Origin of the sequence: Bacillus sp. SH7-1 (assembly GCF_008042405.1) — a bacterium.
GTDB classification, from domain to species: domain Bacteria; phylum Bacillota; class Bacilli; order Bacillales; family Bacillaceae_G; genus Bacillus_A; species Bacillus_A thuringiensis_N.
The window spans coordinates 425,486-514,732 of the sequence record NZ_QNUD01000009.1; the positions used below are offsets into that span (position 1 = coordinate 425,486).

Genomic DNA, 89,247 nt, shown 5'->3' on the forward strand with positions numbered 1-89,247 from the left:
AATACATACACTTCACTCTGTAATAAACTCTTTAATATCGTAAAAATGTGACTTGAAAACAAGTCCGATATCGTAAAGGGTTCATGATGTATTTTTTGTACATGAAATGGATAAATCATTTTCCCTAGCGCATAGGCAAGCGGAAATAAAACTACTGGGAGAAACGATATTTTCCCAATAATATTGCCAATAACTGCAGCAGGAAAAGATCCCTTTGCTAATCGAACGATTGGATAAAAGATTAAATAGACGAGCGATGCCGTATATATAACCAACATCTCTAAACCAAAACCAATCGCAAAACCTAACGATACTTTCTTTGCTCCTTCTGGTGATCGAAGCAACTTATAATATTGAAACTTTAATATTCTCCACATCCGCTGAAAAAACGAATATGTTTTCTTAGTTGTTTTCACCCTCATCATCTCTTTAACTATATTTTTATACCTAGTATGCCCTTACATCATATGAAAAATAAAATTAGTTTTCTCTTTTTATTATAAATGATATAGAAATAATTAACTAAATATACATCCGACATTTCAACATAAAAAAACCTCCCTTTTAGGAAGGCTCTTCTACATTTTTAAATAAACTTACTAATAATGCTTTTTGCGCATGCAATCGATTACCAGCTTGCTCAAAGACAATAGACTGTGGTCCATCTATAATTTCGCCTGTTACTTCTTCTTCACGATGGGCAGGTAAGCAGTGTAAGAAACGATATGTTTGCTTCGCATGCTTAACAAGTTCTTTATTAATTTGGTATGGTTGAAATAAAGTATATTTCTCTTCTTCTCCCTCTTGCCCCATGCTCATCCAAACGTCAGTATAAATGAAATCTGCTTCATTCACCGCTAATTCAGGGTTATGCAAAATTTCAATTTCAGCTCCTGTTTCCTTGGCAATCGCTAATGCTTTTTTTACAATCTCTTCATTCGGTTCATACCCTACAGGCGTTGCAACAGTCATATGCATTCCAACTTTCGCACTCGCTAACAACAATGAATGACATACATTATTTCCGTCACCTATGTAAGCCAATTTTATTCCTTTAAATGTATTTGTTTCTTCATATATTGTCATTAGGTCTGCCAATGCCTGACAAGGATGATGATCATCCGTTAAACCGTTAATTACAGGTATGCTCGATTCTTTTGCAAGCTCTTCTACATCCGCGTGTGAGAATGTACGTATCATAATCCCATCAATATACTGCGATAATACTTTCGCAGTATCTGAAACGGTTTCTCCTCTTCCCATTTGCATCTCTTTCCCACTTAGAAACATGCCATGTCCCCCGAGCTGTACCATTCCCGCTTCAAAAGATACGCGCGTACGAGTTGAATGTTTGTCAAAAATAAGCCCTAATATTTTGCCTTGTAATAAAGGCTCCTGCTTATTCTTTTTTAAATATATAGCGAACTCAATTAAAGAAATGATTTCTTCTTTCGTTAATTCTTCTAGTGTTAAAAGATCTTTCGTATTTAATTTCGGTACTTGTACAGTTGACATGAAATTTCCCCCTTATATGATTGATACGTTTTTTGTACAAACTACTTTTTTTATCATATATACTGCCTGTTCTAACTCTTCATTCGTTACAATAAGTGGCGGTAATAGTCTTATAACATTTGGCCCTGCTTGTAATACGAGAAGTCCCTCTTTTTCTAGTTCTTCTATAAAACTTGTAACTTCATGCTTACACTCAATCCCAATCATAAGCCCCTTACCACGTATATTTTGAATACATTCGACATGTTGTAATTCCTCTCGCAACTTCTCTAATACGTACTCGCCCTTTTCTTGTACTTCTTTTAAAAACGATGGTCTTTTACTTACTTGCAATACTTCTTTCGCTGCAGCCATTGCAACATAGTTCCCGCCAAACGTTGAACCGTGTGATCCTGCAGTAAACGATGTTCCAATTTCTTTCCGGCCAATCATCGCTCCAACTGGAATGCCATTTCCAAGCGCTTTAGCGGTAGTAACAATATGAGGATTTATTCCCATTTGTTCGTAAGCAAATAATGTCCCTGTTCTTCCGATCCCTGTTTGTACTTCATCTATAATAAATAAGGAACCGAACTTATTACATAATGCTTCAATCTCTTGCAAAAAAGATAGATCAGCAGGTATAACTCCTCCCTCTCCTTGAACAACTTCTACCATTACTGCCGCAACTTCTTCATTCATTACTTCCTTGAGCGCTTTTATATCGTTAAATGGGGTATGTAAAAAAGACGGAAGGAGCGGACCAAATCCTTCTTTCACTTTATTTTGTCCTGTCGCACTCATCGTTCCAAATGTTCTACCGTGGAAAGACTGTAGACATGTTACAACGAGAGATTTTCCAGTATGCTTACGAGCTAGCTTCAATGCTGCTTCATTCGCCTCTGCTCCGCTATTACAGAAAAACACATAATCTAATGCTATATTTTCTGTTAATAATGACGCGACTTCTTCTTGTAAGCTGTTTGTAAATAGGTTAGATATATGCCATATATTATCAAGTTGTTCTTGTACAGCTTTCATAACAGTAGGATGACAATGTCCTAAATTACATACACCAATTCCTGATGTAAAATCTAAGTATTGGTTACCTTTGTTATCAATAACTTCCGTTCCCTTTCCCTTTACAAACTCAACAGTTCTTCTCCCATATGTTTGAAAAAGATGACTTGTCATACAATACTCGCTCCTCTCGTTACCTTCGTTCCGATACATTCTCCTGTATCTTCAGTAAAATCTTTTGTACCATTTACGATACTTATCTTTTGCACTCCCATTTTTAATGAAGCTAGTGCCGCCTGTACTTTCGGAATCATCCCGCCTGTAATAACTCCTTTTTCTATAAGAGTTGCAATTTCAGACTCATCTGTTTTCTTTACCAATTTCCCTTCATGTAATATCCCATCTACATCCGTAATAAAAACGAGTTCTTTTGCGGATAGTGCGGCCGCAATCCCCGCTGCAGCGGTATCCGCATTTATGTTATAAATCTCATTATCATGAATCCCGACCGGAGCAATAACAGGAATATAATTCATATTTATTAATCCTTTTAGTAAGGCTGTTTCTACATAGCTTACTTCTCCCACATATCCTATCTCCTCGCTGACAGGTTGAACTTGAAGTAATTTGCCGTCACATCCTGAACAACCTACCGCCAGTAAATTATGCCTTTGCAAATTCATTACAAACTTTTTATTCGTACTCCCGCATAGCACCATTTGAACCATATCCATAACTTCTTTTGGTGTCACTCGTAATCCATCTCTTTTTTCTACTTTGATATTACAATTTTTTAAGTTGGTATCAATTTCTGGACCACCACCATGGACAATCACTACCTTATACTTCTGCTGCAATTTCTTTATACAATCAAAAAACACATCATTTAATTGCTCTAGCATACTACCGCCGCATTTCACTACAATATAATCGCTCATCTTCCCTCTCCTTATGTACGATAACAAGCGTTTATTTTCACATATTCATAGCTTAAGTCACAGCCCCAAGCTGATCCGGTCTCTTCTCCTAAATGTAAATACACATCAATCATAATTTCATGTTCTTGTAATTTCTTTTTCATTTCCTCTTCAGAAAACATTTGAGGTTCACTATTTTTCAGCACAACGATAGATTGAAGAGTAATATCAATTGTATTTGGATTAATCGCTACTTCACTTTGTCCAATACTGCTAATAATTCGCCCCCAATTTGGGTCTTCACCGTGTATTGCGGTTTTCACAAGACTTGAACCAATTATTTGCTTTGCAATTTTCTTTGCCTCTTCACTCGCTTTCGCGCCTAGCACATTTACTTCTATTAACTTCGTAGCACCTTCACCATCTTGTGCAATTTTTTTTGCTAAATCTTCACATACCTTCTGTAAAGCAAATACGAAAGCTTCCCAGTCTGTATGTTCCATATTGATTGGTCTCGTTTCTGATAATCCACTTGCCATAACGATGACCATATCATTCGTAGAAGTATCTCCATCCACCGTAATTTGATTAAATGTATGATTCGTTATTTGGGATAATGCCGTTTGCAATACGTCATGCTCTATATGAGCGTCTGTCGTAATAAAGCTCAGCATCGTTGCCATATTCGGATGAATCATCCCTGAACCTTTAGCAACACCAGCAATCGTCACTTTTTTCCCATCAATAATCATTTCATAGCAAGTTTCTTTCGTTATAAGATCCGTCGTTAAAATCGCTTCAGAAAAAGAACGCGCTTCACTTTCTTCCTTCGTCGGTATAAGAGTTACAACTCCCTTTCGAATTATATCCATCGGTAAAGGAACACCAATTACACCAGTCGAAGCTACTGCAACGCAATTTTCTTTCAATCCAAAATGTTCCGCCGCTAATGCACGCATCTCGTAAGCATCTTGTAATCCTTTCATTCCTGTACAAGCATTTGCATTTCCACTATTGACGATAATAGCTTGTAATTTCTCCTCAGCCGCTATACTATCTTTCGTTACTTGCAAGGGGGCTGCTTGTATTTGATTAGTTGTATAAACAGCAGCACATGATGCCGGTACATCACAAACGATTGCTCCTAAATCCTTTTTCTCCTTTTTCAAACCAATTGCAGTACCAATTGCCGAGAAACCTTTCGGAGTTACAATCGAACCATTTTCTACTTTTATAATAGACGCTACTTTAATCATCATGTCCCCCCTTATAGATAAAGCGGCATATGTTGTAAACCTGTTGTTTCTTCTATTCCCGCTACTATATTTGCATTTTGAATCGCTTGCCCAGCCGCACCTTTCATCATATTGTCTATAACAGAAACGACTGTCACTCTTCCTGTTCTTTCATCGTAAGCTATCCCCATATCACAATAATTTGAGCCTCTCACTTCTTTCGGACTTGGAAACTCTCCTTGCGTGCGAATTCGAATAAAAGCCGATTGTTCATACGTTTCTTCATATAACTTTTGAAGTTGTTCTATTTCCATTTCTCGTTTTACTTTCGCATACAGTGTAACCATAATCCCTCGTGATATCGGTATTAAATGTGTACTAAACGTGATTGGCTTCGTTTCCCTATCCCACTCTGCAAGCATTTGCTCAATCTCAGGAACGTGTTGATGCTCATTTACTTTATAAATACGCAAGTTATCGTATAACTCTGGAAAGTGAGTCATCGTTGTTGGTGTTTTGCCTGCTCCAGATACTCCTGATTTTGCATCGATAATAATTGAATCTTCTTTAATCATGCCGCTACGTACTAACGGCAATATCGCTAATAACGAAGCTGTAGCAAAACATCCTGGGTTTGCAATTAAATTTGTATTTTGAATCTCGGACTTTTTCCATTCACTTAACCCATATACAGCTTCACTAAGAACTTCTTCTTTTGCAGCTGCCCTTTTATACCACTGTTCATATATCAAAGGATCTTTCATACGAAAGTCTCCAGATAGATCAATTACTTTTAAACCTACTGCTAATAATTTTGGAGTTAACTCTGCTGATACTCCTGCTGGAGTTGCTAAAAATACAATTTCTGCTTCCTTCTCTATTTCCTCCGCATTAATTTCTTGTAACGTATGAACAAGAATATTTCGAAGATGCGGATATACATTTGTTATACACTCGCCAACTTGTGAAAAAGAATGGAGAGATGCTATCGAAAAATATGGATGTTGCTCTAATAACCGAATTAACTCAATACCTCCATACCCAGTTGCTCCAATAATCGCGACTTTCATATGCTCCTCCTCATATCGATTCTTTAAATTAAGTATGATTATAATATTGTATATTTATAGAGTCAATTAAATATTTATTAATTTTATAAACTTACAAAACTTAATTTTACTAGAAAAATAATATACACAACCGAATTTTTATACAAAAATAGTGCATAGTAGTTTTTTTATTTCACTTCAAGTACAATAAAACAATACATACGTACATACAGGCGGGGAAAACATGAATGAAAAATTAATTGAGAAAATGATTATAAAAAGTTTTCAGCAATATCAATGTAATCCTATGTCAAATGAGGATCAGGAAATGCTTGTTAAACATATTCAAACGATAATTCATTCAAATACTAAAATTGATGTATATGAGGCAGTTGAGGATATCGTTTACGATTATGTGACTGGAAAATAAAAAAATAGGAGATTTCCATATGGAAATCTCCTATTTTTTGCTTAATGATTTGCCTGCAACACGCTCAAATAAACCTGGGAATAGAGCATAAAGTTTCGGACCCATGCCCATCCACTTCGGTAAGTTTACTTCACGCTTTTTCGTTTTCATTGATTTTACAATTTGTTCTGCTACATATGTTGGTTTTAACATGTATCGTCCCATATTTTTCACATATGTACCGGATTGATCAGCTATTTCAAAAAAGTTCGTATCTATCGGACCTGGATTAATAGCTGTTACGAAAACATTCGTACTAGACAACTCCATGCGTAAACTATTCGTAAACCCTAATACGGCATGTTTCGTCGCTGCATATGCGCTTGATTTTGGAGTCGCAATTTTCCCAGCAAGTGAAGCAATATTAATAATATGTCCTTCGTTTCTGTTTACCATATAAGGTAGTACCGCTTTCGTACAAGCTACTAATCCAAATACATTTACTTGGAACATATCTTTTACTTCATCCATCGATGCATCTTCAAACGTTTTAAAAATACCAAATCCCGCATTGTTTACTAATATATCAATACGTCCCACTTCTTGTAATACCTTTGAAAAAACAGATTGTACCTCCGTCTCTTCACTTACATCTAATACATAATAATAGCAAGGCGTATTATAAGTTTCTTTAATTTTGTCTGCTAACGCTTTTAATTTCTCTTCTGTTCTAGCCATTAATACTGGAGTCGCCCCTTGCTCTGCAACTTGCATTGCAACTTGCTCTCCAATTCCACTAGAAGCACCTGTAATGACGATTACTTTATTTTGTAAACGTCCCGTCATTGCTGTCACCTACTTTGCATAATAAATCAATTGTTGCGAAGATTCATCAATCATCACTTGTTGATTATATGCTAAAAAGTCTAATTGTCCAACCGTTTCTGAAATAGTAAGTGGCAATTGTTCCTTATATAATACCGGAAATAGTTTTACACATACTTCAAATGCTGTCATTGGTTTTTCCTTTAATAAATCAAGCACTTTAAATGCACGTGTTTCTTGCTTTTGTAATCTCGTTTCAATAAGTTGTTTCACATTTAGAACATCTTCTCCATGTCCTGATAAAATGCGCGAAATATTCATTTCACTTAAACGCTTTAACGTTTGATTATATTGTAATAACGGGCGTGCCCTTTCTGTTTGTCCCTCATATGGTGGTTCTAATATTGGATTCGAGGAAATATGACTAATGAGAGCATCCCCACCAATTAATATTCCATCAGATTCTCTATATAATGAAATATGAGTGGAAGCATGACCTGGTGTTTCGATTACTGTAAACCCAGGTAAGGAATCAATACGATCTCCCTCTCTCACAGTATGCGTTAACGATCTATTACAAGAATATTTCAGTGTTCTTGTCGTTAATAACGCCTCATCTTTCAAAAATGCTGCTGGAACACCAAATTGCAAAGCTGTCTCTCTAAAAAACTCATGATACCGCTTTAAAAATTCTGGATTTTGCGTAATCCAAGGCTCATTCCATGGGTGTCCAATAATGTTTGTTTTCTCAGAAAATATATTTAAAAGCCCACAATGATCCGCATGATGATGCGTAATGACTACTGTTTCAATATCTTCTATCGTATATCCTAATGCACCTAACTGATTTTCTAACGCATTTCTTGCCTCTTCCGTATTCGTCCCTGTATCAATTAATGTTAATGTCTCCCCCTCAACTAAAAACACATTCACAGTTTCAACTGCAAATGGCACAGGAATCTCCATTCGGTGAATCGCCGTCATGCTTAGCCCCCCTGTCTCTTTCCGGTTCAAAAATGAATACTTCTTCAGTTTACAACTTCTATATATATTTGTCATTATTTTCAGATAAAAAGAGGTGTTTCCTATTAAAAAACGAATGTATGTACATTTATAAGAATTTCTAACCCAATTTAAAGGAGGAACATCATGTCTATTCAAAACATTTCCTTTCTCGGTGCAGGCTCTATTGCTGAAGCTATTATTGGTGGCTTGTTACATGCAAATGTTGTGAAAGGCGAACAAATTACCGTAAGTAATCGTTCTAACGAGACAAGGTTACAGGAGCTACATAAAAAATACGGTGTCAAAGGTACACATAATAAAAAAGAACTACTTACTGATACAAATATTCTTTTTCTAGCGATGAAACCAAAGGATGTTGCAGAAGCGATTACCCCTTTTAAAGAATATATACATAATAACCTGCTTATTATTTCGTTATTAGCAGGTGTTTCTACTCACTCGATTAGAAAGCTACTTCAAAAAGATGTTCCGATTATTCGCGCCATGCCAAATACATCTGCAGCAATTTTAAAATCAGCTACCGCTATCTCGCCTTCAAAACATGCAACAGCGGAACATATTCAGACTGCCATGGCTTTATTTGAAACGATCGGTCTCGTCTCTGTTGTAGAGGAAGAAGATATGCATGCTGTCACTGCATTATCTGGAAGTGGACCTGCTTATATTTATTACGTAGTAGAAGCGATGGAAGAAGCCGCAAAAGAAATCGGTTTAAAAGAAGATGTTGCAAAGTCACTTATTCTTCAGACGATGATTGGTGCTGCTGAAATGCTAAAAGCAAGTGAAAAACATCCTTCTATTTTACGGAAGGAAATTACTTCTCCTGGTGGAACGACCGAAGCAGGCATTGAAGTATTACAAGAACACCAATTTCAACAAGCTCTTATTTCTTGTATTACACAGGCTACACAACGATCACATAATCTTGGGAAAACATTAGAACAACTAACAAAAGAAAAATAAGAAATGGAGCTCAATCTTACTTGAGCTCCATTTTTTATAAACGTATCTTTTTTAGTTATTAGTCTTCCCAAAAATCTCTTCTTGCAGACGGCGACCAGTCGGTGTTGCTGCAAGTCCACCTTCAGCTGTTTCACGAAGTGCTACTGGCATCGTTTGTCCGATTCTAAACATTGCCTCAATTACTTCATCACATGGAATGGTACTTGTTACACCAGCTAATGCTAAATCAGCTGAAATCATCGCATTTGCAGCTCCTGCTGCATTACGCTTTACACAAGGTACTTCTACAAGTCCTGCAACAGGATCGCATACTAAACCAAGCATGTTCTTTAATGAAATTGCCATCGCTGTAGCTGCTTGATCTTGTGTTCCACCAGCCATCTCAACTGCAGCTGCAGCTGCCATTCCACTTGCTGAACCAACTTCAGCTTGGCATCCTCCCGCTGCACCAGAAATACAAGCGTTATTCGCAACAACCATACCGAAAGCTCCTGCTGTAAATAAGAATTCAATCATTTCTTCACGTGTAGGCTGCAATTTTTCTCTTAGTGCAAATAATACACCTGGCACTGTTCCAGCAGACCCTGCTGTTGGTGTTGCACAAATGATCCCCATCGCTGCGTTTACTTCATTTGTTGCAACAGCTTTACTCACTGCATCCAAAATCGTATCTCCAGATAAGCCTTTTCCGCTCTTCATATACGCTTGAACTTTTACAGCATCTCCGCCAGTTAAACCGGTTGGTGATTTCACACCGCGAATACCACGTTCTACTGCTTGCTCCATCACGACTAAGTTCTTTTCCATACCAGCAATTACTTCTTCACGTGAAATATTTCTTGTTTCCATTTCACATTGAATCATAATTTCTGCGATTTTTACATTTTGTTCTTTAGCTTGCGCCACTAGTTCCGCTGCGTTCCGAAACATGGTGTGTCCCCCCTGCAATTATTCCATAATAGTTACTTGACAAATATTTTGTTGCGCTTTTATTTCTTCAATCACTTCATTTGCTAATAATTCATCTGTTTCGATAACCATCAGCGCTCTTCTTCCTTTTTCTTTACGAGAAACACTCATTGTACTAATGTTAATCTCGTGTTTCGCAAGGATTGAAGCTACTGCGGCAATAGCACCGAAGCGATCGTTATTTACAATAAGTAGTGCTGGACTCGTGCCTGATAATTGAAGATCGAATCCGTTTAATTCTACAACTTCAATTTTACCGCCACCAATTGAGCAAGCTACAACTTCAATTTCTTCTTCACCTTTATACAAACGAATTCTCGCTGTATTTGGGTGAGGTGCATTTGCATCCTCTTCAATGAATTCCACTTCAATTTCGCGCTCTTTTGCTATATCTAGCGCTTCTGGAATACGTAAGTCATCTGTTTCAAATCCTAATATTCCACCAATTAACGCTACATCCGTACCATGCCCTCGATACGTCTTTGCAAATGATCCATATAATGAAATGCTTACTCTTTCTGGTTCATGACGAAACAGCTGGCGAGCAACTTGCCCCATTCTTGCTGCGCCTGCTGTATGTGAACTTGATGGACCAATCATAACTGGACCAATAATATCAAATACTGAGCGATACTTCATCATAACTCCCCCTAAACCTCTATGAAAAAATTTTTACTATTCTATTAAGCTACCAAATCGGTTGCTTTTCCAGTTGTATTACGAATTTGTTCCGCTATACGAATTGGATTGTTTTTGAATAACAGTGAAGCAATATATCCTGAAATAATACCAGTTATAATATTAAATAAAAAACTTAGTATTACCTTCATTTAAAAATAATATAAGATAATCTACGGTAAAGTCTTGTAGCAATCCAAAGTTTAACACAGAACCCCTTACAAGCATAGCATAAACAAGTGAAACGCCCATTGCTTTCATACCTTATGATGCCTTAAAGCTAAAAAATGAAAAAGACTTAATACAAATAATAGTAATATCCTTCCTATTATAATTTCCATGTTGCTCTCTCACGATTTATTCAACTTCACTTGTTATGATAAATGGCTCAAACACATGTATCCTACAGTAAATTATAATCTGTCCTCATTATAGCTTGTTTTTAATAAAACGCTTACTTTTATTGAATTTTAAAAGTTCTGAATAAAAATCCATTTTTGCTATTTGTATCACTCGTATGTCGTCTGACTTATATAACAGTTTTTCTAAATAATCGATACTATGTATTTTCATCCTATATCTTCACATCATTAAAACTTTCTGTTTCATCCTATATAAGCATAAAATGATAACAGTTTTATTTTTAATTTTTTTTAGAAATAAAAAAATGGCAACCTTTCGTCACCATTTTTTCACAACATTATTATCTTTCCACTGGAAATGATTTCAAATCTGTAGCTATTTCTGCATTAGAAAATAGCTCTCTTGCCTCTTTCAATAATTCCTTATATGTATCTCCTTGATAACGTGAACTAATATGAGTCAATATTAATCGTTTTGCATTTGCCTGAAGTGCAATACTTGCAGCTTGCTTAGATGTAGAATGAAAATAATCATACGCTTGTTGTTCATCTTCTGCCGCAAAAGTTGCTTCATGAACAAGTACGTCAGCGTCTTGTGCCAGCTCTCTACTCGCTTCACAATATCTCGTATCACCTAAAATGGTAATAATTCTTCCCTTTTGAGGCGGACCGATAAAATCTTTTCCATTTAGTATCGTACCATTTTCTAATTCAACTACTTCTCCATCTTTTAAACGTTTAAAGAGTGGACCTGGTTTCACACCCATCTCCAGCAATTTATCGACTAAAAGAGCACCTTGTATATCTTTCTCTAAAATACGATACCCAAAACATTCAATACCATGTGACAATCTTTTCGTTTCCACATGAAATTCATTATCTTCAAACACAGTACCTTCTTCTGTTATCTCAACAATTTCAAGTGGGTATTTTACATGTGTCGTACTTACTGATAATGCCACTTCAATAAATTGTTTAATTCCTTTTGGTCCATACACTGTTAAAGGTGTAGTCCCTCCTTGAAACGAACGGCTTCCTAATAAACCAGGCAATCCAAAAATATGATCACCATGTAAATGCGTAATAAATATTTTTTCAATGCGGCGTGGACGTACTGACGTATGTAATATTTGATGTTGCGTCGCCTCGCCACAATCAAATAACCAAGTCTGTCCTCGTTCTTCTAACAATTGCAAAGCAATTGCCGAAACGTTCCTTCCTTTCGAAGGAACACCTGCACCAGTTCCTAAAAATACAAATTCCACTTTCTTTCCTCCAGCTCTTTATATAATCTACCTTCCATCTTACGGAATGTTATTTCAAATGGCAAATCGATTTTACATAACCAATCATCTAGACAACTATATATCACGAACGTTATACTCAAAAAACTTAGCAAACGTTCGTGTTTTATGTTAAAATGATAATACTACATGTTAAGGGAGCGTTTTATTATGAAAGAAGCATTTCGTTTACAAACTGATTTTTCATCTTCATTTGATCGCTGGGTAAGTTCTTTCGTGTCTGATCACCCAGCACAGTTAGAATGGACGACTTTAAAAGAGTTAATCCATGAATATACAACAACACATACAAATGATTCGTTACCCACATATATTTCTTCAGCTTTAACATATTATGCACAACGTGTTTCAACAACAAACAGTTCAGAAATTGTTATTTTTGAAAATCATACAATCTCTTAATCTATCATAAAAAGCACTGGTTACAGTGCTTTTTATTTATACTTATTTAGCAAATCAGCATATTCCGTCCCAAAATTTGTATACATTCTTTGATCAAACTTATCTAAAATTATCTTTTCACTTGAGTTATTAAATAATTCTTTTACTTGTAGTGCAAAAGAGATAATTGGTTTTCTATAAAAACTTTATAATAAAAAGGGGCATGATATGTACTGCTTCATGACACCTTCTACATAAACTTATTTTCTAATTTTTGCTGAAAAGACTTTTCTTGCTTACGTAGTAGTTGACTACCTCGTTGTAAAATTGGTATTCCATACTTATCATTAATTTGATCAATGACAGCAAGTAATGGTTCTTCTTTCGCATCTTCTTCAAATGAAAACAAATCTAATTGTTTCACCGATTCTGTCTTCCACTCTATTTCAGTAGCTGTAACACCTAGCAAACGAACGGAATCACCATCCCAATGTTGCTTCCATAAACGAGAGGCTGCTTGAAAAATATCTCGTTCTTCCCAAATGGCATTTTTCAGTTGCTTACTCCGCGTTACTGTCCGCCTATCATGATATTTAATCATAATTTGAATATTATAGCTGACAAGAGTTCGCTTTTGTAATCTTTTACTCACTGATTTTGATAGCCTTTCTAACATATCAAGTAATTCTTTCTCTTCATCCATATCCTTTGAAAAAGTCATCGAATTACCAACGCTTTTATGTTGTCCCATTTGACTCGGATCGACTTCCCTATCATCCAAACCTTTTGCCCGCTGTTGTAAATCTACACCGTGCTTTCCAATTTTAGTGCGAATGATATGTTCGTTTCCTTTTGCTAACTGCTCAATGGTTTGTATATGAATAGCATTTAATTTTTCAGCTGTTTTTTCTCCAATTCCATGCATCGCCCCAACCGGAAGTGGCCAAATCATTTCTGGAATATCTCGTTTTCGAAGCACGGTAATACCGAGAGGCTTTTTCATATCAGAAGCTGTTTTTGCTAGGAAAAGGTTTGGAGCAATTCCGATGCTACACGGCAGCTGTAACTCTGTTAATAACGCTTGCTGAATCATCTTTGCTATTTCAAGAGGCGAACCGAGTGCGTAGCAATCTGTAATATCTAAATACCCTTCATCTATTGAGACTGGTTGTATTTTTTCTGTAAAACGGGAAAGGATTTGAAACATTTGAAATGAAGCTTCGCGATATAATGTAAAATTAGGACGCCTTACAACTAATTGCGGACATAACCTTTTCGCTTCCCAAAGGGGCATCGTTGTACGTATTCCATATTCTCTCGCCTCATAACTACATGTTATGATAATTCCTTTTCTTTCTTTTTCATTTCCAGCAACCGCTAACGGCTTTCCTTGTAATGATGAGTCATGAGCAATTTCAACAGATGCGAAAAAACAATTCATATCTACATGTAAAATAACACGACCCTTTTTCGGATACATTTCTCGCATAGTACTCACTCCCTAATCAGAACGTTCGTTCTTTTATTATATCAAATTTTGCACAATAATTATAATAATTACTCGTTCTTTTCTATCATGTTTATCACTATAATTTAAATAAAATGGATATATTTGTAACCAGGAGTGATTATTATGAAATCAACTGATAAACTCAATTATACGTTTCTCGTAATTATACTAATCGTCGCAATCAATTATTTACTTCTTCCTATTTTTGATATGAACATAGCTGGTTTCCTCCCTCGCCTAGTACATGTAGTAACAACTTACATACTGCCATGGATTTTCTTGTATTGGCTTATCCGCCTTGTAAAAGCAATCGAATCAAAATAAAAAGCGTGTAAATCACAATTGATTTACACACTTTTTTGTTTATTATTTCGCTACTTCCTCAATGATTGCAACAACTAATTCTGCTGTTTTCGCTAATTCTTCAACAGGAATCTTTTCGTTTGTTGTATGAATTTCTTCATAACCAACTGCTAAGTTAACTGTTGGAATACCGTGTCCTGCAATTACGTTTGCATCACTTCCACCACCACTTTGGTGAAGAGAAGGTGTACGACCAATTTTTTCAGCTGCACGTTTTGCAACTTCTACAACGTGATCGCCATCAGCAAATTTAAATCCTGGATACATAACGTTTACTTCAACGTCTGCTTGACCACCCATTTCTTTTGCAGTTGTTTCAAATGCTTCTTTCATTTTCGCAACTTGCGCTTCCATTTTTTCATTGATTAAAGAACGCGCTTCTGCAAAGATTTGTACATGATCGCAAACGATATTCGTTTGTGTACCACCTTCAAAACGTCCAATATTTGCAGTTGTTTCAGAATCAATACGGCCAAGTGGCATCTTCGCAATTGCTTTCGCTGCGATAGTAATTGCAGATACACCTTTTTCTGGTGCTACACCAGCGTGAGCTGTTTTCCCGCGAATAATTGCATTCACTTTCGCTTGTGTTGGAGCTGCAACAACGATTTCACCAACTTTTCCATCGCTATCTAATGCATAACCGTATTTCGCTGTAATGCGCTCACGATCTAATGCTTTTGCACCAACAAGACCAGATTCTTCTCCAACTGTAATAATAAATTCAATTGTACCATGAGGGATATTTTTTTCTTTTAAAACACGGATTGCTTCGAACATTGATGCTAATCCGGCTTTATCATCCGCACCTAAAATCGTAGTACCATCTGATACGATATACCCATCTTTAATAGAAGGCTTAATTCCATTACCAGGAACTACTGTATCCATATGAGAAGTAAAGTAAATTGTATCAACACCATCTTTTGTTGCTGGTAATGTACAAATTAAGTTACCTGCACCATGCCCAGTAACAGCCATTGTGTCATCTTCAAATACTTCTACACCTAAATCTGTAAATTTCTTTGTTAATACTTTGCAAATTTCTGCTTCAAATTTCGTTTCAGAATCTACTTGTACTAATTCCATGAATTCATTTACTAAACGTTCTTGATTAATCATAAGACTGCGCCTCCTGCACTACCATTATGTATGTAACACTATTAATTATAACAGAATTTCGCAAAAGTTTCGAAATACAAGACAAAAAACAGACGGTTTATATGTCTAGATAACCATCTGCTTTCTATTACTCATTTAACAATACCCAGCGCATATGATCTTCCCACACTCCATTAACCATTAACATCTTTCTAGACACGCCCTCATATTGAAAGCCTATCTTCGTCACTACTTGTATAGATGCTGAGTTTCGCGGCATAATAGGTGCTTCTATACGATGTAATTGAAATTCTTCAAAAGCAACTTGAATAGCTTTTCTAAGCGCTTCTGTCGTATAACCTTTGTTTAACTCTGCTTTATCTAATTTATAACTGAGTACACAGGATTGATAAATTCCACGAACAATTAAATTAAATGAAATACACCCAATTATTTTCGTATCATCACCCTTTTTAAAAATCCAAAGCCTGATGATTTTACCTTCTGCGAACTCTCTTCTATCCTTTTGTAACTTTTTCTTTTGATAATCTAATGTAAAAAAATCATCCGGTCTATACTCTTCCCAAGCTTTTAAAAATTCACGATTTCTGTCGTAATATTGAAGAACTTTTTCAGCATACGACTCATCAATTTCTCTTAAATGCAAACGATTTGTTTCGTATATTTTCATCATCGTATCTCCATTCTTCAGCTTGCATAACAAAAAACTTATACTCCATCATTTTATATATTCTCTACCTACATACAAATTTCCTGTTATACTTTACACGCACTTCTCGAATTTTGTCATTTCTCTCCCCTTGTCCACAATATCATTTCTCGTTACAATGATATTGTACTGATTTGCAAGGAGGTATAACGATGCATAAAAAAGCTCAAAAAGTTATGATTTATGTAATGCTAATTTCTATGCTTGTAACAACATTACTTGCTGGCGCGAGTATGTTTTGGTAAAAAGGACGATGTGTTCGTCCTTTTTTTACTTTTACACACAATAAAAATAAACCATCTCGAAACCGAGATGGTTTATTTTGTATAAAGCACAATCGCTACAATACTAAAGGAAAATGACATTACAAGTGCTATTACAAAACTTGTATATTGTTTCTGCTGAAATGCCCCAATAACAAAAGTAAGATTGAGTAATGCCATACATACAATCGCTACAAGATAAGAACATATATTAAAAGTTGCCAATATGAATGTAATAATAAATAGAAATCCCATAAAAAACTGCATATACGAAAGTTTTGGATTCAAGTACATATGAGCAACCCCTTTATCTAATTTTACTCCGATTGGTGTGGGCTAATAATGAGCGGGTAATAACCTCCCACTGATTAAAGTTTCACTTTACCTTTCTATACTCTCATTAACGCATGGTTATGTACACATGTCAAGACAACTTATTACAATAGAAAAAGCCAACCTTTTCGTTGGCTTTTTCATATGCAATGGCTCCTTTTTCTTTTGCCAATTGCTGAAATGATTTTTTCGATTTCACAATCCATACTTTCGTTCCAATTGGAATACGATCAAACAAATATTCCACATCGTTTTTCTTCATTCTTATACATCCTTGTGAAATATACTTTCCAATTGAACTCGGTTGGTTTGTTCCATGTATTCCATATTTACTTCCATCAGTTCCTCTTGCATTAAATCCAATCCACCTTGATCCAAGTGGATTTTTTGGCGATCCACCTGGAATATCCTTCGCAATGTAATACGGATCCTTCGCTTTCATTACAACATCAAAAGTTCCTTCTGGAGTTAATTCATTCGTTTTCCCTGTCGCTACTGGAAAAACCTTTTGAATCTTTCCATCGTCAATGTAAGCTAATTTATTCGTTGCTTTATTTACAATAATAAAAGGATCTCCCGCACGTGGATTATCCCCAAGAGGCCAAATCGGCGATAAAGAAAGACATAATATGATAGAGAGAAGATACGGCATAGATAATTCCTACCTTCTATATAAGTTCTTTTATATTATCCTTTCCCTTAAAGCGACTTTTAATGAGTAAATATTGTTCCATTTCATACACAAGTTGAACAAGTTTCGCACGTATCTCAAATTCTTCGCGTGTAGCTGGCAATGGCATGTCTCTAAATAATTCCCTCATTTCTTGAAGCTGCCTTAAGGAAATAACGCCTGTACTCTCAGGGCTAATAGCATTACCAATGTTTTCAACAACATCTGCAATCATGTCAGCTTGTTCATACGTCCACGATAAAGAAGCTGCTAGTGGTATCATTCGCTCTAAAATTTCGAATTGTTGCATACGCATATTAAAATAACGATAATAATAATCATCTTCTCGCATAAATGCATTCTCAAGTTTTTTAAACGATAAATCTCTTGCTTCATTTAACATATTCTCGGTTTCAATGAGTTCTGCCCCGCTCCAACTACTTTCTCGATTTCGTAAATACACAACCATTTCAAACAAAATCGTTTTAAAATTACTCTCTATTTTATCCTGATACTCTTTTAGCTTATTTTCACTACTCGGCATATACATATTCACTAATAGAGCCACGCTAATCCCTATCGTTAATATCGCAATTTCGTTCCCAACAATAAGCCATGTGATTTGTTTCAATGAATACAGGTGCATAACAATAACGGAGCTCGTGACAATACCTTCTTGAATTTTGAGCATAACTGCAGTCGGAATAAATGTAAGTAACAATATGCTAATTGCTAGTGGTGTATATCCAATTGTTTCAAAAATGCAAAACGCGAACAACATTGATAATACACAAGCTAAAAAACGATGTAATGATACTTGAAGTGATTTCCGTTTCGTATTTTGTACACATAATATAACCAAAATACCCGCTGAACTATAAAATTCTAACCCTAATAACTGAGCAATAAAAACTGCTGCTCCTGTCCCTATTGCTGTTTTTACTGTACGGTATCCAATTTTGAACATAGCATTGCTCCTATATGTATAAACTTATTTACAGTTAGTATAAAAAAAGGATGACACAATGTCATCCTTTTCTACTTATTATTCACGTAACCTTTACATATTACAATATTTTTTGTAAAAATTGTTGCGCACGCTCGCTTTTCGGTGCTGCAAAAAATTCTGCTGGCGCACTATCTTCTACAAGTTTTCCACCATCTAAAAAGAGAACACGATCTGCTACTTCTCTTGCAAATCCCATTTCATGTGTAACAATCGCCATTGTCATTCCTGTTGTAACTAATGATTTCATAACTTCTAACACTTCTTTTACCATTTCTGGATCTAGTGCTGATGTCGGTTCATCAAATAACATTACTTCTGGTTCCATCGCTAACGCCCTCGCAATTGCTACACGTTGCTTTTGTCCTCCCGAAAGACGATTCGGATACGTATCTTTTTTATCTAATAAACCGACCTTTTCTAACAGTTTTTCGGCTTTCTTTTCAGCTTCTTGTTTCGTTACTCCTTTTACATTGATAGGAGCATACGTAATATTTTCTAATACAGTCATATGAGGAAATAGGTGGAAATGCTGAAATACCATTCCGACATTTTCACGAACGTGCATAATATTCGTTTTCGGATTCGTTACTTCTTTCGTTCCAATCCAAATGTGACCATTTGTCGGTGCTTCTAACACATTCATACAACGTAAAAATGTTGATTTCCCTGATCCAGACGGTCCAATGATTGCTACTACTTCCCCTTTTTCAATCGTTGTTGTAATTCCTTTTAATACTTCGTTTTTTCCAAATGATTTATGAAGGTTTTCAATTTTAATCACTTTTCTTCATTCTCCCTTCAATTGCCTTCCCGACTAATGTAAGAATAATGACTAGCATATAATAAATGAGTCCAACAAAAAGTAATGGTTCCAGATATTTAAACGTCTCACCGCCTACAATGTAAGCACGGCGCATTAAATCCGTCGCTCCTATTACTGTTACTACAGCCGATTCTTTCGTAAGTGTCGCAAACTCGTTCACAAGCGCTGGTAATATATTTTTTAATGCTTGAGGAAAAATAATATTTCGCATCATTTTCCCGTAAGGAATTCCTAAAGCCATTGCTGCTTCTGTTTGTCCTTTATCAACTGCTTGAATGCCGGCACGGATTACTTCTGACATGTATGCACCTGAATTCAAACTAAATGCTAGTACAGCCGCTAAAAAGGCCGGTATTTCATAACCAATTATTTGCGGTACACCGAAATAAATAATCATTAATTGCAATACAAGTGGTGTACCACGGAAAATTGATGTATAAAGATCTGCCGCTATATTTAATGCTCGTATTCTAGCAATTTTACAAAGCGCTAATAACGTTCCTAAAATAAATCCTGCTAAAGCTGACACTGCTACAATTTTCAAAGTAACTTCTAGACCTTTTAATATATACGGTATCGAAGGCGTAATCGCTGAAAAATCTAAGTTCATTCTTTTCATTCCCCTCACAGAAAAGTGAAAGGCAGCTTATTTTTCGCTGCCAAACCATTTCTTCACTAATTTATCCATTTCGCCATTTTCTTGCATTTTTTTAATTACTTTATTAAATTCAGCTGTTTTATCACTATTTTTCGGAAGGGCAATTGCTGCTCCTACTTCTTCTGGCGCTTCTTTAATTTCAATTCCTTGTAAATCTTTCATTTTCTCTAAATAATTTTTAGCAACTGTGTCTTCTATAATTGCAGCATCAAAACGACCTGCTTTGATTTCTTGTACGATTTCTGGTATACGGTCACGTCCCTCAACTTTGAAATCTACTTGTTTTTTAAATTCTGCTGCTTTCTCTTCTTGAATAGATCCTGTTTGTACCCCTACTTTTTTCCCTTTTAAATCCTCTACAGATTTAATATTAGAATCCTTTTTAGAAACGACCATATTTTTCGCAACAAAATAAATATCTGTGAAATCAACATTATTTTTACGCTCTGCAGTTGGCGTCATACCTGCCATTACGAAATCAACTTTTCCTGAGCTAAGAGATGCTAATAAACCACCAAAATCCATATCTTTCACTTTCACTTCATAACCAAGTTCTTTTCCGATATATTTAGCAACATCAACATCAAAGCCGATAATTTCATCACTTTTTGAAGCTTCTACGTATTCATATGGTTTATAATCTGCTGAAGTCCCCATAACCAGTACTTTTTTATTTTTTCCCGTAGCCTTTTCTTCCCCATTACTACAAGCGCTAAACATACTTACAATTAAAATAAGTGCAAACGATATTGATAATAATTTCTTCATATTTCTTCCCCCTAATAATGTATATTTAAAAGTTTAATAGAATATTTATTCGATGTTTGTATTGTATCAGCACTTTCATTTTTATGCAATATATAAAATAAAAATAAATAAAATAACCGTACAAACACCGTTTACTATGTATAAAAAATGCATAAAATAACACAACCATGCATATCTCACAAATTTTAATACTAAATAAAAAAGGCGGCACATCCACTTGATTGTGGACGTACCGCCTTTTCGCTTTTTTTATAGTTCTTCACAATTCTCTTCGAAATACGATTGTAGTTTTGCAATAACTTGCATCGGTTCATGACCTTCAATTTCATGACGCTCTACCATCGTTACAATTTTTCCATCTTTTAATAATGCAAATGATGGAGAAGAAGGTGGATACCCTTCGAAATATTCACGAGCTCTTGCTGTTGCTTCTTTATCTTGACCTGCAAACACCGTTACAAGATGGTTAGGACGTTTATCATAATGTACGGAATGCGCAGCAGCAGGGCGAGCAATACCACCTGCACAACCACATACAGAGTTTACCATTACAAGTGTTGTTCCATTTCTTTGAAACGCTTCTTCTACTGCTTCTGGCGTCGTTAATTCTGTATAGCCAGCAGAGACAATCTCTTCACGCGCTTGGCGGACAACATCATTCATAAAAAAGTTAAAATTAATCAATCTTTTCCCTCCTCTAAAACTACCTATTTGTATCTTACCAGTTAATGTTTATGAAATACAAGTAAGTTTACTTGTATTTAGGTATAGAAAAGGTGTTAGAGCTGGGCTCTAACACCTTTTTTTAATGACCACGATGTTTTTTCTTTGCTTTTTGTACTTTGATTAAGCGTCTTCTTTGTTTTTCAGCTTCTCGCTTCTCTTTAGATTGCACTTTCTTTTCTTGTTTATGCAGTTCATAAGATAAGCTAATTGCCTCTTGCGCCTTAGTAAAACGGTTTACATTTACTTCTTTTGCTGCTTGTCGTATGATCCGCTTTATATTTTTGGAACGCTGTTTTTCTTTCAATTCCACACCACATTTTGCAAAGTGCTGAAAATACGCTAACATTGAACCGTTCACAAATATAAGTACTTCTTCGTCTGAAGGTTCCGTTCCAAAAATATACCTTGCCCCATACAACTTCCCTTTTTCTTTACATGTAATAATTCCTACAAAAAATTGACCATCGTGATATACTGTCAAATCCATTGACAGCCCCTCCTTTAAAAAATTAGAAATACGGGACATCCCGGAGGGGGAAGGTTACTGACACGAAATCATGCGTCTGGACTACCAACCAGAGCTGTGTTTTTGTATTTCTTTCGCTATTATTATATCTTTTTTTCCATAATTTTCATATATTCAACAATCATTTTTTTATGAGACCCCACAATATATTCAGGTAGTTCTGTTACTTGGAAGAATTTAAGCTGAACTGCCTCTTCTTTATTCATAACAAAATCCCCTTCGTATTCATCTGTATAATAAGCGGTCGTTACGGATTGAAATTCATCGCCGTTTGCTAATTTTGTAAAGTAGTTCGCTCCAGAAAATACATTAATTAATCGCAGATTTTTCACTTTTATTCCTGTCTCTTCATATACTTCCCGGTTTGCTGTTTCTTCTGGTGATTCACCAAGCTCCATGAGCCCGCCAGGCAGCCCCCACTTTCCGTAAGGCTCTGTTCGTTGCTGTAATAATACATATCCATGTTCATTTATAACGAGTACAACAGCACCAACTAAAATTAAAGGGCGATGACCAACTATTTTTCGTAATTCTTCTACATATCCCATCGTATCGCCTCCTTTTTCGTTGTCCACACTATTGTATCATATGTATGAAACGACAAAATGCGTATATTTTTCATTTTTTTAACAAAATATTTATTTTATGTGCTTCATCTACTGTAGCTAACATAATGGATTCGATTTCCACACTCTTCTCTAAAAACTCTTTCGCCCACTCTTCTGTTCTTCCAATTAAAGCAAGAACGTCTTGCTGAATTCTTCCATCCTTCACTAGAATAAAAGCAACTGGAGATTTTTTTCCTGCTACTCTAAGATCCAGCCGAGAAGCTGCTTCATATTCTGGATACCGAAATATAGAAACTACACCACTCGCTTCCCATAATGCTAATTTAATCGTTTGAATATCGCTCACATTTCGCATACGAAGTTCCGAAAATAAATATTCCACCGTAATTCTCGCTTTTTTCAAATTGCTAAAATCAATGGAACCATTATGTATAAGAATAACAGGTGCTGGCTCTAAAAAGCGTCTCCATCTATCCCACTTCAGCATTAAAATAGAGCTTATAATATGAAGTACAACAAGTATAAACGTTGTAATCATCGAACCGAGTAATCCAACTTTTTCATCAGATAATGCGTTAGAAATATTCCCGCCAAGCAATAACACTAATACAACATCTAAAAAACGAAGTTGTGCGATGGATCTTTGCCCCATCGCTTTCGCAACTAATATTAAAAATATGTATGCTATTATAGCCCGAACAACCCATTCACTATTAGAAAGATGCCGTGCCCCTTCAAAAATATGCATATGCATCACTTTGCACTCCTTATATCCCAAACTGCTAGTCTGTTTTAGTGTGCAACGTTTAAGAGCATATATGTAAAAAAGCTGGTTCGTTTTTACACGAACCAGCTTTTTTACTTAACAGAAAACATATACTTTTTATAGGTTTTCCGTACCGATAATATAAGACCCATCATAATCATATTTGAGAATAAGGAACTCCCCCCATATGATAAGAAAGGTAATGCAATCCCTTTTACAGGCATTAGTCCAACGATCATACCGATGTTTTGGAATATTTGAACTGTCAATATACCGATAGATCCAGCACATAATAATGTACCAAATAAATTATCAGCAGAATAACCGATAATAATTGTTCGATATAGTAGTAATAGGAACAAGAAGACAACTAACGCTGCTACGATAAATCCACCTTCTTCGGCAATAGTAGCGAAAATAAAGTCCGTATGCTTCTCTGGGATATAGACGCTTCCTTCACCAAATCCTTTACCTTCCATTCCTCCACTACCTACAGCTAAAATCGATTGCTGTGTTTGATAACCTTGATCTGTATGTTCAAATGGATCTAACCAACCTAAAATACGTGATTGTTGGTGAGGTTTTAGTAAAGTAACTAAATTGTTAAAGAAGAAATCCTCATATCTTACGTAAATAAATATTAACGCAGATAATATGGTCACCGGAATAACTGTACATAACGCTATCAATTTTTTCTGAATACCTGACATAAATAAAATACATGCAATAGCAGCAGCATATAGGAACACCATACCTGTATCTGGTTGGCTATATACAACAGCCATAGGCGGAAGTGATACCAGCATAATTTTACCTACTAATTTCAAATCCGTTTGGAATGTCCTTGCCATATACTGTGCATTATGTTTCACTGCTATACTTGCTACTATGAGAAGCAATGAAATTTTGAAAAACTCAGACGGCTGAATTTGTCCAGCTACTGGAAAAACAAACCATCTTTTTGCACCTAATTTTTCAGGTGTGAAAGTAGAAACTGGTAATATTTTCAAAAGAATAAGTGATCCAAATCCAGCAATATAAAGTGGCCAAGACAATTTTTGCAATTGATCTAAATCTATGCTTGCAACAAGAAGTAACAATACAACCCCAATTATGTAGTTAACACCTTGTTTCATAGCAAAGTTTGCATCTCCATACTGTCCGGTTTGCTGACTGCTATATATAGCAGCTATACTCGTAACACATAGTGCAAACAAAATTAAAATTAATTTTACATCTAAACTTTTTAGAAACTCGGTACTTCTTTTCATGACATCCTCCTGAAACATTGTTGCGGCAAAATAAAAAACCAGGAGTCAACATTCTTCATGTTTTGACGACTGATTACACATTATCTATAAAACACTTATATAGAATAACTCTCTTTTTCATACAATACAATATATTATACTACAGTTTCATCAGTAAGATTTGCCAAAAAAATTATTCTTTCCTTATTTTATATCTATATACCATATATCAGCAATGTATTTTCGTAAATTTCTAATACAATCTCATTCATTGTAAGATTACCGGGAAAAGTGTTGTACATATAGTAGGATGCAAATGAAGAAATAAGATGATAAAAAGCTCGCATAAGCGAGCTTTTTATTAATATACAGATGTATTATTTTCTGACGTATTTTCTAAAATTTCTTTTACACGTCCTAAGAACTTACCACAAATTAAGCCATCTAATACACGGTGATCAAGTGATAAACATAAGTTAACCATATTGCGAGCACCGAACATACCATTATCCATAATTACTGGACGTTTTACAATTGATTCAACTTGTAAAATAGCCGCTTGTGGGTAATTAATAATACCCATAGATTGAACAGAACCGAATGATCCTGTGTTATTAATTGTAAATGTTCCGCCTTGCATTTCGTCCGCTTTTAACGATTTCGTACGTACTTTTCCTGCAAGTTCTGTAATTTCACGAGCGATACCTTTAATCGTCTTCTCGTCCGCGTGTTTAATTACTGGTACAAATAGTTCGTCCTCTGTTGCAACAGCGATAGAAAGGTTAATATCTTTCTTCTGAACGATTTTATCGCCAGCCCACATTGAATTAATTTGAGGATATTCTTTTAACGCTTGTGCTACTGCTTTTACGAAGAAAGCAAAGAACGTTAAGTTAAAGCCTTCACGCTTCTTGAAATCACCTTTAATTGAATTACGGTATGACACAAGGTTTGTCACATCTACTTCAATCATCATCCAAGCATGTGGCGCTTCGTGTTTACTACGTAACATGTTCGCTGCAATTGCTTTACGCACACCTGTTACTGGAATTTCGATATCTCCAGGCATTGTCGGTACAGAAACTGGTTTTGCAGCTTCTACTTTTTGTGCTACAGGTGCTGCTTTTGGTGCATCTAGACGCGCTTCTACTACAGCTGCTACCGCTTCCTCTTTTTTTGCACCTGCTTGCGGAATATTTCCAGATTCCACTAGCTTTAAAATATCTTTACGAGTGATACGGCCATTTGCTCCCGTACCTTCTACTAAATCTAAATCCACGTTATGCTCACCCGCAAGTTTTAACACAGCTGGTGAAAAACGTGGTTTCCCATCAGTTGGTTGTTTTGCTTTCGGTGCTTTTTCAGGCGTAGCTACTTCTGCTTTTGGTTCTTCTTTCGTTTTTTCCTCAACAGCTGTTGCAGCTACTTCATCTGCGCCTTCTACTTGAATCACACAAACGACTTCACCTACAGCTAACGTATCACCTTCACCAGCGATTAACTCTTTCACAATACCAGTGAAAGAAGATGGTACTTCAGCATTTACTTTATCAGTCATTACTTCTGCAAGCGGATCATACTTATTTACGTGATCGCCAACATTAACGAGCCATTTACTAATTGTACCCTCTGTAACGCTCTCCCCGAGCTGAGGCATTGTAATATTTTCTACAGCCATGTATAGTCCCCCCGATTAAAATTCCGCAAGTTCACGCATTGCTTTTTCAACTTTATCTGGATTTACCATAAAGAATTTTTCCATTGTTGGTGCATATGGCATTGCTGGAACGTCTGGACCTGCAAGACGTGCGATTGGCGCATCTAAATCAAACAGACAGTTCTCAGCAATAATTGCTGCCACTTCACTTATAATACTTCCTTCTTTATTGTCTTCTGTTACAAGAAGAACTTTACCTGTTTTAGAAGCTGCTTCAATGATGGCTTCTTTATCTAATGGATATACAGTACGTAAATCAAGAATGTGTGCAGAGATGCCGTCCTGTGCTAACTTTTCAGCTGCTTGAAGAGCAAAATGAACACATAATCCGTATGTGATAACAGTAATATCATCACCTTCGCGTTTTACATCTGCTTTTCCGATTGGTAATACGTAGTCATCTTCTGGTACTTCACCTTTAATTAAGCGATATGCACGTTTATGTTCAAAGAATAATACTGGATCTTCATCACGAATGGCAGCTTTTAGTAAGCCTTTTGCATCATATGGTGTAGAAGGGATAACAATTTTTAAACCTGGTTGGTTTGCAAACATCGCTTCTACAGATTGCGAATGATACAATGCACCGTGAACGCCTCCGCCAAATGGTGCACGAATTGTAACTGGACAAGTCCAATCGTTGTTAGAACGATAACGAATTTTTGCTGCCTCAGAAACAATTTGGTTTACTGCTGGCATGATGAAATCAGCAAACTGCATTTCAGCGATTGGACGCATACCATACATTGCAGCACCAATTGCTACCCCAGCGATTGCAGATTCTGCAAGCGGTGCATCAAGCGCACGATCTTCACCAAATTGATCATACAAACCGTGTGTCGCTTTAAACACGCCACCTTTTTTACCAACATCTTCTCCTAAAACGAATACTTTCTCATCGCGTTCCATTTCTTCGCGCATTGCTAATGTAATAGCATCAATATAAGACATTACAGCCATGAAACGTTCCCCCCTATTCTGCGTATACGTGCTTCAATGCATCTTCAGGTGCTGCATACGGAGCATTTTCTGCATATTCTGTTGCTTCGTTTACGATATGCATAATTTCGTCTAACATTTGTTTTTCAGATTCCTCAGTTAACACACCAGCTTCTTTTAAATAAGCTGCGAATGTTATAATTGAATCTTTTTTCTTCGCTTCTTCTACTTCTTCTTTATCACGATAAACACGATCATCATCGTCACTAGAATGTGCTGTTAAACGATATGATACTGTTTCAATTAAAGTCGGGCCTTCACCACGGCGGCCACGGTCTGCCGCTTCTTTTACAGCTTTATACACTGCAAGCGGATCGTTTCCGTCTATTGTATATCCAGGCATACCGTAACCAATTGCACGATCTGCTACGTTTTTACATGCTAATTGTTTTTCAACCGGAATAGAGATTGCATATTTATTATTTTCACACATGAAAATAACAGGTAGTTTGTGTACACCAGCAAAGTTTGCTCCTTCATGGAAGTCACCTTGGTTTGAAGAACCTTCTCCGAATGTAACAAACGTTACTAAATCTTTCTTCTCCATTTTTCCAGCTAGTGCAATACCAACTGCATGTGGCACTTGCGTTGTTACTGGAGATGAACCTGTCACAATACGATTTTTCTTTTGACCGAAGTGACCAGGCATTTGACGACCACCAGAGTTTGGATCTCCAGCTTTTGCGAAAGCTGACAACATAAGTTCTTTAGCTGTCATACCAAACGCTAGTACAACACCCATATCACGGTAATATGGTAATGCATAATCTTTTTCTCTATCAAGAGCGAACGCTGCCCCAACTTGTGCAGCCTCTTGTCCTTGACAAGAAATTACGAATGGAATTTTACCAGCACGGTTTAATAACCACATACGTTCGTCAATTTTACGTGCAAGTAACATCGTACGGAACATTTCTAATACTTGCTCATCACTTAAGCCAAGCTCTTCATGGCGCTTTTCTTTTACTTCTGCCATTTTTCATAACCTCCTAAATCCACATTTTTATGCGTGTAACGCTTTTCCATCTACAGCTAGTGCTGCTTCACCAATCGCCTCAGATAATGATGGATGCGGATGAATTGTATGTGCTACTTCCCAAGGTGTTGCATCAAGTACTCTTGCAAGACCAGCTTCAGAAATCATATCTGTTACATGTGGTCCAATCATATGAACACCAAGAATGTCATTTGTTTCTTCATCAACTACAAGTTTTACAAAGCCATCAGATTCTCCGTATACAAGTGCTTTTCCGATTGCACGGAATGAGAACTTACCTACTTTTAACTTATAGCCTTTTTCTTTCGCTTCTTGTTCTGTTAAACCAACAGAAGCAACTTCTGGGCTGCTATATACGCATTTTGATACCATAGAATAATCAATTGTTGTAACTTCTTTACCAGCAATATGTTCTACTGCAACAATTCCTTCATGAGAAGCAACGTGAGCAAGCTGTAAGCCACCGATTACATCTCCAATTGCGTAAATATGAGATTCTTTCGTTTGATAAAACTCATTTGTTTGAATGTATCCTTTTTCCACAACGATATCCGTATTCTCTAAACCAATATTTTGCGTATTAGCCTGTCTTCCTACAGATACAAGCATTTTTTCTGCTTTAAATTCTTTATTCTCACCGTTATGTTCAGCTTGAATTGTTACTCCATTATCTTTTACCAATGTTTCTGGTAATACTTTTGCACCAGTTACCACTTTAATACCTTTTTTCTTGAATAGACGTTGCATTTCTTTTGAAACGTCCTGATCTTCTAGTGGTAATATCGTTTTCGCATACTCTAACACTGTAACTTCTACACCGAAGTCAGCAAGCATAGATGCCCACTCAATACCGATTACACCGCCACCAACAATAATAATCGAACTAGGAAGCGTTTCCATTTTTAGGGCGTGATCTGAAGACATTACGTACTCTCCGTCTAACTCTAAACCTGGTAATGAATTTGGACGAGAACCTGTTGCAACAAGTACATTTTTTGGAATTAACATTTCATTCTCTTCTCCACTTGCAAGTTCAACTGAAATTGTACCTGGCATCGGAGAGAAAATAGATGGGCCAAGAATACGGCCAATACCTTCAAACACATCAATTTTACCTTGTTTCATTAAGTGTTGAACACCTTTATGAAGCTGCGTTACAATCTTCTCTTTACGCTCTTGTACTTTTGCAAAGTTTAGTTCTACATTACTTGCAATAACCCCGAACTCTTCGCTTTTTTTAGCAGTTGCGTATACTTCCGCACTACGTAAAAGAGCTTTACTAGGAATACATCCTTTGTGTAAACAAGTACCACCAAGATTTTCTTTTTCAACAAGTGCTGTTTTTAATCCTAGTTGTGATGCGCGAATAGCAGCAACATATCCACCTGTACCACCGCCAACGATGACTAAATCATATTCTCTTGCCATTATCTCAACCCCTAGCTACTGTTTGTTTTTCTCTTACAACATACTCTTTCGGCGCTTCTTCTTCACGTAATACACGAAGTGCTCCTTCTGCTAACGCTTCTAACTCATCCTCACCTGGATGTACGATAACATCTGCAATCCAGTCCACTCGTTCTTTAATTTCATCAACAAGAATTTTACTGTACGCAAGTCCACCAGTTAATACGATTGCATCGATTTTCCCGTGAAGCACAGCACTAGCTCCGCCAATTTCTTTTGCAACTTGATATGCCATTGCTTTATAAATAAGAGTTGCTTCAGGATCACCTTTTTCAACCATTTGTTCTACTTTAATTGCATCATTTGTACCGATTAGACTTACAAGTCCACCTTGTCCGACAAGCTGTTTCACCATTTCGTCTCGGTAATACTCACCAGAGAAACACATTTCAACTAGCTGTCCTACTGGTACTGTACCAGCACGCTCTGGGCTAAATGGTCCTTCTCCGTTTAAGCCATTATTTACATCGATAACTTTTCCTTTTTTATGAGCACCAACTGTAATACCGCCGCCCATATGTGTAACTAATAAATTTAAATCCTCGTATTTGTGATTTAATTGGTCAGCTACTTTACGAGCAACAGCTTTTTGATTTAATGCATGGAAAATACTTTTACGTTCCATACCAGCAATACCACTTATACGAGCAATTGGCTCCATCTCATCTACAACGACAGGATCCACAATGAATGCAGGAATATTTAATCCAGAAGCAATTTCATAGGCTAAAATGCCTCCGAGATTTGAAGCGTGATGACCACTAAACCCATTTTTTAAATCTTCTAACATCGCATCGTTTACTGTATACGTACCGCCTTCGATTGGACGAAGTAATCCACCACGCCCACAAACAGCGTTTAATTTTGAAATGTTAATACCATGAGAATGTAGAACTTCTAAAATCGTTTCTTTACGAAACTCATATTGGTCGATAATTCGCTTATATTTTCCAATCTGTTCTACGTCATGACGAATCGTTTCTTCTAGAACAGGTCTTTCATTATCAAAAACACCAATTTTTGTGGATGTACTACCTGGGTTAATAACAAGAATTCGATTTACAGACAATGTTGCAACCTCCACTAATAAATTTAAAAGGAAGTGGAAACCTCATACGAGGTATCCACACCTTTTGTAAAAGTTATATATGAATGATTAGCGACGGCTAATAATATCGTGACCGTTGCGTAAGTATGTGCTACGAGAGTTTTTTAAGCTTGCAATGCGCTCTTCAGCTAGACGATCTGCTGCTACATAAGTTGCTATGCCATCGCGTTTTGAAATTTCGATTACTTTTGCGATTGTGTCATAGATAGACTCAACACGTTTTAGTGCACGTTCTCTATTGTATCCATATAATTCGTCTGCTACGTTAATTACGCCACCTGCATTAATAACATAGTCTGGTGCGTATACAATACCCATTTCATGAATGACGTCACCGTGACGTTCTTCTTTTAATTGGTTATTTGCAGAACCTGCGATTACTTTTGCTTTAAGTTGTGGAATAGTTTCATCATTAACTGTTGCGCCTAGTGCACATGGTGCGTAAATATCACATTCAACACCGTAAATTTCATTTGGCTCAACTGCTGTTGCACCGAATTCTTCTACTGCACGTTGTACAGCTTCTTTATTAATATCTGTAACGATTAATTTTGCTCCTTCAGCGTGTAAATGTTTGCATAGGTGATATGCTACGTTACCAACGCCTTGAACAGCAATTACTTTTCCTTCTAAATTATCAGTACCGAAAGCTTCTTTCGCAGCTGCTTTCATACCACGGTAAACACCGTATGCAGTTACTGGAGATGGGTTACCAGAAGAACCGAATGATGGTGAAATACCTGTTACAAAGTCAGTTTCTTCGTGGATAATATCCATATCATCTACTGTTGTACCAACATCTTCAGCTGTAATGTAACGTCCGTTTAGTCCTTGAATGTAACGTCCTAATGCACGGAACATCGCTTCGCTCTTATCTTTACGTGGATCACCGATAATTACTGTTTTCGCACCACCTAAGTTTAAGCCAGCTGCTGCGTTTTTGTATGTCATTCCTTTTGCAAGACGCAATGCATCTTCAATCGCCGCTTCTTCAGAATCATATGTCCACATTCTTGTTCCACCAAGAGCTGGTCCAAGTGTTGTATCATGAATTGCAATGATTGCTTTTAAACCAGATTCTTTATCTTGACAAAATACTACTTGCTCATAATCATATTTTTCTAAGTATTCGAAGATTTCTAATGTCATTGTCGTTTCCCCCTAGTGTTTTACCCTATTTGGTTTATTTTGAAGCAGTCGCAACTGCCAATGCTAATGAATATACTTTTGTTTCTGCTGAATCAGCACGAGATGTTAAAACAATCGGTGCTTTTGCGCCAGCAATCATTGCTCCTACTTTTGCATCCGCAAAGTATATGAGTGATTTGTATAGCACATTTCCAGCTTCAATCGTTGGGACGAGTAAAATGTCTGCCTTACCTGCTACATCACTTACTATGCCTTTATGTTCTGCTGCAATTTGTGATACTGCATTATCTAAAGCAAGTGGTCCATCAACGACACAATTTTTAATTTGTCCGCGGCGATTCATTTGAGTTAACATCGCTGCATCAATTGTTGCTTGCATCGCAGGATTCACAACCTCTACCGCTGCAATGGGTGCTACCTTTGGCAAATCCATTCCTATTGCCCGGGCAACTTCTACAGTATTCTGTATAATAGCAGCTTTTTGTGTTACATCAGGTGCAATGTTCATCGCTGCATCCGTAACAAAAATCAGACGATCGTAATTTGGAACTTCAAATGCTGCAACGTGTGAAAGTACGCTACCTTTACGAAGTCCCCACTCTTTATTTAATACAGCTTTCAAAATATTTGCTGTTGGGATGTTCCCCTTCATAAGCACATCTGCTTCGCCATTTCTTACAGCTTTAACAGAAAGTTCTGCAGCCTCAGCACTTGATGCTGCCGCAATCACTTCAATATGTTCTGAAGTTTGTAAACCATGTTCTTGTAGCATCCCCATTATTTTTTCTTGATTTCCATATAGACGAAATTGAGCTAGCTGTAATGTAATTGCTTTCGCTACAGCTTCAATTACTTCATGATCTTCAGCTACTGCTATAGCCACAGTTTTTTTAGGTTGGCCAGCCGCTTGATCAATTAAGTGTTCTAACTTCATATTTTGTAATCAACCCTTTCCGTCGTCCCTCGTCTTTTTATAAAGCAAATACCGTGCCAACTTTTAAAAGTGGTCTTACCAATAATGAAAACGCATTCAAAATGCAGTAAAATCAATACTTTGGAAAATAACAAAAGATTCTGTCTTATTTTGTCACTTTTTGTATACCATGCAATAAATTGCACGGTACGCAATTTATTGCATGCTATTTTTTGCACACTCATATTTTTCTAGCTTGTAATATAAATTTCGAACCGAAATTCCTAACGCTCTTGCCGTTTGCGTTTTATTTCCACCAAACCTCTCTAAATATTCGTGAATGATATTCCCTTCAAACTCTGTCACTAAATGTTCTAGTGGCTTTTCTTCTAACTCAGGTAATAAATGTGTTTGCTTTGACTCCACCTGCTCTTCGTTATGTAATGGCGGTAAATGGTGTACATCAATATAGGTCTCGTTATAATTCATAAAGATAATAGCTCTCCCCAAAATATTTTCAAGTTCCCTCACATTCCCTGGCCATTCATATGATTGTAAATATGAAATAGCCGAATCAGTGAGCCCCTCTATATTTCGGCCATAATCTTGGTTTATTTTTTGAATTAATCTTTCTGCGATTGCCGGTATATCCCCTTTACGCTGACGAAGAGATGGAATTTGAATTGGAATTTTATTTAACCGATAATATAAATCCTCCCTAAACTCTCCTTCTAGAATGGCTTTTTCTAAATTCACATGTGTCGCCGCAATTACCCTAACATTTATAGGGATTGCTTTCGTGCCACCAACTTTTACAATCTCTTTTTCTTGCAACACGCGAAGGAGTTTCGCTTGTGTATTTGCAGACAGTTCTCCTATTTCATCTAAAAAGATACTGCCGTTATTCGCTTCCTCAAAGAATCCACGCTTCCCGCCTCTTTTCGCTCCAGAAAATGCACCTTCCTCATAACCGAATAATTCACTTTCTAACAACGTCTCCGAAATAGCCGCACAGTTTACACGAACGAATTTATTATATTTTCGATTACTTCCATTATGGATGGCATGCGCAAATAATTCTTTACCTGTCCCTGACTCTCCGCGTAGTAATACTGTTGCTGGTGTATTCGCCCCAAGTTTTGCCTGTTCAATCGCAGCCGTTGTTTCATCTGAATTTCCGACAATATCCTCAAATGAATATTTTGCTTCTAACGTTCGAATAATTTGCCTTGCTCTATTCAATTCATTTGTTAACTTTTGAATTTCTGATACGTCACGAATTACACCGACGCTTCCTTTCAATATTCCATCAACGATAACTGGCGCTACGTTTACAATTACATCTCGCTTTTTCTGCCCAATCTTCATATGTATGCCGCGTACCGCCCTACGTGTTCGAAGTACTTTCATATGCATACTTTCACCTTCTACAATATCGGTTGTAGCTGGTTTCCCAATAATGTCCTCTTCTGTTAAACCTGTTAATTTCGTATACGCAGGATTAATTACTAACCCTCTTCCTTTTTCATCCACAACTGAAATTGCTTCCTCAGAGGAGTTGATAATCGCCTCAAGTAACGTTTGAATCTCTTTTAAATCCGTAACTTCTTCTGCAAGGTCTACCACTTCTGTTATATCTTTAAAAATCGCAAATGCCCCTTGCACCTCGCCTCCCTCTTTTAATATCGGAATGCGGGTTGTAATAATTTTCTTTTCATTTTCCAACGTCAGTTCATAATTCACTTCTATTTGTTTCGTACGTATAATACGAAGCAACTTACTAGTCGGAATAACTTCTAAAATATATTTCCCCACCGCATCTTCCTTTTTATATCCGATAATACGCTCTGCACTTTTATTAAATAGGCGAACTTGTCCCTCTCGATCGATCACAATCATACCGTCATGCGTAGAATTTAAAATTAAATCCCCTTGCTGCGTCTGTTCTTCTAACTTTCCAATTAAATCTTCCTTCTCATGTGCTAATCTCGTAACAATTTTCGCAATATCACCTGGTATAAGAAGAGTATCTTTATGCTTTTTCTTTAATAACTCTTTATGTAAATCATCATCACCTGTCATATCAAACATTACATCAATGCGCATAGAAAGAAACGGCGTTACACTCTCTCCAATTGTAACCCCGTACTCCTTAGCCATTTGCAATCCTTTTGCTATCGGATTTATATCAATAATCCCTATAATTTGAAATATATTCGAACTTTGCAACAGATTCAGCAGTGTACTGCCACCTTCACCTGCACCAACAATTAAAACTTTTTGTTTCATATATTACACTTCCTCTCGAAGTATCTCTGCAAAATTTTTCACACCCTTATCTTACTCGTTCAGCCCCCTCTTGACAAACCCCCTTTTCATATAACATCATTAAAATAAACAAAATAATCTGAAAAGGAGCGTTTATATGCAGCGTTACCTTGCTCTATTATTAGCACTCATCCCTATTTCATTAGCTGTGTTTGGCATTAAGTTAATGAGAGATACTGTATTCGGGATCCTATTTCCCCCACTCTCTATACTATGGTTACAATTTTTAATCGGCGCTCTCTGCTTCGCGCTCGGGTTTTATATTTTTGGTGGCTTCGTCTTACACCGAGACCGTAAACGAAATAAAGTACAAGCTCGCTTTAGAAGATAGGAAAGCCCTGCTATTTACACATAAAAAATGAGACCGTTACACGCGGTCTCATTTTTTTATTTGCAATAACGTTCTTGCCGTTTCAGGATAATCCGTAATAATCCCCGATATATTCATCTCAAAATATTTCAGCATAAGTGTTTCTTCATTAATTGTATAGGGCCGAACCTCTACATCACTTTCCATCGTTAGTTCAGCAATGGCATCTTGAAGATAACGATAATTAGGATGCACCGCAGTAGCTCCCATCTTTTTCGCATATGCCCACGGGCTATGCAAGCCTTCACGATATAAAATCGCTGTTTGAATATCAGGAGCCATCATATGACACCTTTTCATACTGTAATGATTAAATGAAGAAAATATAACACGATCTTCTAGATTAAATTTCCGTACAAGCGTTATAACTTCTTCCTCTAAGCCTCTGTATGGAATTTTATTATTTTTAAGTTCAATATTAAGTAGCAACTCTGTTTTTTCAATCCATTCTAACACCTCTTCTAAAAGAGGTATTTTACAAAATCCTACTTTATCACCAAATTTATAGCTCGCATCTAATTTACATAAATCCTCATATAAATAATTTCGAACCGCACCTTTTCCATTCGTTGTCCGGTTCACTGTTTCATCATGAATGACGACAACCTTTCCGTCTTTCGTTAATTGAACATCAAGCTCAATTCCATCTGCCTTAAAAGATTCAGCTGCTTCAAATGAAATCATCGTATTTTCTGGGTACGTTCCTGCTGCACCACGATGTGCAAATATAAGAGTCATCCTCACTCCCCCAATCTTATGCTATACTATACGAAAAAGGAGGTACTTCTATGAGACCATTACAAATTTCGCCAGACACTGCAGTCCGCCTATCAAAAGCACTAGGTGTTCCACTTGAACAACTTATGCATATGCCGCAGCACATTTTAATTCAAAAGTTAGTTGAATTAGAAAAACAAAATAAAGACGAAGAATAATACAGTCCTGTTTTGCAGGACTTTTTATTATTTTCTATTATATCATGGATGACTTCCTTGCTAAAATCCCTCATCAGATATACCGTGATTCAATTTAACCCTTGCTTCAAACATGTATAGTCAATTAAAAGATCCCCTCTTTTCTGTTAACTCCTATCAGTTATTTTAGGACTTTCTTTTACATATTCGCTTCTGAATCCCATACCTCTACAAATTCAAAACCTTTTAAATCACTTTCTAACACTGCATTTCTAAATTCATCTGATACCAAAACATAGTTCGGGTGAATCTTTCCATTTATATACAATTTAAAAATCATTTCATTTTGAACAACACTAGGAATAAATACAAATTTTTCACAGCCTATTATTAAACCTGAACTTAATTTTTCAAATATTGTATTATTAATATCAAGTGCATCTAATACACGTAAAACGTGAATAGCATAGTATTTTTCGTTCGCTGCTTTGTGAATTAGTGGTAAAAATTCAACATTATTTCCTACTAAAGATTCTAATACTGACTTAGCTTTCTCACTAATTATTTGTAAACCCGATTTCCCCCAAAAAATAGGACAATCACTTTGATATCCTTCATCTACAGTCTCAATAAATTTAGCTGTCCATGAATCTAATAAACTTACTGTAGAATTAAAATCGTTTTTAAAATATTTCTTGTCCTCTTCATAATTTAATAATTGAAAAGTTTGATAATCATTGGTTGAACTTTTTAATTGCCAAATTTTCATATGTATATTCTCCTTTACAATTTGTTAACTGCTATATAATTATTCTTTTGGTTCATTTAATCTTATCTTACCTTCTAATAAATCTTGTCTTATTTTGTGCAAAACTTCAGCTACATCAGCTTGTGTACCACCCATTTCTATAACACTATTTAGTCTTTCTGTTACCTCTCTTATATACTCTTTAGAATGGCTACCTATATGTAAGACTTCAGTAGTCACATATTCATTCACTTTATACGGTAAAAATACCCCATTGGAAGCAGAATCATGATGTATCTCAATCTCTTTTAATAATTCCTGTGCTTCCACTGCCCTGCTATCATTCCAAGGTACAATGTGATGTGCTGCATTAGAATATGGGGGTGGCTCAATCCCTGCATCCTTAAGTTCTTCACGTAATATTTTAGATGCTGTATACGAATCAGGATACTCATTTTTCACTTCAACTCTATCAAGAACTTTATCCGCATAATCTTTTATTACTTCTTGTACACCTTTAACTCTACTTCTTCCACCAGTTTCGGAAAACATAAATGTATCCCGGGCTTCTTGTAAAGCTTCAAAAGTTTTTATCTGATTGCTACCAAAGCCATTAGTACCCGCAAATGCAAATCGGTCTTTCAATGGTAATTGATTCGAAGCAGACGAGATACCTTCTGAGAATTTTGTTAAATTCGTACCTTTTGCGAGTGTAGTTACTTTACTTATTCCTTTGTCACCCATCAATCCTAATCCAAGCCCCATAAAATACTTGTTCCCCATTTTGTACGACTCTCTGCATCACCATGCCAAAAATCATTCATAAATGAATCCGAAACAGCATTCCAAGCAGTAAAGATTGTCTCTATAGGATGACCTATAGCATACTTAATATTTTCTTTTGTTACCGTATCGTCTAGTGAATCAAATCCTTCTACAATTCCCCCAATAACTTGCCCAGAACCAACGTATATACCGTCCCAAATTTTTCTAAGCATAGATTTTTCAGAGGGTTTGCCGCACATTGCCCCTTCTTCTACCTTTTCATCTGATAAATTCCCATCAACTAAATTAACACCATAACGTTCATCAGCATTACGAAACTTTTCAGCAGCGTGCATTAGTTCTTCTGCAATCTTATCAAATTCCCGAAACACATTAAACATTTGAGGTTTTGTTTCATTAAACATCTGATAAAACCTTTGACTCGTTGCACCATTCTACATTAAAGCTACGTATTCCGTTTGGTTATATAATTCTTTATGTATTTGTTCTAACCTATTTTTAGTTTCAAGAACAAGCTTTGCTGACTGTTCTAGCCGTTCTCGCTTAATCTTTATTTGCGTCATGCCACCCCTTCTCTATACAATATTTTACAAAAGAATAATATTATGTTAAGATATTTCACTGTACTAAATATTCGGAATTTTAGATCCTGAAATTTAATCACTCCTTTTAAAGAAGTTGAAACGAAGCTGTCTGCTAGATAAAGCAAATAAACACGGGAACCCTATCAAAAATATCCCCATTTAACTTCCTCTTTGCAGAATCAAGCATTCGCCTTACTCTTTCGGAGTGATTTATATAGTATAAACTGAAACTTTAATCAGTGGGATTTTGTTCGTCCCCATTGATTATTATTTGAGCCAATCGGGCGTTCCCGGGCAGTTGATCTCCCACCGAATTTTAAAGTAAGAGTCTTATCGCCCGTTAATGCGGGATAAATCACCTAAATCTCGATATGATAATTGTGTGCTTTTTATCAACAAAAAACCTCCTAATTACCGGAATTAAAATCCCAATAATTAAGAGGTTTTTAAATTAACCGCCAATTACCTATGTACTTTATTGCCTACATACGTAATTCGTTGGTTATTAAATTTTATTATGAAATACACTTAACATCTTGATACAACAACGATTAGCTAGCCTTATGTTCAAGTCTCAACTTATCCGCAACCATTGCGATAAACTCGGAGTTCGTAGGTTTTGCTTTTGACATGGATACTGTATAACCGAATAAGGACGAAATAGAATCAATATTTCCACGACTCCATGCTACTTCAATTGCGTGACGGATTGCACGCTCAACACGGCTTGCTGTTGTATTATATTTTTTCGCGATATCTGGATACAATACTTTCGTAATAGATCCAAGTAATTCTATATCGTTATACACCATAGAGATTGCTTCCCTTAAGTACATATATCCTTTAATATGAGCAGGTACACCAATTTCATGAATGATACTCGTAATGCTCGCATCTAAGTTTTTCGGCTTTCCATCTATTGTCGTTGCTGAACGGAAAGATGGAAGTGGACGTTTAATAGTAGCGTTTGCCTTACCGCTCACTTGACGAATATGACTCGTTAAATTCTCCATATCAAATGGTTTTAATATGAAATAGGAAGCACCTAAGTCGACTGCTTTTTTCGTCACATCTTCTTGCCCAAATGCCGTCAACATAATTACGCTAGGCTGTCTTAACCTTTCAATATGTCGCATTTTCTCTAGTACAGCTAAACCATCTAAATGTGGCATAATAATATCTAAAACAAGTACATCCGGCTGCTTATCTTTTAATAAATTTAAACACTCTTGACCATTATAAGCAGTACCGATTACTTCCATATCATCTTGAGCAGCTACATAACTCTCTAACATTGATACTAATTCTTTATTATCATCCACAAGACATACTTTAATTTTCTCCACAGCTTTTCCTCCCTTACCGAATCGATTCTCCGACATGTGTATCCTTCTAGGCTACATGAATTGTTCGACAATTGTGTGAAAATTCCCTTTTAAAGTTTGTTACTTTCCGATAAAATCACAAAAAAATATGTTTATCGTTCATTTATTCCCTTTCGCAACACATTCCATCATAGAAATACAACGAAACGTTCAACCCTTTTCTTTTATTTTACAACAAAAAACACCTCTTGCGGAGCTTTTACAAAATTTCAACGAATTTTTCAATAGAAAAGCGAGCTAATTATTAATTAGCTCGCTTTTCTTTCTTGATCATAAATGTTAATTCCAGCCTCATGTAACATCCATTCAATATGAACACCATAGCCGGATGTTGGATCATTTACAAATACATGTGTAACAGCACCAATTACTTTCCCATTTTGTACAATTGGGCTTCCGCTCATCCCTTGTACGATACCACCCGTTTTTGCTAATAAACGTTTGTCTGTCACTTTTATGACCATGCCTTTTGTCGCCGGAAACTTTTGCGGCACTGTGCTAACAACTTCAATATCAAACGCTTCTACTTTATCTTGAGCAATAACTGTTAATATTTTTGCAGGTCCCTCTTTTACTTGATGGGATAGTGCAATAGGCATTGCTTTATCCATTACGCCATTTGTCATATTTGTATTCAATTTGCCAAAAATACCAAATGGACTATTTATTGTAATATTACCAATCACTTCACGATCTGGTGAGAACCTCGCTAATTTCTCTCCTGGATTCCCATGACTACCTCTTTCAATTGATGTAACTGTCGAACGCATAATTTGTCCATCTTCAACTTGAATCGGCTTTTTCGTATCGTTATCAGAAATGACGTGACCAAGTGCCCCATACTTCATAGAATCTGGATGAACAAATGTCATTGTTCCGATTCCAGCTGCCGAATCACGAATATATAAACCAATGCGATAAGACGATTCTCCACTGTCTTTTTGTGGTGTTAATTTAGTGCGGATATGTTTTCCATCTCTTAACAAAACAAGATTAAGTGGTTCACCTGTTTCACCACTATTATGAATAAATGGTGCTACATCACTCATTCTTTCAATTGTTTTACCATTAATTTCAGTAATCATATCTCCAATTTGTACACCAGCTGTTTCACCAGGAGATACTTTCCCTTTTTCAGTTTGAATTAAATGATGGCCTACAACAAGTACCCCTTTTGTGTTTAACTTCACACCAATTGATTGTCCACCTGGAATAACTTTGAAATCTTTTAATACTTTCACATTTACTTTTTTCACTGGAAAACCAGCAAGTTGAAACACCATATCTGCTTCACCATTTTGATGAGAATTTACCATAAGTCCTTGTTTTTTTTCATTTGAACTTACTGTAAACACATGACGATCTGTTGATGCAGCTTTAAATACTGGTAATGAAGCTATTTCTGATTGTTGTCCTTCAAAAACAACAAGTTGCTTTGGGGATGAGATAAACGTCTGAAGCGGTTTAAAACACCCAATAAAAACTAAAGAAACAAGGAGAAAAATACCTATTATTTTGCGAAATCTTTCTAATTTCAATTTGTTCACTCTCCTCGCTCCTACCCCACATTCAGCCTCTTGGCTTCACTTTTTAATCTCTCCTTGCAGTGCTTTATTTATAACCGGAAGAATTAAGAAATCATCATTTGAGAAAAAAAGCTATCCATTACTGGATAGCCTCTGCTGTCTGTTTAAAATGATGCGCTTGCGTAAGTAATTCTTTCGCATGTTCTGTCGTTAAATCTGTAATTTCCACACCCGAAATCATTCGAGCTATTTCTGTTACTTTATCCTCCATAGTTAAAACGGTAACTGACGTAATTGTTCGATCATTCGCTACTTGTTTTCGAATAAATAAATGCGAATCCGCCATTGAAGCTACTTGAGGTAAGTGCGTAATACAAAGTACTTGCGAGTTTACTGATACTCTATAAATTTTTTCTGCAATAGCCTGTGCGACCCGGCCACTTACACCCGTATCCACTTCATCAAAAATAACAGATGCAACACCTTGATGCTTAGAAAAAATGCTTTTTAAAGCTAAAATAATACGAGATAACTCTCCACCAGAAGCGACTTTTGAAAGTGGTTTTAGCGGCTCACCTGGATTTGTTGAAATATAAAATTCCACATGATCGTAGCCATCCGCCGTAAGTCTTACCGGCGCTCCCTCCACAAGTGGCTCTTCAGCATTTCCTTCTCGCTTCATAATTCTCACTTCAAATTTTGTTTTTTCCATGTATAATTCTTTTAATTCCTGATGAATGGCATTTGTAAGATGCTCTGCAAGCTCATGACGCATATTACTTAACAACGTTGCTTCTTTCAGAATAACACTTTCTAATTCCTTTAACTGCTTCTTCGTCGTTTCAATATGAACGTCTTTATTTTCAATCGTAAAAATTTCCTGTTCAATTTTATCAGCATACGCTAAAATCTCTTCTACAGTATTTCCATATTTTCTCTTTAGCATACGAATCTCATTCAAACGTGTTTCGATTTCATCTAAACGATTTGGATCATATTCCATCATATCGAGCTTTTCTCTCAGTTGATAGGCAACCTCTTCTAATAAGTAATAGCTATTTGCAATTGAATCATGATTCTCTTGATACACTTCATCTAAATGTGTAATACTTTCCATTTGCCCCATTGCACTTCTTACATTATCTAACCCTTGTCCGTCGGCACTTAACGAACGATATGCATCACCTAACGCTTTATAAATCTTTTCAAAATTAGAAATTTGCAATCGTTCCTCAGTTAATTCATTTTCTTCATCCATCTTTAAATCCGCCTTGCGAATTTCTTCATGTTGAAATTGAATTAAATCTAAGCGATGTGCCATTTGTTGCTCATTTTCACTTAACGATTTCAATTGTTTTTTTAATTTTTCATAGTCAGCGTATACGTTTTGATATATGTCTAATTGTTTAACGATTCGATCCCCATCAAAGTGATCAAGCATAAACAGATGTCGTTCTTCATTCATTAAATCTTGCGTTTCGTGCTGTCCATGAATATCAACAAGTGTTTTCCCAATTTCTTTTAATATGCTAAGTGTAACAAGCTTCCCATTTACACGACATACACTCTTCCCGTTCGCAGCAATATCACGCTTTAAAATAATCATGCCATCTTCTATTTCTATATCTAACTCTTCTGCCTTTTCAATACATGGATGCTTCTCATCTTCAACATAAAATAGCCCTTCAATCTCAGCCTTTTCTGTTCCATATCGAACAAATTCTGCTGACCCACGGCCACCTACAAGTAAACTAATTGCATCAATAATAATCGATTTTCCGGCCCCTGTTTCACCGCTTAAAACCGTTAAACCTTTTTGAAAAGAAATATTTAATGCTTCAATAATAGCAAAGTTTCTAATCGATAATTCCGATAACAATGCCCCATTCACCTCGTTATAAACTAATCCCCTATTAAGGGCTTTTCTCAGTTATTTATTCAAATAGTCATACTATATGTTTGTATGTATAAATTACTTTTCTAACCGCTCCATTGTACCAAACATTTGTTTTACGGGTCAATCCACCTATTTTCTTATTTTATTCAAAGAAAATATTATATTACAATTAAAAATTCATGTTTTTAACCCATAAAAATATCCTGTTCACTTTCCACTTTACAGAGGAAAGCAAACAAGATTTTTTTGTTACAGCATATTTAAGAAACGATCAGAGACAACACCTGTATCTTCAGGTGTACGGCAAATAATTAAGCAAGTATCATCACCACAGATGGTTCCGATGATCTCATCCCACTCTAAATGATCAATAAGTGCCCCAAGTGAATGAGCGTTACCAGGCAATGTTTTTAGCACAAGCATATGTCCTGCCGTGTCTAATTTTACAAATGAATCCACTAGATTTCGTTTTAATTTTTGTAACGGGTTAAATCGTTGATCTGCTGGCAAGCTATATTTATAGCGCCCATCATGTAATGGCACCTTCACTAAGTGCAGTTCTTTAATATCGCGCGATACTGTTGCTTGCGTTACATTAAATCCCTCATTACGTAAAATATCAACTAATTCATCTTGTGTTTCAATTTCTTTGTTTGCAATAATTTCCCTGATTTTAATATGGCGCTGACCTTTATTCATACATTTGCACCTCACACTATCTCTTACCATAGTTTAAACATTGGTATACTTCACTTATTTATGTTAACTTATAATTCGTTTCTTGTACACAATTGTTTTTACAATCATTATACAATTACAGCAAAAAGAGGAACAACATATGTTATTCCCCTTTCCCTTTTTGTTTTAGAACGTCATGCGCTTCTGTAACAACTTGCTCTATAGAAATCGGAGAATGATTTTCGCCATTCTCACGTTCACCATGCCATTTCAGATGAATTAAAAATTCAATATTACCATCCCCACCCGTAATTGGTGAGAATGTTAAACCTTCCACATCATAGCCTTCTTTTAAAGCAAACTCGACAATCATTTCTACAACAGCTTCATGTACTTTTCTATCGCGAACGATACCTTTTTTCCCAACTTGCTCTCTTCCAGCTTCAAACTGCGGTTTAATTAACGCTGCTACATCCCCATTAGGCATAAGCATTGTTTTTAAAACTGGCAATATAAGCTTTAATGATATAAATGAAACATCTATACTAGCAAATTGCGGTAAACCACTTTCTAAGTCTGCTGGTGTCACGTAACGGAAGTTTGTCCGTTCCATTACGACAACACGCTCATCTTGGCGCAATTTCCATGCAAGTTGATTGTATCCTACATCTAATGCATAAGATAATTTCGCTCCATTTTGAAGTGCACAATCTGTAAAGCCACCAGTTGATGAACCAATATCTATCATAACTTTATCTTGTAAATCCAGATGAAATGTCTCTAATGCCTTTTCAAGTTTATAACCACCACGGCTTACATACGGCATAACTTGTCCCTTCACCGTAATCTCTGTATCTTGCGGGATTTTCTCTCCTGGCTTATCAAGTCTCATCTCATTCGCATATACAAGTCCGGCCATAATGGCGCGTTTTGCTTTCTCACGTGTTTCTATAAGTCCTCGCTCTACTAATAGTACGTCTACTCTTTCTTTTTTTGCACTCATTTGTTACGCCCTTTTTTGTTTTGATGGAATCATTGTATGAATACGGTCTACAACAGCATCTGTCGTTAAACCAATTTCTTCTAATAATTTTGTTACACTACCGTGCTCTATGAAACGGTCTGGAATACCCATTCTTTCAATTAACGCCCTATGGTACCCGTTCTCAGACGCAAATTCAACTACTCCCGTTCCAAAACCACCGATTAAACACGCTTCTTCAATCGTTAAAATCGGTATATTTTTTCCTAAGAGATCATGTAAATATGCTTCATCCATCGGTTTAATAAAGCGAGCGTTCACTACTTTCACTGAAATTCCAGCCTTTTCAAGACGCTCAGCTGCTTCCATTGCCATTGGTATTGTCGTACCAAATGTTAAAATAGCCGCTTGTGTACCTTCTTTTAACGTTTCCCATGAACCGATTGGAATCGCCTTTAGTTCTTCATCCATATGAACACCAAGTCCATTACCACGCGCATAACGTAATGCGATTGGTCCATCTTCATATTGCATCGCCGTATATACTAAATGTTGCCCTTCATTTTCATCTTTTGGCATCATTAGTACCATATTCGGCAAGTGGCGTAAGAATGAAATATCAAATACACCTTGATGCGTTTCACCATCTGCTCCTACTAAACCAGAGCGATCGATTCCGATGAAAACATTTAAATTTTGACGGCATATATCATGAACAACTTGGTCATATGCTCTTTGTAAAAATGTTGAATAAATCGCTAAGAATGGCTTCATACCTTGCGTTGCCATACCCGCTGCCATTGTTGTAGCATGCTGTTCTGCAATACCTACATCAATCATACGATCTGGGAATTCTTTTTGGAATTTCTCAAGTTTCGATCCAACAGGCATTGCAGGTGTAATTGCAACGATACGCTCATCCGCTCTCGCTAGCTTAAGTACTGTTTCACTAACAACAGCACTCCATGCTGGTGCAACTTCTTTCGGTTTAACGAAGTCACCTGATTCAATTTTATAAGGTCCTGTTCCATGCCAAGTGCCAATAACATCACTCTCAGCTGGTTTGTAACCTTTTCCTTTTTTCGTAATAACATGAACAAGCACTGGGCCTTTTGTTTTCTTTGCATATTGCAACGTTTCGAATAACTTTTCATAATCATGTCCGTCGACTGGACCTAAATATGTAAAGCCTAACTCTTCGAAAAAGACACCGGATACTAATAAATATTTAAGACTATCTTTTATTTTCTCTGCTGTCGCAGCAACTTTCCCGCCAACTGCTGGGATTTTCTTCAATATATACTCTAGTTCGTCTTTTACCCAATGGTATTTTCCTGCGGTACGTAGACGTCCAAGAACATTATGAAGTGCACCAACGTTTGGCGCAATTGACATTTCATTATCATTCAAAATAACAATCATGTCTGTTTTTTCATGTCCAATATGGTTCAATGCTTCTAAAGCCATTCCGCCCGTTAAAGCACCATCACCAATGATTGGTATAACATATTCTTTCGTTTTCTTTAAATCACGTGCTAGAGCCATTCCCATTGCAGCAGATAATGATGTTGAGCTATGGCCAGTTTCCCACACATCGTGCTCACTCTCGCAACGTTTTGGGAAACCACATAGACCTTGATATTGCCTTAATGTGCCGAATTCTTTTGCACGTCCTGTCAAAATTTTATGTACATAGGATTGATGTCCTACGTCCCATAAAAATTTATCTTTCGGACTATCAAATAATTTATGCAGAGCAATTGTGAGTTCTACTACACCTAAATTAGGTGCAATATGTCCACCTGTTTGAGAGAGCTCTTCAATTAAAAACTTACGAATATCCTCACTCAATTCCTCTAGTTCATTAATAGACATATCTTTCAAAAAACTAGGGTTTTGAATTTGCGTTAGATCCACATGGATCACTCACTTTCATTTCATAATCTGTCAACATGTCAAATATTATAAAAAACATTTACACCAAACAAGAAATTCTCTTTTTTATCTTTTACCTTATCCTGCTATTACCCAGTCTATTGCGCCCTAAACCTATTATAAACCATATTTCTTTAGGCGATGAAAAAAATAGCCGCTAACACGAAGTGATAACGGCAATGTAATCTACATATATTTTTGCCAATAACAAGAAAAGAAAAACCTTTCCTACATTTATATCATAAAATGATGAATGACTCAACAAATGAAAACGCTGTTATATTAGTTATTACGTTTTGCAATCAAATCGCAAATAGATAGTAAATATTCATCTTGTAATTGCAAGGAACCAATAGCATCTTTTGCTTTTGCAATTGTTTCTTCTAAAATATCCTTCGCTCTATCTATAGTAAATAACGTCGTATATGTGCTCTTTTCGTTGGAAACATCACTACCAATCGGTTTTCCAATCTCTTCTTCGGTTCCTTCCACATCTAAAATATCATCTCGAATTTGGAAAGCTAGGCCGATATATTTTGCAAACGCAAGTAACTTTTCTTCCTGCTCTTCTGTAGCATCAGAAAGGATCGACCCTGCGAGCACCGCGAATTCAAGTAGTTTCCCGGTCTTATGCTTATGGATGTACTCTAGTTCATCAAGCGTAAGCTGTTTTCCTTCAGCTTCCATATCTGCCACTTGTCCGCCAACCATTCCTTCTGGCCCTGCCGCTTTTGCAAGCTCAAGTACAAGTCTTACTTTTTTCTCAGCAGAGATTTCCTTTTGCTCATATGCCATAATAACTTGAAACGCATACGTCAATAGAGCATCGCCTGCTAAAACTGCCATCGCTTCACCAAATACTTTATGATTTGTAGGCTTCCCTCTTCTTAAATCATCATCATCCATACAAGGTAAATCATCATGAACTAACGAGTATGTATGTATCATTTCAAGAGCACAAGCTGCACCTACTCCAAGATTTCTGTCTTTACCAAACGCTTGTAATGTTGCAAATACAAGTAACGGGCGGAGACGCTTTCCACCCGCTTCCAAAGAATATGCCATCGCTTCACGAAGTACATTTGGACATTGCAATTCATTTGCATAGCTTACAAGCTTCTCTTCTACGAAAGTTTTACTTTCTTTCAAAAAAGTATCAAAAGCAATTGTCACTATGCTTCATCTCCTAAAGCAGTAAACGGTTCAAGCTCTCCATCTTCCCCAAGAATAACTGCCATTTGTTCTTGTACGTTCTTCAACTTCTCATCACAAAGCTTAGATAATTCCATACCCTCTTTAAAATAAGAAATTGCTTCTTCTAAAGGTACGTCACCTTGCTCTAGCTTAGAAACGAGATGCTCAAGTTGCGAAATTGCCTCTTCAAAGCTTAATTTATTTTCCATTATTCAATTCACGCTCCTCTATGCCTGATACGCTACAATCTAGTATTCCATCTTGTAATTGAACTGAAACAGCATCTCCAAGGCTGACATCTTTCACACTTTTTAACACTTGCTTCTCTTCATCATATACAAGCCCGTACCCTCTCATCATTACTTTAAGCGGACTTAGCGCTTCAAGTTTTTGAGCAGCTCTTACAAAGGCAAATTCTTTCGTTTGAAGTAATGTTTGCATTTCACGTTGCAATTGCTTTTGCAATGTTTCAACTGCTACCTTTGTTTGCATAATTTTTTGAGATGGGTGGTGCTTCTCTAAATAAAATGAAAGCTGTTTTAACTGATTTACCTTTTTATCAATATAGCGCTCTTTCGCTAACACAAGCTGTTCTAACGCTCTATCCAATTGCTCTTCTTTTTGCTCATATACTTGTCTTGGATAACGGAACGCATAAGATTTTTGCAATACTTGTAGTTTTTCTTCTTTTTTATGTACTAACTCTCTCATTGCTCTTTGCAATCTTAGAGTTCTTTGTAATACCTTTTCTTGTAACTCTATAATGTTAGGCGCTGCCATTTCAGCCGCTGCAGTCGGTGTTGGCGCTCGTAAATCAGCAACAAAATCCGCAATTGTAAAGTCTGTTTCATGACCTACTGCTGAAATAATAGGGATTTCACTCTTGAAAATGGCCCTTGCAACCGTTTCTTCATTAAACGCCCATAATTCCTCAATAGAGCCTCCACCGCGCCCAACAATTAGGACATCTATCTCTTCCATTTCATTCGCTGTACGAATCGCTTGTACAATCGAGGGAGCTGCTGACTCCCCCTGTACAAGCACTGGAAACACAATAATATTTCCAATTGGATAACGCCGTTTAATCGTTGTTATAATATCACGAATTGCTGCCCCTGTTGGTGACGTAATCACACCTATTGTTTTAGCATAAGGAGGAATTGTTTTTTTATAAACTTGAGAAAACAAGCCTTCTTCCTCTAAACGAACCTTTAGTTGTTCGTAAGCTAGATGCAGGTTTCCGATTCCGTCAGGCTGCATGTCTTGAATATAAATTTGATAAGAACCACTCGCCTCGTAAACAGAGATTTTCCCTTTCACGAGTACCTTCATCCCATTTTCAGGTCTGAATTTAATATTACGATTATGACCCGCAAACATAACCGCTGCGATTCTTGCATTTTCATCTTTTAATGTAAAATACATGTGGCCACGGCTATGATTTTTAAAGTTGGAAATTTCACCTTTTAACCAAACAGACTGCAAATGCGGGTCATATTCTATTTTTGTTTTTATATAGCGCGTTAACGCTGTAACGGTTAAATATTGTTTCTCCATTTCTCTCTCCTCATAGCCGACTCAAATTATTTACAAACGACACCTGCACGTTTAGCAGATTCAACAGTATTATGAAGAAGCATTGTGATCGTCATTGGACCAACGCCTTTTGGCACAGGTGTAATGTAACCTGCAACATCTAACACGTTGTCAAAGTCAACATCGCCACAAAGTTTACCTGTTTCTAAACGGTTTACACCAACGTCGATTATAACCGCTCCTTCTTTAATATAATCAGCTGTTACCATTTTAGGTCGTCCAACAGCTACGATTAAAATATCAGCTAGCTTCGTTAACTCTTTCATATTTTGCGTCTTAGAATGACAATATGTGACAGTTGCATTTTCATTTAAGAACAATTGTCCCACTGGCTTGCCGACAATATTACTTCTTCCAACTACTACAACATGTTTTCCTGAGATATCAAGGTTTGTTTCTTTTACTAATTCTACAATACCGTGCGGTGTACATGGAAGGAATGTATCTTGTCCCGTCATCATGCGTCCCACACTGATTGGGTGAAATCCATCTACATCTTTTTCTGGTGAAATTCTTTCAATGATAGCTTTTTCTTCAATATGTTTTGGTAAAGGTAATTGCACTAATATACCATTAATACGGTCATCGCCATTTAAGCGATCGATTTCAGCAAGTAAACGCTCCTCCGTAATTGTTTCAGGAAGTTCAATTAGCTCTGAATAGATTCCTACTTGTTCACAGCCCTTTTCTTTTCCTTTTACATAAGAACGAGACGCTGGATCTTCTCCAACTAGAATAACTGCTAATCCTGGTACAATCCCTTGCTCTTTCAACTTCACAACTTCTTCTGTTAATTGTGTTCGTTTTTTCTCCGCAACTTCATTTCCTTTGATGATTACTGCTACCATTTTAAGATTCCCCCTTAAAGAAATTACAGTGTATCTTTTATATTAGATAAAACGCCGTTAATAAAACGACGAGATTCCTCATCCCCAAATGTTTTAGCAATTTCAATTGCCTCGTTAATTGTTACGTTGTGTGGAACTTCTTCCATGTATTTCATTTCATACACAGCTAGACGTAAAATACTGCGATCAACAATACTAATACGCTCAAGTTTCCATTTTTTTAAGTTTTGACGAATCGCTTCATCAATTACTTCTTTATTTTCTACAAAACCTACTACAAGTGATTCTAAAAACTCATTTGTTTCTTCACCTTCATCTAGCGTGTTTTCCACCGCTATTTTCGGTTCTAATTCACCTGTAATATCCATTTGATATAATGCTTGCATAGCTCTTTCTCTAGCCGTCCTACGTTTCATTGTAACTCTCCTTTATGCTTCAAGTCTTTCCTTATGCTTTGTTATATTATTATAATTTATAAGCCGTCAATTCACTTACCCTTACAGTTTTCATTGATTTTCCAACCTTATAATACAATGATAATAACACAATTTATCGTTTCATACACGGGTTACAAGGCTGAAAAATAATAAAAAGATTAACTTCAAGTTCCATATCTTATCACAATGTACGTTTTTTGGAAAAACGAAACATTTTCTTTTAAATTTCTTTTTTTTTGAAATAGTATAATAATTAGAGGGTTTTAATTTGTGAAGAAATGAAACGATAAAAAAGATGCCTATGTTACTAGGCACCTTTTCCATTCTTACACTGGTTCAATTTCTGTTTTTTGTGTTTCGAATGTTACGCCAACGATGTGAACATTCACTTCTTTTGGCTCAAGCCCTGTCATTGTAAAGAGTGCTTGGCGAATGTTGTCTTGAATCTTTTGTGCAACAACTGGAATTGCTACGCCAAAATACATCACAACATAAAGGTCAACGATAATATCTTCGTTTGCTAATTCAACCTTTACACCTTTACCATGATTTTTCTTACCTAACTTCTCAACAACATCTGTAGCAAAATTCCCACGCATTGCCGCTACACCTTCTACCTCAGCAGCTGCAATACCTGCGATTACTTCAATTACTTCTGGTGCAATTTCTACTTTACCAAGAGTTGTATCTTGACCCATATCTAACATATGTTCAGCCATGAAAAAAAACCTCCTTTAATGTATCACTGCGTCACAAGTTCATGCTCTTCCAAAAATTTCGTATTAAACTCACCTTTTACAAAATCAGGATGATCTAGCAATTGCAAATGGAACGGGATTGTTGTATGTACGCCTTCAATGACAAACTCACTGAGTGCACGCTTCATTTTTGCAATTGCCTCTTCACGTGTTTTTCCGTGAACAATTAATTTAGCAACCATCGAATCATAGAAAGGTGGGATTGAATATCCCGGATATACAGCTGAATCGACGCGAATACCAAATCCGCCTGGTGGCAAGTACATTTCTACTTTACCCGGAGATGGCATAAATTTTTTGGCAGGGTTTTCCGCATTAATTCGGCATTCAATTGCCCAACCATTAAATTGTACTTCTTCTTGCTGTAACGATAACTTTTCTCCAGAAGCAACACGAATTTGTTCTTTAATTAAATCCATCCCTGTTACCATTTCAGTAACCGGATGCTCAACTTGAATTCTCGTATTCATCTCCATGAAATAAAAGGTTTTCGTTTTATATTCATAAATAAACTCAACCGTACCAGCACCTGTATAATCAACCGCTACCGCCGCTTTTACTGCCGCCTCACCCATCTGCTTGCGCACATTTTCATCAAGTGCAGGTGATGGGCTTTCTTCTAGCAGTTTTTGCAAGCGGCGCTGAATTGTACAATCACGCTCTCCTAAATGAATGGCATTTCCGTGTGTATCTGCCATTATTTGAATCTCAACATGGCGGAAATCTTCAACGTACTTTTCTAAGTATACACCAGGGTTCCCAAAAGCGGTACTAGCTTCTTGCTGTGTAATTTGAATTCCTTTTACAAGCTCTTCTTCATGGCGTGCAACACGAATACCTTTTCCACCGCCACCTGCAGTCGCTTTAATAATAACTGGATATCCAATTTGATTAGCAAGTTCAATCGCTTCTTCGGTATTTTTAATAATCCCTTGTGAACCTGGTACAATCGGAACCCCTGCTTCTTTCATTGTATCACGAGCAACGTCTTTTGTGCCCATCTTTGAAATAGCTTCTGGACTTGGGCCGATAAAAATTAAGTTACATTCACGGCATAACTCTGCGAAATCTGCATTCTCTGCTAAAAATCCGTATCCCGGATGAATAGCATCGCAACCTGTTAACTTCGCAACACTAATAATGTTCGTTAAATTTAAATAGCTTTCTTTCGAAACGGTTGGCCCTACACAATACGCCTCATCTGCAATTTGTACGTGAAGTGACTCTTTATCTGCTTCTGAATAAATTGCGACTGTTTCAATATCCATTTCTTTACAAGCACGAATAATTCGTACAGCAATTTCCCCACGATTGGCTATTAATACTTTTTTTATCATCACAAAGACTCCCTTATTACGCTTTCACAAGAAATAGCGGTTGTCCATACTCAACAAGCTGTCCGTTATTAACAAGAATCTCAACAATTTCGCCATCTACATCAGCATCGATTTCGTTAAATAATTTCATAGCCTCAACAATGCATACGATAGAATCTTTCGATACTCTATCCCCTACACTTACATATGGAGGTGTATCAGGCGAAGAAGAAGAATAGAATGTACCTACCATCGGTGATGTAATTTTATGTAGGTTTTCATTTTGAACAGCTTTTTTCTCTTCTTGTTTTGGTACTTCCACTTGCGCTGCCGCTACTGCTGTTTCAACTTCAACAGGCGCCACTGGTTGAACGGCTTGTTTTGCTGCAGGTGCTTGCACCGCAACAACTTCATTACCACGCTTTTTCATTTTGATTGTCGTACCATCTTTTTTGTATTCAAATTCATCAATATTAGAGCTATCAATTAATTTAATTAATTCACGAACTTCTTGAATTTTAAACATGTAAAATCCACTCCCATACTCTTGTTTGTCCCGTTTTTACAGATTCTCGTCATTTAAACTAGATTGACTGTAAAAATACGATGTACTCTATTAGAAAATGCATTTCATTTACTAATAGAAATAGTTACTATTTCCATCTTACGATAAATTTTTTAAACATTCCAATTTATATTTCTTTATAATAAATCGAAACTCCTGTAAAAATATTATTCCAATAAAAATTTATTACCTAGTAATAATACCAAGTTTCACACAAAATTGGCAAGACCACTTACTAAAAAACATTCCTTACTTTTTCAAAATGCTACAGAGTAAACATATAATTACTGCCTCATTATTCACCTCATCTGTAGTCAATAACATATTTTTACCAAATATTATTTTTTTGTTTACACGTCGTTCATCATTCCTTCATATAAGAATAGTATGTTCAAAGTATAGAAAATATATCGTATCGAGGTGTGGACATATGATATGGCTCATTCTCTTCTTACCTGCCGTAATGGTCTGGGCATTCGTTCTCTTCATCCACGTCAAATCCGGAAAAAGTAATCATCGCTACCATGAACCGCTAATCTTTTACTCACAACGTATTTCTCCGTTCCGAGTTGAGCATAGTAAAAACAACTACAAAGACGAAACAGAAAAAAGCTATCGAAAATGATAGCTTTTTTCTATTATTATTTTTATCTAACTATTTTCAAACAATCCGATTCGTAAAAGCTAATAATCCGCGGAGGATTTCCCCGCGGATTATTAGCTTTTATTTTGCTGGTGGATCAAATTTCACACCTACATCTTTTGATCCGCCTTCACTTCTTACGAGTTGTATAATTTTATTCGCTTCTTTTTGTGAATGTTTTGCTGCTTTTACAGTTACTCTAATGTCAGTTCCGTCAGCTCTTACAAGGGCATCTTTATATCCTCCTTGAGACTTAATTACTGTCTCAAGTAATTCTTGTTTCGTTTCCATTGTAGTGATTGCATCAAAATTATCTTTTGCTTTACTCTTTTCTGTTGCTGAAGATTTTGTTGAATTCATCACTTCTTGTAATTTTGCTTTTTGTTCACTTCGCTGATCTTCCATTTGCATACGTAATGCTGTAAAATTTTCATCACTTGATTGAACTGTTACATTAGCATTTTTCTTACTTGTTTCTTTTGTAGCGCTCTCTTTTTTGTCTGTTTCTTTATTTGTTTCTTTATTTGATGTTTCCTTGCTTGTAGTTTCTTTTTTTGGCGTTTCTTTAGGTGCTTCATTTGTTACTGCTTTATCAGTACCTTGTTTTTCTTGTCCAATCTTTTCACCTGTTGCCGGCGATGCTGTATTCATTTTGTCAGGAGTTGTTACGTAATACACTGATAGTACAACAACTAAACTTAACATCGTTAATAACCAAACCGTTTGTTTTTTTAACACTTTATTTCCTCCCTATCAATTTTTCGGTGAAACTGAAACGCGATGGGCTGGTACATCTAGTAGCCGTATTACAGCTTCTTTTACCATCGCTTTAACTTGTATATTATCCACTCCTTTTGCTACGACAAGAACACCTCGTACTTTCGGTTTCTCTGTTCGTAAGACAACGGGAGTTTCTTTATCACCTTCACGTATGATGACAGTCTTTTCATCAAGAGACTCGTCTTCTACTTTCCTCTGACCACCTGTTTTATCTGTTTCACCTGTTGTTTCTGAACGTTTCACTGTATTTTTTTCTAATATTTTTTCTTCTGATGAATCTAAATTCACTTTAATCGTTACATCTTTTACTCCTGACATTTCTTCTAAGGCTGCTTTTAATTCTTGTTCATACGCTTTTTCATACTTTTCTACATTTGACATACTATCGTTATTTTTTTGTCCAAAAGTTGGTACGTCTTTTTCTTGATTTTGAGTTTTTTGTTCTTTAAATACAGGTACTTCTTCTTTTTTACTTGAAAAGAGACTACTAGAAAACATAAGCAAAATTCCAAGTATGAGTAGGACAAGTAAAAACTTAGGTGTTACCTTTTTTCCCTTCTCATTGCTTTCTTTTTCATCCCCATTCAATAAGTTTCGAAAAAATGAGAACCTCGAATTTTTATCTTTATTGTCCATTTACTCTACCTGTCCTCCCTTCCATTTGAACTTGGATTTGTTTATTCTCTAGTTGCCACCTGCTTGAAAAGAAATCTTTCATTTCTACATTCGTTTCTTCTACTTTTTTCGGAGGTTCTTTCGTATTAATTTCAACCGGCTTTACTGTTTCGATTGCATCATTTTTACTAAGTTCTTTTTCTTTCAACGTCACAACAACAGATTGAATATCTTTCGCTGATTTTACTTCCGCTGTACTTTCTACTGCGACTATTTGTATTTCAGAGACTGTCATACCATATTTTTTCTCGAACTCTTTTCCTACTTCTTTTTTCATTTTGGTAGCCATCTCTTCTAAACTATATGCACGTGTTAGAGCTTGTATTTCTTTTTTCTTCGAATCTATTGAATTTTTTACAGATCCTTCTGCTACATACTTCTCTTCATTAAAATTCCCGATTACTTCATTTACATCTGTTTGCAATAGTTTAAAAAGAGGAGTTAAAATTAATACAACTAATAATAGACTTACAACGAATTTAACGTACTTTTGCAAATTAGAATTTGGAAGAATAAGATGAAGCATTGTCGCTAAGAGTAAAAATACGATAATATTTCTAATCCACTCTGTAACAAATTGCATACCCTCCACCTCCTACCGCATCATAAGTGTAATGTTCCCCGCAGCAATAATAATTGTGATACTTAAAAAGAACATAAACGATACGATAGCTAAGCAAGCAAATACATAAATGATGCTCCGTCCAATGATATCTAAACATTGAATAATTGCTCCGCCACCAACTGGCTGTAATACTGCTGCTGCGAACTTATAAATAAACGCGATACAAAAAATTTGAATCGCTGGAAAAGCGACAATTAAACATAAAATGACGAGCCCGATAATTCCGACTGTATTTTTTAATAATCCAGACGCACTAATAACAGTATCAGCCGCCTCTGTAAACATTCTTCCTACTACGGGAATAAAGTTCCCTGTTACAAATTTAGCAGTTTTCACAGCGATCCCATCAGCAACAGCTGTCGCTGTTCCTTGTACAGATAATACCCCTAAAAAAATCGTTAAAAAGATACCGATAATCCCAACGCTAACGTTTTGCAGAAGCTTGGACAATTTCGTAACTTTATATTGATCACTCATCGTACTTACAATACTTAATATCGTTGCAAGTAGTAAAAGTGGTAGAACGATATAATTCATCAAAAGTCCGCTCGTGTTCATTAAGAAGATGATAATCGGATGAAAAAACGATACGGATACAACACCACCCCCAGTTGCTATGAGTGCAAGCAAGATTGGCAATAGCGCTAATATGAAATCTACCATTGTTTGTATCGTTTCTCTTGCATATGTCATAACGACATAAAAACTATTTAAAGCGAAAATAATAAGTACCATATATACAACCGCATCAGCAATTTTACTTACGCTACTCTTTGAAAATGCCGATTGCAGTGATTGCAACAATGCACTAAAAATTGTGAGCATAATGAGCGTTCCAAGTAGCTTCCCATTTGCAACAAGCTCATGAAATAAATACTTTAATAAACCAAGCATCCACTCTTTTATAGAAATCTCTTTTTCTCCCTTTACAAACTCCATAAAGCTACCTTTTTGACTCTCTGGTAAGTAACCCCCATATTTTGTAACAAGCCCGTCCCAAAATTGCTTCACATCTTCAATTCCGAGCTTATCCAATTGTTGATCGACGACGTTTGTTTCTACAGGAGAAGCTTGTACAACAACTGGTAAAGAAAAGAAAAGGAAGCAAGCAAATAGCAGCTTAGCTCCAAACCCCCTCAACATTCACTCCCCCTTATCCCGTCGGTAAAAATCCGAGAATAGTTTCAATTACAACTGTCAATATAGGGATCGCCATAACGAGAATTAAAATTTTTCCAGCCAATTCAATTTTTGAAGCGATTGCCCCCTGCCCTGCATCCTTTGTAATTTGCGCTCCAAACTCAGCGATATAAGCAATCCCAATAATTTTTAGCAACGTTTCTACATATACGTTGCTAACTTTCGCTTCACTCGCTACTCTTTCAATCATTTGTAAAATAGCGTGAATTTGATCGATCAAAAGAAGGAACATCACGCTACCTACGAACACAATAAATAATGACGTAATGCTAGATTTATGTTGATTCAATACAGCTGCTAAAAACGTAGCAACGAGGCCTAATCCGACAATTTGTATAATTTCGATTCGAACCGCCTCCTTTACTGGAAGAGAAAGACACTTTTAATCTTGTCGAATAACGTATTAATTAAAAATGCGACATGAAATAAAATAACGACAAAACCGACGAGGATAACCCAATTTGCAATATCCTCACGCTTTAATTCTTTTAGTACGGTATGAATAAAAGCTAAAACAATGCCGATTCCGGCGATTTGAAATATTAATCCAACATCAATGGACATCGCCTTTCTCCCTCCTATAGCAGTAAAATTACGATAAGTAGCCCCGCTAGTACCCCTAAGCTCTTAATCATTTTTTCATATTGCATTTGTAATGCTTTCGCTTCGCCTTCTTCTCTCTCTAAATGTGTAATACATAAGCGAATATGTTTTTGTTGTGATTCACGATCATGCTGTCCGAGCGTTTCACCAAATTGCTGCAAAATCTCGTACTCAGTTTGTTGAAATGCTGTTAGCTTCCAATTTTCTTTCAAACTATCTATCCAAGCTTCTCTTACTGTTTGTTCTCCGCTTTCTAGCCTTCTAGCGAAACTCTGAAATATCCAATTTAACGGCTTCGGCATTTGTTTCACTAATCGCTCGGCAGCTTCAGACAAAGGTGTATGCCCATACATAATTTCTGCCTCTAATGATTGAAGTGCCGCTTTTAATAATCTAAGTTGCCGCGGCCTCTCGCTATATTTTTTTGCGTATGAAAATCCGAAAAAGGTGCTGACCGCAACGATTAACACTGCACCAAATATTTTTACCATACGCCCTCAGCCTTTCTATGAGGTAATACCGATTTTCCATATTTATCTTTCACTTGCATAACTGTTCCTGGCCCTCTTGCTTTTGACAATTCCACAAACCTATCAAATATGCCGAGCTCCAGCACCGCCTTTAGCGACGGGCGTTTCACAACATCATCATAAGAAAATCCATGTGCACTTATAAAAAGCTGAACCCCTGCGTGCACCGCCTCCATAATTGCCTCACTATCTTCTTTACGTCCGATTTCATCTACAATCAAAATATCTGGACTCATAGAACGGATCATCATCATCATTCCTTCAGCTTTTGGACATGCGTCTAACACATCTACTCTTGTGCCAAAGTCATATTGCGGGATGCCTTTCACACAACCTGCAATTTCTGACCGTTCATCTACAATCCCGACTTTACAAGAAGGAATGTTCGAAGCACTTACACCTTGACTCATGCAGCGTGCTACATCTCTTAAAAGTGTTGTTTTCCCCGTTTGCGGTGGGCCAATTACCATCGTATTTAACCATCGTGACTCATACAAATACGGTAAAAGCGGTTCAGCAATTCCTATTTTTTGACGAGCGATACGAATATTAAAGGAAGAGACATCTCGAATCATTTTCACTGCGCTTTTTTCTGTAATGACCTTTCCAGCTAAGCCGATTCTATGTCCTCCCCGAAGTGTCACATACCCACGTTTTAATTCCTCTTCCATCGTATAAATTGAGAATTGACTTAACTTATTCAATAAGTAAATAGCATCCTCTGCTGTAACGATATAGTCATAAAAAAACACTTCACCATGAGCAATACACTCTAGCGGCCTTCCAATTCGAACACGGATTTCCTCTAGAGCATCGTACTGCTTACAACTTTCCACTAACTGCTTCATCGTTTTCGGTAAAACTTCTAATACTTCTTTCATCAGCTTCTCCCCACTATACCTGGCTTACTTATTTCAACAATGCGATAAAAATGCAGCCAATTCCAAGCGCTAGAAAAAAGAGTTTCAAGAAAGAAATCTCACTTGCCACACTCACTATGCCTATTGTCATTGTTAAAATTAATACAGTCGGTCCAACAAACGCCAACATACCATTTATAAACAATGCTTTCTTCGCATCATTCACATAAAGCATAAGCAAAGCGGCGAATATTTCCGCGCTACCTGAAAACAACCGAAGTAACCCCATTACAAGCACGGATGTTTCCATTGCCGCTAGCCACTGTTTCATTCTCCCACCTTCTCCCATAACGGTTACTAGTGCTGCACTCCAAAAAAGAATATATTTGTACAACCATATGCAGAGGTTGTCTATTTCAGAAGTAAAAACATAATTTTTATCTAAAGCTCGAATTGTAATCTGAATATTCATATTATTATATGGTATATTTAGTTTGAAAGGGGTATAAACCATGCAGCACGTCACTTTATTACCACTAGATTTATGCTATACAAATGTGATTTTCGAGCTATCAAGTGATCCACATATAAAAAATGCATTGGGGATAACGGTAGAAAACATCGAAGACACGAAAGCATTTCTTCTTTTTGCAATAGAAGAAAAACGTCAAAAGAAATCCTTATCGAGAATGATTGTGAATGAAGAGGATGAAATAATTGGCCTCACCACACTTAAACATATTAATAATGAGAAGAAGCAATCTCACATTGGTAGTTGACTTGGCTATCCGTATTGGAAAAAAGGCTATAACGAGGCTGCTAAAAAAAACTTTTTAAAATCGCTTTTTTAGACTTACAACTTACATACGTATTTGCTGGTGCTAAAACGAATAATATCCGCTCGTTAAAAGCATAAGAGAAACTACCCTATATTTCATTGCATGTGGAAGCTAAGTTTCCGAATGAACATGCTGCATTAGAGAAAGAAGTAAAATCACCTTGCGTACTTCATGTCGTATCATGCGAGAATTTTTTACATTGGCTGAACTTATAAATTGAGGGGGGAAAATATGAAGGTATTAAAAATTAGTTTAACCGTTGTAGTAGAATTAGCTCTTATTTATCTTTTTTCATTATTGGTCGGTTGGTCATTTATGGAGGCCTTTTTCCTTGGGAGTTTAGCGATATTCGGGGCAATTTGGCTTATTGCTTTAAATATAAACCAAAATAACAACATTGATCACACTATATAAAACAGGTACGGTAAAACCTTTTCAAATGACATGGGGTCCTTACACAACAGGTGCTGCTAGTCTTACAGCTTTCAGTTTTATAATAACCACTATTTATTATCTGCCCTATTTCCTATAAATAAAAAAGCACTCGTGATTATCACGAGTGCTTTTCTACTATGCACGAGAAACGTATTTACCTTCACCAGTGTTGATGATAAGCATTTCGCCTTCGTTAATGAAGATTGGTACTTGTACAACAAGACCTGTTTCTAATGTAGCTGGTTTTGTTACGTTAGAAGCTGTATCTCCTTTAATACCTGGCTCTGTTTCTGTAACTTGTAATTCAACTGTGTTTGGAAGTTCAACACCAAGTACTTCGCCTTGGTAAGTCATAATAGATACTTCCATGTTTTCTTTTAGGAATTTAAGCTCGCGCTCGATTTGTTTTTCGCCAAGTTCGATTTGCTCATAAGTTCCATTATCCATAAATACGTGAGCCTCACCGCTTGCGTATAAGTATTGCATACGGCGGTTTTCAATGTGTGCTTTTTCTACTTTCTCACCAGCACGGAATGTTTTCTCTTGAACAGAACCTGTGCGAAGGTTACGTAGTTTAGAACGAACGAATGCAGCACCTTTACCTGGCTTTACGTGTTGGAAATCAAGTACTTGCCAAAGGCTATTATCCACTGAAATTGTTAAACCTGTACGAAAATCGTTTACTGAAATCATGTAAAAAAATCCTCCTGTGTATTACAAAATAATAAGTTCTTTTGGTGATTTCGTAATTACTTCATTACCTTCACTTGTTACAATGATATCATCTTCAATACGTACGCCGCCAATACCTGGAATATAAATACCTGGTTCTACTGTTACAGCCATACCTGGTTCAAGTACTGTATCAGAACGGAACGCTAAACCTGGTGCTTCATGGATTTCAAGACCAATTCCATGACCAGTAGAGTGTCCGAAGTATTCACCGTATCCTTTTTCCGTTATGTAATCGCGCGTTAACGCATCCGCTTCACGGCCTGTTAAACCAGCTTTAATACCGTTCACACCACGTAATTGTGCTTCTAAAACGATATTATAAATTTCTTTCAATTTATCAGATGGTTCACCAACTGCGATCGTACGAGTAATATCAGAGCAATACCCTTTGTAATAAGCGCCGAAGTCTAATGTAACGAAATCTCCTGTTTCTATCACTTTTTCAGATGCCACGCCGTGCGGTAATGCCGAACGAAGACCTGAAGCAACGATAATATCAAACGAAGAAGATGTTGCTCCTTGTTTTCTCATGAAAAATTCAAGTTCATTTGACACTTCAATTTCAGATACTCCCGGGCGAATGAATGATAGAATATGTTCAAAGGCAGCATCTGCAATCTGTGCAGCTTCCTTTAATATCTTAATCTCTGAATCAGTCTTTATCAAGCGTAACTTTTCTACAAGCCCAGAAGTTGGGATAAATTCAGCATAGATCGCTTCTTTATGCGCTGAATAAGAACTATATGTAAGAGTATCTTGCTCAAAGCCAAGCTTTTGAATTCCTAGTTCCTTCACTTGCTTTGCAACTTCATCAATGATTAATCCTGCATGCTGTACAATCTCGTATCCAACAGCTTGTTTACTAGCCTGCTCTATGTAACGGAAATCTGTAATAAACTGAGCACGATTTTTCGAAATCAGTACAACACCGGCTGTTCCTGTAAAGTTAGCCATATATCTACGACTATGTTCATTTGTTAACAAAATACCGTCAATACCAGTCTCATCAAATGCACTTCTTAATCTTTCGATTTTCTCCATTACTTTATGCCTCCCTCAATTTCTCCATTAATGCAAATAACGCTAACTTATAGCCATAAAAACCAAATCCAACAATTTGTCCCGCACAAACAGCTGCCGTCACAGATTCGTGACGGAACGACTCACGCTGGTGAATGTTAGAAATATGTACTTCAATAACAGGAATCGAAATGCTCGCAATTGCATCTCGAATCGCATAGCTATAATGCGTAAATGCTCCAGGATTTAAAATGATCCCTTCATATATATCTTCCGCCTCATGAATACGATCGATAATCGCACCTTCATGATTCGATTGGAAACATTCTAACTCCACTCCCATTGTTTCTGCTTCTTGCTTCATATCTGCTTCAAGTGTCGCTAGCGTGCCCTTTCCATATACATTTACCTCCCTGACACCAAGGCGATTTAGGTTAGGACCGTTTACGAGGAGTACCTTTTTCATATGCTTAAAACTCCTTAATATTAAATGTCTATACAACATTTTAACATAGGAGTTACTTATTTGAATAGTTTGTCTTCTCTTCTCCTTCTCGCTCAGCTTTATTTACATTTACTGCGTAGGAAACAGAGTATGCTATAAACACTCCATACAATATAAAGATGCATATTGTCGTGACAATTGTTTCTTTCGGTAAATGGAGTGCACTTTTAATAGCAGGCGCTATTAACCCTACTCCGAAAAATAGTAACGCCCACCAAAATAAACCATAAATCATCCCTGGAAGAATTCCTTCAAACTTTGCCAAAAACGCTTTATATAAAAAGGCAATTAAAATCGAAAGTAGTCCCATACAAACAATTCCTGACACATTGCCCCATACCCCTTCTTTCCAGCTTCCAAAGGCAAATGGTAAAAGTAAATAGTTCGGTCCGGCTTCTGTAAATGAAAATATATGAAGGAAATACCATATTCCTCCCCAAAAGAGTCCACCAAACAAACCAATTTGTACAAAATTCCTTGTTCCTGATTGTTCTTGACTCACATCAACACCTCCGCTCAATAGTATGCCCGAAACTATTTTGAACCATGTTTAAATACTGCGAAATTTGTCTATAAAAAGAATAGGAAATGTCCGACTCCCGTAATATTTTCCCTTGTCATCTACTTGTATTTGTCGATAAAATAAAAGAAACTCGGTGATTGTCTTATTTCAAAATGACAGAACCCAGTATGACAATTGCCTCTTTTTCTACATAAGAGAGAAACAAATACAGGTTGGTGTTAACATGGCAGAAGAGTCAAAACAAATATATGGCGGGCAAGCAGTCATAGAAGGAGTTATGTTTGGCGGTAGAGAATATACTGTTACAGCGGTTCGTCGTAAAGATAAATCGATTGAATTTTATCGATTACCACGCGTTCGTAATAAAGCATTATCTATCCTGAAAAAAATTCCATTTTTACGAGGGATTGCCGCTATTGTGGATGCAAGTGCAAACGGAGCAAAACATTTAAACTTTGCTTCAGAACGATTTGATGTCCACCCAGAAGAAGACGAACAAATTGCAAATAAAAAAGAAGAACAATCGAAATTAACGATGGTATTAGGAGTTGCAGCAGTCGGCGTTTTATCTTTCATATTTGGTAAAGTCATTTTCACAGCAGTTCCTGCACTACTAGCTGAATTAACGAGACCGATTTTCCCCTCTCATACAGGGCAAATCATTGTCGAAAGTGTCATTAAGCTCATGCTATTATTGAGCTATATATACTTTATTTCTTTAACCCCACTTATTAAGCGGGTATTTCAGTACCACGGTGCGGAGCATAAAGTAATCAATGCCTATGAGAATAATCTTTCACTGACTGTAGAAAATGTTCAAAAACAAACGCGCCTTCATTATCGCTGTGGCAGTAGCTTTATTATATTTACAGTCATTATTGGTATGTTTGTTTATTTCCTTGTCCCTACAGATCCACTTTGGGCCAGAGTAGTGAACCGAATTTTATTAATTCCAGTCGTTCTCGGCATTTCTTTTGAAGTGTTACAATTTACAAATCGATTACGCGATATCCCAGTATTGCGCATACTTGGATATCCCGGATTATGGCTGCAACTATTAACAACGAAAGAACCAACAGATGATCAAGTGGAAGTAGCCATTGCATCGTTTGAAGAATTATTACGTTTAGAAAACAAACAATAATTATTTAAAAATGGTGTTCAACTCCTTTCCTCATCGTTAATATACTAATTTTAATATATGTTTTTAGGAGGTGTCCCTTATGAACGGTCGTTCGTTTACATTCGCTATATTTGTGCTTATTATCGGATTAGCAATATTCGGCCTTGTTTCATCAGTTATTACAGATCCAATGGGAGTGTTAAGAAATATTGGTATCATGTTGGCTGTCGTTGGTATCTTTTATTTACTCTACAAAATGTTTACAAACTCTAGTGGTTCTGCAAATTCGCAAAGCTCATATAAGCGTGCCGCGAAACAATCGAACCGCAAACACGGGAAACAAAATGTAGCACCCCTAAGCAATTCTTTCTTGAAACGAAACGCTTCTGATGACAAAGGAAAAAAGGGTAATTCTCCATCGTTGAAACGAAAAAGAAAACAATCTCATTTAACTGTCATTGAAGGTAAAAAAAACAAAAAGAAAGACCGTGCTTCCTTTTAGGAAATACGGTCTTTTTTTATACTTTGAAGCACTTCTTTCAAACTTTTATCTCTCATACTTTCAATTCGAAGGTGATGATTTTCGAACTGTAAATTTCTTGTCACATCATTAGGCACAACAACGCATGTTAACCCTGCTGCAATCGCTGCTTTCAATCCGTTTAACGAGTCTTCAAATACAACTGCTTCAGACGGGTCAATCCCTAAATCTTCTATCGCTACCTGGTAAAGTGCTGGATCCGGTTTTACCTTCACAACATCTTCTCTCGTTTTAATGACTTCAAAATAATCTCGAATTTGTAGCTCTTCCAAAAAAGGAATAATCCATTCTCTAGATGAACTGGAAGCTAATGCGATTTTCAATCCCATCTCTTTCGCTTCTGCTAAATATTCTTTTACCCCGTCACGAGCTTCTGGTATTTTCATTTTCTCTTTATGTAAAGTTTTAACTTTCTCTTTTAATGCATGCCTGTTAAACTTCTCTTTTAATTGCTCATTCAAATATGTATACAGTACATCGTCTGTCGTTCCAATACATTTTGCAAATTCCTCTAAAGGTAACTCTCCGCCGTACTCACGAACAGCCTCTCTGAAAGAGTGAAACCATATTGTTTCTGTGTCCACAATTAATCCATCAAAATCAAAAATAATTGCTTTCATGATTCTCCCATCCTTTTCGATTGAAATAAAAAAGGAAACGCCATACGTTCCCCTTAATTACTTTTCTCTTCATTTGCTTTTTGAACACCGCGAAGTGTTTCCACTCTAACTTCATCTTGTTCAAAGTATTGCACTAAATCACCGATACGGTCAATTGATTCCCAACTTAAATGATGTTCAATTCCTTCTACATCATTATAAATTTTACTTTCATCCACACCAATAATGCGCATAAACTGCTCTAACAATTCATGACGATATACGAGACGTTCTCCGATTTTTTTACCTTTTGATGTTAATACAAGCCCTCTATATTTTTCATAAATTAGATATTCGTCTTTGTCTAATTTTTGTACCATTTTCGTTACAGAGGATGGATGTACACTAAGCGCTTCAGCAATATCAGATACACGGGCATAACCCTTTTCATCAATCAACAAATAAATTTGTTCAATATAATCTTCCATACTAGGGGTAGGCATCGGTTTCCTCCATCCAATTTCATTTTGCTCATTCCGTACGAAGCAATCAATAAAATGATACACCAGAAAGAATAACGTGACAAGTTGAAAACAAGCCTAAATATATAAAATAAAAAAGAATCTGTATTTATATACAGACTCCTCTTAAGTAAAGTATTGTATTTCTGCATCAGGAAAAAACTCATGTATATAACCTCTTATTGTTTCTTCCAATACTTCTGCATCATCTTTTTTATATACGTATTTTCCAATACCATATCGTCCCCATTTATATTTCCGCTTCTCTTCATCCATTTCAAGTTTCGTTTTCGGATAACGCTCTTGAATGACCTTTTTTGCCGGTTTTGTAAAGCGATGTTGAATTAATTCAAACGTTAAATTCGGTATCGACAAATCTTTTAGTGCATTGTACAGTCGTTCAAATAATTCACGGTATCCTTCTTCCCATCCTTCATGCATATAAAGTGGCGCAACTATAAAGCCAAGTGGATAACCAGCGCCTGCTACTTTACGTGCTGCTTCAATACGCTCTTCAAAGGGTGACGTCCCCGGTTCAAAATTTTTAATCACATACCGTGAATTAATACTAAACCTGAAACGAGTTTTCCCGTTATGTTTTGCATCTAACAAATGATCAACGTGCGAATATTTCGTAACGAAACGTAAACGCCCATGCTCACTTTCTCCAATAAATTCGATTGCCCGCTTTAATGCATGTGTTAAATGATCAATCCCAACGATATCTGATGTACAAGCAGCTTCAAATCTTGTTATGTCAGGTGCTCTTTCATCCATATATTGCTTTGCCTTCTCAAATATTTCATCAAGATTCACATACACGCGAACGTAAGGCTTACTCCCAAGTGTCGTTTGCAAATAGCAATAATGACAATGTCCCATACACCCTGTTGCGAGCGGAATCGCATATTCAGCTGACGGCTTTGACGTATCAAACTTTAATGTCTTTCTTACCCCAACGACAAGCGTTGCCTTTGCATTGCGATACTTTTGCAAATCATTTTCACCTGGTAAATTTCTAATTTGATTATGAGATGTCGTTTCACGAATTTCTAATCCCATCTTCGTAAACTTCTCATACAGCTCTTTTCCAAGTGGATATTCGAGTGCCTTCGGTTCAAAGTAAACAAGTTTTGGCATAAACGGTTTCATATACTTCCCTCCTCTCGTTAGTATGGGGAACGTAGAAAAATTAAAACGCATTAAAGTTTTCCACCTCAGTAACTTGCTTTGCAAGTTACTGAATGTTACAATTCGGATAACAGCTACCTTGCACAGCAAGTTACCTGAGTAAAAGGTGGTGAAATCATGCACAGCCAAATGTTAAAAGGTGTACTCGAAGGTTGCATCCTATACATCATTTCACAAGAAGAAGTGTACGGATATGAACTGAGTGCAAAATTAAATAAACACGGATTTACATTCGTAAGCGAAGGAAGCATATATCCGTTATTGTTACGTATGCAAAAAGAAAAATTGATTGAAGGAACATTAAAAGCCTCCTCACTCGGTCCAAAACGAAAATATTATCACGTAACCGATAAAGGATTAGAGCAGCTTGAAGAATTTAAACAAAGCTGGGGAATGGTTTCAACAACCGTAAACAACTTATTACAAGGGGAGTGATAGGGATGAAAGCGAAAGATTTAATCGAACTAAATAACCAAAAGCGTAAATTATTAACTACAGAAAATGAAACCGCCTATAGTGACATGTTAATATACATCCGCTTGGCTAAAGTGCCAGAATACCATGCGGAAGAACTGCTAATTGAAATTCTAGATCACCTTATTGAAGCGCAGCAAGAAGAAAAAACTGCTTATGATATTTTCGGCAACGACTTACAGGCATACTGTGACGAACTAATTGCTGCCCTACCGAAGCCAAGTTTATGGGAACAATTATCGATTCCTTTATTTATAACTAGTTATTTGTTAGCAATATACTTTGCTATTTCTTCCGTAATTGCATTGGTATTCCCCTTATTTTCAAATGAAACACGTTTTAAATTTGTACACATTGATTTCATTTACCTGCTTGTATTTATACTGTCCATACATCTCATCATACGTTTTGTTTTCGACTTTATTAACACTGATTTATTTAAAAATAAATCAACTATTTGGAGGCACATAGGCAGTTTTTTAATACGCCATATCCTATGGATACTATTAATCGGTATTTCCTTTTTATTTATTAAACAGCCCTATACTACATTACAAATCACACCTTGGATCGGCACTTTACTGGCCATCTCTTGTTATGCACTATATAAAGTCTTCTACAAAAAAGAATATTTAGTTTTTAAAAAGGAGTAAAGATATGATGACTGAAAAAGAAATGGTTAAGTTAAACAATAAAAAGAGAGAGTTATTAACAACTGAAAACGAAGCTGCTTATGGTGATATGCTTATTTATTTACGCCTTACTAGCGTTCCACAAAAACAAATGGAAGAATTACTTTTAGAAATATTGGATCATCTTTTAGAAGCGCAAGAAGACGGTAAAACCGCACATGACATTTTCGGAGAGGATTTAAAAGCTTACTGCGATGAATTAATTAACTCTTCGGAACATCAAAATTCTTTCCAACAAGCTGCCGTTATTGGGTTTGCAGTTAGTTTATTATTAGCTGTTCAAATTGGATATGATACATTCACTACTCTTATGCAAAAACTATTTTCAAATACAAACACTTCAGGAATTCCATTTAGTCTTCCCGGAACAATATTATCTGCTATCGTTTTAACAATTGGTGCTTTTATAACTTTGTCTTTATTTAGACGTTTCTCATTTACAATATTAGTTTCCTGGAAACAAAAAGCACTCCTCTTGATATCAGTATTTATACCTTTTGTCTTATCAGTTTTTGCAAACGTATTTTTCAAAACACAACCATACTTATTTTATAATTTGTCTATTTTGCAAGGTGCCCTTGTTACACTTTCTTTTTATATTTTGTACAAATTTTTATATAAAACATCTAATTTTTAACAGCCCTTCAAAAGGCTGTTTTTCTTCTGTCTAATTTTACAAATTGAAAAATTTCATAAAGAAAATAAGAAAAATGCAAAATAATTAAAGTTAATTGTTGACGTGATGCTTTTATTATCGGTATCATAAATCTTCGTGAGCAATTATTTTTCGTTATACGATTTTTTTATTATTACTGAATTTTTGAGAGGAGAAATTAGATGTCAGTTAAGAAGAAAACGCAAGTACGCACCGGCAAAATGGTACGTGAACTAATGTTAGCAGACGAAGATGTAAATGCTTCGCTAATTATGGTATATAGTGAAAACGGTGTAAACGCAGAAATTAAAATCGAGGGCTTAACGCCGAAATGTAACGAAGAATTATTTTTGAGCGGAAACGTGGATTGGAACAAGAGTGTTATTTATAAAATTGTTGATTTCACTGGAAACGCTGAAGTTGGTAAAGTTACATTAACAGCGATGAACAAAAATAATGTTTCTCTAGAGATAGAACGCGTTATGTGGAGTAAAGAAAATAAAGAGGCTGCTGAGCAAGAAGAAACAGTTGTAGAATCTACTCCGAAAAAAGAAGTAGTTGTAGAAGCTCCAAAAGCAGTTGCACCTGCTCCAAAGCCTGTTACGCGAGTAGAAACACCTGCCGCACCTAAACCTACTCCGGTACCAACGCCGAAGCCAGTAAGTGTAGAAGCAGCTGTAGAACTATCTACTCCAGCACCTGTGAAAAAAGCAGTACCAACTCCAGTTACAAAGCAAGAGACAGCACCGGTCGCTCCTGCGAAACCGAAGCAACCTGCTATGACTGAAACAAATTCAAAACTACAAGAAAATTATGTGAAACTCGTGAAAAAGACAATTGAAGTTTGTCAAGATTACGAGCTTGGCATCGACATAGATGATTCTATTGAAAGCTTAAAAAAAGAACTACAAAGCCAAGGTATTAGCGTTACATTTGACAAAGAAATTATGGACGTTGTAAATCGCCTTCGTTCTTTACAAGATAAAGGAATCAAAGTAGAAAAAGTACTTAATTTACTATAAAAAGTAAGAGGTGGCAATTGCCACCTCTTACTTTTTATAATTCCATTCCTTACTTTCATACTTCTCTTTTGCTAATGTTTGCACTTCATGTAATTGTTCTTCTGTTAATTCATACGGAACAAGCTCTACATCTAATCCTTTTTCAAACCCAACCTCAAACGCTTTAATTAACTGCTCGATTGTAAACGTACGGTCTGTTAATTCATTAATTGCTACCGCTTTAGAAGAGAACATACTCTTCATACGTTCTTTTACACGTTCATTCGGGAATAAAAACAAATCATATAACTCATCTAAATCTATTTCTAATGGAATCGACCCGTGCTGTAAAATAACGCCTTTTTGACGTGTTTGCGCACTACCTGCGATTTTTCTTCCTTCTACTACAATTTCATACCAAGACGGTGCATCAAAACATACGCCTGAACGTGGATTTTTTAAATTTTCACGGTCTGCTTCTGTTTTTGGAACTGCATAATACGCTTCTAACCCTAATGCTTTAAAACCATCTAGTAATCCTTGCGAAATAACACGATACGCTTCTGTAACTGTTTTTGGCATATTTGGATGCTCTTCAGACACAATAACACTGTACGTTAATTCTTTATCATGTAATACACCCCTGCCGCCTGTTTGACGACGAACGAATCCATATTTTTTTTCGTTAACTACATCCATATTAATATCTTTTTCAACACGCTGGAAATACCCGACTGTTAATGTTGGTACTTCCCATTCATAAAAACGAATTGTTGGTGGCATTTTCTTTTCACTTTGCCAATTTAATAAACATTCATCTAACGCCATATTAAATGCCGGTGAACATTGACCAGAGTTAATATAACACCATTTTTCTTTTCCCATCCTGCACCTCATATAACCAATTATTTTTCACATTCTCTAGTCTACCAAATTCGACAAAATTTGTGAAAGAATACGAAATTTCTTCTTATTATGCAAATGAATCTGTTGCATAAATACATATGGGCATTATAATATTGAAAGTAGGATAAGAAAAAAGGGAGCGATAGAATCGTGTCAACAACTTGGATTATTTTATTAGCCGTAATCGTAGCGTTCATCGGCTACACTGTATGGATGTATTTCTATCAGAAAAAATTAATTAAAACTCTTACAGAAGAAGAATTTCGTGCTGGCTACCGTAAAGCTCAGCTTATCGATATTCGCGAAGCAGACGAATATAATGCCGGGCATATTTTAGGCGCACGTAACATTCCGTTATCACAAATTCGCCTTCGCCATAAAGAACTTCGTCAAGATCAACCTGTTTACTTATACTGCCAAAGTGGATTCCGTACAGGTCGTGCAGCTCAATACTTAAAGAAACAAGGCTACAAAGATTTCTACCAATTACAAGGTGGATTCAAAACGTGGACTGGAAAAATTAAAAAGAAATAATAACATACAAAAACTAGCTGAATGATTCAGCTAGTTTTTTCATTCCATATTATTTGCAATGTATAATAAATTTTTCTTAATCACATCTTTATCATTCTCGTGTGCATTACGATACAAGAGCTGATATTCGAGTCCTTTCTCTCTCCATATAAGCGTAGCAAATTCGTCTCCTCGCTCGAAGTCATCCTTATTTTTAAAATAAGCCAATGCTCCATTATTCAATTTCATTCGTTCTTGAAATCGCTTCTCCTCCACGATATTCGGAAAACTATAAGGAAAGTTCGCAACATTTAACTCAATATACTCATTTCTACCTGGCTCCTGCTGTTTATATTTAATCATTACGACAGCCTTCTTTTTTCCAAGCGTTCTGACTTCCCCCTTCACATCACTCGTAATGTCATACGGTAAAAACGCCGGAACTTTAAATTTCACTGGAAAATATTTTGGAAGCTCCTTCAGCGGAATTGGATCCGTAACACGATCCATAGCTCCCCCTGTTGTTCCCACAAAGTTTTTTTCTTCTTGCATCGTTTGCTGAAACGAACATGAACTTAGTACTAGACTAGAAAACACGAAACAAATGATTCTTTTTTTCAATTTGTTTCCGTCCTTTCTTCATACCGCTCTCTTTATGAACGAGGCGTTAATGCCCGATTGGTGGAGGCTAATAATCCGCGGGGATGCCCCACTGATTAAAGTTTCAGTTTGTATGCTATTCATATTCGCTCCATTAACAAACTCCCCCTTTGAAAACTTTCCACGTTATTCTCACACATTCTGACAAAACTTTTTTGTAAATAAAAAAGGCCCTATCATTCTCACGCCCAAATAAAAAGGTTACGCGAATAAAAGGAAGCCTTATTTATAACATAGTTTGTGAAAAGCTTTTCAGGTCAAGATTTTTTCATTCTTATTATTTTCCCTTTATAATAAGGAGAGAGGTGATACATATGGCCAATATAAAACAAATTGCAAAAACCGCTGGTGTATCCATATCAACTGTTTCCCGCGTCCTTAATAATCACCCTTACGTAAAAGAAGAAAAACGTAAGCGTGTTCTAGATGCTGTTGAAGAATTGAACTATGCAAAAAATATAAATGCTATTCATTTAATAAAGGGAAAAACATATACGATCGGTGTAATGCTTCCTTTCATTAACCTTCCATACTTCAGTACCCTTATTGAAGGAATCGGAAACGAAGCGTTAGCTGCTGGATATCACATTAATTTATGTCAAACGAATTACGATAGCATTGAAGAAATTCGTGTTCTTGAAATGATGAAAATGAAGCAATTCGACGGAATGATTATCTGCTCTCGAACGAGTTCATGGGAACAAATTGAACCTTTCGCAAAATTTGCTCCTATTATTTCATGCGAAAAAATGAAGCATCCCCTCATTTCTTCTGTCTATGTAGATCATTATGAAGGCTTCCGTCTCGGCACCGCCTATTTACTCAGTAAAGGCCATGAAAAAATCGGGATTTGTTTAGCAAGAAAAACAAGTGTAAATTCTATGGAACGTGAAAAAGCGTTTGCTGATACACTTCGTACCGAAGGCAAAACGTTACATCCCGAATGGATTTTTCATCAATGCTATACAATGCAGGATGGTGCACAAGTACTCCATCGTATTGTAAACATGAAAAATCGTCCAACTGCTATTTTTACAGCGAACGACCAAGTTGCAGCTGGTTTATTAACAGAGGCTCGAAAACATGGCATTCGAGTACCTGAAGACCTTGCTATCCTTGGATTTGATAATCATGAAATTTCAAAGGCATTAGAAATTTCCACAATTGAACATCCCGGTCTCGCAATGGGCTCACATGCTTTTTCTTTATTCCATAAGCAGATCCAAAGCGAGCAAATTGTCGGCAGTGCAAAAGAGCTTTCATTCCATTTAATTGAGCGAGAGACTGTCTAAAAAGAGCGTTACCTATAACGCTCTTTTTCAGTTCTTTACCTATTGACTTTATATTTTCCATCTCATATAATAAACCTAACGAACGGTAGGTAGGGGATGAAAATGACAGCAAACCGCATTAAAGCTGTAGCACTTTCTCATTTCGCACGCTACGGCTACGAAGGAACTTCATTAGCAAATATTGCTCAAGAAGTTGGGATTAAAAAGCCATCGATTTACGCACACTTTAAAGGAAAAGAAGAGCTATATTTTATATGCTTAGAATCCGCTCTTCAAAAAGATTTACAAAGCTTCACTGACGATATCGAAAAATTTTCAAATTCGTCTACTGAAGAATTGCTCTTACAGTTACTAAAGGGCTACGCAAAACGATTTGGTGAAAGTGAAGAATCAATGTTTTGGTTACGAACTTCTTATTTTCCGCCTGATGCATTTCGCGAACAAATTATCGAAAAAGCGAATGCGCACATTGAAAACGTCGGAAAACTTTTATTCCCTATATTTAAACAGGCAAACGAGCAAAGTGAACTGCATAACATTGAAGTGAAAGACGCTCTAGAAGCTTTCCTATGCTTACTGGACGGACTTATGGTTGAACTACTATTTGCAGGTTTAAATCGCTTTGAGACTCGTTTAAACGCCTCTTGGCAAGTATTTTGGCGAGGCCTTTCAAACTGACGGATTGCTCCTTTGCAATGCGTCGTTTTTAAGCCCTTTACCTAACGACTGGTAGGAAGGAGAAATGACATATGGCATGGATTTATGTAATCATAGCTGGTATTATTGAAATCTTTTGGGTGATTGGACTAAAAAAAGCGGAGGCACCACTTGAATGGGCTGGTGTTGCGCTATTAATTACAATTAGTTTCGTTTTATTATTTAGAGCTTATAAAGATTTACCTGTCGGCACTGTATACGCCGTCTTTACAGGAATTGGAGCTGGTGGGATCGTTCTTACAGAAATTTTCATCTTCGGAGAACCTTTCTCTATTGTAAAAGTTTTATTAATCGGCTTAATCTTCTTCGGCGTAATTGGTTTAAAACGAGTAACAGAAGAAAAAGAAGCGAAGGAGGCCGCATAAAATGGCTTGGGTATTTTTAATTCTAGCTGGTATTTGTGAAATTATTGGTGTACTCTTTATGAAAGTAGCCACTGAAAAGAAAGGTTGGGCACCAAAAGTTATTTTAATCGCTAACTTCGGCGTAAGCTTCTTCTTCTTATCCCTTGCGATGAACACATTACCGATGGGAACTGCTTACGCGATTTGGACTGGAATCGGAACTGCCGGAAGTGCGCTTCTAGGTATTCTTATTTTCCGCGAATCAGCGGATTGGCGTCGTCTTGCTTTCTTAAGCTGCATTCTATGCGGCGCTGTTGGCTTAAAACTATTAAGCTAACGTGAGGTGAATGTCATGTGGAAAGAAAAAGGGAAGCAACTGTTAGCATGGATCACACTTAGTATCGTCATTCTATTACAAATCAGTTTTCACATAATAGAATCATTGTTTCATAAAATAGTATCCATTCTCACATTCCTTCCTAACATGACACTTGAAATTATATCAATTGTTTGGTCCATTATTGCCTCCATTGCAATCGTCATTATATGGAGTATCGCCAAACTATGGAATAAGTTATTTAAAAAGGACAGTTCTTCTGAAAAAGAGTAACTGTCCTTTTTTATATTCATTCAGACTTTCTGTAGAAGTTTGATGAGATAAGGCAAAGAAGACCAACTATGACAATACTTATACCAATTCCCTTATGCAAATTAGGAAATGGCGATGGTATATCTGAATAAAAATTTGCTAATATGAGACCGATTGAAACGAAAAGTACCCCTATTCTATATAACCACATTCTTTTGCTCATCCTTCTCCCTCCTAATTTGTTTCATACACTCCTTTCTTTTGGACATACTACCTAAAAAAGGAGTGGATAATATGCAAAATTCTATACATAAACAGATTCTATTTTTATTTTTCCTCTTTCTTATTCTCGTTATCGTTTTCAGCTTTATATTACATACTCCAAAAGATGTTGTACCGAGTAACCTCTCTGTTTATAAACTTTTACTTTCCTATTGTCGTTATTGAAGAAGGTGCCTTTTATAGGGCACCTTTTAAAATTCTCTTTTTTCATATAGCTTTACCGAAGCAAGTACAGATAAAAGAAACATACAAATTGAACAAATTAACAATACTCCATTATGTAAATGAATTTGTTCTATGTTGATTTGAAAGAACATTTCTACAATAACAATCGGCGCCATTAGTATAAAAAGCGTAATAAAAATAGATTTTTTATATCCTAGCCAAAACGATATTGGTAAGACAAGACTTAAATATATAAAAACAAAGGCAGTAATCGTAACTACTGTTGTCGTTATAAATTCAAAAGTTCCACCTTCAAACTGATTGATTACTAAAGGGCTAGACACTATTATACTTATAATAAAAACAATAAGTGCCATTATGTATTTAGCTACTACAATTTCTTTTTTTGCTAGCGGTAAACTATTTAACATTACTTCACTATCATATTTTTTATCATCATTAAATGTTTTTAAAATTGCTATAACTGGAATTATAGCTGAGATAATTACGTAAAAGCTTTTAATATCTGTTAATGTCATATACAAGAAAAGAGGGTATATTAAGTACCATATTAAATGCTTCCATTGCATGATAAAATCTTTTATTATGAGTTGCCTCACGATTACTCCTCCCCTCATAAATCACGCTCATTATATAAGCTAACTGAAAGCAACATGGACATAATATACAAAAGAATGAGTCCTGCTATAAAACAAACATTTACGACTAGACTCGTACTCCAAGCATTCTCTACATCTAACCAGACATTACTTACAATCAGTCCACTCAAATACCCCAATGCAAGTCCGGCGAATGGAGCAATTTGTTTTGCACTGCTATATCCTACTGAGAATTCAATTGGGAGTACAATTATGCTACAAACAATCCCACCTGTTATACCTCCGAGAATTTCTCCCCACAGCATAAATCCAGTCATATATTCATTTTGTAGCTGTATTAAACCAACCATTAGTGAGAAACATCTACCTAGAGCAACTAAAATACTTACAAATATGTATTTTCCTATGACAATATCTTTACGGTCAAACGGTAAACTATTTACTATCATTTCACTTTTATTTTTCACCTCATAACTCATTGACAGTATTATGCCAAGCGCAGGTACAAACATGCTAAACGTCATCAAAAAACTATCACTACGAAAATCAACAATGAGCAGGAACAAGAAACATATAAGATAAACAAACCCTAACTTTCTTTGCATCATCATATCTTTTAAAACTAATTGCTTGATCATGTATTACACCTCCTAGTATGAAAATGCCCCTTCTATAACTCTACCTCCTGAAACATTTTCATTGAGAGAAACATTGATATGAATATACTCACTAATACTCCGATACCAAGAACACCCATTGCTTGTGTAGCCTCTTGAGAGTGAAGTACTTTTAACATAATTGTTTTATCACCAAAAATATTGCACATAAGGCCAATCATACCGATTAAAGGAAAAAGCATAATTAAATTCAAGACAGTAATAGCTTTATATCCTCCAATGTAATTAGCAGGTATCGTTACAATACAATAGATTAAAGTTGCTACTATCGCTGAAAACACTGCATATCCAGGCATAACTATATCTCTGTTCAATAAAATATTCCCTAATATTATGACTATAAAAGTTACACTCAAACCAGCTATAATAAATAATGTGCTTGAAATATATTTAGCTATAACTATCTCTTTTCTCGTTATAGGCAAACTCACTAATACTTTTTCTGTTTTACTTTTCTCCTCATGATAAAAAGAAATATAAATAATCGTACTACATGTTATAAATAATCCTATTGCAATCCCCATTGGTTCGACGGAATTCTTAAAAATAGATAAAATAGGGATTAAAAAATAAAAAGGAAACATCTTCTTCTGTAAAAAAAACTCCTTCAAAATCAACTGTTGCATATGAATTCTCCTCTCTATAAATCACGCGTTTCATAAATTTTAATTGTAAGAAGCATAGAAACGATATAGACACTAGCTAATATAATTCCTCCAATTATAAATACACCAATATGCACCGGATTCATAATCCACTCAATGAATGAAGGTGTTGTTTCATCCAATCCATCTCCTATGAATATCCAAGCAATTCCACCAACTACCATTGATGCTCCTGACACTATACTTCGTGCTATCTTTGACCTTGTAACATAATAACTAGGAAAGAATATTACAACAAAAAATATGGCGTAAACAGCTCCCTTTATTACTTCATGCCACGAAATCTCAATATACAGATTAGGGTGGTATGTACCGATATCACCAATAAAAGCGATACCTCTTATAAGAAAAACAACTAACATCGTAGAGAGCATGCTACCTACAATAAATATTGCACAGGAAATATATCTAGCAATTATGATATCCTTTCGGCTTACCGGTAAACTATTTATAATAATGTCACTGTTATTCCTTTCATCCATAAAGGTTAACGTCATAACGGAAGAAAGGGTTATAAATAGACAACTCATCGAAAATAACAATTTACCACTTGGATCTAACATAAATAATACAAGAGGCATAATTAGATTTACTAACCACGTTACCCGAAAAAAGAACAAATCTTTATATACGAGCTGAAGCATAGGCACTTCTCCCTTTCGCGGTGTAAACGATAATATCATCTAAGGTAGGCTTTTCTAGTACAACCTCATTTCCAAACCAATCTATAATTGCTTGTTTATCCTTCGCTAAACCTTCAAAACCAAATTTATTTTTTCGTAATCCAACAAATAGTTCTTTTCCTTCTCGATCTAATAAATCATTACTTCCTTTTACGATTATGTAGTTCTCCATTAAGTCTTCTTTTTCACCAGTAAATATAATTTCTCCATCGTTGATGAACGTAATATAATCTGCGATGCGCTCTAAATCTGTTGTAATGTGCGTAGAGAATAATACCGATACTTCATCTTCCATTACAATTTCTTGCAGCATATCAAGCAATTCACTTCGAACAACTGGATCTAATCCTGCTGTTGGTTCATCCATGATGATAAACTCTGCGTGGTGCGAGAGCGCGATGGCAATCGCAAATTTCATTTTCATCCCTTTTGATAGTTCTTTAATTTTTTTATACTTCGGAACTTGCAATCTATGCATATACGATTGATACTGCTCTTCGTCCCACTTTTTATATAACGGTGCAATAATACGCTTCATTTGTTCACACGTTAAATCTTCGTAATAATGATTTTCATCATATACAAAGCCGATATTTTGTTTTATTTCCTTCTCTGCTTTCTTATTGTCCTTTCCAAAAACTTTTATATCGCCGCTATCTTTTCTAATCAAATTCATAATCATTTTGATCGTCGTACTTTTCCCGGCCCCATTCGGTCCGACAAATCCCATAATATATCCGCGTGGTAATGTAAAACTTATATTTTTCACTGCAAAATCTTGATAGCTTTTACAAACGTTTTTTAGCTCTAACATTCCTTATTCCCCCTCATATAAAAACGCAATCATCTGCTGTAGATCTTCAAGTGAAAGCTGCAACGCTTTACTTTCATTCACTATCTCTTCCACTTTACTTTCCAATAGACGAAGCCTTTGTTCTTTTAGTAGTTCATTATTTTTACGTGAAACATAAGTCCCCTTCCCAGCAACAGTTTCTATATATCCTTCTTTTTCAAGCTCCTCGTACGCACGCTTCGTTGTAATTACACTAATTTGTAATTCCTTCGCTAAATTGCGAATAGACGGTAATTGATCTCCACCCTTTAAACCACCATTTAAAATAAGCTGGCTTAATTGTTTTCTTATTTGCACATAAATAGGGTCTTGGGAAGAATTCGAAATAATAATATTCATGTTTTCCTCCAGTGTGTGTATATACTGTATATACCTTATATATACAGTATATACACAACATCCTATTTTTGGCAAGAAAAAAAGACCAACATTTTCCTGTTGGTCTTTCGTATATGTATCACTTTTCAAAGCGATCTAACATCTCATCTCTCATTCCGAAACTCACTACCGCAATTCCTACATACATAAATAGAAGGAACGCCGGATGAACTGTGTTGTACCAAGTACTATCAACAATTAAATAAATCGTTAATGCCACAACAAGAACAAACGCTAAGATAAACATATAAAAGTGTCTTGTACTACCCATGATAAACTCCTCTCTTCTCACTTCACCATTCAACAGTATATTTTATCGAATAATTCGATATGACTCAAGGTTAACTTTCTGTTATGTAATCAAGTTCCACCTTTACAATGTCCTCACACGCTATTGAAATGATCGTTCCTTGCTTATCAATTGCCGTCACTTCTCTATTATCCATTACACGATGGGCTACTCTTTCTAGCACTTTTCCTTGGTCTCGGTAACAAAATTCTTTTACATCTTTAATCGTTTTTCCGTTTTCTAAATGGTATATCATTCTATAACACCGATATCCCACATTTCCACCCCCACCTTGCTCGTTTTTTCACATATACATAAAAATGAGTAATTTTCCCTCATCACATCTTCTTAATTTCAATAAAATTCTAACAAAAATAAATACTTTTATCAAACCGACTTTTTCAACAAAATCACCTATAAAACCGCTTCTTTACACCAATATGAAACAAAAAATATAAAATTTTAACATTTTCTTCACTACTTCTGCATAAAGTGAAACTTTAATCAGTGGGGATTTTGGTTCATCCCCACTGATTATTAGTTGAACCAATCGGACATTTACGGGCAGTTTATCTCCCACCTAACTTCTTTGCACCAGCCGAGTTTTGAGGTGGGAGCTTTACTGCCCGTTAATGCGGGACAAATTCTCCATACAAAAAAGAACTCGCACATAGCGAGTTCTTCCTTTGTTATTCTAATCAAACTTGTACAGGAGCTAGCTTTTCATAACGTAAAACTGGTTTACGAGCAGCCAATGTTTCATCCAAACGTTTAATTACCGTTGTATGCGGCGCTTCTTGTACAACTTCTGGATTTTCTTCTACTTCTTTAGCGATTTGAATCATCTTATCAATGAAACCGTCTAATGTTTCTTTTGATTCTGTTTCTGTCGGCTCAATCATAATACATTCTTCCACATTTAATGGGAAGTAAATTGTTGGTGGATGGTAACCGAAATCAAGCAGGCGTTTTGCGATATCTAATGTACGTACACCAAGTTTCTTTTGACGACGACCTGATAATACAAACTCATGCTTACAATGTCTATCGAATGGAAGATCATAGAATGGTGCTAATCTTCTCATCATATAGTTCGCATTTAATACCGCATACTCCGTTACTGCACGTAGTCCATCTGGACCCATAGAACGAATATATGTGTATGCACGAACGTTAATTCCGAAGTTACCATAGAATGGTTTTACGCGCCCAATTGCTTCTGGACGATCATAGTTAAAGTGATAGCCATTTTCCGTTTTCTCTAAAATTGGTTTTGGTAAGTACGGAATTAAATCAGCTTTCACACCTACTGGACCAGAACCTGGGCCACCGCCGCCGTGAGGACCTGTAAATGTTTTATGAAGGTTTAAATGCACAACGTCAAATCCCATATCTCCTGGGCGCGCTTGGCTTAATACTGCATTTAAGTTTGCACCATCATAGTATAATTTACCGCCTGCGTTATGGACGATTTCTGCCATTTCTAAAATATTTTCTTCGAATAGACCTAATGTATTAGGATTTGTTAACATAAGTGCTGCTGTTTCTTCGTTTACAACACGTTTTAAATCTTCTAAGTCAACAAGACCATTTTCATTTGATTTTACTGTAATTGTTTCAAAACCAGCTACAGTTGCAGATGCTGGATTCGTTCCGTGAGCAGAGTCAGGCACAATTACTTTCGTACGGTTAAAGTCACCATTTGCTTCATGGTATGCACGAATTAACATTAAGCCTGTCCATTCTCCGTGTGCACCAGCTGCTGGTTGTAAAGTAACAGTATCCATACCTGTAATTTCGATTAAATGCTCTTGTAAGTCGTACATTAATTCCATTGCACCTTGTACTGTCTTTTCATCTTGAAGTGGATGAATATTTGCAAATCCTGCGAAACGAGCTACACTCTCATTAATTTTCGGATTATATTTCATCGTACAAGATCCAAGTGGATAGAATCCAGAATCAACGCCGTGATTACGGTTTGAAAGTGCTGTATAGTGGCGCATAATATCAAGTTCAGATACTTCTGGTAGCTCTGCATCTTCTACTCGAATATAATCGCTCTCAAACACATCTTCTAGTTTCACTTCTTCTACATCTAATTTGGGTAAGCTATATCCTACGCGGCCTTCTTTCGTCACTTCAAAAATAAGTGCTTGGTCTTGGTTCTTCATTGGATAGCCCCCATTTCATTTACAAGTGTGTCAATTTCTTCTTTTGTACGAAGCTCAGTTACTGCTAAAAGCATATGATTATCAAATTCTTTATAGTCACGACCTAGATCGTAACCACCGATAATATTCTTTTGTAGTAATGCGTCGTTTACTTCTTTTACTGGACGTTTGCAATCTACAACGAACTCATTGAAGAATGGTCCAGCAAATGTTACTGTGAAGCCTTTCGCATCGAATTGACGTTTTGCGTATTGTGCTTTAGAAATGTTTTGACGTGCCATTTCTTTCACACCTTGTTTTCCAAGTGCTGTCATTGCAACAGAAGCTGCTAACGCATTTAACGCTTGGTTTGAACAAATATTAGATGTCGCTTTATCACGACGAATATGCTGTTCACGTGCTTGTAACGTTAATACAAACCCACGTTTACCATCTGAATCTACAGTTTGTCCAACAAGACGTCCTGGAATTTTACGCATAAATGCTTTCGTTGTTGCAAAGTAACCACAGTGTGGTCCACCAAACTGCGTTGGGATACCAAATGGTTGTGCATCACCGATTACAACATCAGCACCAAATTTTCCTGGTGGTGTTAATGCGCCTAATGATAATGGATTTGAAGAAACGATAAATAATGATTTTTGTTGATGAACGATTTTTTCAATATCAGCTAATTTTTCAACTTGTCCGAAGAAGTTTGGATATTGAACGATTACACAAGCAACTGTATCATCTACTTCACTTTGTAATACGTCTAAATCTGTTACACCATCTTTATGATTAATTTCAACAACTTCAAGATGTTGACCTTTTGCATACGTTTCAAGTACTGCTCTTGATTCCGGGTGCACTGCACTAGATACAAGAATTTTCTTTTTGCGAGTATGGCCAGCCGCTAGCATTGCCGCTTCAGCTAAAGCTGTACCACCGTCGTACATAGAAGAGTTTGCTACATCCATTCCTGTTAACTCACAAATCATTGTTTGGAATTCAAAGATTGCTTGTAATTCCCCTTGTGAAATTTCTGGTTGGTATGGCGTGTAAGCTGTATAAAATTCTGAGCGAGAGATAACATGATCTACAATTACTGGAGCGTAATGATCGTATACGCCTGCCCCTAAGAAAGAAGCGTATTCTTTTAAGTTAGCATTTTTACTAGCCATTTGAGATAGCTCTTTTAAAAGCTCTGGCTCCGATTTTGCTTCTTTAATTTTTAAATCCCCTTTAAAACGAACACTCTCTGGAATATCAGAGAATAACTCATCGATCGTTTGAACGCCGATCGTTTGTAACATTTCTTTTTTGTCTTCTTCTGTCATTGGAAGATAACGATGCAACATGAAATCTACCCCTCTCCCCGTTACTTTGAACGTTTATAAAATGGTGTTGGAACAACTACTGCCTTGACGCGTTTATTACGAATTTCAATTTCTACTTCTGTATCAACTGCTGCGTATTTTACATCAATTAGTGCTAAACCAATGCTTTTCTTTAACGTTGGAGATTGTGTACCACTCGTTACTTCCCCGATTTTTTCTTCGCCAATAAATACAGGGTAATGTGTACGAGGAATTCCACGTTCAATTACTTCGATGCCGACTAATTTACGAGGCGCACCGTTTTCTTTTTGCTCTTTTAACGTTTCTTTTCCAAAGAAGTCTGCTTCTTTATTTGGTTTTACCGCAAAGCCAATTCCAGCTTCAATCGGTGTAATATCTTTTGATAGTTCTTGTCCATAAAGTGGTAACGTTGCTTCAAAGCGAAGTGTATCACGAGCACCTAAACCACATGCTTTTAAGCCATCTTCTGCTCCCACTTCAAGCAATTTCTCCCAAAGTTTCGCAGCGTCTTCACTCTTACAGTAAATCTCGAATCCATCTTCACCTGTGTAACCTGTACGAGATACAAGTGCAGGAATTCCATCTACAAGAATATCGTTTTTAAATTTAAAGAACTTAATTTCTTTCAAATCTTCTGACACAACTTTTTGTAAAATGCCTTCTGCTTTTGGACCTTGAATTGCAAGCTGTGCAACTTCACTAGAAACATTGACTACTGTCGTATCGCCAATTACATGGCTAGCTAACCATTCGTAATCTTTCTCGATATTTGATGCATTGATTACTAATAAATAGTCTTCTTCACCACGTTTGTAGATTAATAAATCATCTACTGTACCACCATTTTCGTAGCACATAGCTGTATATTGTGCGCCTCCTACCTTTAAGGTAGATACGTCATTTGTAACAACACGTTGTAAAAATGCTAAACTATCTACACCTTTTACCTCAACTTCTCCCATATGAGACACATCGAACAAACCTGCCGCTGTACGTACAGCTTCATGTTCTTCTTTAATGCTTGAAAATTGAACTGGTAACTCCCAACCACCGAAGTCGATTGTTTTCCCACCATACTTCGCGTATACATCAAATAACGGTGTACGTTGTAATGTAATCATGCTCTCTCCCCCTTATGCTCTGACAAATCAATAAAAGTTGTTTCCCTTATCTAAACATTTTCACTCTGAAAAGATAGGATATACGGAATCTCATTACATTTTTTTATGAAAGCGTAAATAAAAAATCACTTTCTTGGATAAAATACGAAAGATTCCATACATTTCACACCATTATCCTAACATTATTCGCTATATTTCATCAATATTCTAGCATAAAAAATAATTTAGAATTTTTTATTCTTAATCTTATTAAATACAACTTTCAAAATTTAGCCCTTTATCTTTGCCTATTCTTTAACTTTTAGTATGTGTAATAGCGCCTTGTTACAAGGCTTATATAATAAAGATTTTTTCATAATTACTTTAGTTTATAAAAGGTGGGAGAGTCATAATGAATGTCGATATTTCCGTAGATCGGACGTGGCAAAACAATTTTTTAAATAGAATTGACGAAGATGGCCCTTGGACAAACTGGGATTTATATCATTTAGCTTATGAAACAGAAAAATCGTTACTTGTTCCTACTTTCGATGGACTACAAGCACCGAAACATTTATCCCATTTCACACCGCTTCCTCATCAATTAGAAGTCGCTCAAAATGTTATTGAACAAATGAATGGTAAAGCGATTCTAGCAGATGAAGTAGGGCTTGGAAAAACGATTGAAGCTGGACTTATTTTAAAAGAATATATGGTCCGCGGACTTGTGAAAAAAGTACTTATACTCGTCCCAGCCTCTCTCGTGTCACAGTGGGCATATGAACTAAATACAAAGTTTTTCATTCCAGCTGTAGCCCAAAAGAAAAGCTACTCGTGGGAACAAGCCGATGTGATTGTATCATCAATTGATACTGCGAAACGTTCACCACATCGTGATATCGTTTTGAACTTAGAATACGATCTTATTATTATCGATGAAGCACATAAACTTAAAAATAATAAAACAAAAAACTATGAATTTGCACAACGATTAAAAAAGAAATTTTGTTTATTATTAACTGCTACTCCTGTTCAAAATAAGATTGATGAAATTTTCAACCTCGTTTCTTTATTAAAGCCAGGACATTTAGGCAATCAGTCCAACTTTGAAGAATATTACGCTTCAAAAAATCGTTCAGCCGAATCAGATGAAGATTTAAAAGCTCTTATTAACAAAGTGATGGTCCGAAATCGACGTCATAATACTGGAATTGATTGGCCAAAAAGACATGTACGCACAATTTTTGTTGAGTTTAATGAAGAAGAGCAAGCTTTGTATAACGATATTGAAAATTGGCGAGGACAAGATGCCTTCACATCCGGTTTCTCATCATTAACTTTAAAACGGGAAGCATGTAGTAGTCGTGAGGCTGTTTACTATTCATTAAAAAAACATGTAGAAAAGCGACAGAAGGAAAATGAACATTACATAAAGGATCCGCATATTGATGTGCTAATGGACAAAATTAATCATATTCCGTTTAACTCAAAAGCAAATAAAGCGCTAGAGCTTATAAAAGAAATTGACGATAAAGTCGTTATCTTCACGGAATATAGAGCATCACAAATGTACTTACAATGGTTTTTACAACAACACGGTATTTCTTCCGTCCCATTCCGCGGCGGATTTAAACGGGGGAAGAAGGATTGGATGAAGGAACTTTTCCAAAATCATGCGCAAGTGCTAATCGCAACGGAAGCTGGTGGTGAAGGAATTAACTTACAATTTTGTAGCCATATGATCAATTACGATTTACCATGGAACCCAATGCGCCTTGAACAAAGAATTGGACGTATTCACCGTCTTGGTCAAAAGAATGATGTTCATATTTATAACTTAGCTACAAAACACACTGTTGAAGAACATATTTTGAAACTGCTATATGAAAAAATCAATTTATTTGAGCGTGTGATCGGGGAACTTGATGAAATTTTAACGAGAATTAATATGAAAAACATCGATGCACACATTCAAGACATATTTGCGCAATCAAAAAGCGAAGGAGAAATCCGAATTAAGATGGAAAACTTAACATCTATTATCGACTTTGCGAAACGAAATGAAGCTGAGGTGCAAGGCTATGCAGCAACATGAAATTCATAATTACTTATACAATTTTTTTGAGGCGAATAACTGTGAAATTTTAGAACGTTCCCCTCATCTATTGGATGTGCAGTTAACAATTGAGATGGATAAATTATTAATGAACCGTCCTTTTTATTGGCACTATCTTGAGAAAACAGGAGGCGTACCGAATCCGATGCGCCTTACTCTCATTACAAATCCAGAAAATGAAGAAAACGATGGCGAGCTTATTCACTACGGTTCACCACGTCTTCATCAAATTTTCCAAACGACAAAAGAATTAGGATCTTACATACGTTTATATGAGGACGTACGGCATAGCGGGGCGACACATACACCGCTCCATCCGTGGCTCGGTGTAAATATTAAAGTTTCCTATCAATGTGATCGAAAAAAAGACATCCTTCACTCCATTGGGATTCATCTCATTTCCGGCACAATGATGGCAAACTTTCATGAAACATTAGCTAAAATTAAACTTACACCGAAAATACCTGATTTTTGTTTTACGCTCTCGCCTATCATTAAACCGCAAAGCGGTTTACAACGTATAGAGGACGCTTTAAAGAATATAATTGCGGAAGATGACCATACGTGGGCGAAAGAAGCAAGAGTGCGCTGGAATCACGATTTAGATCTTTTAAATCGTTTTTATGAAGAAAGTGATGAACTTCCTGAAAGCTATGAAATTGAAAAACAAGCCTTGCAAGAACAGTATGAACCCCGTATTACAGTGCAAATTATTAACGGTGGACTTTTTTATGTTACCGCTAATCATTTTCTATCTTAAAAAGCTCCTTCTGTTTTAGAAGGAGCTTTTTTGAGTTATCCTCTATCGCCATTACGCTCTTGTTGTTTTTGTTTTGCCATACGTTTTTGATATGCACGATCCTTTGCACTCACGTGATTTGCATCAGTTGGAAGATTTTCTTTTGAACGACCAATTCCATTGCTCATCTTTTCCCCTCCTTTTTTATACACTTTAAAATACACTCTTATTTTCCGCTAGATGCACCATCCTTATACAAAAATAAGAGTAGCCAATGGCTACTCTTACTCACTCACATATTTTTGAAACATATCATGGATGCCTTTATTTACAAGGTTCGAGATCTGTTCGTCAGATTTATTCGGATAACGATCACGCAATCTGATAGATGCCTTCACCATTAAATTTTCTAATACAGAACGGCCACCTTCTCCATAAATAATTTCAGCATATTTAACAAGCCTTCCATCCTCTACTGTTGCTGGATTATGATTGAAGAAAAATTTACTCATTGTCTCCACCTCTCTCTTTTGATAACGTTTACATTTATATAGATTATTTATGTTATTTATTTCACAATATTGTATGCATGTATATTTAATTAGTTTCATTATAAAGCAACATATCGATAGTAAATATGTGATTTTCCGTCCATTTTGTGAACAAACTAAGAATGAAAGCGTTTCCTTTATTATATACTAAAAAAACTTACTACGCTAGGGGCAATTTTCCCAATCTACTAATCATATACTTTTTCTTTTTTCATTAAACCTTATACAATTTTCAGAAATTATATTATAAAATATATGTATGACTTAAGGAGGCTGTATATGAATCAAAATAAAAAAGCTATATTAGATCTTGTCTTTTATCTCGTAATCCCATTCCTCATTTGGAAATTTGCAAAACCTTATATCGATCCTTATTACGCGATGTTACTTTCCTCTGTCCCAGGAATTATTTATACACTGTACACCTTTAAAAAAGAAAAGCAGTTTAACGTGACAGGATTCTTTATTTTAATTACACTCATTTCTAATACAACGGTAGATTTATTATCCGGATCAGCTGAACGAATGCTGTGGAACGATGCGTATTATCACATCGTACTCGGCATTATCGTCATATGTACAATATTTATAAAAAAACCACTTATGTTATATTTCGCAGCAGATATTGCCGCATTGCAAGGCCATGACCGTGATAAAAGTCGTGAACTATATCGTGATAGTCGTATCTATCCAGCACTACAATATTTAACACTATTTTTCGGGCTGCAATTCATATTAAAAAGCTTCTTAAAAATTTATTTCATCTCTGTTTTCGGTGTAGATGGCTACGGTGAAATGAGAGCGATTATGACTGCTGTCGGCTGGGGCATTTCTATTTGTATCGGCATAGGGTTCGTATGGGTAAACAATAAAATACATGCTGTTACAGAAGAAAAAGAATCCGTACAGTAAATACAAATCCCCTAGTAG

General features: G+C 36.2%; 105 protein-coding genes and 4 pseudogenes (1 of these 109 running past the window's edge). 26 read left to right on the top strand and 83 right to left on the bottom strand.

The window, feature by feature from the left end; genetic code table 11:
- The 6 genes from DN390_RS11215 to argC all read right to left on the bottom strand — a co-directional run.
- On the bottom strand, window positions 1–425 hold the 5' portion of the coding sequence (locus DN390_RS11215; RefSeq protein ID WP_002028428.1) for a DUF2062 domain-containing protein. 136 nt of this gene lie to the left of the window's left edge; 425 of the gene's 561 nt are visible here — the first part of the coding sequence; it begins with the start codon at window positions 423–425; the stop codon falls past the left edge of the window.
- 139 nt (window positions 426–564) lie between these two features.
- On the bottom strand, window positions 565–1,515 hold the full coding sequence (argF, locus tag DN390_RS11220; protein WP_147807353.1) for an ornithine carbamoyltransferase: 951 nt from the start codon (window positions 1,513–1,515) through the stop codon (window positions 565–567).
- Between the two features lie 12 nt (window positions 1,516–1,527).
- Window positions 1,528–2,688: an acetylornithine transaminase gene (gene argD, locus DN390_RS11225; RefSeq protein WP_098289021.1), complete on the bottom strand. Its 1,161-nt coding sequence runs from the start codon at window positions 2,686–2,688 to the stop codon at window positions 1,528–1,530.
- Complete coding sequence (argB, locus tag DN390_RS11230; RefSeq protein ID WP_147807354.1) at window positions 2,685–3,452, bottom strand: acetylglutamate kinase; 768 nt, start codon at window positions 3,450–3,452, stop codon at window positions 2,685–2,687. Before argB ends, argD begins: the two co-directional genes overlap by 4 nt.
- Window positions 3,453–3,463: 11 nt before the next feature.
- A complete protein-coding gene (gene argJ, locus DN390_RS11235; protein ID WP_147807355.1) occupies window positions 3,464–4,687 on the bottom strand; it encodes a bifunctional glutamate N-acetyltransferase/amino-acid acetyltransferase ArgJ in 1,224 nt (407 codons plus the stop codon).
- An 11-nt stretch (window positions 4,688–4,698) separates the two neighbouring features.
- On the bottom strand, window positions 4,699–5,736 hold the full coding sequence (gene argC, locus DN390_RS11240) for an N-acetyl-gamma-glutamyl-phosphate reductase (RefSeq protein WP_147807356.1): 1,038 nt from the start codon (window positions 5,734–5,736) through the stop codon (window positions 4,699–4,701).
- 223 nt (window positions 5,737–5,959) lie between these two features.
- Here argC and DN390_RS11245 point away from each other — a divergent pair, with 223 nt between their 5' ends.
- Complete coding sequence (locus DN390_RS11245) at window positions 5,960–6,145, top strand: YqzH family protein (RefSeq protein ID WP_046197857.1); 186 nt, start codon at window positions 5,960–5,962, stop codon at window positions 6,143–6,145.
- 30 nt (window positions 6,146–6,175) lie between these two features.
- Here DN390_RS11245 and DN390_RS11250 read toward each other — a convergent pair whose 3' ends face one another.
- Window positions 6,176–6,970, bottom strand: coding sequence for an SDR family oxidoreductase (locus DN390_RS11250; RefSeq protein ID WP_060632197.1), 795 nt, complete (start codon window positions 6,968–6,970; stop codon window positions 6,176–6,178).
- A gap of 9 nt (window positions 6,971–6,979) precedes the next feature.
- Window positions 6,980–7,933 (bottom strand): MBL fold metallo-hydrolase, encoded by a 954-nt coding sequence (locus DN390_RS11255; RefSeq protein ID WP_147807357.1) that lies wholly within the window; start codon window positions 7,931–7,933, stop codon window positions 6,980–6,982.
- A gap of 165 nt (window positions 7,934–8,098) precedes the next feature.
- On the opposite strand from DN390_RS11255, the gene proI reads away from it, so the two are divergent.
- Window positions 8,099–8,938, top strand: a complete 840-nt coding sequence (gene proI / locus DN390_RS11260; RefSeq protein WP_060632199.1) for a pyrroline-5-carboxylate reductase ProI — start codon at window positions 8,099–8,101, stop codon at window positions 8,936–8,938.
- A gap of 51 nt (window positions 8,939–8,989) precedes the next feature.
- Here proI and sdaAA read toward each other — a convergent pair whose 3' ends face one another.
- The 3 genes from sdaAA to rnz form a co-directional block, all read right to left on the bottom strand.
- Entirely contained in the window at window positions 8,990–9,868 is an 879-nt protein-coding gene (sdaAA, locus tag DN390_RS11265; protein ID WP_000489453.1) for an L-serine ammonia-lyase, iron-sulfur-dependent, subunit alpha, read from the bottom strand.
- A gap of 18 nt (window positions 9,869–9,886) precedes the next feature.
- On the bottom strand, window positions 9,887–10,546 hold the full coding sequence (sdaAB, locus tag DN390_RS11270) for an L-serine ammonia-lyase, iron-sulfur-dependent subunit beta (RefSeq protein WP_060632200.1): 660 nt from the start codon (window positions 10,544–10,546) through the stop codon (window positions 9,887–9,889).
- Between the two features lie 742 nt (window positions 10,547–11,288).
- Complete coding sequence (rnz, locus tag DN390_RS11280) at window positions 11,289–12,212, bottom strand: ribonuclease Z (RefSeq protein ID WP_097950619.1); 924 nt, start codon at window positions 12,210–12,212, stop codon at window positions 11,289–11,291.
- 189 nt (window positions 12,213–12,401) lie between these two features.
- Here rnz and DN390_RS11285 point away from each other — a divergent pair, with 189 nt between their 5' ends.
- Window positions 12,402–12,653, top strand: a complete 252-nt coding sequence (locus DN390_RS11285; protein ID WP_097950618.1) for a DUF3932 family protein — start codon at window positions 12,402–12,404, stop codon at window positions 12,651–12,653.
- Window positions 12,654–12,685: 32 nt separating this feature from the next.
- On the opposite strand, the pseudogene DN390_RS31605 reads toward DN390_RS11285, so the two are convergent.
- Window positions 12,686–12,832, bottom strand: a pseudogene (locus tag DN390_RS31605) (DNA polymerase IV); the annotation flags it as partial.
- Window positions 12,833–12,882: 50 nt separating this feature from the next.
- Window positions 12,883–14,121, bottom strand: coding sequence for a DNA polymerase IV (locus DN390_RS11295; protein WP_097950617.1), 1,239 nt, complete (start codon window positions 14,119–14,121; stop codon window positions 12,883–12,885).
- A 144-nt stretch (window positions 14,122–14,265) separates the two neighbouring features.
- On the opposite strand from DN390_RS11295, the gene DN390_RS11300 reads away from it, so the two are divergent.
- The gene (locus DN390_RS11300) at window positions 14,266–14,466 is read left to right on the top strand and encodes a hypothetical protein (RefSeq protein ID WP_000842873.1); all 201 of its coding nucleotides are present in this window, start codon (window positions 14,266–14,268) and stop codon (window positions 14,464–14,466) included.
- A gap of 42 nt (window positions 14,467–14,508) precedes the next feature.
- Here the strand turns inward: DN390_RS11300 and DN390_RS11305 are convergent, their stop codons facing one another.
- On the bottom strand, window positions 14,509–15,627 hold the full coding sequence (locus DN390_RS11305) for a tripeptidase T (protein WP_000609810.1): 1,119 nt from the start codon (window positions 15,625–15,627) through the stop codon (window positions 14,509–14,511).
- Window positions 15,628–15,754: 127 nt separating this feature from the next.
- Window positions 15,755–16,300 carry a GNAT family N-acetyltransferase gene (locus DN390_RS11310; RefSeq protein WP_060632207.1) on the bottom strand — a complete coding sequence of 182 codons (546 nt, stop codon included), beginning with the start codon at window positions 16,298–16,300 and terminating at the stop codon, window positions 15,755–15,757.
- A gap of 188 nt (window positions 16,301–16,488) precedes the next feature.
- Here DN390_RS11310 and prli42 point away from each other — a divergent pair, with 188 nt between their 5' ends.
- Complete coding sequence (gene prli42, locus DN390_RS30610) at window positions 16,489–16,581, top strand: stressosome-associated protein Prli42 (protein WP_000549038.1); 93 nt, start codon at window positions 16,489–16,491, stop codon at window positions 16,579–16,581.
- Window positions 16,582–16,653: 72 nt separating this feature from the next.
- Here the strand turns inward: prli42 and DN390_RS11315 are convergent, their stop codons facing one another.
- The 19 genes from DN390_RS11315 to DN390_RS11415 form a co-directional block, all read right to left on the bottom strand.
- Complete coding sequence (locus tag DN390_RS11315) at window positions 16,654–16,893, bottom strand: DUF3894 domain-containing protein (RefSeq protein ID WP_060632208.1); 240 nt, start codon at window positions 16,891–16,893, stop codon at window positions 16,654–16,656.
- Between the two features lie 130 nt (window positions 16,894–17,023).
- Complete coding sequence (locus DN390_RS11320; protein ID WP_097950616.1) at window positions 17,024–17,584, bottom strand: L,D-transpeptidase; 561 nt, start codon at window positions 17,582–17,584, stop codon at window positions 17,024–17,026.
- 16 nt (window positions 17,585–17,600) lie between these two features.
- Window positions 17,601–18,569, bottom strand: coding sequence for an aromatic acid exporter family protein (locus DN390_RS11325; protein ID WP_060632210.1), 969 nt, complete (start codon window positions 18,567–18,569; stop codon window positions 17,601–17,603).
- Between the two features lie 100 nt (window positions 18,570–18,669).
- Entirely contained in the window at window positions 18,670–19,392 is a 723-nt protein-coding gene (locus tag DN390_RS11330) for an amino acid ABC transporter ATP-binding protein (protein WP_147807358.1), read from the bottom strand.
- Window positions 19,385–20,044 (bottom strand): amino acid ABC transporter permease, encoded by a 660-nt coding sequence (locus DN390_RS11335; protein ID WP_001046917.1) that lies wholly within the window; start codon window positions 20,042–20,044, stop codon window positions 19,385–19,387. Before DN390_RS11335 ends, DN390_RS11330 begins: the two co-directional genes overlap by 8 nt.
- Window positions 20,045–20,080: 36 nt before the next feature.
- The gene (locus DN390_RS11340) at window positions 20,081–20,860 is read right to left on the bottom strand and encodes a transporter substrate-binding domain-containing protein (RefSeq protein WP_000735473.1); all 780 of its coding nucleotides are present in this window, start codon (window positions 20,858–20,860) and stop codon (window positions 20,081–20,083) included.
- A gap of 249 nt (window positions 20,861–21,109) precedes the next feature.
- Window positions 21,110–21,523 (bottom strand): BrxA/BrxB family bacilliredoxin, encoded by a 414-nt coding sequence (locus tag DN390_RS11345; RefSeq protein WP_170955055.1) that lies wholly within the window; start codon window positions 21,521–21,523, stop codon window positions 21,110–21,112.
- Between the two features lie 142 nt (window positions 21,524–21,665).
- Window positions 21,666–22,073: a YjdF family protein gene (locus tag DN390_RS11350; protein ID WP_147807359.1), complete on the bottom strand. Its 408-nt coding sequence runs from the start codon at window positions 22,071–22,073 to the stop codon at window positions 21,666–21,668.
- Window positions 22,074–22,195: 122 nt separating this feature from the next.
- Complete coding sequence (locus DN390_RS11355) at window positions 22,196–22,660, bottom strand: NUDIX hydrolase (protein WP_060632213.1); 465 nt, start codon at window positions 22,658–22,660, stop codon at window positions 22,196–22,198.
- Window positions 22,661–22,730: 70 nt separating this feature from the next.
- On the bottom strand, window positions 22,731–23,435 hold the full coding sequence (locus DN390_RS11360; RefSeq protein WP_147807360.1) for a DUF421 domain-containing protein: 705 nt from the start codon (window positions 23,433–23,435) through the stop codon (window positions 22,731–22,733).
- Window positions 23,436–23,539: 104 nt separating this feature from the next.
- Window positions 23,540–24,718 carry an FtsW/RodA/SpoVE family cell cycle protein gene (locus DN390_RS11365; RefSeq protein WP_063223015.1) on the bottom strand — a complete coding sequence of 393 codons (1,179 nt, stop codon included), beginning with the start codon at window positions 24,716–24,718 and terminating at the stop codon, window positions 23,540–23,542.
- A gap of 340 nt (window positions 24,719–25,058) precedes the next feature.
- The gene (locus DN390_RS11375; protein ID WP_147807361.1) at window positions 25,059–26,375 is read right to left on the bottom strand and encodes a dihydrolipoamide acetyltransferase family protein; all 1,317 of its coding nucleotides are present in this window, start codon (window positions 26,373–26,375) and stop codon (window positions 25,059–25,061) included.
- Between the two features lie 15 nt (window positions 26,376–26,390).
- Complete coding sequence (gene bfmBAB / locus DN390_RS11380) at window positions 26,391–27,374, bottom strand: 3-methyl-2-oxobutanoate dehydrogenase subunit beta (protein WP_000290070.1); 984 nt, start codon at window positions 27,372–27,374, stop codon at window positions 26,391–26,393.
- A gap of 13 nt (window positions 27,375–27,387) precedes the next feature.
- On the bottom strand, window positions 27,388–28,389 hold the full coding sequence (bfmBAA, locus tag DN390_RS11385) for a 3-methyl-2-oxobutanoate dehydrogenase subunit alpha (protein ID WP_063223014.1): 1,002 nt from the start codon (window positions 28,387–28,389) through the stop codon (window positions 27,388–27,390).
- Window positions 28,390–28,416: 27 nt separating this feature from the next.
- Window positions 28,417–29,838, bottom strand: a complete 1,422-nt coding sequence (gene lpdA, locus DN390_RS11390) for a dihydrolipoyl dehydrogenase (RefSeq protein WP_147807362.1) — start codon at window positions 29,836–29,838, stop codon at window positions 28,417–28,419.
- A gap of 4 nt (window positions 29,839–29,842) precedes the next feature.
- Entirely contained in the window at window positions 29,843–30,946 is a 1,104-nt protein-coding gene (gene buk, locus DN390_RS11395; protein ID WP_060632217.1) for a butyrate kinase, read from the bottom strand.
- 87 nt (window positions 30,947–31,033) lie between these two features.
- Window positions 31,034–32,134, bottom strand: coding sequence for a leucine dehydrogenase (locus tag DN390_RS11400; protein ID WP_060632218.1), 1,101 nt, complete (start codon window positions 32,132–32,134; stop codon window positions 31,034–31,036).
- A 34-nt stretch (window positions 32,135–32,168) separates the two neighbouring features.
- A complete protein-coding gene (yqiS, locus tag DN390_RS11405) occupies window positions 32,169–33,068 on the bottom strand; it encodes a phosphate butyryltransferase (protein WP_147807363.1) in 900 nt (299 codons plus the stop codon).
- A gap of 195 nt (window positions 33,069–33,263) precedes the next feature.
- The gene (locus DN390_RS11415; RefSeq protein ID WP_060632221.1) at window positions 33,264–35,336 is read right to left on the bottom strand and encodes a sigma-54 interaction domain-containing protein; all 2,073 of its coding nucleotides are present in this window, start codon (window positions 35,334–35,336) and stop codon (window positions 33,264–33,266) included.
- Window positions 35,337–35,472: 136 nt separating this feature from the next.
- Here DN390_RS11415 and DN390_RS11420 point away from each other — a divergent pair, with 136 nt between their 5' ends.
- Entirely contained in the window at window positions 35,473–35,706 is a 234-nt protein-coding gene (locus tag DN390_RS11420) for a DUF2627 domain-containing protein (RefSeq protein WP_001190187.1), read from the top strand.
- Window positions 35,707–35,754: 48 nt separating this feature from the next.
- On the opposite strand, the gene DN390_RS11425 is transcribed toward DN390_RS11420, so the two are convergent.
- Window positions 35,755–36,483: a glycerophosphodiester phosphodiesterase gene (locus DN390_RS11425; RefSeq protein WP_147807364.1), complete on the bottom strand. Its 729-nt coding sequence runs from the start codon at window positions 36,481–36,483 to the stop codon at window positions 35,755–35,757.
- 50 nt (window positions 36,484–36,533) lie between these two features.
- Between DN390_RS11425 and DN390_RS11430 the strand changes: the two genes are divergently transcribed.
- On the top strand, window positions 36,534–36,680 hold the full coding sequence (locus tag DN390_RS11430) for a YycC family protein (protein WP_001247671.1): 147 nt from the start codon (window positions 36,534–36,536) through the stop codon (window positions 36,678–36,680).
- Between the two features lie 178 nt (window positions 36,681–36,858).
- Here DN390_RS11430 and DN390_RS11435 read toward each other — a convergent pair whose 3' ends face one another.
- From DN390_RS11435 to accB, 16 genes and pseudogenes are all read right to left on the bottom strand, one after another.
- Window positions 36,859–37,428: an imm11 family protein gene (locus tag DN390_RS11435; RefSeq protein ID WP_048550751.1), complete on the bottom strand. Its 570-nt coding sequence runs from the start codon at window positions 37,426–37,428 to the stop codon at window positions 36,859–36,861.
- A 39-nt stretch (window positions 37,429–37,467) separates the two neighbouring features.
- Window positions 37,468–38,756 (bottom strand): annotated as a pseudogene (locus DN390_RS30615) (WXG100 family type VII secretion target).
- A gap of 572 nt (window positions 38,757–39,328) precedes the next feature.
- On the bottom strand, window positions 39,329–40,123 hold the full coding sequence (gene spo0A / locus DN390_RS11445; RefSeq protein WP_033686380.1) for a sporulation transcription factor Spo0A: 795 nt from the start codon (window positions 40,121–40,123) through the stop codon (window positions 39,329–39,331).
- Window positions 40,124–40,410: 287 nt separating this feature from the next.
- Complete coding sequence (gene spoIVB / locus DN390_RS11455; protein WP_147807365.1) at window positions 40,411–41,709, bottom strand: SpoIVB peptidase; 1,299 nt, start codon at window positions 41,707–41,709, stop codon at window positions 40,411–40,413.
- A gap of 118 nt (window positions 41,710–41,827) precedes the next feature.
- Complete coding sequence (recN, locus tag DN390_RS11460) at window positions 41,828–43,567, bottom strand: DNA repair protein RecN (protein WP_000947767.1); 1,740 nt, start codon at window positions 43,565–43,567, stop codon at window positions 41,828–41,830.
- 267 nt (window positions 43,568–43,834) lie between these two features.
- Window positions 43,835–44,284: an arginine repressor ArgR gene (argR, locus tag DN390_RS11465; RefSeq protein ID WP_001032581.1), complete on the bottom strand. Its 450-nt coding sequence runs from the start codon at window positions 44,282–44,284 to the stop codon at window positions 43,835–43,837.
- 142 nt (window positions 44,285–44,426) lie between these two features.
- Window positions 44,427–45,266, bottom strand: coding sequence for a TlyA family RNA methyltransferase (locus DN390_RS11470; RefSeq protein WP_060632226.1), 840 nt, complete (start codon window positions 45,264–45,266; stop codon window positions 44,427–44,429).
- Window positions 45,267–45,269: 3 nt separating this feature from the next.
- Window positions 45,270–47,162, bottom strand: coding sequence for a 1-deoxy-D-xylulose-5-phosphate synthase (gene dxs, locus DN390_RS11475; RefSeq protein WP_147807366.1), 1,893 nt, complete (start codon window positions 47,160–47,162; stop codon window positions 45,270–45,272).
- A gap of 300 nt (window positions 47,163–47,462) precedes the next feature.
- Window positions 47,463–48,353, bottom strand: coding sequence for a (2E,6E)-farnesyl diphosphate synthase (gene ispA / locus DN390_RS11480; protein WP_147807367.1), 891 nt, complete (start codon window positions 48,351–48,353; stop codon window positions 47,463–47,465).
- On the bottom strand, window positions 48,353–48,583 hold the full coding sequence (xseB, locus tag DN390_RS11485; protein WP_000428423.1) for an exodeoxyribonuclease VII small subunit: 231 nt from the start codon (window positions 48,581–48,583) through the stop codon (window positions 48,353–48,355). Before xseB ends, ispA begins: the two co-directional genes overlap by 1 nt.
- A complete protein-coding gene (gene xseA / locus DN390_RS11490) occupies window positions 48,573–49,931 on the bottom strand; it encodes an exodeoxyribonuclease VII large subunit (protein ID WP_147807368.1) in 1,359 nt (452 codons plus the stop codon). The genes xseB and xseA overlap by 11 nt, the downstream gene beginning before the upstream one ends.
- Window positions 49,932–49,957: 26 nt before the next feature.
- Entirely contained in the window at window positions 49,958–50,818 is an 861-nt protein-coding gene (gene folD, locus DN390_RS11495) for a bifunctional methylenetetrahydrofolate dehydrogenase/methenyltetrahydrofolate cyclohydrolase FolD (protein ID WP_147807369.1), read from the bottom strand.
- Window positions 50,819–50,841: 23 nt separating this feature from the next.
- Complete coding sequence (nusB, locus tag DN390_RS11500) at window positions 50,842–51,234, bottom strand: N utilization substance protein NusB (protein WP_063222997.1); 393 nt, start codon at window positions 51,232–51,234, stop codon at window positions 50,842–50,844.
- Between the two features lie 347 nt (window positions 51,235–51,581).
- Window positions 51,582–51,974 (bottom strand): Asp23/Gls24 family envelope stress response protein, encoded by a 393-nt coding sequence (locus DN390_RS11505; protein ID WP_000807630.1) that lies wholly within the window; start codon window positions 51,972–51,974, stop codon window positions 51,582–51,584.
- Between the two features lie 23 nt (window positions 51,975–51,997).
- Window positions 51,998–53,350, bottom strand: coding sequence for an acetyl-CoA carboxylase biotin carboxylase subunit (gene accC, locus DN390_RS11510; protein ID WP_060632231.1), 1,353 nt, complete (start codon window positions 53,348–53,350; stop codon window positions 51,998–52,000).
- Between the two features lie 16 nt (window positions 53,351–53,366).
- Window positions 53,367–53,855, bottom strand: a complete 489-nt coding sequence (gene accB, locus DN390_RS11515; RefSeq protein ID WP_060632232.1) for an acetyl-CoA carboxylase biotin carboxyl carrier protein — start codon at window positions 53,853–53,855, stop codon at window positions 53,367–53,369.
- 469 nt (window positions 53,856–54,324) lie between these two features.
- Here accB and DN390_RS11520 point away from each other — a divergent pair, with 469 nt between their 5' ends.
- Window positions 54,325–54,519, top strand: coding sequence for a hypothetical protein (locus DN390_RS11520; protein ID WP_033678013.1), 195 nt, complete (start codon window positions 54,325–54,327; stop codon window positions 54,517–54,519).
- A 99-nt stretch (window positions 54,520–54,618) separates the two neighbouring features.
- On the opposite strand, the gene DN390_RS11525 is transcribed toward DN390_RS11520, so the two are convergent.
- Genes DN390_RS11525 through DN390_RS11565 form a run of 9 tightly spaced genes read right to left on the bottom strand, consistent with a single transcriptional unit; the run spans window position 54,619 to window position 60,141 of the window.
- A complete protein-coding gene (locus tag DN390_RS11525) occupies window positions 54,619–55,275 on the bottom strand; it encodes a SpoIIIAH-like family protein (protein WP_147807370.1) in 657 nt (218 codons plus the stop codon).
- A 15-nt stretch (window positions 55,276–55,290) separates the two neighbouring features.
- On the bottom strand, window positions 55,291–55,953 hold the full coding sequence (gene spoIIIAG / locus DN390_RS11530) for a stage III sporulation protein AG (protein ID WP_060632234.1): 663 nt from the start codon (window positions 55,951–55,953) through the stop codon (window positions 55,291–55,293).
- Window positions 55,943–56,575 carry a stage III sporulation protein AF gene (gene spoIIIAF, locus DN390_RS11535; RefSeq protein ID WP_097950596.1) on the bottom strand — a complete coding sequence of 211 codons (633 nt, stop codon included), beginning with the start codon at window positions 56,573–56,575 and terminating at the stop codon, window positions 55,943–55,945. Before spoIIIAF ends, spoIIIAG begins: the two co-directional genes overlap by 11 nt.
- 12 nt (window positions 56,576–56,587) lie before the next feature.
- Complete coding sequence (spoIIIAE, locus tag DN390_RS11540) at window positions 56,588–57,760, bottom strand: stage III sporulation protein AE (protein WP_000943695.1); 1,173 nt, start codon at window positions 57,758–57,760, stop codon at window positions 56,588–56,590.
- 10 nt (window positions 57,761–57,770) lie between these two features.
- Window positions 57,771–58,154, bottom strand: a complete 384-nt coding sequence (spoIIIAD, locus tag DN390_RS11545) for a stage III sporulation protein AD (RefSeq protein ID WP_077317075.1) — start codon at window positions 58,152–58,154, stop codon at window positions 57,771–57,773.
- 23 nt (window positions 58,155–58,177) lie between these two features.
- Window positions 58,178–58,381 carry a stage III sporulation protein AC gene (spoIIIAC, locus tag DN390_RS11550; protein ID WP_000020914.1) on the bottom strand — a complete coding sequence of 68 codons (204 nt, stop codon included), beginning with the start codon at window positions 58,379–58,381 and terminating at the stop codon, window positions 58,178–58,180.
- A gap of 14 nt (window positions 58,382–58,395) precedes the next feature.
- Window positions 58,396–58,911 carry a stage III sporulation protein SpoIIIAB gene (gene spoIIIAB, locus DN390_RS11555; RefSeq protein WP_073516470.1) on the bottom strand — a complete coding sequence of 172 codons (516 nt, stop codon included), beginning with the start codon at window positions 58,909–58,911 and terminating at the stop codon, window positions 58,396–58,398.
- Window positions 58,905–59,831, bottom strand: a complete 927-nt coding sequence (gene spoIIIAA / locus DN390_RS11560; RefSeq protein WP_147807371.1) for a stage III sporulation protein AA — start codon at window positions 59,829–59,831, stop codon at window positions 58,905–58,907. The genes spoIIIAB and spoIIIAA overlap by 7 nt, the downstream gene beginning before the upstream one ends.
- Before the next feature lie 28 nt (window positions 59,832–59,859).
- Window positions 59,860–60,141: a YqhV family protein gene (locus tag DN390_RS11565; RefSeq protein WP_147807372.1), complete on the bottom strand. Its 282-nt coding sequence runs from the start codon at window positions 60,139–60,141 to the stop codon at window positions 59,860–59,862.
- A 181-nt stretch (window positions 60,142–60,322) separates the two neighbouring features.
- Here DN390_RS11565 and DN390_RS11570 point away from each other — a divergent pair.
- Together DN390_RS11570 and DN390_RS11575 are read left to right on the top strand one after the other, a co-directional pair.
- A pseudogene (locus DN390_RS11570) lies at window positions 60,323–60,864 on the top strand (GNAT family N-acetyltransferase).
- A gap of 16 nt (window positions 60,865–60,880) precedes the next feature.
- Window positions 60,881–61,181: pseudogene (locus DN390_RS11575) on the top strand (hypothetical protein).
- 38 nt (window positions 61,182–61,219) lie between these two features.
- Here the strand turns inward: DN390_RS11575 and efp are convergent.
- From efp to DN390_RS11595, 4 genes are read right to left on the bottom strand one after another with little or no spacing between them, the layout of a single operon-like run.
- Complete coding sequence (gene efp, locus DN390_RS11580) at window positions 61,220–61,777, bottom strand: elongation factor P (RefSeq protein WP_000626522.1); 558 nt, start codon at window positions 61,775–61,777, stop codon at window positions 61,220–61,222.
- Between the two features lie 21 nt (window positions 61,778–61,798).
- On the bottom strand, window positions 61,799–62,860 hold the full coding sequence (gene pepQ / locus DN390_RS11585; RefSeq protein ID WP_147807373.1) for a Xaa-Pro dipeptidase: 1,062 nt from the start codon (window positions 62,858–62,860) through the stop codon (window positions 61,799–61,801).
- A 4-nt stretch (window positions 62,861–62,864) separates the two neighbouring features.
- Window positions 62,865–63,305, bottom strand: coding sequence for a type II 3-dehydroquinate dehydratase (gene aroQ, locus DN390_RS11590; protein ID WP_000757087.1), 441 nt, complete (start codon window positions 63,303–63,305; stop codon window positions 62,865–62,867).
- 52 nt (window positions 63,306–63,357) lie between these two features.
- The gene (locus tag DN390_RS11595; protein ID WP_147807374.1) at window positions 63,358–63,846 is read right to left on the bottom strand and encodes a YqhR family membrane protein; all 489 of its coding nucleotides are present in this window, start codon (window positions 63,844–63,846) and stop codon (window positions 63,358–63,360) included.
- A 244-nt stretch (window positions 63,847–64,090) separates the two neighbouring features.
- Here DN390_RS11595 and DN390_RS11600 point away from each other — a divergent pair, with 244 nt between their 5' ends.
- Both DN390_RS11600 and DN390_RS11605 read left to right on the top strand, forming a co-directional pair.
- Complete coding sequence (locus DN390_RS11600) at window positions 64,091–65,011, top strand: DUF1385 domain-containing protein (RefSeq protein WP_000807112.1); 921 nt, start codon at window positions 64,091–64,093, stop codon at window positions 65,009–65,011.
- Window positions 65,012–65,090: 79 nt separating this feature from the next.
- The gene (locus DN390_RS11605; protein WP_063222984.1) at window positions 65,091–65,492 is read left to right on the top strand and encodes an SA1362 family protein; all 402 of its coding nucleotides are present in this window, start codon (window positions 65,091–65,093) and stop codon (window positions 65,490–65,492) included.
- Here the strand turns inward: DN390_RS11605 and DN390_RS11610 are convergent.
- The 3 genes from DN390_RS11610 to splB form a co-directional block, all read right to left on the bottom strand.
- Window positions 65,489–66,151, bottom strand: coding sequence for an HAD family hydrolase (locus DN390_RS11610; protein ID WP_147807375.1), 663 nt, complete (start codon window positions 66,149–66,151; stop codon window positions 65,489–65,491). The two genes, DN390_RS11605 and DN390_RS11610, sit on opposite strands and share 4 nt — an antisense overlap.
- A 53-nt stretch (window positions 66,152–66,204) precedes the next feature.
- Complete coding sequence (gene mntR / locus DN390_RS11615; protein ID WP_001143080.1) at window positions 66,205–66,633, bottom strand: transcriptional regulator MntR; 429 nt, start codon at window positions 66,631–66,633, stop codon at window positions 66,205–66,207.
- A 144-nt stretch (window positions 66,634–66,777) separates the two neighbouring features.
- Window positions 66,778–67,803 (bottom strand): spore photoproduct lyase, encoded by a 1,026-nt coding sequence (gene splB / locus DN390_RS11620; RefSeq protein ID WP_370513472.1) that lies wholly within the window; start codon window positions 67,801–67,803, stop codon window positions 66,778–66,780.
- A gap of 156 nt (window positions 67,804–67,959) precedes the next feature.
- On the opposite strand from splB, the gene DN390_RS11625 reads away from it, so the two are divergent.
- The 4 genes from DN390_RS11625 (at window position 67,960) to DN390_RS11640 (ending at window position 70,685) form a co-directional block, all read left to right on the top strand.
- Complete coding sequence (locus DN390_RS11625) at window positions 67,960–68,277, top strand: PadR family transcriptional regulator (protein ID WP_065703198.1); 318 nt, start codon at window positions 67,960–67,962, stop codon at window positions 68,275–68,277.
- Window positions 68,278–68,282: 5 nt separating this feature from the next.
- Window positions 68,283–68,969: a DUF1129 family protein gene (locus tag DN390_RS11630; protein WP_147807377.1), complete on the top strand. Its 687-nt coding sequence runs from the start codon at window positions 68,283–68,285 to the stop codon at window positions 68,967–68,969.
- Between the two features lie 7 nt (window positions 68,970–68,976).
- On the top strand, window positions 68,977–69,645 hold the full coding sequence (locus DN390_RS11635; protein WP_147807378.1) for a DUF1048 domain-containing protein: 669 nt from the start codon (window positions 68,977–68,979) through the stop codon (window positions 69,643–69,645).
- Window positions 69,646–69,845: 200 nt separating this feature from the next.
- Window positions 69,846–70,685, top strand: a complete 840-nt coding sequence (locus DN390_RS11640; protein WP_147807379.1) for a hypothetical protein — start codon at window positions 69,846–69,848, stop codon at window positions 70,683–70,685.
- A gap of 27 nt (window positions 70,686–70,712) precedes the next feature.
- On the opposite strand, the gene DN390_RS11645 is transcribed toward DN390_RS11640, so the two are convergent.
- The gene (locus tag DN390_RS11645) at window positions 70,713–71,549 is read right to left on the bottom strand and encodes a lipoate--protein ligase family protein (RefSeq protein WP_147807380.1); all 837 of its coding nucleotides are present in this window, start codon (window positions 71,547–71,549) and stop codon (window positions 70,713–70,715) included.
- A 171-nt stretch (window positions 71,550–71,720) separates the two neighbouring features.
- Here DN390_RS11645 and DN390_RS11650 point away from each other — a divergent pair, with 171 nt between their 5' ends.
- Window positions 71,721–72,104 carry a rhodanese-like domain-containing protein gene (locus tag DN390_RS11650; RefSeq protein ID WP_060632246.1) on the top strand — a complete coding sequence of 128 codons (384 nt, stop codon included), beginning with the start codon at window positions 71,721–71,723 and terminating at the stop codon, window positions 72,102–72,104.
- Between the two features lie 39 nt (window positions 72,105–72,143).
- Here DN390_RS11650 and DN390_RS11655 read toward each other — a convergent pair whose 3' ends face one another.
- The gene (locus tag DN390_RS11655) at window positions 72,144–72,680 is read right to left on the bottom strand and encodes a DNA polymerase III subunit delta (RefSeq protein WP_147807395.1); all 537 of its coding nucleotides are present in this window, start codon (window positions 72,678–72,680) and stop codon (window positions 72,144–72,146) included.
- A 377-nt stretch (window positions 72,681–73,057) separates the two neighbouring features.
- On the opposite strand from DN390_RS11655, the gene DN390_RS11660 reads away from it, so the two are divergent.
- From DN390_RS11660 to DN390_RS11680, 5 genes are all read left to right on the top strand, one after another.
- Entirely contained in the window at window positions 73,058–74,035 is a 978-nt protein-coding gene (locus DN390_RS11660; RefSeq protein WP_147807381.1) for a LacI family DNA-binding transcriptional regulator, read from the top strand.
- A 96-nt stretch (window positions 74,036–74,131) separates the two neighbouring features.
- Window positions 74,132–74,713, top strand: coding sequence for a TetR/AcrR family transcriptional regulator (locus DN390_RS11665; protein ID WP_002181118.1), 582 nt, complete (start codon window positions 74,132–74,134; stop codon window positions 74,711–74,713).
- A 71-nt stretch (window positions 74,714–74,784) separates the two neighbouring features.
- A complete protein-coding gene (locus DN390_RS11670; protein WP_000312339.1) occupies window positions 74,785–75,117 on the top strand; it encodes a DMT family transporter in 333 nt (110 codons plus the stop codon).
- Window position 75,118: 1 nt separating this feature from the next.
- Window positions 75,119–75,433, top strand: coding sequence for a DMT family transporter (locus tag DN390_RS11675; RefSeq protein WP_000312623.1), 315 nt, complete (start codon window positions 75,119–75,121; stop codon window positions 75,431–75,433).
- 15 nt (window positions 75,434–75,448) lie between these two features.
- Window positions 75,449–75,706 carry a DUF3975 family protein gene (locus DN390_RS11680; protein WP_147807382.1) on the top strand — a complete coding sequence of 86 codons (258 nt, stop codon included), beginning with the start codon at window positions 75,449–75,451 and terminating at the stop codon, window positions 75,704–75,706.
- Window positions 75,707–75,722: 16 nt separating this feature from the next.
- Here DN390_RS11680 and DN390_RS11685 read toward each other — a convergent pair whose 3' ends face one another.
- The 12 genes from DN390_RS11685 to gcvT form a co-directional block, all read right to left on the bottom strand.
- Complete coding sequence (locus DN390_RS11685; protein WP_147807383.1) at window positions 75,723–75,908, bottom strand: hypothetical protein; 186 nt, start codon at window positions 75,906–75,908, stop codon at window positions 75,723–75,725.
- A 250-nt stretch (window positions 75,909–76,158) separates the two neighbouring features.
- Window positions 76,159–76,752, bottom strand: a complete 594-nt coding sequence (locus DN390_RS11690) for an ABC-2 transporter permease (RefSeq protein ID WP_147807384.1) — start codon at window positions 76,750–76,752, stop codon at window positions 76,159–76,161.
- A 14-nt stretch (window positions 76,753–76,766) separates the two neighbouring features.
- The gene (locus tag DN390_RS11695; protein ID WP_147807385.1) at window positions 76,767–77,390 is read right to left on the bottom strand and encodes an ABC-2 transporter permease; all 624 of its coding nucleotides are present in this window, start codon (window positions 77,388–77,390) and stop codon (window positions 76,767–76,769) included.
- Between the two features lie 32 nt (window positions 77,391–77,422).
- The gene (locus DN390_RS11700; protein WP_147807386.1) at window positions 77,423–78,055 is read right to left on the bottom strand and encodes an ABC-2 transporter permease; all 633 of its coding nucleotides are present in this window, start codon (window positions 78,053–78,055) and stop codon (window positions 77,423–77,425) included.
- 14 nt (window positions 78,056–78,069) lie between these two features.
- Window positions 78,070–78,738, bottom strand: a complete 669-nt coding sequence (locus DN390_RS11705; RefSeq protein WP_147807387.1) for an ABC-2 transporter permease — start codon at window positions 78,736–78,738, stop codon at window positions 78,070–78,072.
- A complete protein-coding gene (locus DN390_RS11710) occupies window positions 78,719–79,591 on the bottom strand; it encodes an ABC transporter ATP-binding protein (protein WP_147807388.1) in 873 nt (290 codons plus the stop codon). Before DN390_RS11710 ends, DN390_RS11705 begins: the two co-directional genes overlap by 20 nt.
- A 3-nt stretch (window positions 79,592–79,594) precedes the next feature.
- Window positions 79,595–79,969: a GntR family transcriptional regulator gene (locus DN390_RS11715; RefSeq protein WP_147807389.1), complete on the bottom strand. Its 375-nt coding sequence runs from the start codon at window positions 79,967–79,969 to the stop codon at window positions 79,595–79,597.
- Between the two features lie 118 nt (window positions 79,970–80,087).
- Entirely contained in the window at window positions 80,088–80,279 is a 192-nt protein-coding gene (locus tag DN390_RS11720; RefSeq protein ID WP_000535935.1) for a hypothetical protein, read from the bottom strand.
- Between the two features lie 70 nt (window positions 80,280–80,349).
- Complete coding sequence (locus DN390_RS11725) at window positions 80,350–80,553, bottom strand: DUF3929 family protein (RefSeq protein WP_000639160.1); 204 nt, start codon at window positions 80,551–80,553, stop codon at window positions 80,350–80,352.
- A 442-nt stretch (window positions 80,554–80,995) separates the two neighbouring features.
- Window positions 80,996–82,471 (bottom strand): aminomethyl-transferring glycine dehydrogenase subunit 2, encoded by a 1,476-nt coding sequence (gene gcvPB, locus DN390_RS11735; RefSeq protein ID WP_016086298.1) that lies wholly within the window; start codon window positions 82,469–82,471, stop codon window positions 80,996–80,998.
- Window positions 82,468–83,811 (bottom strand): aminomethyl-transferring glycine dehydrogenase subunit 1, encoded by a 1,344-nt coding sequence (gcvPA, locus tag DN390_RS11740; RefSeq protein WP_147807390.1) that lies wholly within the window; start codon window positions 83,809–83,811, stop codon window positions 82,468–82,470. The genes gcvPB and gcvPA overlap by 4 nt, the downstream gene beginning before the upstream one ends.
- A gap of 20 nt (window positions 83,812–83,831) precedes the next feature.
- Complete coding sequence (gene gcvT / locus DN390_RS11745; RefSeq protein WP_060632256.1) at window positions 83,832–84,932, bottom strand: glycine cleavage system aminomethyltransferase GcvT; 1,101 nt, start codon at window positions 84,930–84,932, stop codon at window positions 83,832–83,834.
- Window positions 84,933–85,323: 391 nt separating this feature from the next.
- On the opposite strand from gcvT, the gene DN390_RS11750 reads away from it, so the two are divergent.
- Together DN390_RS11750 and DN390_RS11755 are read left to right on the top strand one after the other, a co-directional pair.
- Window positions 85,324–87,006, top strand: coding sequence for a DEAD/DEAH box helicase (locus DN390_RS11750; protein WP_147807391.1), 1,683 nt, complete (start codon window positions 85,324–85,326; stop codon window positions 87,004–87,006).
- Complete coding sequence (locus tag DN390_RS11755) at window positions 86,993–87,787, top strand: YqhG family protein (RefSeq protein WP_060632258.1); 795 nt, start codon at window positions 86,993–86,995, stop codon at window positions 87,785–87,787. The genes DN390_RS11750 and DN390_RS11755 overlap by 14 nt, the downstream gene beginning before the upstream one ends.
- A gap of 35 nt (window positions 87,788–87,822) precedes the next feature.
- Here the strand turns inward: DN390_RS11755 and DN390_RS31100 are convergent, their stop codons facing one another.
- Window positions 87,823–87,954 (bottom strand): hypothetical protein, encoded by a 132-nt coding sequence (locus DN390_RS31100; protein WP_000064669.1) that lies wholly within the window; start codon window positions 87,952–87,954, stop codon window positions 87,823–87,825.
- Between the two features lie 96 nt (window positions 87,955–88,050).
- Window positions 88,051–88,278, bottom strand: coding sequence for a hypothetical protein (locus DN390_RS11760; protein WP_000032702.1), 228 nt, complete (start codon window positions 88,276–88,278; stop codon window positions 88,051–88,053).
- Window positions 88,279–88,351: 73 nt separating this feature from the next.
- On the opposite strand from DN390_RS11760, the gene DN390_RS11765 reads away from it, so the two are divergent.
- Together DN390_RS11765 and DN390_RS11770 are read left to right on the top strand one after the other, a co-directional pair.
- Window positions 88,352–88,468 (top strand): hypothetical protein, encoded by a 117-nt coding sequence (locus DN390_RS11765; RefSeq protein ID WP_003279814.1) that lies wholly within the window; start codon window positions 88,352–88,354, stop codon window positions 88,466–88,468.
- 128 nt (window positions 88,469–88,596) lie between these two features.
- On the top strand, window positions 88,597–89,229 hold the full coding sequence (locus DN390_RS11770) for a VC0807 family protein (protein ID WP_001073110.1): 633 nt from the start codon (window positions 88,597–88,599) through the stop codon (window positions 89,227–89,229).
- The last annotated feature ends 18 nt before the right edge of the window (window positions 89,230–89,247 follow it).

Excerpts from the sequence above, each read along its gene's own strand:
- accB (WP_060632232.1), bottom strand. The coding sequence starts at position 53,855 with ATGTTTAAAATTCAAGAAGTTCGTGAATTAATTAAATTAATTGATAGC.
- DN390_RS11770 (WP_001073110.1), top strand. The coding sequence starts at position 88,597 with ATGAATCAAAATAAAAAAGCTATATTAGATCTTGTCTTTTATCTCGTA.
- DN390_RS11725 (WP_000639160.1), bottom strand. The coding sequence starts at position 80,553 with ATGATATACCATTTAGAAAACGGAAAAACGATTAAAGATGTAAAAGAA.
- DN390_RS11375 (WP_147807361.1), bottom strand. The coding sequence starts at position 26,375 with ATGGCTGTAGAAAATATTACAATGCCTCAGCTCGGGGAGAGCGTTACA.
- aroQ (WP_000757087.1), bottom strand. The coding sequence starts at position 63,305 with ATGAAAAAGGTACTCCTCGTAAACGGTCCTAACCTAAATCGCCTTGGT.
- proI (WP_060632199.1), top strand. The coding sequence starts at position 8,099 with ATGTCTATTCAAAACATTTCCTTTCTCGGTGCAGGCTCTATTGCTGAA.
- argR (WP_001032581.1), bottom strand. The coding sequence starts at position 44,284 with ATGAATAAAGGTCAGCGCCATATTAAAATCAGGGAAATTATTGCAAAC.
- DN390_RS11305 (WP_000609810.1), bottom strand. The coding sequence starts at position 15,627 with ATGATTAATCAAGAACGTTTAGTAAATGAATTCATGGAATTAGTACAA.
- DN390_RS11300 (WP_000842873.1), top strand. The coding sequence starts at position 14,266 with ATGAAATCAACTGATAAACTCAATTATACGTTTCTCGTAATTATACTA.
- DN390_RS11505 (WP_000807630.1), bottom strand. The coding sequence starts at position 51,974 with ATGGCTGAACATATGTTAGATATGGGTCAAGATACAACTCTTGGTAAA.
- argB (WP_147807354.1), bottom strand. The coding sequence starts at position 3,452 with ATGAGCGATTATATTGTAGTGAAATGCGGCGGTAGTATGCTAGAGCAA.
- DN390_RS11355 (WP_060632213.1), bottom strand. The coding sequence starts at position 22,660 with ATGGGATATGTAGAAGAATTACGAAAAATAGTTGGTCATCGCCCTTTA.
- argC (WP_147807356.1), bottom strand. The coding sequence starts at position 5,736 with ATGAAAGTCGCGATTATTGGAGCAACTGGGTATGGAGGTATTGAGTTA.
- DN390_RS11360 (WP_147807360.1), bottom strand. The coding sequence starts at position 23,435 with ATGCATATGCATATTTTTGAAGGGGCACGGCATCTTTCTAATAGTGAA.
- argD (WP_098289021.1), bottom strand. The coding sequence starts at position 2,688 with ATGACAAGTCATCTTTTTCAAACATATGGGAGAAGAACTGTTGAGTTT.
- DN390_RS11470 (WP_060632226.1), bottom strand. The coding sequence starts at position 45,266 with ATGAGTGCAAAAAAAGAAAGAGTAGACGTACTATTAGTAGAGCGAGGA.
- DN390_RS11700 (WP_147807386.1), bottom strand. The coding sequence starts at position 78,055 with ATGCAACAGTTGATTTTGAAGGAGTTTTTTTTACAGAAGAAGATGTTT.
- DN390_RS11705 (WP_147807387.1), bottom strand. The coding sequence starts at position 78,738 with ATGCTTCAGCTCGTATATAAAGATTTGTTCTTTTTTCGGGTAACGTGG.
- spoIIIAG (WP_060632234.1), bottom strand. The coding sequence starts at position 55,953 with ATGGACAATAAAGATAAAAATTCGAGGTTCTCATTTTTTCGAAACTTA.
- DN390_RS11415 (WP_060632221.1), bottom strand. The coding sequence starts at position 35,336 with ATGAAACAAAAAGTTTTAATTGTTGGTGCAGGTGAAGGTGGCAGTACA.
- DN390_RS11625 (WP_065703198.1), top strand. The coding sequence starts at position 67,960 with ATGCACAGCCAAATGTTAAAAGGTGTACTCGAAGGTTGCATCCTATAC.
- DN390_RS11660 (WP_147807381.1), top strand. The coding sequence starts at position 73,058 with ATGGCCAATATAAAACAAATTGCAAAAACCGCTGGTGTATCCATATCA.
- DN390_RS11720 (WP_000535935.1), bottom strand. The coding sequence starts at position 80,279 with ATGGGTAGTACAAGACACTTTTATATGTTTATCTTAGCGTTTGTTCTT.
- DN390_RS11255 (WP_147807357.1), bottom strand. The coding sequence starts at position 7,933 with ATGACGGCGATTCACCGAATGGAGATTCCTGTGCCATTTGCAGTTGAA.
- DN390_RS11400 (WP_060632218.1), bottom strand. The coding sequence starts at position 32,134 with ATGACATTAGAAATCTTCGAATACTTAGAAAAATATGATTATGAGCAA.
- DN390_RS11630 (WP_147807377.1), top strand. The coding sequence starts at position 68,283 with ATGAAAGCGAAAGATTTAATCGAACTAAATAACCAAAAGCGTAAATTA.
- DN390_RS11350 (WP_147807359.1), bottom strand. The coding sequence starts at position 22,073 with ATGGATTTGACAGTATATCACGATGGTCAATTTTTTGTAGGAATTATT.
- splB (WP_370513472.1), bottom strand. The coding sequence starts at position 67,803 with ATGAAACCGTTTATGCCAAAACTTGTTTACTTTGAACCGAAGGCACTC.
- DN390_RS11245 (WP_046197857.1), top strand. The coding sequence starts at position 5,960 with ATGAATGAAAAATTAATTGAGAAAATGATTATAAAAAGTTTTCAGCAA.
- DN390_RS11335 (WP_001046917.1), bottom strand. The coding sequence starts at position 20,044 with ATGAACTTAGATTTTTCAGCGATTACGCCTTCGATACCGTATATATTA.
- spoIIIAE (WP_000943695.1), bottom strand. The coding sequence starts at position 57,760 with ATGTTGAGGGGGTTTGGAGCTAAGCTGCTATTTGCTTGCTTCCTTTTC.
- DN390_RS11640 (WP_147807379.1), top strand. The coding sequence starts at position 69,846 with ATGTCAGTTAAGAAGAAAACGCAAGTACGCACCGGCAAAATGGTACGT.
- DN390_RS11610 (WP_147807375.1), bottom strand. The coding sequence starts at position 66,151 with ATGAAAGCAATTATTTTTGATTTTGATGGATTAATTGTGGACACAGAA.
- DN390_RS31100 (WP_000064669.1), bottom strand. The coding sequence starts at position 87,954 with ATGAGCAATGGAATTGGTCGTTCAAAAGAAAATCTTCCAACTGATGCA.
- DN390_RS11250 (WP_060632197.1), bottom strand. The coding sequence starts at position 6,970 with ATGACGGGACGTTTACAAAATAAAGTAATCGTCATTACAGGTGCTTCT.
- DN390_RS11340 (WP_000735473.1), bottom strand. The coding sequence starts at position 20,860 with ATGAAGAAATTATTATCAATATCGTTTGCACTTATTTTAATTGTAAGT.
- xseB (WP_000428423.1), bottom strand. The coding sequence starts at position 48,583 with ATGGAAAATAAATTAAGCTTTGAAGAGGCAATTTCGCAACTTGAGCAT.
- sdaAB (WP_060632200.1), bottom strand. The coding sequence starts at position 10,546 with ATGAAGTATCGCTCAGTATTTGATATTATTGGTCCAGTTATGATTGGT.
- DN390_RS11420 (WP_001190187.1), top strand. The coding sequence starts at position 35,473 with ATGCAGCGTTACCTTGCTCTATTATTAGCACTCATCCCTATTTCATTA.
- spoIIIAA (WP_147807371.1), bottom strand. The coding sequence starts at position 59,831 with ATGAAAGAAGTATTAGAAGTTTTACCGAAAACGATGAAGCAGTTAGTG.
- DN390_RS11285 (WP_097950618.1), top strand. The coding sequence starts at position 12,402 with ATGAAAGAAGCATTTCGTTTACAAACTGATTTTTCATCTTCATTTGAT.
- DN390_RS11685 (WP_147807383.1), bottom strand. The coding sequence starts at position 75,908 with ATGAGCAAAAGAATGTGGTTATATAGAATAGGGGTACTTTTCGTTTCA.
- DN390_RS11715 (WP_147807389.1), bottom strand. The coding sequence starts at position 79,969 with ATGAATATTATTATTTCGAATTCTTCCCAAGACCCTATTTATGTGCAA.
- mntR (WP_001143080.1), bottom strand. The coding sequence starts at position 66,633 with ATGCCTACCCCTAGTATGGAAGATTATATTGAACAAATTTATTTGTTG.
- bfmBAB (WP_000290070.1), bottom strand. The coding sequence starts at position 27,374 with ATGGCTGTAATGTCTTATATTGATGCTATTACATTAGCAATGCGCGAA.
- argF (WP_147807353.1), bottom strand. The coding sequence starts at position 1,515 with ATGTCAACTGTACAAGTACCGAAATTAAATACGAAAGATCTTTTAACA.
- spoIIIAB (WP_073516470.1), bottom strand. The coding sequence starts at position 58,911 with ATGGTAAAAATATTTGGTGCAGTGTTAATCGTTGCGGTCAGCACCTTT.
- DN390_RS11295 (WP_097950617.1), bottom strand. The coding sequence starts at position 14,121 with ATGCGAGAAATGTATCCGAAAAAGGGTCGTGTTATTTTACATGTAGAT.
- spoIIIAF (WP_097950596.1), bottom strand. The coding sequence starts at position 56,575 with ATGCAATTTGTTACAGAGTGGATTAGAAATATTATCGTATTTTTACTC.
- DN390_RS11325 (WP_060632210.1), bottom strand. The coding sequence starts at position 18,569 with ATGTTCAAAATTGGATACCGTACAGTAAAAACAGCAATAGGGACAGGA.
- DN390_RS11565 (WP_147807372.1), bottom strand. The coding sequence starts at position 60,141 with ATGAAACAGTGGCTAGCGGCAATGGAAACATCCGTGCTTGTAATGGGG.
- DN390_RS11665 (WP_002181118.1), top strand. The coding sequence starts at position 74,132 with ATGAAAATGACAGCAAACCGCATTAAAGCTGTAGCACTTTCTCATTTC.
- DN390_RS11680 (WP_147807382.1), top strand. The coding sequence starts at position 75,449 with ATGTGGAAAGAAAAAGGGAAGCAACTGTTAGCATGGATCACACTTAGT.
- DN390_RS11635 (WP_147807378.1), top strand. The coding sequence starts at position 68,977 with ATGACTGAAAAAGAAATGGTTAAGTTAAACAATAAAAAGAGAGAGTTA.
- lpdA (WP_147807362.1), bottom strand. The coding sequence starts at position 29,838 with ATGGCAAGAGAATATGATTTAGTCATCGTTGGCGGTGGTACAGGTGGA.
- DN390_RS11320 (WP_097950616.1), bottom strand. The coding sequence starts at position 17,584 with ATGCCGTATCTTCTCTCTATCATATTATGTCTTTCTTTATCGCCGATT.
- gcvPA (WP_147807390.1), bottom strand. The coding sequence starts at position 83,811 with ATGTTGCATCGTTATCTTCCAATGACAGAAGAAGACAAAAAAGAAATG.
- DN390_RS11345 (WP_170955055.1), bottom strand. The coding sequence starts at position 21,523 with ATGAATGATGTTGTCCGCCAAGCGCGTGAAGAGATTGTCTCTGCTGGC.
- DN390_RS11765 (WP_003279814.1), top strand. The coding sequence starts at position 88,352 with ATGCATGTATATTTAATTAGTTTCATTATAAAGCAACATATCGATAGT.
- bfmBAA (WP_063223014.1), bottom strand. The coding sequence starts at position 28,389 with ATGGCAGAAGTAAAAGAAAAGCGCCATGAAGAGCTTGGCTTAAGTGAT.
- DN390_RS11435 (WP_048550751.1), bottom strand. The coding sequence starts at position 37,428 with ATGAAAATTTGGCAATTAAAAAGTTCAACCAATGATTATCAAACTTTT.
- yqiS (WP_147807363.1), bottom strand. The coding sequence starts at position 33,068 with ATGAAGTTAGAACACTTAATTGATCAAGCGGCTGGCCAACCTAAAAAA.
- gcvT (WP_060632256.1), bottom strand. The coding sequence starts at position 84,932 with ATGATTACATTACAACGTACACCGTTATTTGATGTATACGCGAAGTAT.
- DN390_RS11425 (WP_147807364.1), bottom strand. The coding sequence starts at position 36,483 with ATGACTCTTATATTTGCACATCGTGGTGCAGCAGGAACGTACCCAGAA.
- DN390_RS11365 (WP_063223015.1), bottom strand. The coding sequence starts at position 24,718 with ATGAAAAGAAGTACCGAGTTTCTAAAAAGTTTAGATGTAAAATTAATT.
- DN390_RS11600 (WP_000807112.1), top strand. The coding sequence starts at position 64,091 with ATGGCAGAAGAGTCAAAACAAATATATGGCGGGCAAGCAGTCATAGAA.
- sdaAA (WP_000489453.1), bottom strand. The coding sequence starts at position 9,868 with ATGTTTCGGAACGCAGCGGAACTAGTGGCGCAAGCTAAAGAACAAAAT.
- prli42 (WP_000549038.1), top strand. The coding sequence starts at position 16,489 with ATGCATAAAAAAGCTCAAAAAGTTATGATTTATGTAATGCTAATTTCT.
- DN390_RS11670 (WP_000312339.1), top strand. The coding sequence starts at position 74,785 with ATGGCATGGATTTATGTAATCATAGCTGGTATTATTGAAATCTTTTGG.
- DN390_RS11430 (WP_001247671.1), top strand. The coding sequence starts at position 36,534 with ATGAGACCATTACAAATTTCGCCAGACACTGCAGTCCGCCTATCAAAA.
- DN390_RS11645 (WP_147807380.1), bottom strand. The coding sequence starts at position 71,549 with ATGGGAAAAGAAAAATGGTGTTATATTAACTCTGGTCAATGTTCACCG.
- DN390_RS11675 (WP_000312623.1), top strand. The coding sequence starts at position 75,119 with ATGGCTTGGGTATTTTTAATTCTAGCTGGTATTTGTGAAATTATTGGT.
- spoIIIAC (WP_000020914.1), bottom strand. The coding sequence starts at position 58,381 with ATGTCCATTGATGTTGGATTAATATTTCAAATCGCCGGAATCGGCATT.
- DN390_RS11605 (WP_063222984.1), top strand. The coding sequence starts at position 65,091 with ATGAACGGTCGTTCGTTTACATTCGCTATATTTGTGCTTATTATCGGA.
- DN390_RS11760 (WP_000032702.1), bottom strand. The coding sequence starts at position 88,278 with ATGAGTAAATTTTTCTTCAATCATAATCCAGCAACAGTAGAGGATGGA.
- DN390_RS11710 (WP_147807388.1), bottom strand. The coding sequence starts at position 79,591 with ATGTTAGAGCTAAAAAACGTTTGTAAAAGCTATCAAGATTTTGCAGTG.
- DN390_RS11310 (WP_060632207.1), bottom strand. The coding sequence starts at position 16,300 with ATGATGAAAATATACGAAACAAATCGTTTGCATTTAAGAGAAATTGAT.
- nusB (WP_063222997.1), bottom strand. The coding sequence starts at position 51,234 with ATGAAACGTAGGACGGCTAGAGAAAGAGCTATGCAAGCATTATATCAA.
- DN390_RS11315 (WP_060632208.1), bottom strand. The coding sequence starts at position 16,893 with ATGTACTTGAATCCAAAACTTTCGTATATGCAGTTTTTTATGGGATTT.
- DN390_RS11695 (WP_147807385.1), bottom strand. The coding sequence starts at position 77,390 with ATGATCAAGCAATTAGTTTTAAAAGATATGATGATGCAAAGAAAGTTA.
- argJ (WP_147807355.1), bottom strand. The coding sequence starts at position 4,687 with ATGATTAAAGTAGCGTCTATTATAAAAGTAGAAAATGGTTCGATTGTA.
- folD (WP_147807369.1), bottom strand. The coding sequence starts at position 50,818 with ATGGTAGCAGTAATCATCAAAGGAAATGAAGTTGCGGAGAAAAAACGA.
- DN390_RS11755 (WP_060632258.1), top strand. The coding sequence starts at position 86,993 with ATGCAGCAACATGAAATTCATAATTACTTATACAATTTTTTTGAGGCG.
- efp (WP_000626522.1), bottom strand. The coding sequence starts at position 61,777 with ATGATTTCAGTAAACGATTTTCGTACAGGTTTAACAATTTCAGTGGAT.
- xseA (WP_147807368.1), bottom strand. The coding sequence starts at position 49,931 with ATGGAGAAACAATATTTAACCGTTACAGCGTTAACGCGCTATATAAAA.
- gcvPB (WP_016086298.1), bottom strand. The coding sequence starts at position 82,471 with ATGAAGAACCAAGACCAAGCACTTATTTTTGAAGTGACGAAAGAAGGC.
- DN390_RS11750 (WP_147807391.1), top strand. The coding sequence starts at position 85,324 with ATGAATGTCGATATTTCCGTAGATCGGACGTGGCAAAACAATTTTTTA.
- accC (WP_060632231.1), bottom strand. The coding sequence starts at position 53,350 with ATGATAAAAAAAGTATTAATAGCCAATCGTGGGGAAATTGCTGTACGA.
- DN390_RS11520 (WP_033678013.1), top strand. The coding sequence starts at position 54,325 with ATGATATGGCTCATTCTCTTCTTACCTGCCGTAATGGTCTGGGCATTC.
- pepQ (WP_147807373.1), bottom strand. The coding sequence starts at position 62,860 with ATGGAGAAAATCGAAAGATTAAGAAGTGCATTTGATGAGACTGGTATT.